The following is a 110,819-nucleotide window of genomic DNA, read 5'->3' as shown; positions in this document are numbered from 1 at the left end:
TATCCGGCCGACGGCTGCGTGGGAGGCGCGACGGGCGGCTCGGACGGGGTGATCGCCGGCTCGCCGACCGTCGGCTGCGGGGCGTACGCCGCAGCCGCCGTCGGCGACGTCGCCGGCGCCGCGGGGTGCACGTACCCGGTCGGGTAGCCGGTGTAGTACGCGTTCCAGTCGGGTGAGCCGTCCTGCAGCACCGGCAGCGGCGTCACGCCGTCGGCGTAGGTCGGCCACGCCGGGGCGGACTGCGGCGCGGCCTCTCGCGGGCGCCGCGGCGCGAACAGCAGGTTCACGAGCGGGACGAGCGCCGTGCCGACCGCGGCGAGGATCGTCACGGCGACGACCAGACGCCAGTAGAGCTCGTAGAAGCGGACCCACTCGTTCAGCATCAGCGGCAGGATCAGCATGAACGCGAGCCCCACCACGAGGGCGATCGTGATGTATCCGGTGATCCGGTTGAACGTCGACGGCACGCGGGCGACGGCCTTCGTGTATAGACGCACGTGCAGGATCGCGAGCTGGATGATCAGCACGATGAGCAGGAACGACAGGAAGCGCGAGATGCCGGTGAGCGGGCTCGGCGAGTACAGGTCGCCGAAGCCGCTGACGACGGAGCGCTCCGGCATCCAGATGAGGAATGCGCCGACGAGCAGCGCCACCACCCACCCGGCCATGCTCACCAGCGCGAACCAGGCGGGACGGCGCGGGGCGAGGTGTGCATCGAGGATGGCGACGCCGGCGAACGCCGCAAGCAGCAGGATCGTCAGGAAGGCGCGACCGACGATCCCGTTCTGCGTGCCGACCAGCACCCAGACGACGCTGACGATCGCCGCGGCGATGAGTGCGCCGATGGCGACCCAGATCGCGGCGCGCACGAGACGGGCGCTGCGCAGGGTCTCCGGTTCGGCGGCGGGGGTGGTGTCGGGCACGGTCATGTCGATGCTCCCTCCGCGGGCGGATGCCCGCCCTGTCATCCTGGCACGCCCGCCGTGTCGGCCGGGAGGGTTGCGCACGGACGGCCCCCGGTCAGCCCGCGCGGCGAAGACCGGCCAGAAGCACGCCGAGGGTTCCAAGCACCGCGGCGAGCACCATGGCGCACGCCGACACCGCCATGGCTGTCGTCGGCGTCGACGCCCCGCCGGCCGCGGCTCCCAGCCACGGCCCCGCGGCGATGCCGACGTTGAAGAAGACGACGATCCCCGCGCTCGCGAGCGGACGGGTGCGCTCGCTCGCGATGCGCATGAGGATCGTCTGCAGCAGCGGGAACACCGCGCCGAACGCGACGCCCCACACGACGAGCGACGCAACGACGGCGACGATGCTGGCCGAGACGAGGGAGAGCGCCGCGAACGACGCCGCGAACACGACGAGCACGGCGATCAACGATCCGCGCGGGAAGCGATCGGCGAGCACCCCCGCGACGACGACGCCGAGCAGGCCCGCGGCGCCGTAGACGAGCAGCAGGACGGCGCTCCACTCCGGCGCCACGGATGCGGACTCCGACAGATAGGGGCGGATGTAGGTGAACGACCCGAACTGGGCCGTCGCGATCAGGACCGCGACCAGACCGAACGTCGCCACGGCCGGCAACGACCGGTCGCCCCAGAACCCGCGGGACGATCGCCCCCGGGCGACGGTCGGGGCGAGCGAGCGGGGCATGGCGCGCAGCACGACGACCGCGAGCACGAGCGCGGTCGCTCCGAGCACGACGAAGACGGCCCGCCATCCGAGGCCCTGTGCGAGCAGCGTCGCGGCCGGCAGGCCGATCGCGGTGGCGGCCGTGCCGCCCGCGGTGACGATCGCGAGACCTCGTCCGAGGTGTCCGGGCGACAGCAACGACGTCGCGTACACGATCACGATCGACCAGAAGACGCCGTGGGCGACCGCGGCGAGCACGCGCGCGGCGAGCACGACGCCGTAGTCGGGCGCGATCGCGGTCACCAGGTTGGCGAGCGCGAACATCACGAGGGAGATCACGACGCTCAGGCGTCGATCCACCGACAGGAGCGCTCGCGAGAGCGGCACGCTCGTGACGATCACGGTCAGCGCCCACACCGAGATGAGGGTGCCGATCCGTTCCGGCGACACCCGCAGATCGGCGGCCATCTCCGGCAGGAGACCGGCCGGGAGGGACTCCGCGGTGACGGTGACGAGCACCGCGGTCGAGAGCAGCAGCAAGGCGCGCAGGGGAAAGCGCGCGGTCGCGGCATCGGCCGATGGAGAGGTCGTTGAGAGAGTCATGACGCGAGCGTAAACTTTGACATCAGTGTCAATGTCAAGCGCGGGGAGAGAGCGGATGAAGATCGGCGAGCTGTCGGCGCGCACCGGCATCCCCACGCGGATGCTGCGCTATTACGAGCAGCAGGATCTGCTGTCGTCGGAGCGCTCGGCGAACGGCTACCGCAGCTACACCGACGTCGATGTCGATCGCGCGACGCGCGTGAAAGGCCTGATCCAGTCGGGCCTGTCGACCCGCATGGCGAAGATCGTGCTCGACCTCGAGGAGCAGTGCGACCGCGCGCTGCCGGTGGAGTGCTCGAGGTCGCTGGCCGAGGAGCTCGCCGACGAGCTCGCCGCGCTCGAGTCGCGGATCGGCTGCCTCACCCGCAGTCGTGACACCGTCGCCCGCTACCTCGAGGGGACCTCGCACGGCGACCTGGTGCGAGCAGTCGCCTCCTCCTGACCGCACCGCTCAGCACCACTCGAGCACGTAGTCCTCGTCGGCGGGCGTGACCAGGTCGCGATCGCGCAGCACAACGGAACGTGGCGTGGCATCGTCGGCGCAGACGGCCTCGAACGGACGCCGTTCGTTGTCGGTGTACTCGATCGCGACGACCTGCTCGCCGTACACCTGCGTGTAGGCCGGGCACTCCTCGTAGGCCGCGCATTCCTCGGCGATCGCGACGTCGAAGCCCGCATCACGGTGAAGCCGCGCCGCGTCCTCGGCGGCGTTCTTCTGCGCGGCGGCAAGGCCCTCCGTGTGCGCCACCTGCACGAGGAGGCGGGCGAGCTCGAGGTTGTCCTCCAACGAGAGCGCACCCTCGGACCGCGTGTACGAGTCGAGGTTGTCGAACTCGACACCATCGAAGCCCGCCTGCGCGCAGCCCTGGATCCAGCCGCCCACGCGCTGCGCTATCGCGGCGCGCGCCGCATCCGTCCCCGTGTCGAGAAGCGCCTCGTCCGGCCATTCCGGATCGACGACGTCGGCTCCGTCGCGGCGGAGCACCAGGTCGTCGGGCCAGTCGTCACGCTCGCCTGGCTGCGTCTGGAACCCGTTCACGTAGCAGATCGAGTACACGTCGGGGACGGGCCGCTCGGTGCGATCGCGCACCACGATGCCCGCGCGCGGGTCCGGGTCGTAGGCGCCGCCGAGCTGGTAGTCGGGCAATGCGCCGGACGGCGGCAGGACCACGCGCGGAGCATCGGCCGGTGCCTGCGTGTCGACGGAGGCGACACAGCCCGCGACCACGACGACGAGCACGCACGCGATCGGCACGGCGAGGGACCGGATGGTGGACACCTGCGCAGCCTAGTGTCGCTCTCGGCGTCGACACGGTCGCGATCGTCATCGGCGGGGTCGAACGCGAATTGGTCGAGGTCATGATCGCGGTCACCCGTATCGAAGGGCCGCCACGGCATATGCTGCCGCACACTGATTTCCCCGACGCGGTCTCGGCGGATGCACACCACGCGGCGCGAGCCGGGGACCGGAGCATTCCCGGAGCACTATCGCGCACCGGTGAGTTTCGCAATAGGACCCCCGAATCACGCAATCGTGACGTTTGATGGGGGAATTCGTATTAGTGTCTATTGAATGGCACGCAAACAATTCACACAGCTCATCGACGACCTCGACAGCACTCCCATCGACGAAGGTGGAGAGACCATCCTTTTCTCCCTCGACGGCCGCGCCTACGAGATCGATCTCTCCGACGACAACGCGCAGAAGCTCCGCGACGCGTTTGCGCCGTTCGTCTCGGCGGGTCGTTCGGTGAGTCGGCCGAAGATCACCGGACGACCCGCTCGCGAGCGCTCCGGCCAGGCGAAGCTCGATCTCGCCGACGTGCGGGCCTGGGCACGCGAGAACGGGCATTCGGTCAGCGACCGCGGCCGAATCCCCGCGGTCGTGCTCGAAGCCTACGAAGCCGCGCACTAGTCGAGACCCCGCGTTTCGACGCATGGCGGAGATGACACCGCACGCCGGCATCCCGGAGCACGGGCATCCGTTCCGGAAAAGAAAGCAGCGCCGTCGCAATGACGAAGACGACGCGGCTCTCGATGGTGTCGCCGGCGCGTGAGAGATCACCCCGATAGGCGCACAACTCTCGTCGACATTGCGGACTCCGCCGACATTGCGGGACTCGTCGACATTGCGGACTCCGCCGACATTGCGGGACCGACATTGCGAGGCCTGTCGACATTGGCGGGCGACAGGAGTGCACAACTCCTCGACATCGGCGGTGCCGGTCCGATGGATGGCGCAATCGCGGGCGTCGACCGACCTGTCCATCGTCCTTTCGAGGATCTCTGCGCGACGACGACTGACGACCGGTGGAGCCGTTCGCCCGACGATCGCTCCATCGACGCCGCGGATCGCGGATACGGCGATGCAGGACAGCCGTGCCGCGCGGCTGTCCTGCATGTGCCGTCGGTCCTGGGCCGGACGGCCTGCGGCGGCGCGGTGCCGGGTGAGGGAATCCCTCAGCCGATCTGCCTAAGCTGAGCGGCGTCCTCGCTGGGCGCCGGCCCGCGACGATCCCGGAGGGTCACGCCCGATGAACGCCCGCACCGCCGCATCGACCCGCCGCCGTCGGCGCACGCAGCGAGGCCGGCGCCGGTCCGTGCGCCGTCGCCGGCAGCGCCTGCGGGTGTTCGGCGTCACCGCCGGAATCGTCGTCGTGTGCCTCGCCCTCTCGGCGGTGATCGCCGCCGGCGTCGTCGCCGTCCGGGCGTTCTCGGAACCCCTCGGCGACATCCGACTCGGCGTCGAGCCCGCCGCATCCCCGCCTCCGCCGGGTCTCGGATACGGCCCCGAACAGCTCGCGAACGCGTGCACCATCCTCACCGCGGGCCGCGACCTCGGATTCGGCGCACGCGACCAGACGATCGCCGTGATGACCGCGATGGGCGAGTCGTCGCTGCGCAACCTCGACTACGGCGACTGGGAGACGAACGGCGTCACCAACCCCGACGGCAGTCGCACCACCTCACTCGGTCTCTTCCAGCAGCAGGAGAACTGGGGAACGCTCGAGGAGCGCATGGACCCCTACACCTCGGCCGTCCTCTTCTACCGGGCGATGGAACGACGCGTACCCGACCGCGACACGATCGATCCCACGCTCGTCGCGCACCGCGTGCAGATCAACGCCGATCCCCAGCACTACGCCCGCTACTGGGACCGCGCCACCCGCGTCGTCGACGCCCTCACCGGCACGCCGGGCGCGACCGCGCTGCCCGACGGGGCGGTCGCCTGCGTCGCGCCCTGAGAAGCCGATCCCTCCGGAGTGCCCTGGACAGGCCGTGAGCCTCTGACCCGAAAGTCTCCGCGCCCCGGTTCTGTTGAGCAGGCGCATTGCCTGGACTTTCCCCACCCCACGGAGCGCCCCGCAGGGGCGCTGAGCAGCTGACCCGAAAGTCTCCGCTCTCGGTCCCTGAGCGAGGAGCGAAGCTCCCGGACGAAGGGCAGCGATCGGATTCCTCGGTCCCACAGAGCGCCTCGCTCGACGCCGAACAACCGATCTGCTTCCGGACGCCCCGGCGACCCGCCGTCCCCGACGCCGCAGCATCACGCCCGTGCTTCGAGGGGAGCTATCCCCTCGGGCGCATGCACCGCGAGGAACCCGCCCTCGCCGACTCGACGAAGCTCGGACGGCGCCTGTTCGCGCAGGTCGTACCGCTCGAGGGCGCCGACTACCTCATCACCGACGAGCCCCCGACCCCGAGCTCGCCGCCGCGCTGGCGACCGCCGGGGTCACCGTGCTCGTTCCGTGACCGGGTCTGCACCTGACCGTTCGGCGGTCTCGGCGTCTCTGTCTCGACGTAAATACGACACGTGTCGGATTGTCGCTGGCGCCCGGCGAGATCCATGTGATTGGATGAGCCGATCGTCCGCTCCCCGCGAAGGCTCGGGCGATCGAAACCCGAAAACTGGGGGCCTAGGCTCTGCAGTTCCGATGCCCTCTCTCATAAGGCCATGAGAGAGGGCATCGCGTCTTCAGCGGGTGAGCAGCGCCGCCGCGACCAGCGCGACGACCCCCAGAGCCAGCATCGACACACCGACGTACGCCGTCCAGTGCGTGCGCTGCGACAGCTGCCGGCGAACGCGCGCCTGCTGCGCCTTCCTGCGCCTCGACGCGGTACGCGCATGCGCCTCGTCGGCGGCCTGCTTCGCCCGGATCTCTGTGCGCGACTGCTCGTTCTCCACACGCCCTCCGAAGGGATAGGAATCGGTCATCGAGGTACGACCGCGGTAGCGTACCGCGCCCATGTTTCCGCGAGCTGAACAGAACCGGCCCTGTGCCGCGCTCTGCAGCATCCGGTCCCGCGTATGCGGGCGTCACACGTCGACGAGGCCCTCCGCCCCCACCCGCAGACCGGGGATCGCCGGCAGATCGAAGTGGTCGCGCAGCGTCGTCCCCTCGTACTCCGTGCGGAAGTGTCCGCGGCGCTGCAGGATCGGGATCACGTGCTCGACGAACAGCTCGAGCGACCGCGGCGAGAACGGCGGGATGACGTTGAACCCGTCGGCCCCGCGCTCCTCAAAGCGCGTGATGAGGGCGTCCGCCACCTGCTCGGGAGCCCCGACCACGTGCCAGTGCCCGTTGCCGGAGAGCTCGCGCGAGATGAGCCGGCGCAGGGACCACCTCCGTTCCACGGCCAGCTCGCGATAGATCGCGTATCGGCTGCGACGCCCCTCGATGAGGTCCGGATGCGGCAGCAGCTCCTCGGGGATCGGTGCGTCGAGGTCGAGCCCGGTGAGATCGGCGCCGCCCAGCTGAACGCCCAGCACCCGGCGGCCGTGGTCGACGTCGATCAGGGAGTCCAGCTCCTCCTGGATCTCCCAGGCGGCCGTCTCCGAGTCCCCCACGACCGGGACGAGCCCGGGCAGGATGAGCAGGTGATCGGGATCGCGGCCGTACGCGGCGGCCTGCGCCTTGATCGCGGCGTAGAAGTCCCGCGCCGGCCGCGACTCGGACTGCGCGGTGAAGATCGCGTCGGCGACCTTCGCGCCGACGGCCTGGCCGTCGCTCGACGAGCCCGCCTGCACCAGCACCGGACGGCCCTGCGGCGAACGCGGCACGTTCAGCGGACCCCTCACCCGGAAGAACTCGCCGCGGTGGTCGAGCTCGTGCACCCTGGCCGGGTCGGCGAAGCGACCGGTCGCACGGTCGGCGGCGACCGCATCCGGATCCCAGCCGCTCCACAGTCCGGTGACGACCTCGGCGAACTCGGCCGCGCGGCGATAGCGGGTGAGGTGATCGGGAAGCGGCTCGTCGCCGTAGTTGTCCGCCCCGGCGCTCGAGGTGACGATGTTCCAGCCCGCGCGCCCTCGGCTCACATGGTCGAGGGTCGACAGCTGACGGGCGAGCGTGTAGGGCTGGCTGAACGTGGTGGACGCCGTGCCGATGAGGCCGATCCGGTCGGTGACCTGCGAGATGGCGCTCAGCACGACGAGGGGCTCGAGAGTGCCGAAGGGCGGCGCGTACGCGAGGGTGCCGGTGTCGAGCGCGACCCCGTCGGCGAGGAAGAAGGTGTCGAACCTGCCCGACTCGGCGATCTGCGCGAGCCGCTGCAGCGACTCGACCCCCGGGAAGCCCTCGATGTCGCTGTCGGGGCGACGCCATGCGGCGCGGTGCAGACCGGATCCTCCGGCGGAGACGCCGAAGTGAAGCTGACGGGGACGGGACACGAGGACTCCTCGGATGATCGGAAGAAGGAAGGGGGCGGGGGCGGGCCGTCCGGGCCCGCCCCCGCCCGGGATCAGGACTGCGCGCTGGTCCAGGTGTCGTACAGACGCAGACGCGAGGACGCGTCCAGGCGCAGACCGTGCAGCGTGTCGGCGACGCCGTAGATCTGCAGGTTGGTCTGGTACGGCACGCTGTAGCCCTCTTCGAGCAGGGCGCGCTGGGCCTCGGCGACGATCTCGAGTCGCTCATCGACGTCGGCCGCCGCCTTCTGCGCCAGGAGGAGGTCGTCGATCGGGTTCGGCGCGATGTGCGCGGCGCTGTTCGGCTGCCCGCCCGACCAGTAGTCGCGGCGGAGCGTGTCCGGGTCGGCCCGTGTGAGACCCGAGAAGGAGTAGTCCCAGTCCCCCTCGGACCGCAGCTGGAACGACTGCGACAGCTCCGGCACGATGATCTCGCTGTCGATGCCGACGCGCTTGAGCTGGGTCTGGGTCAGCTCCGCAGCCGCCTGCGACCACGACCCGGCGAACAGGGTGAGCGACAGGCGCTCCCCGTCGCGCTCGCGGATCCCGTCGTCGCCCAGGACCCAGCCGGCCTCCTCGAGGAGGTCGGCCGCGCCGTCCGGGTCATAGACGAGCTCGTCGCTCAGGTCGACGTGTCCCGGCGTCGTCTCCGAGAGCACGCTGGTCGGGATCGCGTAGCGCTCGTTGCCGAGCGCTATCTGGAACTCCTCGCGATCGATCGACTTCTGCACCGCCTGACGCACGGCCTTCTCGGCGACGAGCGGACGATACGTGTTGGCGAACAGCGCCGAGACGTTGCCCGGGTTCGGGCGCTCGACGACGCCGAGACCGGCCGCGGCCAAGACGTCCTGGTCCTGGATCGCGACCTGGAAGATGCCGTCGAACTCACCCGACTGCAGACCGCCGGAGCGCACGCTCGACTCCGCGACGATCGGCAGCACGACCTCGTCGAGGTACGCCTCGCCGTCGTGCCCGGCGGCCGCCGACGGCCAGTCGTATCCCTCGCGCTTGGTGAGCACGACGCGCGAGGTCAGCTCGTACTCGCTCAGCACGAACGGACCGGAGCCGACGAGCTCGCCGCGGCAGCGCTCCTCCGCGCTCAGCGCGTTCGTGGCGGGCGAGAGGATGCCGAGCGTCGCGGTCGCCGCGGCCTGCAGGAACGGCACGTTGCCCTCGGAGAAGACGACGGTCACCGTGGAGTCGTCGACGACGCGGGTCTCCACATACCCCGCGAGGTAGGTCGAGCCGAGGAACGACGCGGCGCCGAGGTCGATGACGGCGTCGAAGTTCGTCTTCACCGCGGCGGCGTCCAACGGCGTGCCGTCGCTGAAGGTCACCCCGTCGCGCAGGTGGAACGTGAACTCGGTCGCGTCGTCGTCGACCTCCCACGACTCTGCGAGGGCGGGCACGATCTCACCGGTCTCGAAGTCCTGGTCGACGAGCGTGTCGGTGAACTGCGCACCGAGCGAGAGCGTGTTGGTCAGCGACGTCTGCGCCGGGTCGATGCACGACGGGTCGCCGTCGAGGGCGAGGGTCACCGAGCCGCCCGCGACGGGGTCGCCTGCCGGGTCGGTCTCGGCGTCGGTCGCGGCGGCGCCGCATCCGGTGAGGGCGAGCGCGGCGACGAGCGCTCCACCCGCCCACCGACGCGACCTCGCGCCTGCCGGGGAGATGATCGGGGATGCCATGGATGCTCCGTTCCTGTTTCTGTGATGCGTCGTGCGGCGCTCGGGATGCGCCTGCACAGGGGTTCGGGCTCACGCGGACGCGCGCGCCCCGGGCTGCGGGATCGACGCGAGCAGGCGCCGGGTGTACTCGTGCTGCGGCGAATCGAACACACGATCGGTGACGCCCTGCTCGACGACGCGCCCCTCGGTCATGACCGCGACACGGTCGCTGATCTGGCGCACGACCGCGAGATCGTGGGAGATGAACAGATAGGTGAGGCCGAACTCGGCGCGCAGATCGACGAGCAGCTGCAGGATCTGCGCCTGCACGGACGCGTCGAGGGCCGACACCGGTTCGTCCAGGATCAGCAGCTCCGGCTGGAGCGCCAGGGCGCGCGCGATCGCGACGCGTTGCCGCTGCCCGCCCGACAGCGCGCCGGGCCGGCGCTCGGCGATCTCGCGGGGCAGCGCGACGCGATCGAGCAGGTCGAGCACGCGCGCGGCGCGCTGCGCCCGGTCACCGATCCCGTGCGCGCGCAGCGGCTCCGAGACGATCCGCGCCACCGTGCTGCGCGGGTCGAGCGACGCGTACGGGCTCTGGTGGACGAACGACGCCCGCCGGCGCCAGCGGCTCACCCATGCGCGGTCGGCGGACGCCGAGTCCGTGCCCTCCAGCAGCAGCGTTCCGGCATCCGGGGTGGTCAGCCGCGCGATGATGCGCGCCGTGGTCGACTTGCCCGAGCCGGATTCGCCCACCAGCGCGAGCGTCTCGCCCCGCTCCAGGCTCAGGCCCACATCGTCGACGGCGACCACCCGCGAGCCGTCGGGCAGCCGGAACGACTTCGTGAGCCCGGCGGCCTCGACGACCGTGCCCGGGGCCGCGGCACCGTCGGCGCGCACGACGCCCGGCGAGGCCGCCAGCGCGTGCCGGCGCACGCTCGGCGACGCGTCGAGGAGCGCACGGGTGTAGGTGCCCCCGGGACGGGTCACGAGCTCGGCGGGCGTGCCCTCGTCCACGACGCGGCCGTCGCGCATCACGACGATCCGGTCGCTGCGCTCCAGGGCCACGGCGAGATCGTGCGTGATGAACAGCACCGCCGTGCCCTGCTCTCCGCGCAAGGCGTCGAAGCGGTCGAGCACGATCTTCTGCACCGTGACATCGAGCGCGCTCGTCGGCTCGTCGGCGATCACGAGAGACGGATGGCACGCCCACGCGTTCGCGATGAGCGCGCGCTGCCGCATCCCGCCCGACAGCTCGTGCGGGTACTGCCGGGCGCGCGTCTCCGGCGTCGACAGCCCGGCGTCCCGCAGCGCGTCGACCGCGTCGGCGAACGCCCCGCGACGATCGACCCGCCGGTGCAGCCGGATCGTCTCGGCGACCTGGTCGCCGATCCGCTTGACCGGGTTGAGCGAGGTCATCGGATCCTGCGGGATGAGTCCCACCCGTGATCCGCGGATGCGCTCGAACCGCTTGTCGGGCCAGCCGGTGACGTCGAGCTCGCCGATCGCGATGCGCCCGCCCGTGACGCGGCCCTCGCCGGGCAGGAGGCCGAGCACCGCGTGCGCGGTGGTCGACTTGCCCGACCCGGACTCGCCGACGAGGGAGACGAACTCCCCCGGCGCGACGGTGAGGCTCACGCCGTGCACCACCTCGCCGGCGTTCGCGCCACGGCCGTATGCGACCCGGAGGTCCTCGATGCGCAGGGCGTCGGTCATCGTGCAGCTCCGGCGTCGCGCTCGAGCGCGCGACCGATGCGGTTGGTCGCGAGGACGACGGCGACCACCACGAGTCCCGGAAGCGTCGTCAGCCACCACGACGTGGCCAGGAAGTTGCGACCCTCGGCCACCAGCGCCCCCCATTCGGGTGCCGGCGGCTCGGCGCCGAAGCCGAGGAAGCTCAGCGCCGAGACCGCGAGGATCGCCATGCCGAACTCGAGGGTGGCCAGCACGAGCACCGGGCCCGACGCGTTGGGCAGCACGTGTTCGGCCACGACCCCCGGCCAGCGTCGTCCCATCGCGATCGACGCCTCGACGTAGTCGCTGCGCCGGATGCGGAGCACCTCGGCGCGCATGAGCCGCGCGAACGAGGCGATCGACCCGATACCCACCGCGATGGCGACGTTGACGGTGCCGAACCCGAGAGCGACGACGACGGTGAGCGACAGGAGCAGACCGGGCACCGCGAGCAGCACGTCGACGACGCGCATGAGCACCGCATCCGTGTGGCCGCCCACGAAACCGGCGGCGGTTCCGAGCACCGAGCCGACGACGAGTCCCAGTGCGACGGCGATCACGCTCGCCTGCAGCGTGAGCGCCGATCCGTGGACGACCCGCGTGTAGACGTCGCGTCCGAGCTGGTCCGTGCCGAACCAGTGCGCGGCCGAGGGCGGCTGCAGCGTGTCGCGCGGCACCCCGTCGATCGGGCTCTGCGACGTGAACAGCTGCGGGAAGAGCGCGAACCCGACGGCGAGGAGAAGGACCGCGCCCGCGACCACGACCCCGGCCGAGATCCGGGGGCGCGCACGACGGCGCCGACCCGGGCGGCGCGGGGCCTCGGCGTTCTCGGGCGCGTCGGCGAGCGCGGGGACCTCGGCGACGGCGAGCAGATCAGACAAGGGCGGCCCTCCTTCGGCGTGCGGCGCGGGGCGCAGCCCCGGCGCGGGCGATGCGCGGGTCGATCAGCGGGTACAGCAGATCGACGATCAGGTTCACCACGACGAAGATGACGGCGGCGAGCACGACGAGCGCCTGCACCATCGGGATGTCCTGGGTCGCCACGGCGTTCTGGGTGAGGCGGCCGATCCCCTGGCGGGCGAAGACCGTCTCGACCACCACGGCGCCGCCGAGCAGGTTGCCGACCGTGATGCCGACGATCGTCACGGCGGGGATGATCGCGTTGCGCAGCGCATGACCGAGCTGCACCCGGGCCCTGCCCGCCCCGCGCGCACGGGCCGTCTCGATGTAGGGCTGCGCGAGGGTGCTGCGCAGGCTCCGCGAGAGCACCTGGGCGATGAACGCGGAGTTCGGCAGGGCGAGCGCGACGGCGGGGAGCACGAGCGACACGAACCCGCTGGTGCCGGTCGCGGGGAACCACGCGAGCTGGAAGGAGAAGACCTGCAGGAGCACGAGCGCGCTCCAGAACGTCGGCACCGAGACGCCGAGGGGCGGGAGCGCCAGCAGCAGGTTCTGCGCGGGCCGCCAGCGCAGATAGCTCGCCAGGAGCGCGATCCCGCCGCCGGCGATCAACGACAGCGCGAGCGCGAAGCCCGCGAGCGCGATCGTGTGCGGCAGCGCCTGGACGATCGACTCCGTCACGGGCGCGCCGGTCGCGATCGACGTGCCGAGATCACCGGTCACGAGGCGGCCGAGCTGGGCGAAGTACTGCACCCACAGCGGCTGGTCGAGCCCGTACTGGGCGCGCAGCTCGGCAAGCTTCTCGGGCGACGCGATCCCGCCCTCGCCCTGGCTGAGCTTGATCTCCACCGGGTCACTGGGCAGCACGTAGAGGATGACGAACGTCACCGTGTAGGCGGCCCAGACCACGAAGATCGCCTGGGCGGCACGGCCGCCGAGGTACCTCAGCACGCGATCACCGCCCCGTCCCGAGCGCCTCGGGCTGCCACCGCGGCGAGAAGGCCGACTCGTCGGGCGCCGGTGCCGAGAGTCCAAGGCGCTCCCGAACCGTGCCCGGGGCGTAGTCCGATGACGCGAGTCCGCGGTCGCGGAGGATCGGCACGACGGCGTCGACGAACACCTCGAGGTCGTCGGGGAGGACGTTCACGTGCACGCTGATCCCGTCCAAGGCGCCCGCCTCGTGCCAGCGCGAGATGTCGTCGGCGATCTCGACGGCGGTGCCGGCGAGCACGCGATGACCGGAGCTCTCCGCGGCGGGCCCGCCCGGCGCGTAGCCGAACCGCGCACGGGCGGCATCGTCCGAGGCGCGCAGGTCCCGTACGCGCTGCCATGCGGCATCCCGCGACGACGCCACCACCGGAACGACGCCGGGCAGGATGCGGACCGCATCCGCCGCGCGGCCGTGCTCGACCGCTGCCGCCCGCGCCCGCCTGCGGTAGTCGATCGACGCGTCGAGGTCGAGCTGACGCGTGTAGACGATGTCCGCATGGCGGCCGGCGAGGTCGATCCCCGCGGGCGATCCTCCCGCCTGGGCGATGAGCGGAACGGTCTGCGGCGTGCGGGTCGTCAGAAGCGGACCGCGCACCCGATGGAACGGGCCCACGTGATCGACCGTGCGAACGGCGTCGCGGCGCACGAGCTCTCCGGACTCGCGGTCGGCCACGAGCGCGTCGGGCTCCCAGCCGTGGAGCAGCTCGACGACCGCCGACACGTAGTCCTGCGCGATGTCGTACCGCAGGTCGTGCTCGGGCAGCCGGTCGCGGCCGTAGTTGAGCGCGGCGTTGTCGTCGAGGCTCGTCACGACGTTCCACCCGGCGCGGCCGCCGGTGAGGTGATCGATCGACGCGAGCTGGCGCGCCGTGGTGAACGGGTCGTTGAAGGTCGTCGAGTGCGTGGCGACGAGGCCTATCGACCGCGTGGATGCGGCGAGCGCGGCGATGAGGATGAAGGGGTCGAGCGGCCACTGCAGGGGTGTCGCGGGGTCGTCCGGCACCGCGAGCGTGTCGGCGAGGAAGAGCGTGTCGAAGCGCGCGCCCTCGAGGATGCCGGCGAGCTCCGTCCAGTACTCGAGGGTCGTGTTGTCCTCGATGCGGGCCCGCGACACGCGCCACGCGGCCGTGTGGCCGCCGAGCTGCCCACGCAGCACCGCGTTGAGGATGAAGGGGGAGGTCACGGGCTCACTCCAGGGTCGGGGACGAGGTCCCCCATCTTGAGCAGGCCCGTCCGAGCTCACCCCGCCCGGCGTAACACGCGGTTATCGCGTGCGAACCACCACGGGGTCTCGACGCGCGACGTCGCGAGGCTCGACGGACCGACCACCCGGTGCTCCCCGTTCTGCACCTGATACGTGAAGCGGGCGTGCCCGAGCGAGCCGTCCGGCGTCTCGTGCGGATACGACAACGACGCCTGCCCGGGGGAGCCGAAGAAGTAGGGTCCATTGACCCCCCGGTAGACGTCGTCGTGCACGGCGTCGACGACGGACGTCGCCGAGTCCGGACGCCACGCGTCGCGCCATGCCCGCGCCATGATCTGCACGACGTCGTAGCCGACGCCCGCCGGCGTCGAGGGCTGTGCCCCGTAGACCTCCCGGTACGCCCGCTCGAACCGCACGGCGATGCCGTCGCGGTAGCGCCCGATGTTCGACGCCCAGATCACGCCGTCCTCGAGAGGCCGCTCGAACGCCTCGGTGCCGGGCACCCACACCGCCTGCACGAGGGAGGGGAACGGATCGGCGAAGAAGGCGTCCAGGAAGCGGTCCAGGGAGACGGGATCCCAGGTCGCGACGAGGATCCCCCACGGCGGCGAGGAGCGGATGCGGGCGACCTCGTCCGCCCAGTCCTCGGGCGAGCGCACGACGACCAGGTCGACCCCGGTCGCCCCGGGTGCGACGCTGCCGACCCGGGTGGGGTCCTCGCCGATGACCACGATGCGCCGGTCGCCGCCACCGACGATGCCACGGCGATGCGCGTCCTGCACGACGCCGGCGAACCCGCGCGCGTACACGTTCAGGCCGGGACACGTCTGGAAGACGTTGTTCAGGCGGTCGGTGCCGCGGACGGCCTCGACGGCTTCCGCACTCCCCAGAGAATGGAGGAACGGGCGCCCGATCCGGCCCGCCTGCCGGACGAGGGCGACCGGGTCGAGCACGTCGTCGCGGATCGCCCAGCTCACGGCGTCGGCGCCGGCGTCGACGGCGGCCGAGAGCGCCGCATCCCCGTCGACGCCGGGATCGTCGCCGCGGATCACGACGTGCTCGATCCCGCGGCCGTGCACGCCGCCGCGGGCGTTGACCGCCCGCACCGCGAGGTCGCTCCCGCGTCGACGGGCCTCGCCGTCGGGCGTCGAGGGCAGCACGCTCACCAGCCGGAAGGGGCGGCGCGCGGCGGGCGCGCCGTGCCGCCAGGCCCTCCGCAGCGGCACGGCCGGCTCGTCGCCCAGCCGCGCCCGCTCGAGCGCCACGACCCCGAGATCGGAGGACCCCGAGACGGGCGCGGGCAGGGGGAGCCGAAGGATGCCGGAGTCGACCGCGAGTGCCGCGGCCGCGGTGCGGCTGGTCACCGACAGGCGGGCGAGGATGCGCTCGACACGCGTGCGCACCGTGGTCGCCCCGATCCCGAGCGCCCGGGCGATCTCGGTGTTGCCCAGACCGCAGGCCACGAGCGTCAGCACGTCGAGCTCGCGCGCCGTGAGCCCGTTCGGGGCGGCGCGCCGTTCGCCGACGAGCTCGATCACGCCGGTCGTGCTCTCGCGCACCGTCACGCGGTACCAGGTCGAGCCGGCCAGATGGGTGAAGGCGATCGCGCCGCGTTCGAGCCCCCGCGCGGCGACCGCGTACGCACGAAGCTCCGGCCACTCGGCGAAGAAGTCCGCGGGCGCGCAGTCGTGTCGATCATGTGCATCGATCGCCCACACCCGATCGACCGGAACGGAAGCGGTCATCGCGATCTCCCCTCATCGACAGCAGCACGCTACGTGCGTCCCGCGGAGGGTCGAACGACCCCTCGTCATCTGCCGTCATCCGTCGTCCGACGCGCCGGCGGCCGATCCGCCGTGCGCGGGGCGCACCGACTGCTACGCCGGATGACGCCCGGAAGGACGCGGCGCGCACGGCGCGGTTGACTCGAAGCCCCCGAGGAGGGCCTCCCGAGTCGCTCCGGAGGGCTGGACCCGTGGACCGCCGACCCGGGCGATCACGACAGGAGAACGCATGACTACGCAGACCTTCCTCGCCGAGCGAGTGAGCGGACTGGTCGCCCCGAGCAGCTTCGGGGCTGTGCTCGGCCGCGTCGCCGACGACGCGATCCACCTCACCGGCGGCTCCCCCGCGATCGAGCCGCTTCCCCGAGCGGAGCTCGCCCGCCTCACCGAGGCCGTGCTCGCCGACCCCGAGACCGCGGCGCGCGCGCTGGACTACACCGGGCACCAGGGCGACGCCGGGCTGAGGGCGTGGGCCGGCGCGCGCGAGGGCGCGGACGCCGCGCGCGTGGTGATCACCAACGGGGCGTTGCACGGTCTGTCGCTCACGCTCCTGGCCGTCGTCGACCCCGGCGATCTCGTCCTGGTCGAGAACCCGGTCTACCCGCTCGCGGTCAAGACGCTCCAGCTCACCGGCGCACGGGTGGACGCCGTGCCGGTCGACGCCGAGGGCCTCGACGTCGATGCGCTCGCGGACCTCCTCCGTGCCGGTGCGCGCCCGCGCGCGCTGTACGTCGTGCCGGACTTCCAGAACCCCACCGGCAGCGTGCTGGCCGCCGATCGCCGCACGCGCCTCGTCGAGCTCGCCGAGCTGTACGGCTTCGTCGTCGTCTCCGACAACCCGTACTCCGCGCTGCGAGGCGACGGCGCCCCCGTCGCCGACCTCGATCTCGACAGCGACCGCGTCGTGCGGGTGAACACGTTCTCGAAGACGCTCGGCCCGGGCCTGCGTCTCGGCTGGACGGTGGCGCCGGAGTGGCTCGTCCCCGGCCTGCTCGACCTGCGGTCGCGGCAGGACCAGCACGCGTCGAGCCTGCTCCAGGAGGTCGTGGGGCGCCTGGTCACGAGCGACGGCCTCTTCGACCGCACGGTCGCCGCCGCATCCGTCCTCTACCGGGAGCGCGCGCTCGCCCTCGTCGGGGGCCTGCGGGCAGAGCTCGGCGACGCCGTCGACGTCGACGTGCCCGAGGGCGGCGTGTTCGCCTGGCCGCGCTTCACCGATCCCGCCGTCGACGTCGACGCGCTGGCGGCAGCCGCCGCCGAGGAGGGGGTCGTGTTCCTGCCCGGCAGCCAGTTCTCCGTCGTCGGGGACGCCGCCGCGAGCCGCCGGCACGCGCGCGTGTCGTTCGGTCAGGCGACCGTCGGGCAGCTGGGCGAGGCGGCGACACGGATCGGGCGGGCCTACGCCCGGGTGACCGCGTGACGCGGCCGAGCGTCCGCCGCGAGGCGTGGACGGATGCCGCACCGACCGCGCTGCGAGCGCGCATGGACACCGAGCTGCGACCGCGGTACGCCGACGTGCTCGACCCGGCCGACGCCGTGGCCGTCGACCCGGCCGAGATCATCGCGGTCGTCGTCGCGTACGTCGACGGCGCGGCCGTCGCCACCGCGGCGCTCAAGCGCACCCACGGGCACGCGGAGATCAAGCGGGTGTTCGTCGCGCCCGGCCACCGCCGCCGCGGGCTCGCGGCGCTCGTGCTCGCCGAGGTCGAAGCGATCGCTCGCGAAGAGGGATACCGCGACATCGTGCTCGAGACCGGCGAACGGCAGCCGGAGGCCATCGCCCTCTATGCGCGCGAAGGCTGGCTGCCGATCCCGCCCTTCGGCCACTACACGAACGCGCGCGGCCTCGGGCGATACTTCGCGAAGCCGCTCGAGCCGCTGCTGGTCGGCGTGGAGCTGCCCGCCGCCGCCGCACGGGGCGCCGCCCTCGCGACGCAGGCGGCGGTCGCCGCCCGCGCGTTCGATCGTGCCGGCGCGGACCTGCTCGTCGTCCGGGACGTGCCCGTCCCCGCCGAGGGCGAGGTGGCGATCGACGCAGTGACGCTCGCCGCCGTGATCGCCCCGGCGACCACCCGGATCGCGCTCGTCCCCGCCGTCGCCGTCACCCACACCGAGCCGTTCCACCTGTCCAAGGCCGTTCAGACCCTCGACCTCACCTCTCTCGGGCGAGCCGGATGGCAGCCCACGGTCTCCATATCCGAGTCGGATGCCGCCCTGTTCGGACGCCGCGCCGCCCCCGGCCCCGACGACGCCTGGGCCGAGGCCCTGGAGGCGATCGAGGTGTCGCGCCGGCTCTGGGACAGCTGGGAGGATGACGCGATCATCCGCGACGTGGCCACGGGCCGATACATCGACCGTGCGCGCGTGCACCGCATCGACTTCGTCGGCGAGCACTTCCGCGTCGTCGGGCCGTCCATCGTGCCGCGGTCGGTCCAGGGACTGCCGCCGGTCGTCGTGCAGGTGGGACGGGGCGATGCCGCGGCCCTCGCGGCGGGATCGGCGACGGCCGAGGTCCTCCGCGTGCACCCGGAGGACCTCGCCCGGGCGCGCGACGCCGCCGCCGACGCCGGACGGGCGCCGACCGTCCTCGTCGACGTCGACGCCTGCACCACCACCCCCGGTTGCGTGCGGGAGACGCTCGCGACGCTCCGGCACGACGCCGGCGCGGACGGCGCCGTGCTCGTGTTCGACCGCATCCCGGCCGCGCCCGACGAGTGGGCCGCGGCGCTCGCCCCCTTCGCGACCGCCGCGCCGGCCGCATCCTTCCGCGAACGACTGGGACTGCCGCGTCCGGCGAGCCGATACGCGCGCGAGGCCGAGAGCCGGGTGGACGCATGACCCGCCGGGTGCACCTCGCCGCCCACTTCCCCGGCGTCAACAGCACCACGATCTGGTCGGATCCCCGTTCGGGCAGCCAGACGGACTTCTCGTCGTTCGAGCACTTCGCGCGCACCGCCGAGCGCGGCGCCTTCGACTTCCTGTTCCTCGCCGAGGGGTTGCGCCTGCGCGAGCACGCCGGCCTCATCCACGACCTCGACGTCGTCGGACGCCCCGACTCGCTCACCGTCCTCGCATCGGTCGCGGCGGTGACCTCGCGCCTCGGGCTGGTCGCGACGCTCAACTCCACCTACAACGAGCCGTTCGAGCTGGCGCGGCAGCTGCTGTCGCTGGATGCCGTGTCGGGAGGCAGGGCGGGCTGGAACGTCGTGACGAGCTCCGACGCGTTCACCGGCGCGAACTTCCGTCGCGGCGGATACCTCGCGCACGCCGACCGCTACGAGCGGGCGTCCGACTTCATCGCGCTCGCGAACCGGGTGTGGACGGCGGCGGAGACGGGCGACACGGTGCGACACGCGTCGAGGTTCTTCGACGTCGTCGCGCCGGCGCGCATCCCGGCGAGTCCCCAGGGGCGGCCCGTCGTCGTGCAGGCCGGGGTGTCCGACGAGGGTCGCGACATGGCCGCGCGTCACGCCGACGCGATCTTCTCCCCCTTCTCCGAGCAGGACGCCGCCGCGGAGTTCGCCGCCGACATGACCGACCGCCTCGTCCGTGCCGGCAGGTCGCGCGACGACCTCCGGATCCTGCCGGCGGCGACCTTCGTCATCGGCGACGACGAGGCGGACGCCGCCCGTCTCGCCCGCGCCGAGGTGCGCGCGCAGGTGAGCGCGGCGACGGCCGTGCGCGCCGTCGAAGCGGTCTGGGGTCGTACGTTCCCCGAGCTCGACCCCGACGGCCCGCTCCCCGACCCCGCGGAGGCGGAGCCGGATGCCGCCCTCAGCAAAGGCCGCGCGCTGCTCCTCGGCGACCGCGAGGCGACCGCACGCGAGTGGGCCCGCCGGGCGGCGGACGAGGGCCTCAGCGTGCACGAGCTGGCGATCGCGCAGGCGGCACCGCCCCGGTTCGTCGGCACCGGCGAGAGCATCGCCGCGCAGATCGACGCGGTCGTGCAGAGCGGCGCCACCGACGGGTTCGTCGTCATCCCGTCGCTCACCCCGACCGGGCTCGACCGCTTCGTCGACGAGGTCGTCCCCGCCCTCCGTGCCCGGGGCTCGTACCCCGCGGACTACGAAGGCGTCACCCTCCGCTCCCACCTCGGCGTGACGGACCAGCGATCCAGTGCCTTCGCGGAGCAGGGAACGTCGAGTCGCTGAGCGAGCTGCACAACCGAGGCGCCCAGGGATCGGCTCAGCATCCGTGTCTCAGTTGTGCAGACGGACGAGCCGCGAGACCTGCACAAGTGAGACACGCAGGGTTGACGGAGCGGCCAGCATCCGTGCTGGCGACTCCACAGGTGGATCGGGAAGACTGGGCTCGTCCTCGTCGATCCGCCCCGCACACGGCGATCGGCGTCACGCTCCGACCGGAAGGCCCGCCATGACCGATTCGCGCCCCGACGCCGCCGAGAACGACGGCCGCGCGGCATCCCCGTTCGACGAGCTCATGCAGGGATCGCCGACCGAGGGCGGGGTGTTCACGGTCGGATTCCGCGGCTACGACCGGGGCGAGGTCGACTCCACGATCGCCGAGCTGACCTCGCGTCTGCAGCGTTCGAGCGACGACCTGGCCGCGGCCGAGACGCGCCGGCGCGAGACGATCGACCAGCTGCGCGCCGATCAGCAGGCCGAGATCGAGCAGGTCATCGCCGCGAACACCGCGGCTCTCGACGACGCCCGTGACGCCCATCGCGCCGTCACCGACCGACTCGAGGCCGATCTCGCCGCCGCGACCGCGCGGGTCGCCGAGTCCGAGCAGCGCATCGCCGCCCTCAGCGCCGAGCTCGTCGACGGACCGAAGGGCGAGTCCTCGGATGGCGAGACCTCGGTCGCCGACGACCCGTCGACGCGCGAGCAGTTCGAGGCCGTGCTGCGGGTCGCCGAGGAGCAGGCGAACCTCATCATCCAGAACGCCGCCGCCCAGGCCGAGCGCCTGCTCGAGAGCGCGCGCGAGGAGATCAACACCCAGCGCGCCGACGCCCAGGCCGACATCCACCGCATCACGACCCAGGCCCAGCACGACGCCGACCAGGTGCGGCTGCGGATCGAGACCGAGTACACCGCCCACGAGGCGCGCATCGAGCGCGAGGCGACGCACGCGGCCGAGAAGGTGGCGCAGGCCGAGCGCGAGGCCGACGCCATCCGCACCGAGGCCGAGAAGGGCGCCGCCGCCCTTCGCGCCCTGGTCACCCGCGAGACCACCCAGCTGCGCGCCGACACCGAACGCGACGTGCGCGAGATGAACGCCCGCGTGCTGGAGTTCGAGGAGACCCTGACCCGGCGCCAGGACGACGCGCAGCAGGAGTTCCTCGTGCTGCACAACCAGGCCGTGGCCCACGCCGAGCGCATCACGGCGGACGCCAACGAGCAGGTGGCGTCGTCGCTAGAGCACGCGCAGCGCATCTCGGCGAAGGCCGACGGCTACGAGAAGCTCATGCGCGCCCAGGCGGCGCAGATCGAGGCCGACGCGCAGGTGCGCGCCCAGGAGAACCTCGACCGCGCCCGGATCAAGGCGCAGAAGATCGTCACCACCGTGATGGAGCACTCCACCGGCGTGCTGCGCGACGCCGAGGACCGCACGCGCCAGTTGCGCTGGCAGCAGCAGCAGCTCACCAGCTTCATGGCCGAGGTGCGCGAGCTGATCCGGCCGGAGGGCGTGCTGCGCGGCACGACGGACTCCGCGGGAGCGGACGGCGCGGGTGCGGCGGGCGCCGACAGGCCGGACGCGGGAGATGCCGCGGCGGATGCAGGAGCCCCGTCCGAGGCGGAGGCCGAGGGCTGAGAAGCCCCATCCCTCGCGGTGGCGCCGGTTTCCTGAAACGGCGCCAGAAGGTTCTGCCGCCATTCGAGGATCGAGGCGCCGTCGTGGAGCACCCGCAGCTGCCCGCCCTCGGTGTCGGCATGCCGGCGCGGCTGTCGGCGCCGGCGTGTCAGGTGAGGCGCGACGGCGCCTTCGAGCCGGCATCGGGATCCGTCCGGCCCGGCGCGTCGATGGCGAAGGCGGTACGCAGGTCGTTGCGGGTCTGCTGCAGGTGCTTGCGCATCGCGGTCGCCGCGCCCCGTCCGTCATGCGCGGCGATCCGACGATAGATCTCCTCGTGCTGGTCGACCAGCGACTGCAGCGAGTGGTTCTTGCGCTGGTATCCGCGGATGCTGTTGAGCCGGCTGTGGTGCAACGGCTCGTCCATCCCCTCGATCAGGAAGCCGAGCATGCGATTGCCGCTCGCGGCACCGACCGCGGCATGGAACCGCACGTCGGCGTCGTTGAACGCCTGCTCGTCCTCGACCGAGCGGCGCATGAGGTCGAGCACCATCGCCAGCATGTTGAGATCCGAGCTCGTCGCGTGCGTCGCCGCGAGCTGCGTGGCGTGCACCTCGACGGCCAGCCGCACCTCGAGCAGCTCGAGCAGCCCGCGCGCGTCGCGCCGGACGGATGCCGAGAAGAAGTCCCCGAGCGGCAACGCGTTCGGGTGCGCGACGACGGGCCGGCGACCGTGACTGATCTCGACGAGCCCTCTGGCCTGCAGGGAGCGGAACGCCTCACGCACCGTGAGACGGCTGACGCCGAGGGTCGCGGCCAGCTCGGACTCCGACGGCAGCGTGTCGCCGGGCTCGAGGTCGCCGCCGAAGACGAGATGCTCGACGTGCTCGACGACGGTCGTCGTCGCGGTGGCCGTGGTCGCGGCGCTCTCGTTGGTCGGCATGTCCCCAACTCTGGCAGAGCGCCCTCTCCATCACAAGCCATCTCTTCCTCAACTCATCTGAGGAGTATGCGAGGCTTCTTCGCAAATGGAGTCGCAATCGCCTGTCCTATCGCAGGATAATCGCAGCTTTTTAAGGATCTGGCGCCGCTGGCTCGCGATGTTTCGGTTCAACCTGTTGCTCAATAGAGATCTGATCTGTTAGCTTGTGCGGGTCGCGATGCTGCTTCAGGCATCTCGGCCCGAGAGGACACCACGAGGGCCTGCCGCCGACCACCGCGGACCGCCCTCCAGAGCCGGTCCCCGGCGAGGACGCCGGGTCGGAGGAAACGGAAGATCATGCGTACTCGATGCACCAGGACAGCAACGCTGGCCGTCTCAGGGCTCGTGCTCGGAGCCCTCGCCCTGGCGGGCTGTTCGAGCGGCTCGACCGGCGACGGCGGGTCGGACGAGCCCATCACGATGTGGGCGCGGGCCTCCACCGCCTCCCAGAGCCAAGCGCTCGTCGACGCGTACAACGCGAGTCACGACCGGCGGATCGAGCTCACGGTCGTGCCGACGGACAACTACCTGCAGAAGGTCGGCGTCGCCGCCGGCGGCGGCCAGCTGCCCTGCCTCATGGCGTCCGACGCGGTGTACATGCCGAACTTCGTGGCGAAGAACCTCTACCAGGACATCACCGACCGGGTCGAGGCGCTCGACTTCGCCGACGACCTCGCGCACGGACACCTCAAGCTCGCGACCCAGGACGGCGTCCTCTACGGCGTTCCCCACAACGTGTCGGTCTCGGCGATCTTCCAGAACGACGTGCTCCTGGAGCAGGCCGGCATCGACCCCGCGAAGCCGCTCGACAGCCTCGAGGAGCTCGCCGACAACGCGGCGAAGGTCGCGGCGCTCGGTCCCGACATCAGCGGGCTGTACTTCACCGGCAACAACGCCGGCAGCATCTCGTTCACCCACTTCCCGGCCATCTGGGCCTCGGGCGGCGAGGCGCTGAACGAGGACGGCACCGAGTCGCTCCTCGACTCGCCGGAGGCGATCGAGGTCTTCCAGATCTTCAACGACATGTTCACGGCCGGCTCGGTGCCCGAGTCCGTGCCGAACGAGAGCGGAGCGACCCGCAACGAGGTGTTCTCCGGCGGGAACGTCGGGTACCTGCTCGCGAGCAACTCGGTGCTCGAGACCGTCGCCGAGAACGACGGGCTGAAGATCGGTGTGCAGGCGATCCCCGGCGCCGGCGGCGGCCAGAGCGCCTACGTCGGTGGCGACGTGATCGGCATCACCTCCTCGTGCAGCGACGTCGACGGCGCCTGGGACTTCCTGGAGTGGAGCCTCGGCGAGGAGGGTCAGATCGACGTCTTCGCGCAGATGAACCAGCTCACCGTGCGCAGCGACCTGGCCGACAACGAGTTCGCGCAGTCGGACCCGCGGATCGTGCAGCTGGGCGAGCTCGTCGGCATCGGCGACACCCCGAAGGCCCTGAACTACGGCCAGACCTTCAACGACCCGAACGGTCCCGCCCTGTCGGTGCTGCGCGACGCGCTCTTCGGCGCCGACCCGACGTCCGCGCTGACGACCGGCAACCCGTCGATCACGGACTCCCTCTCGGCCCGGTAGACGTCCGCCGCCGTACCCTCCGGGCACCCGCCATCCCGATCGGGCGTCCGTCCCCATCCCGACAAGAGAGAGCCGCCATGGCCGTCCCCACGATCGCTCCCGCCGTGCAGGCCGCGCGGGCAGGAGCGCCGGCGCCGCGACGTCGGCGCCGCGAGGCCCTCGCGGGCCTGCTCTACGTGCTGCCCGCGGCGCTCGTGATCGTCGTCCTGTTCCTCGTGCCGCTCGCGCTGGCGTTCTGGATGTCGCTGAACGACTGGCCTCTGATCGGCACGCCGAGCGTCAACGCCCCCGACAACTACACGGCCATCGCGCAGAACGAGCTGTTCGTCAACTCGATCTGGTTCACGATCACGTACACCGCCGTGGTGACGGTCATCTTCGTCGTGCTGGGCCTCGCGCTCGCGCTCCTCGTGCAGAACGCCCGGCCGGGCGTCGGGTTCTTCCGGACGGCCTTCCTGCTGCCGGCCGCCGTCGGTCTCGCCTCGTCGTCGCTGCTGTTCTACGCGCTCTACAACAACGACTTCGGGCCCCTCGACGACATCCTGCGATGGCTCGGCCTGGTGCAGGGGCAGGCCGACTTCCTCGGCACGCCCGAGGCGGCGTTCCTGTCCACGGTCGTCATGGTCACCTGGCGGTTCGCCGGCTTCAACATGATCATCCTGCTCACCGGGCTGCAGGCGATCCCCCTCGAGGTCTACGAGGCCGCGCGCACCGACGGCGCCGGATGGTGGCAGACCCTCCGGCACGTGACGCTGCCGCTGCTCAAGCCCACGCTGATGCTCGTCCTCGTGCTCGGCATCACCGGGTCGCTGCTCGCGTTCGAGCCCTTCTACGTACTCACCGCGGGCGGTCCGAGCAACAGCACCGTGACCATGGTGATCGCGATGTTCCGCGAGGCGTTCACCCTGTTCGACCTCGGCAGCGCCGCCGCCATCGCGATGGTGCTCCTCGTCGCCCTCGTGGCCATCAACGCCGCGCAGATGTACTTCTTCAGAGAGAAGGACTCGAAGTGACCGCCCTCGGCATCACCGCGACCGCCCGCCGGCGCATCGGCGACACCGCGTTCTACAGCACCTCCACCGTGCTGGCCGTGCTGTTCATCAGCCCGCTCGCCTGGTCCTTCTTCACCTCCGTGTACGGGTCGCGCGCGACCGGCGGCGAACCGGGGTTCGGCGGCGACAACTACGCGCGCCTCGTCGACTACGGCGCCGGGCTCTGGCAGTACTCGTGGAACAGCATCGTCGTGTCGTTCGTCGCCGTCGCCGGCACGCTGCTCGTGAGCGTGCTCGGCGGGTACGCCTTCGCCCGGTTCCGGTTCCCGGGCAAGAACCTGATCTTCCTCGGGGCGCTCGCGATCCTCATGATCCCGCATCCCACGATCCTCGTCCCGCTCTACACGATGCTCGGGTGGGTGGGGATGCAGAACTCCCTGATCAGCGTCGGGCTCGTGCTCGTCATGTTCCAGCTGCCGTTCGGGCTCTTCATGATGCGGAACGCCTTCGAGGCGCTGCCGAAGGAGATCGAGGAGGCCGCGCTGCTCGACGGCTGCTCGAGCTTCGGCGCGCTCCGGCGCATCCTGCTGCGCGCGGTCGTGCCCGCCATGGTGACGGTCGGGATGTTCGCCTTCCTCGCCGCCTGGAACGAGTTCCTCACCCCGCTCATCTTCCTCACCCAGGGCGAGAGCTTCACACTGCCGGTCGCGCTGGTGAGCCTGCGCAGCGGCGAGATGGGGGCGATCGACCTCGGCGCCCTGCAGGCCGGCATCGTCGTCACCGCCATCCCGTGTCTGCTGATCTTCATCCTGCTGCAGCGTCACTACGTGCGCGGCTTCGCCGCAGGAGCGGTGCGCGGATGAGCGCACCGGCCGCACCATCCGCCCCGACATCCCCGAACGACGAAAGCACCGATCCCATGTCCACTCCCCTCGCTCCCGCCCTTCCGGTCGCATCCGGCGCCCTCCGGCCCGTCTCGCTCACGGACGTCCGCATCGCCGCCGAGGGCTTCTGGGGCAGGATCCAACGCCTGAACCGCGACGCGATCCTGCCGCACTGCGACCACGCTCTCGAACGGGTCGGCTGGATCGGCAACTTCCGCGCCGCCGCGAACGGCACGCTCGCCACCGAGCGCGTGGGGCGGCTGTTCACCGACTCCGAGATCTACAAGACCATGGAGGCGATGGCATGGGAGAGCGCCCGCGAGCCCTCCCCGGCACTGCTCGACCGGCTCGACGAACTCACCGGCCTGCTCGCTGCGGCCCAGCTGCCGGACGGCTACCTCAACACGTACTACGGGTACGAGGGCGGCCCCGAGCGTTACACCGACTTCGAATGGGGACACGAGCTGTACTGCGACGGGCACCTGCTGCAGGCGGCCGTCGCCGTGGTCCGCGCCGGCGGACCCGCGCCGTTCCTCGGCATCGCCCGCAGGCTCGCCGACCACGTGTGCGAGGAGTTCGGCGAGCACGGCAGGCAGACGCTGTGCGGCCATCCCGAGATCGAGACCGCGCTCGTCGAGCTGTACCGGGCGACCGGCGAGGCCAGCTATCTCGAGCAGGCCCGGCTCTTCGTCGAACGACGCGGCCACCGCATCCTCGACGACACGATGTACAAGGGCCGCGACTACTATCAGGACAACGTGCCGGTGCGCGAGGCCGAGGTGCTGGTCGGCCATTCGGTCCGCGCGCTCTACCTCGCGGCGGGTGCCATCGACGTGGCGGTCGAGACGGGCGACGAGGAGCTGCTCGGCGCCGTGCAGGCCCAGTACGACCGCACCCTGCAGCGGCGCACCTATCTCACCGGCGGGATGGGGTCGAACCACCACGGCGAGACGTACGGCGACGACTTCGAGCTGCCCAGCGAGCGCGCCTATGCCGAGACGTGCGCCGCGGTCGCCTCGGTGCACGTCGCGTGGCGGCTGCTCCTCGCGACGGGCGAGGAGCGATACGCCGACGTCATCGAGCGCACCCTGTACAACTCCGTGATCTCCTCGCCGTCGGTCGACGGCCGCTCGTTCTTCTACGTCAACGCGCTGCAGCGCCGGTCGCCGGGCATCGATCCGGAGCCCGGGGTGCCGAGCCTGCGCCGCACCGACGGACGCCGTGCCGACTGGTTCACGACGTCGTGCTGCCCCACGAACCTGGCCCGCACGTTCGCGAGCCTCTCCGCCTACCTGGTGACGACCGACGATTCGGGCGTGCAGCTGCACCAGTACGCGGCCGGCACGGTGGACGTCGCGTTCGGGGCGGGGCGCCGCGCGCGTCTGGAGGTCGAGACGGAGTACCCGACGGACGGGGTCGTCGCGATCCGCGTGATCGACACCGACGACGACGAGTGGGCGCTCACCGTGCGCGTGCCGGCCTGGGCCCGCGACGCGCGGGTCGTGGTGGACGACGCGGAGCGCACGGCGACGCCCGGTGCGATCCCGATCACCCGCCGATGGCGCGCCGGCGACGTCGTCACGCTGCACCTCGACGTCGCTCCCCGCTGGGTCCACCCGGACCCGCGCATCGACGGAGTCCGCGGCTCCGTCGCCGTGGAGCGCGGACCGCTCGTCTACGCGCTCGAGTCGCTGGATCCCACGCTCCTCGACCTCGACCGGATCGTCGTCGACACCTCGATCGCGCCCCGCGATGCCGCGACGCCCATCCCGGGGATGCCGGGCGTCACCGCGGTGACCGTGCGCGGCGCGGTGATCGACCTCGCCGCCGAGGCCAGTCCGTACGACGACGCACCGGTCGCCGCGACCGCGGTCGCGGCAGAGCTCGCGCTGCTCCCGTACTACCTGTGGGCGAACCGCGGCCCCTCGACCATGCGTGTCTGGCTGCCGCGCGCCGACGTCGCCGCGACCGTCGGCGCCGTCGCCCGGGGAGCGGGCTCATGACGCTGCAGGCGCCGCTCGGAGGCGTGCGCGACGACGAGGGCGACTGGCCGATCGCCGCCGCCATGATCAACTTCCCCGGCGTCCGCCGCGACGGCTCGGCGGTGCAGGACGACCCGCCGGAGCGCTGGGCGGACACGATCGCCGAGGTCGCCCGCGCCGGGTTCGACCACCTCGACCCCACCGACTCATGGCTGCGGATCGCCGACCTCGACCCCTCGCGCCTCGACGAGTTCGTCGGCGTCGTCGCCGACGCCGGGCTGCGCATGGTGTCGCTCTCGACCTCGCGCCGGAGCATCCTGGACCCCGCAGCGGGAGACGAGCACCTGGCCTACAGCCACCGGGTCGTCGACACCGCCGCCGCGCTCGGACTGGAGGTCGTGAACTTCGGCCTGATGCAGCCGCTCACCGCGGCCCAGCAGGAGGCGCTGTGGTTCTGGACCGAGCCCGGACCGCGGGATCCCGACGACCCGGCCGTGCGGGCCCGGGCGGTCGGCGGATTCCGCGAGCTCGGCCGGCACGCCGAGTCGGTGGGCGTCCTCGTCTCCCTCGAGATGTACGAGGACACCTATCTCGGCACGGCCGACGGCGCGGTGCGCCTGATCGAGGAGATCGACGTGCCCGCGGTGGGGCTGAACCCCGATCTCGGCAACATCGTGCGATTGCATCGACCCATCGAGCACTGGCGCTCGATGCTCGACACGGTCCTTCCGCACACGAACTACTGGCACGTGAAGAACTATCTGCGGATGGAGGACCCGGCGACGGGCGCCGTGCTCACCGCGCCCGCGCCCCTGGAGCTGGGAGTGATCGACTACCGCACCGCCGTCCGCGAGGCGATCGACGCCGGATTCCGCGGGGCCTTCTGCGCCGAGCACTACGGTGGCGACGGACTGAGCGTCAGCGCCGCCAACCGGGACTACCTGCGTCGGGTCCTCCCCGTCCGCAACCGGGTGCAGCGCGAGCGGACGGGCGCCGCCGGACCGGGAGAGCCGCGATGACCCGGATCGTGGGAGCTCCCGACTCCTTCGCCGACGAGGCTCTGGCCGGATTCTGCGACCTGTACCCGGACATCGTGCGGCAGGTGCCGGGAGGCGCCGTGCGTGCACGACCGGGGCGGGACGGAAAGACCGCGCTCGTGGTGGGCGGCGGGTCGGGGCACTTCCCCGCGTTCGCGGGGTTCGTCGGCACCGGGTTCGCGGACGGCGCCGTCTGCGGCGACGTGTTCGCGTCGCCCTCGGCCAAACGGGTGCACAGCGTCGTCCGCCACGCCGAGCGCGGCGGCGGAGTCGTGCTCGGGTTCGGCAACTACGCCGGAGACGTGCTGAACTTCACCGCGGCCGCCGACGAGCTGCGGGCCGAGGGGGTCGACGTCCGCGTCCTCGCGGTCACCGACGATCTCGCGAGCGCACCGGCGCACCGCTCGGCCGAGCGCCGAGGCGTCGCAGGCGACCTCGTCGTCTTCAAGATCGCCGGTGCCGCCGCCGAGGCCGGGCTGGATCTCGACGAGGTCGAACGCCTCGGACGGCTGGCGAACGAGCGCACCCGGTCGCTCGGCGTCGCGTTCCGGGGGTGCACGCTCCCCGGCTCGACGACACCGCTCTTCGAGATCGGGCCCGGACGGATGGGGGTGGGCATCGGGATCCACGGCGAGCCCGGCACCGGCGCCCACGATCTGCTGCCGGCCCCACGCCTCGCCGAGCACCTCGTCGAGGCGGTCCTCGCCGAGGCTCCGGCCGTCTCGTCGCCCCGGGTCGCCGTGGTGCTGAACGGCCTCGGCAGCACGAAGCACGAGGAGCTGTTCGTGCTGTGGAGCGCCGTCGCGCCGCTGCTGCGGGCGAACGGGCTGGAGCTGGTCGCGCCGGAGGCGAGCGAGTTCGTCACGAGCTTCGACATGGCCGGCTGCTCGCTGACCGTGACCTGGCTCGGTGACGAGCTCGAGCAGCACTGGACCGCCCCGAGCGAGGCGGTCGGCTTCCACCGTCGGCGTGCGCCGTACGCGGCTCCGACGACGAGCGCGCGCGCCGTGGCCGACGAGGCTCGATTCACGGCGGGAAGCCCGTCGTCCCGAGCCGACGGCCGACGGATCGCCCGGCTGATGGCGGAGGTCGCCACGATGCTCGCCGAGCAGGAGGCGCACCTCGGCCGGCTCGACGCGCAGTCCGGCGACGGAGACCACGGCCAGGGCATGGCACGCGGGTCCGCGGCGGCGGCCCGGGCCGCCGCGGACGCGACCGCCGCCGGCGCAGGGGCGGGAAGCGTCCTGACAGCGGCCGGCGATGCCTGGGCCGATCGCGCCGGCGGCACCTCCGGCGCGCTCTGGGGCGCCGGCCTCGCCGCAGCCGGTCATCGGCTCGGCGACACGGCCGCGCTCGCGCCCGCGACGGTCTCCGCCGGTGTCACGGCAGCCCTCGACACGATCGTCGCCCGGGGCGGAGCCGCCCTGGGCGACAAGACGCTCGTCGACGCGCTCGTGCCGTTCGCACACGCCCTCGCGGACGGGATCGGACGCGGCGAGCCGCTTCCCGGGGCCTGGCGCGCCGCCGCCGCCGAGGCGAGCGCCGCCGCAGACCGGACCGCGGAGCTCGTGCCTCGACGCGGTCGTGCGCGCACGGCCGGATCGCGCAACGTCGGCCACGTGGACGCCGGCGCCGTGTCGCTCGCGCTCGTGATGACGACCATCGGCCGGTTCCTCGACGAAAGGCAAGACGGATGACCCTCCTTCGCATCGTGATCGGCAGCGACGACGCCGGCGTCGACTACAAACGCGTGCTGCGCGCGGATCTCGAGGCCGATCCGCGCGTCGCCTCCGTCGTCGACGTCGGCGTCGGCGACGACGAGCACACGGCCTACCCGCACGTGGCCGTCGAGGCCGCGCGCCGTGTCGCCGCGGGCGATGCGGATCGAGCCCTGCTCATCTGCGGCACGGGGCTCGGCGTGGCGATCAGCGCGAACAAGGTCCCCGGCATCCGCGCCGTGACCGCCCACGACTCGTTCTCGGTGGAGCGGTCGGTGCTCAGCAACGACGCGCAGGTGCTCTGTATGGGACAGCGCGTGATCGGCCTCGAGCTCGCCCGCCGGCTCGCGCGGGAGTGGCTCGGCTACCGCTTCGACCAGGCGTCCGCGTCGGCGGAGAAGGTGCGCTCGATCTGCGGGTACGAGACGAGCGCCTGATGACGCGGCTCGTCGCCGTCAGCCTCAAGGCATACCTGTCGCCCGGGCGAACCCTCGACTGGGCCCGCGAGCTCGCGGAGGGGCTCCGGAGCCGTCCGGCCGTCGTCGACCTCGTCGTGTTCCCCGACGCGCTGACGGCCCGCGAGGTCGCCGCGATGCTCACGCCGTACGGTGTGCGGGTCGGCCTGCAGGACGTCAGCGAGTTCGGGCCGGGCGCGTACACCGGCGAGATCGCGGCGGCGCACGCCGCCGCGGCGGGTCTGCGGTACGCCGAGCTCGGGCACGCCGAGCGCCGGCGCCACCTCGGAGAGACTCCCCGGGGGACCGCCCGCAAGGTCGCGGCAGCGGCCGCGGCCGGCCTCATCCCGCTCGTGTGCGTCGGCGAGCAGGAGCGGGTCGGTGCGGCGGCCGCGGCCGAGGAGTGCCTCCGTCAGCTGGCCCCGCTGGCGGAGGCCGCCGCCGGGGTGCCGTTCGTCGTGGCCTATGAGCCGGTGTGGGCGATCGGCCGACGCGAGCCCGCGCCCGTCGAGCACATCCGCACGGTCGGTACGACGCTGACCGACGCCCTCGCCCCCCATCCGGGCGCACGGGTGGTCTATGGGGGCAGCGCCGGGCCGGGTCTCTTCGGCCGGCTGGGCGGTGCCGTCCACGGCCTGTTCCTCGGGCGGTTCGCCCATCACGTCCGCAACCTCACATCCACCATCGCCGAGGTCGCCTCGGCATCGACACCCAGGGAATGAGCGCATCCATGCTCCAGATCATCCGAACCGCGGCGGTCGTCGGCGCCGGCTACATGGGCGGCGGCATCGCGCAGTCGCTGGCGGACGCGGGCTTCCAGGTCGTCATCGCCGATGTCTCGGCGGATGCCGCCGTGGCCGCCCGCGAGCGCCTGATCGCGGAGAGCGAGCAGTTCGAGCGGCAGGGGCTGCTCACGCCGGGCGCCGCCGGCCGTGTGCGCGACAACCTGAGCGTCGGAGCCTCGATCGAACAGGCTGTCGCCGACGTCGACTTCGTCGAGGAAGCCGTGCCGGAGGAGCCCGCGATCAAGCACGACGTGCTGGCGCGGATCTCGGCCGCGTGTCGTCCCGACACGATCATCGGCAGCAACACCTCCACGCTCCCCGTCGCGACGCTCGCGCCGGCGGTGGTCGGCCCGGAGCGGTTCCTCACCGTGCACTGGAGCAACCCGGCGCCCTTCGTGCCCGGCATCGAGATCGTCGCGGGCGCGGCGACAGATCCCGCGATCGTGCCGGTCGTGAAGGACATGCTCGAGCGTGCCGGCCGCTCCGGCGCGCAAGTGGCCGACACACCCGGCTTCGTCCTGAACCGACTGCAATACGTACTGCTGAAAGAGGCCATGAACATCGTCGAGGAGGGCATCGCCGCCCCGGAGGACGTCGACACGATCGTCAGCACCACGTTCGGGTTCCGCCTGGCCTTCTTCGGGCCGTTCCAGATCGCGGACATGGCGGGTCTCGACGTCTACGCGAACTGCTTCGCGACGTTCGAGAAGGCGTTCGGAGAGAGGTTCGCCCTCCCGGGCATCCTCGCCCGCGCCGTCGGAGAGGGCAGGCACGGCGTGAAGAACGGCAAGGGGCTCACCGCGGATTACACCGAGGAGCAGGTACTCGATCTGGTGGCCTACCGCAGCGAGGCCTACAGCCGGCTCGTGCAGCTGGTGCGCGAACTCGGCCCTTCCCCGATCCACCGCGAGCCCGTCCCCTTGGTCGGGCCGACGTCGTGACCGGGGCGGAGCACCGCTCCAGTACCAGTGGCACACCGGTGAGCGGGTGTCGTCATCGGACGATCCGGGCGTCGTGCCGTAGCGCGAGCAGCCCCGTCACGATGATGGCCAGGTGCAGGGCGATGAACAGCAGCATCGCGGCCACCGGATACCCGGCCGCGATCATGTAGATGTCGTCGAGGACGCCTCGGATCACCGAGAGGGTGATCGTGAGCCAGGCGAGGATGCGGCTCTTCCCCGGTCGGAACGACGCGATGATCAGGAAGGCTCCGAGGATCAGCAGGTCGAGGCCGAACAGCATCGTGAAGTCCAGGAACCCCCGGTAGGCGGTGCCGCCGATGGGGGCGTCGAAGCCCGGGATCGACAGTTCGAGCCGGGGGGCGTTGAGAAACGGCAGCCACATCGCGCCGAGCACGATGTTGACGCCGCCGACGATGCGGAACCACCACACGAGAAACGGCGATCGGGCGCATGTGGCCGCGGTGGCGGTGAGGGTCTCGTTCATCGGGCGCTCCTTCGTTGACGGGGAGGGGTCACCGGCGTCCGTGCCGGAGTCGATCGGACTCTCGCGGCGGCGGCGTGGGCCGGGCCCCGTGGTCGCCGCGAGACGCGCCCGCGGGGAGGGCCGGCTGCTCGCGCGTCCTGCTCCATCCCCATGCCCCGTATTTTGATGTTGTTTTACACTAACCAATAGATGATCAATCAAACAAATAAAATCGAGATGGCCGCCCTCCGGATCCGCGGACGCGCACGAGACCGGCTCCCGGAGGCACATAGCGGAATCCAAGGCGACGGATCGCCTCCTCATCGACACGACTGCTGACATCGACCTCGAGAGAAACGAGGAGCGCATGCGCGGTGACACGAAGGATCGGGAGCAGGACGAGCACACGGCGGCACGCCCGTGGTACCGGCGGCGAGTTCCCCTGGCATGCGCGGCCGCATCCGTCGTCGTCGCCGGCACGCTCGCCTTCGCCGTGCCTCTCGCGGCCGCGGCGGCGCCCACGACGGATGCCGCGACCGTCGCGATCGCGACGCCCACCGCGCCCGGAACGACACCGGGCTCGGCGAACGGACGAGGCGCCCCCGGCGGCCAGGGCGACGGACAGTCCACCTCGACGGTCGCCGAGGCGACCGAGGCGGACGCCGACGAGTCCGCGGGCGTGGTCATCATCGAGACCGTGCTCGGCTACCAGCAGTCGGCCGCAGCAGGCACCGGGGTCGTGCTCACCGAGGACGGCCTCGTGCTCACGAACAATCACGTCATCGAGGGTGCGACCGAGATCTCGGTGACCGTCGCCGACACCGGCGAGACGTACACCGCGACCCTCCTCGGCACCGACGACGAGGACGACGTGGCCCTGCTGCAGCTCCAGGACGCGTCGGGCCTGGCGACCACCACGATCGACGACGACGGCGTGGCGACCGGCGACACCGTCACAGCGGTGGGCAACGCCGACGGCGGCGGCGTGCTCATGGCCGCCGACGGCGTGGTCACCGGGCTGGAGACCACCGTCACCACGTCGGCGTCGGGCACGGTCGCGAGCGAGACCCTCGACGGGATGATCCAGATCGTCGCCGATGTCGTCTCCGGCGACTCGGGCGGAGCCCTGCTCGACGACGAGGGCGAGGTCGTCGGCATCACGACCGCGGCGTCGAGCGGCACCGCCACCACCGTCGCCTACGCCATCCCGATCGAGGACGCCCTCGCGATCGCCCAGCTGATCCTCGACGGCGACGAGTCGGACGGCGTGGCCCTCGGCTACCCGGCCTTCCTCGGCATCCAGCTGTCACAGAACGCGACGGGGCAGAGCACGGGCTTCCGCTCCCCCGGCGCGACGGCCGGCACCGGCACCGCATCGACCACGACGGGCGCGACGATCTCGAGCGTGATCGACGGCGCCCCGGCCGCGGATGCGGGCCTCGGCGCCGGCGACACGATCACCGCCGTCGACGGGGCAGCGGTGACCGACGCCGAGGCGCTGTCGGAGATGCTCGGCGGATACGACCCCGGCGACACCGTGACGATCGCCTGGACCGACGCCGCGGGCACGACGCACTCGGCATCCGTCACGCTCATCGCGGGCCCGGTGAGCTGATGCGCGCGTCTCCCGCTTCCGGTCCGTGAGCGAGGAGCGCAGGCTCCGAGACGAAGCGGCGCGGAACCCCCGACCGGCCCGCCTGTCGTCACCCGTCGGCCTCGGCGACCGGACGCGACAGGGGAGCCGCACGTTCCCGCCCCACGCGGCGCCTCGCCGGGGCCGGAGGAGCCGAACCGGCGGCGGGCCGCGGTGGACGTGACGTTCTGTGTCGTCGCACGGCCGGCGGCGCCTCGCCCGCGCGTACTGTATGCAGCGAAATACAGAGATCGGCGGGGGCGCGCCCCGCGCCCCGGAGAGAGGCAAGGCAGATGACGGTGTCGACCTGGCAGGATGCATCCGTGCGCGACGGGTTCGCGGCGATCGCGAAGCACTCCCCGTTCGTCTATGGACTGACGAACTACATCGCGGCGAACCTCAGTGCGAACGTGCTGCTCGCCGCCGGCGCGGGACCCGCGATCGGCGCCGCATCCGACTGGACCACCACCTTCCCCGCCGGCGCGGGCGCGGTGTGGATCAACACCGCGTCGCTGATGAGCAGCGACGAGCAGTCGCTGCGCCAGGTCGCCCGCACGGCGCACGAGGCCGGCACGCCGTGGGTGCTCGACCCCGTCGCCGTCGGGGCGGGCGCGGCGCAGTACGACGAGTTCGTGCGCTCCCTGCTGGAGTTCCGGCCCGCCGTGATCCGCGGCAACGCGAGCGAGCTCATCGCCCTCGCCGGCGGCGACGCGACCGGCAAGGGCGTCGAGACGACCGCATCGTCCGCGGATGCCGTCGCCCACGCGGCGGGCCTGGCGACCCGCACGCGCGCCGTCGTCGCCGTCAGCGGGCCCGTCGACTACATCACCGACGGCACGCGGACCGTCGAGGTGCCCGGCGGAGACGCGCGCCTGACCCGGGTCACCGGCGCGGGCTGCGCGCTCGGCGCCCTCACCGCCGCCGCCGTGTTCGCCACCGGCGACGCCCTGCAGGGCGCGGTCGTCTCGCACACCGCCTACGCCGCCGCGGCGGAGCGCGCGGGCGCGCGCACCGCGGGCACCGGATCCTTCGCCGTCGCCTTCGTCGACGAGCTCTCGCTGCTGGGCCGCCGCGAGGCGAACGCATGAGCGGCGGCCGCCGCATCCACCTCGCCGCGTTCCTCAACGCCGGAGTGCAGGGCACCGCCGGATGGCGCCACCCCGACGCATCCGATGCGTTCCTCACCGCCGGCCACTATGCGCACATCGCGCGCGTGCTGGAGCGCGGGCTGTTCGACCTCGCCTTCGTGCCCGACGCGCTGAGCGTGCCCCGCAGCCTCGGCGGCACGTTCGACCCGGCCGTGCGGTGGGGATCGGGCACGCCCCGGCTCGACCCGGTGCCGGTCATCACGATCATGGCGGCGGCGACCACGCGGCTCGGCGTCGCCGCGACCGTGTCGACCGGATACCACGAGCCCTACAACCTCGCCCGCGAGTTCGCGACGATCGACCACCTGAGCGGCGGACGGGCCGGATGGAACGTGGTGACCAGCTTCCAGGATGCGGAGGCGCAGAACTTCGGGCAGCGGTCGCTCCCCCCGCGCACCGAGCGGTACGCCCGCGCCGAGGAGTTCCTGGAGGTCGTGACGCGCCTCTGGGACAGCTGGGGAGACGACACGATCCTCGCCGACAGGACGAGCGGCGTGTTCGGCACGCCCGAGTCCGTCGAGTCGCTCGACCACCGCGGCGAGCACTTCGCCGTGCAGGGCCCGCTCAGCGTGCCGCGACCGCCGCAGGGATACCCCGTGGTGATCCAGGCCGGGGCGAGCGAGTCGGGCCGCGACTTCGCCGCGCGATGGGCGGACGTGATCTTCTGCAGCCATGAGTCCCTCGACTCGGCCGTCGCCTTCGCGTCCGACATCCGGGACCGCGCCGACGCGCACGACCGCGATCCGTCGCAGCTGAAGATCCTCCCCGCCGCCACCCCGGTCGTCGGGCGCGACGCGAAGGACGCCCTCGCGAAGCACGATGCGTTCGCGGATCTCGTGTCGGTCGAGGCCGGGCTGTCGCGCCTCGCCTACCACGTCAACGTCGACCTCACCGCCTACGACGTCGACGGCCCTCTCCCGCCGCTCGAGGAGGTCGGGGTCGAGGGCCACTACCGCGAGGTCGTGGAGTTCGCCGAGCGCGAGGGACTCACGATCGGCGAGATCGGGCGCTGGTACGGTGCACGCACGGAGGGCAGCATGATCGGCTCGGCCTCCGACATCGTCGACACCATGGAGCAGTGGGTCGATGCCGGCGCCGCCGACGGATTCATGGTGCAGGCCACCCACGTGCCCGGGGCGTTCGAGGACGTCGTCGACCAGGTGGTGCCCGAGCTGCAGCGCCGCGGGCTCTTCCGCACCGAGTACGAGGGCGACACACTGCGGGAGAACCTCGGCCTGCGTCGCCCCGAGCGCGGCGAATGGCGGCACCGCCGCGCGAAGGACCGCGCGTGACCGGCGGCCCGGCGCCCCTGGTCGACGCCGGCCGGCTGCACGCCGACGCCGATGCCGTCGTCATCCTCGACGCCTCGATCCAGCGGACGCAGGACGAGCACGGGCGCGGCGTCTTCGGCCCCGGCCTCGACGCCTTCGCCGCGGAGCGCATCCCCGGTGCACGGTTCGCCGACGTCCTCGCGGCCTTCTCCGACCCCGGCGGGGCGTTCCCGTTCACCCTGCCCACGCCTGCGCGGCTGCAGGAGGCCGCCCGCGCGGTCGGCGTCGACGACCGGTCCACGGTCGTCGTGTACGACCGGAACGGCGGCGCCTGGGCGGCGCGCGTGCGCTGGCTGCTGCGCACGCACGGGCATCGCGACGTGCGCGTGCTCGACGGCGGGCTCGGCGCGTGGATCGCGGCGGGGCTGCCCACCGCATCCGGCGACGCCGCGCCCGTGCCGCGCGGGGACTTCACCGCGCGCGACCCGGGCCCCGTCACCGCCGAGCGCGACGAGGTCGCGAGCATCTCCCTCGGCGACACCGGGGGGCTCCTCGTCTGCGGCCTGCGGCGGACGGAGTTCGAGGGCACGGACGAGGGGCCCCGCAGCGGTCACATCCCGGGGAGCGTCAGCCTGCCCTACCCCGAGCTGCTCCGCGACGACGGCACGCTCGATCGAGACCGGGTGCGCGAGCGGGCGCGCGCGCTCGGGATCGACGGCGGTGAGAACGTCGTGCTCTACTGCGGCGGCGGGATCAACGCCGCCGGCCTCTCGCTCGCCCTGGAGGCGGTCGGCATCGAGGGCGCGCGGATCTACGACGGATCGCTCAGCGAGTGGCGCGCCGATCCTGCGGCGCCGCTCCAGACGGGACCGGGTGCCGGATGACCGCGAACGCGCGCGACACCGTGTACGACACCCTCCGGGACCGACTGACCCACGGCCGCTACCCCGCCGACGCGTCGCTCATCCCCCAGGCGCTGAGCGAGGAGTTCCAGGTGTCGCGCACGCCCGTGCGGGAGGCCCTGGCGCTGCTCGAGCGCGACGGCCTGCTGGCGTCGACGCGGCGCGGCTACGAGGTGCGCCGGCGCACCGACGAGGAGATCCTCGAGCTCTTCGAGGTCAGGGCCGTGCTCGAGTCGGCGGCCGCCTACGCCGCCGCCGTGCGCGCCACCTCCATCGACATCGCCCGCCTCGCCGACCTGCACGAGCGATCACAGGAGACGGACGACCCCGCCCGGGTCCGCCGCCTGTTCAACCACTTCCACGACGCGGTGCGCGGCGCGGCGCACAACGCGACGATCACGACCCTCCTGCGCAACCTCGAGGCACAGGTCAAGGTCAGCGCCCCCTGGACCACGGCTGTCGACGACCACGTCTTCGACGACAGCTACGCCGAGCACCGCGCCGTCCTCGACGCCATCCGCGCGGGAGACTCCGTCGGCGCGCGCACCGCGATCCTCGAGCACAGCGCCCGGGACCGGGACACCCGCATCAGCCAGCTCATCGTGCGCATGTCGGCCGAGCTCACCGAGCCCGACTCCGCATCGGCCGGACGCGGCTGAGCCGCCGGCCGTTCGTCCCTTAAGGTCGTAGCTACGGCCCCATCCCGGCGGCGCGACACACGACGAAGAAGGGAATCGACCGCGATGAGCGCACCACTGAACCTCCCCCTGTACAAGGCGTCCTTCGGCGCCGCCGTGTCACGGTACTTCCGCAACTACGCCGTGTTCTCGGGGCGCGCCAGCCGCAGCGAGTACTGGTGGGTGGCGCTGTTCAACGCGATCGTGTTCATCGTGCTCATCGTCGGCGGCGTCCTTCTGGGCGGGATCGGCGCGACACCCCGTGCGAGCGGCGGAAGCGAGCCGGGGCCGCTCTTCGCGATCGCCGGGGTCCTGATGGTGCTCTTCGTGCTGGGCACCATCATCCCGGCCCTCTCGCTCGGCGTCCGCCGCCTGCACGACGCCAACCTCGCCGGATGGTTCCTGCTGCTCGGTCTCATCCCGAGCCTCGGGAGCATCCTGCTCCTGATCTTCGCGGTGCTGCCGAGCAGCCCCGCCGGATCGCGCTTCGACCGGGTGTAGCCAGCGCCGTCCCGCCGGCGTCGTCGCGGATGAGTCACCAGTCGTCGGATCCGTGGTGCGGATGACGCCTGCTGAGGCACGACGAGGCACCGGACCGGCGCTCCATCCGACGACTGAGGGCCCGTCCCTCCATCCGACGAGGGAGCACGACGACGTCGCGGCCTTCGCGTCGAAGGCTCACGACGCCGTTCACCTCATCGAGCGTCGAAGGTCGCGTCGAGCGCGGCGAGCAGGTCGGCGCGGAGGTCCTCGACATCCTCCAGGCCCACCGAGAACCGCAGGTGGCCGTACCGGCGGAACGGCTCGGGGTACGCCCGCACGCGCGGCCCCTCGGCCCCGACGTGCACGATCAGCGACTCGTCGTGTCCGAGCGAGACCGCCGAGGTGATCAGTCGCAGGTTCGCCACGAACCTGTTCTGCGCGTCCGCGTCGCCATCGACGGCGAACGCCATCATCGCCCCGAACCCGCGCCCGCCGAACTGGCGCTCGGCGACCTCGTGCTGCGGATGCGACGCGAGCCCCGGGAACGCGACGAACGCGACCCGCGGGTCGGCCTCGAGCGTCTCGGCCAGCACGGGCGCGGTCGCCAGGTGCTGACGCAGCCGCAGCGGCAGGGTGACCGAGCCGCGCGTGATCTGCCACGCGTTGAACGGCGAGATCACCCCGCCGACGTCCACCATCGCCTCGTCCTTGATGGGCTGCACGAGCTCGCGCCGGCCGACGACGGCCCCGCCCATCGCATCGCCGTGACCGTTGACGTATTTCGTGAGCGAATGCACCACGAGGTCCGCCCCGTCGCGCAGCGGGCGGTAGAAGGGCGGCGGCGTGAACGTCGAGTCCACCACCAGCAGCGCACCCGCAGCGTGCGCGATCTCGGCCAGCGCCGCCACGTCCGAGACCTTCGTGGTCGGGTTCGCGATCGCCTCGGTCACCACCAGACGCGTGGCGGGCCGCACGGCCGCGCGCACCGCATCCGCATCCGCGATGTCGACGAACGTCGCCTCGACGCCGTACTTGCGCGGCAGCAGATCGGTGAACAGCTTGTAGGTCGCCTCGTAGGTCGCGTCGGCCACGACCACGTGATCGCCCGAGCGCAGATGCGTGAAGAAGACCGCGTGCAGCGCCGCGACACCCGAGGCGAGCGCGACGGCGTCCTCGCCCTCGTCCAGTGCGGCGAGCTTGCGCTGCAGCGCCACCTGGTTCGCCCCTGTGTTGCGCGTGTACAGCCCGCCCTCGGTCGACGACCAGCTGATCGCCGAGGGGTCGTCGGGCAGCGCGTAGGAGTTGGCCATCACGAGGGGCGTCCGCAGCGCCCGGGTGCCGGGGTCGATGTCGTTGCCCGCGTGCACGGCGAGCGAGAGGTCGGAGAGCGTGCGGGTCTCGTGCTTGTCGGGCCGCGTCATACCCTCAGGCTATTCATCCCGCAGCCCGCCGCAGGCCCATATGACGCCCGGATGTCGCGTCGACCGAGCCGGCGGCCGACGCAGGAGCACGGCACGTACGGCGCATCCGGGCTCGCCCGTGAGCGGCGGGAGGGATAACGTGTGGGCAGCGACCAGACGAGTGGTTCTTTCCCGATGCGAGGAAGCATGACGGAGAAGCGAGCGTTCGAGAGCGGGGTCGGCATCCCCGATGCGATCCGCCGCCACTACGACGCGTTCAGCGCACGCGACTTCGATGCCGCCGTCGAGCCCCTCACCGCCTCGGCGGTGCTCTCGTTCGCCGAGGAGACGGGAGCGACGACGATCATCGCCACCGGACGCGAGGAGATCGCCGGCTATATGCGCTACTCCTTCCTCAGCGCGATCTACACGGCGGCACCGCTCATGGCGTCCTCGGACGAGGCCACGCCCGTCATCGACGTGGCCTGGACCAGTGTCAGCCCGCTCGACGGGCGCCTGCAGCGCGGACGCTCGCGCATCGCCTTCACCCTCGTGGACGGCCTCATCGACCGCATCCACATCGAGAGCAACATCACGCGCAGATAGCGCGCGGAAGGTCCTTTGCCTGCGTGGCGCTCCGCGGGAAGGGGGGCGGCTCAGGCGCTGGGCAGGCGCACCGTTCCGGTGCCGGGGTGCTCGGTCGGCATCCGATCGCGGTCGTAGGTGATGCTGGAGAATCCATGCGGGGTCGGATGGCCGTCCTCGCCGAGGCTGACGAAGACGAGTCGCTCTATCGTCAGGATGCGCTTGCGCGTGATCATGTTGCGCACGACCGCGCGCATCGTCAGCGACGTCCGGCCGAAGTGGGTCGCCGTGAGACCCATCTCGATCAGATCCCCCTGCAGCGCCGACGCCTCGAAGTTGATCTCCGAGATCAGCTTCGTCACGACGCGGTAGTTGCCGAGCTGGAGGATGGCGTAGATCGCGGCCTCCTCGTCGATCCACTTCAGCAGGCTGCCGCCGAAGAGCGTGCCATTGGCATTGAGATCCTCCGGACGCACCCACTTCCGGGTGTGGAAGTTGATGCCCTCTTCGGACCAGTGCCACGCGGTTCCGCTGTCGTTCGCCATCGCGTCCGAGACTACTCCCGGACACCGCGGGACGCTCGGGCGGCCGACGAATGCGTCATGCTCGGCGGCGTATCTCGGCTCCGCCGACGGGCGCTCGGTGGCGGACGAAACGTGTCAATCCCCCGCGGATCCCGGCAGGATCGTGTGGACTGTGGAGATGGACGACAAGCGGAACGCACCCACGACACCCGGGCCGGAGCCCGACACGAGCTCCGCCGCGACGCCCGATGAGCCCGGTGTAGATGCCGAGCCCGAGGAGAGCCATCCTGTGATCGAAGAGGACGGGAGCATCGTCGAGGATCCCGCCGAGCACTGAGCACCACGGGGTGCGTCGCACGCCGGCGACACCGCCGCAGGCCCGTCAGCGACACGCAGGTCGCGCGGACGGCGCACTGTGCATGGGGGCCGCAGATGGTCATCTGTGGGCATCGTCGGCGGATCCTCGGACTCGACCCATCCCCCACAGGCTCGAGCGAGGTCGTCTTATCCACGGATCCTGCTCGGGATCCGGCCCGGGGTCGGGATGTCGGAGGCCTGGCCCAGAATGGGAACATGTCTTCGAAGGTCCCGGCCGGTCACAGCGACGCCGACTACGCAGAGCGTGCGTCCATCGTCGCAGCGGTCGTGTCCGCCGAGCGTGCCGTCGCCGTCGCCCAGGCCGCTGCCGTGCACGCGTACGCGAAGGCCGCCGCCCACGCCGAGAGACTGACCGCATCGAGGCCTGCCCGCGACCGCGACATGGCGACCCGCGCCCTCGCCGCGGAGATCGGCTGCGCCGGGCGGCTCTCGGACCGCACCGTGCAGCACCGCATGAACGACGCCCACGCGACCGTCACGACCTACCCCGAGACGATGGCCGCCCTGGCGGAGGGCCACATCTCACAGAACCATGTGCGAGCGATCACCGACGCAGGGCTTCCTCTGGATGCAGACGATCGGGTGTTGTTCGATCAGGCCGCCGTCCACATCTGCGCGACCGAGACCTCCGGCCGCGCGAAACGACTGCTCGATCTGCTCGCCGAGGAGCTCAATCCGCGCACCCTGACCGAACGCCACCGCGACGCCCGCGAGACCCGCGCCGTGCGCGTTCTGCCGCTGCCCGACGGCATGGCGGAGCTCACCGTCATCCTTCCCGTCGTCCTCGCACACGCCATCCTCGACCGTCTCACCCAGCAAGGACGAGCCGTGAAGAACATCCGCGAACGCGCACGCGCGGACGTCGCGGAGCGAACGCCTGACGCGAAGAAGGACGGCACCGCGTACGAGGGCGACGCGAGCGAGGATGCCGGTGCGGGTGCTGCGGGTGCGAGTGCGGGTGCCTGCGACGAGGGAGTCACGGTGGCCGGCGCCACGGGCGAGATCGATGCGCCGAACGAATGCGCCGCCGAGCTCTCCCAGGCGGAGATCATCGCGTCCGACGAGCGGACCCTCGATCAGATCCGGGCCGACATCCTCGCCGACCTGCTCCTCACCGGAGCTCCCGACACCGATCCCAGCGTGACGGGCGACGGACCGGGCGAGCTCGGCGCGATCCGCGCCGTCGTGCAGATCACCGTCCCGGTCCTCGCTCTCGCCGGGGAGAGCGAAGACCCCGCCGACCTCGCCGGCCGATCGCCGATCGACGCCGACACGGCCCGACGGCTCGCCGGCGGATGCACCGGATGGGACCGAATCCTCACGCACCCCATCACGGGGGCCGTCCTCAGCGTCGATCGATACCGACCGACCGACGCCATGAGACGCATGCTCCGCGCGCGAGATCAGCACTGCCGGTTCCCGGGTTGCCGCATGCCCGCCGTTCGATGCGACGCAGACCACACCATCGACCACGCCGACGGCGGAGAGACCTGCGTCAGCAATCTCTGTCACCTATGCCGACGGCATCATGTGCTGAAACACGGCACGCCTTGGACGGTCAGACAGCGGTCCGGCGGGGTCCTCGAATGGACCTCGCCCCTCGGACACGTCTACATCGACACGCCGCCACAAGTCGGCCCGACCCGTGTGCGCTTCGTCCCCGACGGCGGTCCGCCGCCGAGCGATCCGCCGCCGTTCTGACCGACGGCAGGCCGCGAATCGACGGCGGTGACGCGAACCGACGGTGACCGAGAGGCCCGGAGGCAGGAGACGCACGCATCGGTGCGGGAACGGCCCGCGTCAGTGCCGGAGCGACCCGCGTTCCTCGATGCCGGCGGCGCGCTCGCTCTGCACGTGGATCGCCAGCAGACGCTCGCGCGCCTCCTCGAACGCGCGCTGCGCCTCGCGGAACGTCTGCTGCGCGCCGCGCAACAGCTCGTGGTCCACCCCGTGGCCCCTCGGGGCCGTGCTCGTCGTAGACATGTGCCCTCCTCCGTGCGATGTCCGTGTGCGTCTCGCGGAACATTCCTTCGCGGACGATGACACCGAGGCTAGGGCCCGGCCGCGCCGGCCGCCTCCGTGCACGTCATCTCCCGCAACCCGTCGATACGGATCGCGACGACGAGCGCCGACGCCGTCGCGCCCCGGGAACGCGATCGGGGCCGACCGTGACGGGAGATTGCCTCGATCGGCGCGCTCCACTGGGTCACAGGCATAGTGTCGCGGCGAACCCTCTCCGAAAGGACCGACGCGTGACCGCTCTTCCCCCGGCTTTCCCCGATCCGTCCGCTGCCGGCGTGTACGACAGCGTGCTGCAGCTGATCGGCAACACGCCTCTCGTGCGCCTGAACGTCCTGACCGCCGACCTCCCCGCGACCGTGTACGTGAAGCTCGACCATCTGAACATCGGCGGCTCCTCGAAGGACCGGATCGGTCTGCACATCGTGCGGCGGGCGATCGAGTCCGGCGCGCTCGAGGGGCACGACCGCATCATCGAGACAGGGCAGGGGAACACGTCCGTATCGCTCGCGCTCGCCGGGCTCCTCGCCGGCTACGCGTCGACGGTCATCGCCAAGCCCGATCTGTCGCCGCAGAAGCTCGCGCTGCTTCGCGCCCTCGGCGCCGACATCGTCCCGGGCCGCCTCGACGTCCCGAAGGACGACCCCGAGCACGCCTGGGTCATCGCCGAGGAGCACGAACGTGACGACCCGCGCACGTGGTGGTCACGGCAGCAGTCCATCGAGAGCAATCCCGAGGCCCATTACCTCTCGACCGGGCCGGAGATCTGGGCGCAGACCGGCGGCCGGATCACCCACTTCGTCACGGCGATCGCCACCGGCGGCACCGTCAGCGGCACCGGGCGGTTCCTGCGCGAGCAGAACCCGGACATCGAGGTCGTCGGAACGAGCTTCGACCTGCCCGAGAAGCCGTGGGCCGAGAACCACCTGAACCAGACGTTCCATCGCCGCCCCGGCTACGAACAGCTCGAGCGGGACTGGGCCGACAACATCGACCTCGAGACCCTCACCCGGCTCGAGGCCCGCGAAAAGGGCGAGATCATCGACTTCGCCTTCCGGCTCGCCCGCGCAGAGGGTCTGCTGCTCGGTCCGAGCTCGGTGCTGAGCGTGAAGATCGCGCTCGAGCTCGCCGTCGCAGCCCGCCCGGGCGATGTGATCGTCGCGTTCTCGGCCGACCACGCCCGGGACTACACATCCGCCGAGTACGACGGGCCGTGGCTGCGCGAGCACGGCTTCGCCGAGATCGCCGACCGGTGGCTCGACCCCGCCAGCGCGGATGCGGGCAACGATGCGGGTGCGGATACGGATGCGGCTACCCTGATCTGACCGAGCCGTCATCGGCCCCGACACCCCCGACACCGCTCAGGAGCCGGCGGCCACCTGCGCGAGCGCATCGTCCGTCTCGACCCTGACCGAGCTGACGAGCACATCCGGCACGTAGATGTCGGTGAGCGTCGGCGACGCCTGCGCCAGCCGGGTGCGCAACTCCGAGCCAACGAGCTCGACGCCGTCCACGGGTCCGACGACCACGATCCGCGTCAGGGCGACGGCGCCGACCTCCGCTCCCGCGGGCGCCGCATCGCGGCAGGCCGTCAGCAGTGCGATGTGGGCCTGCTCGACATAGTCCTCGCCGAACGACTCGCGCACCAGGGCGAGCTCGTCGATCGACACGATCTGCCAGGTGACGGCCGACCCCGCGGCGAGGATCCCGCCCGCATGCTCGACGAGACGCTCGCGCACGGTCTGGCGTTGCGCCTCGAGTTCGGGACGCGCGTCCTGCGAGATGCGCAGCACCCCGAACGAGATCAGCATCACCGCGATCACGCCGACCATCGTGGTGGGCCCCATCGAGAAGTACGTCGCATAGGGGCCGGTCTCCATGCCCCCGATCGCCGCCGACACGAGTCGTCCCCCGCAGTAGAGGGCATAGGCGATCGTGGTGACGGCGATCACGACGGCGCCGCTCCGCGCGCGCGTCGGCCGGCGGAGCGCCTCGGCGGCCGCGGCGATGCAGAAGACGATGAGCACCGCGACCTTGACCGACGTGGACAGGTCCTCCGGGAGCGACATCGTCACGACGAACATCGCCGCACCGGCAGCGAGCACCGACCACCGCGGCCATCTGTCGCGTCCGTTCAACGAGGCGACCGCGACCCACAGGAAGCCGGGGCCCCAGATCATGGCGACGTCCCCGATCGCGAGCCCCCAGACGTTCGGATGGAACGACCAGAGCAGGTAGATGAAGCTCGAGAAGACCGCCGCCGTCGCGGCCACGGTCCCCCAGCTCAGGAAGGGCCCCTGGCGGGGCGTGAGACTCCGCGCCCAGACGAGTGCCGACAGCACCGCGAGCATCGCGAGCACGCTGACGCTGACGAGCGCGATCGCCGTCACCGTCGAACCCACCGCGCGCCCCCCCTACTCAGATCTACGTACGACATCCACTATCGCCGCCGCGCGAGGAGTGCGCCAATCCGAGCGGGCTCACCCCTCGCTCGGCGCGTCCTCGTCCTCTTCGGGGTTGAAGTTCGACGCGTCGTCGCTGTGGCCCACCGACACCCCCTTCCGGGTCTGCGGGATGGTGCCGTCGTCCCCGAGAGGCTCGCCGGTCTCGGGGTTCGATCCGGGGGTGCCGGCGTCGGAACTGCTCTGGGGATCACTCATGGACGTCTCCTCTGTCTCTGCTTCTCTACTTCTTCTTCACGATCAACGCGACCAGCACGACGATCCCGACCACGGCCGCAGCCGCCACCGCCAGGACACGCGCGGGGTTCGCGCGATAGGCGTCCTGCGCGCCGCCGATCGCGGCGCTCGCGGCATCGTGCACGGCGTCGGCCGCCTGCTTGCCCGCCGCTACGCCCTGCGCGATCAGGTCCTTCGCGGAGTCCGCGAGGTCGTCGGCCGTGCCGTGCGCCGCATCCGCAGCGCCGTCGTCGAGGTGCTCGCCCACGGCATCGATCGTGGTGTGCGCCGCGTCCTTCGCGCGCTCCACTCCGTCCGAGGCCGCCGCCTCGCCCGCCTGGACCGCGGAGTCTGCGGCGTCCTTCGCGTCTTCCACTCCTTCGGAGGCCGCGTCCGCGGCGGTCTCGACCGCCTCGTCGACGCTCTCCTTCGCCTGCGCGGCACCGTTCTGGTTCTCACTCATGGTGTCTCCCTTCGATCGGATGCGGGCCATGCGGCCGGAGCCGGATGCGCCGCCGTCCCCGCTCATCTCCCAGCACACCACCCGCACACGCCGATCGCGTCCCCCTTGCGGGCGCGCGGACCGTTGTGCATCATCGGCGGGACGCGGAAACGGACGGGACGGACCGACGGGACGGACAGACGCTCCGCGACGACCGGCCCTGCCGCCCGCGGACGCACCTGCGATGCGGCCCTGCGAACGCCGCCGGCGTGCCACGCTGGGACGATGCGTATCGCACTGACAGGATCCTCGGGAAAGCTCGGCGCGGTCGTCGCCCGTGAGCTCCGAGCCGCCGGACACGACGTCATCGGGCTCGACGTCGTCGGCACCCGCGGCCCCGGCTTCGTCCAGGTCGATCTGACCGACTACGGGCAGGTGATCGACGTCCTCGGCGGCGTCGGCGACCGGCACGACGGCGTCGACGCGCTCGTGCACCTGGGGGCGATCCCGGCGCCCGGCATCCGCGGCGACGTGGCCACGTTCCACCACAACATCGACGCGACGTTCAACGTGTTCTGGGCGGCCACCCGTCTCGGCATCCGCCGCATCGTGTACGCCTCCAGCGAGACCGTGCTGGGGCTCCCCTTCGACGTGCCGCCGCCGTACATCCCGGTCGACGAGGAGTATCCCGCCCGCCCCGAGTCGACCTACTCGCTCGTCAAGCACCTCGAGGAGCAGCTCGCGATCGAGCTCGTGCGCTGGCATCCCGACCTCTCCATCACGGCACTCCGGTTCTCCAACGTCTTCACCCCGGAGGACTACGCGGAGGTCCCCTCGTTCGATGCCGACCCCCGTGCACGCAAATGGAACCTGTGGGGCTACATCGACGCCCGCGACGGGGCGCAGGCCGTGGCCCGCGCCCTCGAGGTCGCCCCGGCCGGGTTCGACCGCTTCATCATCGCCGCCGCCGACACCGTCATGAGCCGCCCGAACGCCGAGCTCGTCGCCGAGGTCTTCCCGGGCGTCGAGGTGCGATCCGACCTCGGCGTGAACGACACCCTGCTCTCGATCTCCAAGGCCCGGCGCCTGCTCGGCTATGAGCCCCGGCACTCCTGGCGCGACGCGGTCTGACGGCACCCGCCCCGACGTTCTCCCCTGTTCCCCCGACATGCCGAGGGAACAGGGGCGGGAATCCTACGCGCGGAGCGCTCCGTATGGTTCAATCACAAGTGCGTCCGCTCCCCGCGAAGGCCGGACGCCAGACATATCCGAGCAGGCGCAGCGATGTCGCTCCGCCGCTCCGACCGTCCCCTCTCCCCTAGGCCAGGAGAGGGGACGGCCTCTGCCCGGCACGGCCGGCCGCCGCGCAGCGAGACGAGGAGTGAGGGCGTCGACTCAGTCGATCAGGTACCGCAGATATCGGCCGGGCGCCGCGAGATACGACCGCCAGTGCTGCACGAGCTCGAGATCCTCCCATGCCGCCCGACGCATGCCCCACTCGCCGACCTCGAGGATGTCCGCGCCGGGCAGCGCCGCGAGCACCGGCGAGTGCGTTGCGCACAGCACCTGTCCGCCGCTTGCGGCGATGCGGTTCAGGGTGGAGATGAGCGTCAGGGTCGATAGGAACGACAGCGCCGCCTCGGGCTCGTCGAGGCAGTAGAAGCCGGGAGCGTCGAACCGGGTCTCGAGGATCGCGAGGAACGACTCGCCGTGACTCATCTCGTGGAACACCGGCTCTGGGCCCCACGACGGGTTCTGCTCGAGGTACGTGTAGAACGAGTGCATCGTCTCGGCCCGCAGGAAGAACCCCCACCGGCTGCTGCCGAGGCCGCGTCGCACCTGCAGCCAGTCCGACAGCGGCGACTCGCTGGCCCGCGTGCGATGACGCGCGTTCACGGACCCGCCCTCCGGCGAGAATCCGTATGCCAGGGCCACCCCCTCGAGGATGGTCGACTTGCCGCTGCCGTTCTCCCCCACCAGGAATGTGACGCCGGGGCGCAGTTCCAGGCCCTCGTCGAGCAGCTGCGCGACCGCCGGGATGCCGACCGGCCACCCCTTGCGCGGCACGTCCGCGTCCGACCGCCGCTGCACGGCGACGACCGGAGGCTGCGCGACATCCATACCCGGCAGTCTCGCAGGCGTACCGGCAGTCTCGCAGGAGCTCGCAGGTCCGCGCCGGGTCGGATCCCGTAGAGTGCGGGGAGATCGTCATCCCCACGAGCAAGGCCTCGCATGACCGGACCCGCCCCGAGGCTGCGCGCACTCGCGCCGGCCCTCGTCGTCCTCTCCCTCCTGTTCGCCGGATGCTCCGCCGGCGCACCCGCCGATCAGGGATCGACGTCCGCGTCCGCCGTGCCGGCCGCGGACGCGACCTGCGCGCCCGGTGCGGAACCCGTGGGACCGAGCTCCCGCGACCTGCAGCGAGCGCTGGACGCGGCGACCCCCGGCGACGTGCTGCAGCTGGCCGACACGACGTACGTCGGCGCGTTCACCATCACCCGCTCCGGCACGGCCGACGACCCGATCGTGCTGTGCGGCACCGGCGCTTCCGTCCTCGACGGGGGCGGGATCGACCGCGCCTCCGCAGCGCTGCGTCTCGCCGGGGCCGAGCACTGGGTGCTCACGGGCTTCTCCGTCGCGGACGCTCCGACCGGCATCGTGCTCGACGAGGCCTCGCACAACGAACTGCGCGAGCTCGAGGTCTCCGACACCGGAGGCCAGGGCATCCGGCTGCGCTCCGCGAGCTCGCAGAACCTGATCGTCGACTCGGTCGTCCGCGACACCGGAGTGGTCGACCGGGATCTGGGCGAGGGCATCGCGATCGGCTCGACCGAGTCCACCTGGTGCCGCTACTCGCGGTGCGAGCCGGACGCCAGCGACGGCAACGTCATCGTCGGCACCACCGTCGACCACACCGCCGGCGAGGCGATCAGCGCCGAGGAGGGCACCTCGTCGGGCGTCGTGCGCGACAACCGGCTGGCGCGGGGCGACGGCACGAGCACCGACGCCGTCGTCGACCTCAAGGGGAACGGATGGACGTTCGCGCACAACGAGGTCGGAGACGCCGCGGGCCCGGGCGTGCAGGTGCACAGCGTCCTGCCCGAGTGGGGTCTCGGCAACAGCGTCGTCGGCAACACGTTCGGCGGATCCGCCGAGGAGCTCGTGATCGACGTCGTCGGCACGACGGCACGGGCGGCGACCGAGGTCGGCTGCGACAACGCGATGACCTGGGGACCGCCGGCGCGCGCGAACACCACCTGTTCCTGAGCAGGCGAACCGCGGAGACGATCGGTCAGGCCGAGCGATCGCGCCGGCGCTTGCTGTGCGCCGCATCCGGCATCGGCGCATCGGTCTGGTCGGTCGCGCCGCCGCGGCGGCGGCGGAAGACCTGTGAGGGCCGGAAGCTCGGGATCGGGATCGGTTTGCTCGAGGGCTGGGTCGGGTCGGGGTCGTTCACAGCGGCGGACTCCCGAACCGGCGGATGAAGTCGGCGGCCGCCGCGTCCTCGAAGTCATCGGCCTCGTCGCGGAGGTCGTCTGTGATCAGGTCATCCATGGGGCGTCCTTTGCTCGCGTACCGGCGTTCGGCGCCGCGGGTCCCGTCGTCGGCGCCTGCGCCTCGACGATGCAGCGGAACGTCCGCCGCGGATGCGGCGAATCGGAGTTCGTCACGACACCGTACGGAAGCCCTCAGGCTACGTGGCCCGTCCCCGTCCGCCGAGGGACTTGCGCGGCGGACGGAAAGCACCTATGCGGCGTCTCCTAGCCGGGAGGGCGGTCGGCGGCGGCCCGGCGGCGTCCGAAGAGCGCGGCGAGCAGCATCCCGACGCACGTCCCCGTGGTGTTCGCGAGCACATCGTAGATGCTCGCGGTGCGCTGGGCGAGCAGCTCGCCCTGCGCGGCCTCGATCAACACGGTCGCCACGATCCCGATCGGCAGGACGAGAGAACGCGAGCGGTCGAGCAGGATGCTGAGCAGCCATCCGAGCGGGATGAAGAAGACCACGTTGGCGGCGAACTCGATCCGGCCGTACGTCGCCCACGGCAGCACTCGCTCGATCCGGTCGAGCAGGCCCGTCGCGCCCCGGTCGACGGGCTCGGGCCAGAAGGCGATCAGCACCGCGGCGACCGCGTAGACGACCAGCAGTATCGTCGCGACGCGTCGCGCTCGCGCATCGGATCGGGTCCCCGGCATCCTGCCACCGTAGCCGGGAGTCTTTTCGATCCCGTGACGGTCGCGAGACACGGCGACGTCGGGCGGGGCCGACGGCCCGCCCGGCCCCGCGGGTTGCACAGTCCGCCGCCGAGCGCAAGCGTCCGGCGGCGGCGCTCCCCGGTGGAAGACTTCCGGCACACCCCCGCACGGACCCCGAGGAGGAGTCATGACCGACGACACCCACCAGACACTGACGACGCTGATCGAGCGGTTCCGATTTGCGTTCCTGACGACGGTCCAGACCGACGGGACCCTCGTCGCCCACCCGCTGACCGTGCAGGAGGCCGAGTTCGACGGCGACCTGTGGTTCATCATCGCCAAGGACGCTCCCGCCGCGCTCAACCTCGAGCGTGACGCCCACGCCGGCATCTCGTTGAGCTCGAACGACGCCTGGGTGTCACTGTCGGGCACCGCGCGGCTCGTGGAGGACCGCGCCAAGCTCGACGAGCTGTGGAGCCCGTCGGTCGAGGCATGGTTCCCGAACGGCAAGGAGGACCCGAACGTGGGACTCCTGCACTTCGCCGCGGACGGTGCCGAGTACTGGCACTCCCCCGGCGGCACCATCGTGCGGGCCTTCGCGTCGCTCACCCACCGCAGGGTCGAGGGCGAGAACGCCAAGGTCGATCTGTAGCGCGTCAGCGAAGCGCCCGCCGAGCCGGCGGGCGCTTCGTCGTTCGAATGTGACGAAGGCGTCGGCGGATTGTATGCAGAACAGAGATAATGCATACGAACCACCGATCAACGAGGGAACATGACGAACCGCATCATCCTGGGCTCGCTCCACCAGACCACCGTCGGCCACACCTCGCAGGGATTCTGGCGGCATCCCGCCGCCCAGGCGCACCGCTACGCCGAGCTGGGCTACTGGAGCGACGTGGCCGGCAAGCTCGATCGCGCCGGCGTCGACTTCCTCTTCTTCGCCGACGTCGTCGGCGCCCTCGAGGACTACCGCGGCACACCCGACGCGGCTCTCGAGCGCGCGGTCGAGCTCCCCATGATCGACCCGCTCCTCATCATCAGCGCGCTGGCCCAGAGCACCGAACGGCTCGGGTTCGCCGTGACGGGGTCGACGACCTACGAGAACCCGTTCCTCCTCGCCCGCAAGTTCGCCACCCTCGATCTCGTCACCCGTGGGCGCATCGGTTTCAACGTGGTCACGAGCGCGCTGGCCTCGGCGGCGCGCGGCTACGGCCTCGAACGCCCCTTCCCCCACGACGAGCGCTACGACATGGCCGACGAGTTCCTCGAGATCGCCTACGACTACTGGGAGGGCAGCTGGGCCGACGACGCGGTCGTCCGCGATCGCGAGGCCGGCGTCTACACCGACCCGACGAAGGTGCGACGCATCCGCAACGAGGGACGCTACTTCCGCACCGACAGCATCGCGCTGACCGAGCCCACCCCGCAGCGCACGCCGGTCGTCTTCCAGGCCGGCGCCTCGACCCGGGGCCGGGCGTTCGCCGCCGCCCACGCCGAGGCGATCTTCCTCGTGCACGACGACCCGGTGGCCACCGCGCGCGCCGTCGCCGACATCCGGCGCATAGCAGCCGAGAACAGCCGCGACCCGCGCGACGTGAAGATCCTCTCGATGGCGACGGTCGTCACCGCGCCGACGGATGCGGCCGCCGCCGCCCTCGCCGACGAGTTCCGCTCGTACTTCGACCACGAGGCGGAGCTCGCGCAGCTGAGCGCGCTGTTCGGAATCGACCTCTCGCAGGTCGACCCCGACCTGCCGCTCGAGCACGCCGAGACCGACGCCATCCGCGGCATGCTCGAGATCTACACGAAGCGGGACGCCGACAAGCGGTGGACCACCCGCGAGATCGCGGAGCTCAACAACCTCGCCGGCGCCGGACCGCTGTTCGTCGGCAGCCCCACGACCGTCGTCGACGGACTCGAGGCGTGGATCGAGGCGACGGGCGTCGACGGGTTCAACCTCGCCGACCCGGTACCGCCGCTCACGCTCGACATGCTCGTCGACGATGTGGTGCCGGAGCTGCGCCGCCGCGGTCTCGTCGACCCGGTCGACCGGTCCGCCGCGCCGCTGACGCTCCGTGAACGGCTGCAGGGGCCGGGCAACGCCCGCACCCGGCCCGGCAACCACCCCTCGGCGGCGCGGCGCTACTCCTGAGGCGACGGCGCGCCGGTGGCCAGCGGCTTGCCGAGCGCGCCCCACTCGTCGAGCGAGCCGTCGTACAGCCTGATGTCGTCTCGGCCGGCGAGGGCGAGGCCGAAGACGAGTCCGGTGGCCGAGACGCCCGCGCCGCAGTAGGCGACGACGTCGCCGTCGGGCTGGAGGGTCGCGTCGGCTGCGGCGCGGATCTCGGCGACCGGCGCGTACCGGGCCGTGTCGAGCGCCGCCGTCACCGGCCACGGGATGTTGACGCTGCGCGGGATGCGGCCGGACACCGTGCCGTGCGTCGGCACCTCGCCGGTGAAGAGCTTCTCGGGCAGGGCGTTGACCAGCTGACCGTCGGCGGCGCCCGTGCTGATCCGCTCGACGTCGGCGAGATCGGCGACGAGCTCCGGACGGGGCCGCGCCGTGAAGACGACCGGATGCGGCGCCGTCTCGCCGCGCTCGACCGGACGCTGCTCGGCGACCCAGCTCTGATACCCGCCGTCGAGCACGCTCACGTCGTCGAAGCCGAAATAGCGAAAGAGCCACCACAGGCGCGTCGCCCAGATCTGCCATCCCTCGGTGTACACGACGAGGTGCCTTCCGGCGCCCGCCCCGAGCGCGCCGGCGGCCGCGGCGAACAGCTCCGCGTCCGGCAGAACGAACTGCCGGCCGTCGGGGGCGGTCGTCGAGAACGCGCCGGCGAGGTCCGCGAACACCGCACCCGGAATGTGCCCGGCGAGGTAGCGGTCATGGTCGGGCGCGACGTCCTGGCCGATGTAGCGGGTGCGGACGTCGGCGATCACGACCGAGTCGTCGCCGAGCGCGCCGGCGAGGTCGTCTGCGGTGATCAGAAGGGGGAAGCGTGCCACGGGGGCCTCTCTTTCGTACGGGGCGCCGGAGCGCCGGGATCGTGCGGGGGTTCGGACGCCGTGTCAGCAGGGCGCCGGGCCGGTTCCGGTCGTCGATGCTGCGGGTAGCAGGGCGCCCAGCAGCCGGGACTCGATGGCGGCGATGTCGGGGCGGTGCAGGAACTCCTCGGTGCGGTGACCCTCGCGCGGCACCCGGATGTCCTCCAGGACCCGCGCCGGCTTCTGCGAGAGCACCAGCACGCGGTCGGACAGGAGGATCGCCTCGCGGATGTCGTGCGTGATGAGCACGACCGTCCAGCGGTGCCGCTCCCACATCCCCACGATCCAGCGCTGCAGCTCCGCCCGGGTGATCGCGTCGAGCGCACCGAACGGCTCGTCGAGCAGCAGCAGCCCGCGGTGCTGGGCCACGGTGCGCAGGAGCGCCACGCGCTGCCGCATCCCGCCCGACAGCTGTGCCGGATAGAGCCGCTCGGTTCCCGCGATGCCGAACTCGGCGAACATGGGCGCGACGGTCTCGCGCGCACGGGCCCGCCGGACGCCCCGCGCCTCGAGACCGAGGGTCGCGTTGTCGATGACCCGGCGCCACGGCAGCAGCACGTCGGTCTGGGGCATGTAGGCGAACGCGGCGGGGTCGAGGCGGTGGACCGGCTCGCCGCGCACGGCGAGCGCGCCCGCCTGCGCGGCGACACCGCCGGTCAGCACGCCCAGCAGCGTGCTCTTGCCGCTGCCGCTGGGCCCGAGCACGCTCACGAACTCGCCGTCGGCCACGTCGAACGACACGTCGTCGAGGACGACCTGCGGGCCGTAGGCCACCCGCAGGCCCGCTATGCTCAACGCGGGCGCGGTCATCGGCCGGCTCCTCTCGACACGCGCAGCCACGGGGTGCTCAGGTGCTCGATGACCAGCACCAGCCCGTAGAGCAGCAGAGTGAGCACCGAGCACACGAGCACGGCGCTCAACACGAGATCGGTGCGGAACGCGCTCTTCGAGCTCTGCATGAAGACGCCGAGACCGCTCGTCGCGCCCGCGTACTCGGCGAAGATGGCGCCGACCACGGCATAGGTGATCGAGATGCGCAGACCGGCGAAGAACGAGGGGACGGCCGAGGGCAGCCGCAGCGTGACGAACTCCCGCATCCGGCCGGCGCCGAGCGAGCGCAGCAGCCTCGTGGCGTCGGCGTCCGTCGAGGCGAAGCCCTGCAGGAACGCGATCGTCATCGGGAAGAACGTCACGAGCGCGACCAGCAGCACCTTCGGGAGCAGCCCGAAGCCGAACCAGAGGACGACCAGCGGGGCGAGCGCGACGATCGGGAGCGTCTGGCTGACCACGAGCAGCGGCAGCACCGACAGGCGCAGGATGCCGGAGAAGTCGAGGGCGGTCGCGAGCAGGAAGGCGACGACGACGGCGCTGGAGAATCCCACGACCGTCGCCGTGAGGGTGGGGAAGGTGTGGCTCCACAGCACGTCGCCATGCAGGAACGCCTGCTCGAGGATGCGCGAGGGCGCAGGGAGCAGGTTCGGGGCGACCGCGCCCGTGCGGGCGGCGAGCTCCCACGCGAGGGCGAGGACGGCGAGCAGGGAGAACGGCAGCAGCACCCTCAGCAGCGCCGCCCGCCCCGCGGTGCGGGGTCGGGCGGCGCGTGTGCGGCCGGCGGGGGTTCCGACGAGCGAGGTCATCGGGCCCGTCAGCCGAGCAGGTCGTTGCTGAAGTAGGCGTCCCAGTCGGGGGCGTCCGCCTCGGTCACCGTCTCGCCGTCGGCGTCGGTCAGCAGGCCGTTCTCGACGAGGAACCCGCCGAAGCCGGTCCAGATCTCAGCCGAGTTGGTGCCGGCCGGGACCCCCTCGGCGACGAGGTAGCCGCCGTCCGCGAGCAGCTGGGCGCTCGAGAACACGAGGTCCTCGGAGCCGGCGAGCACGTCGCCGTTCGCGTCGATCAGCTCCTGCGCGGCGGCCTGCGGGTTCTCCGCGGCGAACGTGTGGCCGCGCTGCAGGGCCTTCACGAAGGCGGCGGCCGTCCCGGGCTCGGCGTCGAGGTAGGCGTCGCTCGAGACGACCTGGATCGTCTGCTCGGCGGGCAGGCCGTAGTCCGTGTACGAGAACGTCTTGTACGGCTCACCGGCGAGCTCCTGCGCGACGTTCTCCCACGTGACGATCGACGCGGTGACGTCGATCGCGCCGCTCGTGAGCGCTTCGTAGGCGCCGGTGGCGAGGGTGACGTCCTGGATGTCGCCGGTGCCGCCGTCCGCGATGATCGCCTGACGGGCCAGCGCCGAGTAGAGGGGGATGCCGAATCCGCCGTAGACCTTGCCGTCGAGGTCGCGCGGCGAGGCGATGTCGGTGCGGCTGTCGAGGGTGACGAGCGCGCCGGTCTCCTTCTGCGTCACCGCGTACACGGCCGTGACGTCGGTGCCGGCGGTGCGGGCCTGCTGAACGCTCGCCTGGGTCGAGACGCCGAAGTCGGCGGCGCCGCTGGCGACCAGGTCGATCGTCGGCGCGGAGGCGTAGGGCAGGATCTCGACGTCGAGGCCGGCGTCGGCGAAGTATCCCTCCGCCTCGGCGGCGTAGAGGCCGAGGTGGTTCGTGTTGGGGGTCCAGTCGAGCGCGATCGTCACCTTCTGGAGATCCGATCCGGCACCCCCGGTGGGGTCGTCGGAGGGGGCGGGGGCGCACGCGGTGAGCGCCAGGGCGCCGACGGTCAGCAGGACGGCGCCGGCGAGCGCCGGGCGAGGGGAACGGGACATGATGGTGCCTTCTGGATGGTGTCCGCCGGTCGGGAGCCGGCCGGAACGCTAGTCTCGTGCTATGTCGATGTGACGCGTTCAGAGTATGCAGTAGAAGTTTTCTGTATACATAACTGTGTCACAGTTCGTCATCGCCCGCGCCCGCGCCCGCGAGGAGGAGGTCCCATGCCCGCGACACCGCCGTCCACGATCGACGGCGCCCACCGCCCGTACGACGTCATCCGAGCCAGGATCCTCGAGTCCGCCTACCCGCCGGGCACGCTGCTGCGCGAGGTGACGCTCTCGAACGAGCTCGGGCACTCGCGCACCCCGATCCGCGAGGCACTCGCCCGGCTCGAGCACGAGGAGCTGCTCGAGCGCACCCCACGGGGCCTGCGCGTGCGGCAGTTCGGCATCGACGACATCGTCGCCGTCTACGAGTCGTGCCTGATCGTCGAACCCGCGGCCACCCGACTGGCGGCCCTCCGGCGCACTCAGCGCGACGTGCTGGTCCTGCAGCGACTGCTCGAGGACGCCGCCGCCGTGATCGGCGCGGGCGACCCGGTACGACTCATGGACGACTGGCACATCGCCCTCTGGGACGCCTGCCGCAACCCCAGCCTCGTCGCGGTGCTGAACCGGCTCTCCGCCCAGCTGTTCGGGCTGCCGGCGCCGCCTGCATCCGGCGACGCATGGGGGGCGTCGCTCGCGGCGCACCGCGAGATCACGGACGCCGTGGTCGCCCAGGACGCCGAGCGCGCCGAGACGCTCATGCGCGCGCATCTGGAGGCCGGACGCGACGCCGCCCTGCAGGCGCTGCAGTCCGCCGCCGGGGCCTGAGAGGCGGCCGGCCGCGACCCGGACCGCGTCCGCCGGGCGTCCGCCCCACCCGTCAGCCGAGCGAGCGCACGGCGTCGGCCATGCCGCGCACGGCCTCGACCAGCAGCGGACGGGGCAGCGCCAGCACGACGCGGACGAACCCCTCGTAGCCCGCGCCGCACAGCGAGCCGTCGGTGAGGGCGATGCCGCCGCGCTCGCGGAAGAACGCCGCGGGCGAGCCCTCGATGCCGAGCCTCGACGTGTCGATCCACCCGAGGTAGGTCGCCTCGGGCGGCGTGTAGCGCGCCTCGGGCAGCCCGGCCGCGAGCAGCTCGGCCAGCAGATGCCGGTTCCCGTCGAGGTAGTCGTTCGTCTCAGCGAGCCACGCGCGCCCCTCGTCGTAGGCCGCGATGGTCGCCACGACGCCGAGGGTCGCCGCACCGTGCACGACCGCGAAGCCGAAACGGCGGTAGCGCTCCTCGTCGATGGGGTTCGAGGTGATCAGCTGCGCGGCTTTCAGCCCCGGGATGTTCCATGCCTTCGAGGCGCTCGTGCCGGTGATCGTGTGCGAGGCCGCGACCTCCGACACCGACGCGTACGGCACGTGCACGCGACCGTCGTACCGCATCGGCGCATGGATCTCGTCGGCGAACACCCGGCCGCCGTGACGCTCGACGATCGCGGCGACGGCCTCGAGCTCGGTCCGTTCCAGCACCGTGCCGGTGGGGTTGTGCGGATTGCAGAGCACGAGCGTGCGCGCACCGGCCACGAAGGCGGCCTCGATCGCCTCCAGGTCGTGGCGCCACCGGCCCTCGACCACGACGCCGGGCACCTCGACCACCGGGTGGCCGATGCTCGGCAGGTAGGTGAGGAACGGCATGTAGGCGGGCGTCGGCACGATCACGGCGGAACCGGCCGGCGTGTACTCGGTGACGGCCACGCCGAGCGCGGCCATGACGTCGGCGACCGGATGCACCCGATCCGGGTCGATGACCCAGCCCTGGTCGTGCGCCAGCCACGACGCGGTGGCGTCCGCCATCCGAGCGGCGAGCGCGGGCGACAGGTAGCCGAGGCTCTCCTCGTCGACGGCGCGGTGGAGCGCGGCGGAGACCTCCGGAGCGGTGCCGAAGTCCATCTCCGCCACCCACGCGCCGATCGTCCCGGGGTGCAGGCTCCACTTGCGGCTCTCGGGACGGTCGAGCACCTCGCGCGTGCGCGCGTCGTAGGGGTGGGACATGGCACCTGCACTTCGTTCGGGTCGGACGGTGCGGACCGGCTCGCGGCGCCGCATCCGCGCTTCGACGCTATCGCGCGGCGACCGTGAGCGCCGCCCGGCCGTCACCGTGCTTCATGTGCGCCGGCCGCGGAGCCGGCACCGACCCCCTCGCCGCGCGTCTACCGCGCGAGCGCGTCCCAGGCGATCTCCATCGCCCCCGACGGGGCGATACGGGCCGGGAGGACCGTGCCGGCCGCGGGCCAGTGCCGCCGATCGAGCACGACCTCGACGGGAACGGTGGCGGGCTCGAGTCCCGGCCCCTCGACGGCGACCTCGAGCGAGGCCTGTTGAAAGCGTCCGCGCCCAGCGGGCTCGGTGATCGACACGATGCGCACCGCGCCCGGCACCGCCCCCGCCATCGGCGAGCCGGTCAGCCTCTCGATCGACGCGGCGGCGTCATCCACCCATTCCTCCACGCGAGGAGCCTATCGGCCGTGTGGCATCCGGAGCCTCCGACCGCAGGAGTGGTCCGGATGCCGTACCCTGGACGACAGCAAGGGGAGTACTCCCGTCTGCGGTCGGCTCGTCAATACGGATGCACTGATGCATCCCGGGTCGCCGGTCCCGTTCCGGGGCGGAGGAGACCTTGGCGTCATCGTCCACGCCGACCCCCTCTGGAGCACCTCCGTGCAGATCACCCCCCTCATCTGGCTCATCACGATCGCGGTCACGATCGCGTTCTTCGTCTACGAGTTCTTCGCGCACGTGCGCAAGCCCCACGCCCCGACGGTCGGCGAGTCCGCGCGCTGGTCGGCGTTCTACATCGGGCTGGCCCTGCTGTTCGGCGTCGGGATCGGCCTGGTCTCGGGCTGGAGGTACGGCGGCGAGTACTTCGCCGGATACCTCACCGAGAAGGCCCTCTCGATCGACAACCTCTTCGTGTTCCTGATCGTGATGACCGGGTTCGCGGTGCCGAAGGCGTATCAGCAGAAGGTGCTGATGATCGGGATCGTGATCGCATTGATCCTGCGCGGCGGATTCATCGCGGTCGGCGCGACGCTCATCGAGAACCTCTCCTGGATCTTCTACATCTTCGGCGCGCTGCTGCTGTTCCTCGCCTACCGTCAGGCGTTCTCGAACCACGAGTCCGACCCCGCCAACGGCAGGTTCATGGGGTTCGTGCGCCGCATCCTCCCCGTCTCCGACGAGTACAACGAGGACAAGCTGACCGTCAAGAAGGGCGGCAAACGCTTCGTCACCCCGATGCTGCTCACGATCGTCGCGATCGGGTTCATCGACCTGGTCTTCGCCGTCGACTCGATCCCGGCGATCTACGGCCTCACCAATGAGGCGTATATCGTGTTCACCGCGAACGCGTTCGCGCTGATGGGTCTGCGCCAGCTGTTCTTCCTCATCGGCGGACTCCTCGAGCGTCTCGTGTACCTGTCGCAGGGCCTCGCCGTCATCCTGGCGTTCATCGGGGTGAAGCTCGTCTTCCACGCCCTGCACGTGAACGAGCTGCCCTTCGTCAACGGCGGGCAGCACGTGGAATGGGTGCCCGAGATCCCGATCTGGTTCTCGCTGCTGTTCATCGGCGTGACCATCACGATCGCCACCGTCGCGAGCCTGCTGAAGACCCGCGGCGACCGGCAGAAGGGCGATCGCGACACGGTGCAGGGAGAGCCCATCGCGTCCGCCACCGACGAGAGTCCGGAGCGCTGAACACCCGGCTCTGAGCATGCGTCCCCGATGCCCGGGGGTCGTGCAGGTCAGCGCCCGAGCGCCCGGAGCGCCGCGGCGATGACATCGGCGACGGCGTCTCCGGCGTCGACGGCCACGCCCGGCTCGTCCGGGGCGAGCGGCTCGTACGTCGCGTACTGAGAGGTCACGAGCGACGCGGGCATGAAGTGGCCGGGCCGGTGCGTCGCCCGGTCCACGACGCGGGAGGCGTCGGTCTCGAGGGCGACGAAGACCGCCTCCGGAGCCGCCGAGAGGATGGCGACGCGATACCGGCGGGCGAGCGCCGAGCACGCGAGCACCGCCCCCTCGGGCGCGGCGGCGAGCACGGCACCGCACCGCGCGAGCCACGGCATCCGGTCGTCGTCCGTGAGGGGTTCGCCCGAGCGCATCCTCGCCACCGCCTCGGGCGTGTGCAGGTCGTCGGCGTCGAGGAAGGGGATGCCCAGCCGCGCGGCGAGCGCCGCGCCGACCGTCGACTTGCCGACGCCCGAGACGCCCATCACCACGATGCGCGGGGCGGCCGGATCACTCACCCGTCCCACGCTACGCGAGCGGATGCCGGTTCGCGGGGCCCGCTCGGACGCCTCACGGGGTCGCGGCGATCAACGCCTCCACGCGGGCGCCGAGCTCGCGCGGTGAGAACGGCTTGGTCATGTAGTCGTCCACCCCCGCGGAGTAGGCGCGCTCGATGTCGGACTCCCGCGCCCGCGCGGTCAGCATGATGATCTTCATGGCGTCGAACGCACCGTCGGCGCGCAGCCGCTCGCACACCTGGATCCCGCTCAGCCGCGGCATCATCCAGTCGAGGATCACGACGTCCGGGCGCACGGCGTAGGCCGCGCTGACTCCGGCGAGGCCGTCGACCGCGACCGAGACGTCGTGCCCGGATGCGGACAGACGCAGCTGGATGAGACCGGCCACGTCCGCGTCGTCCTCGACGACCAGGATCGTGGCCATGACGGCTCCTTCCCCCGCTGATCCCTCACGCCCGCCGGAACGGGGCGATGCTCGCACACGGTACGTTCACAGTATGGAGCCCGCGACCGCGCTGACAAGCCTCGGCCGGCAGGACTCGCGCCCCTGGGTGCCCGCCTGGTGGGTGTGGGTGCTGGCCGCCGCCGGCATCGGCGGGCTCGCCCTCGGCGGGATCCTGTTCACTCCGTCCGGCGGCAGCGTCGCGGCCTGGTGGCCGGCCGCCGGCCTGTCCGTGTGGTTCGTGCTGGCGAACCCGCCCCGGCGTCGCCCGGCCGCCCTCGCCCTCGTCTTCGTGACCACAGCCCTGGCGAACCTGGCCTTCGGCCGCGAGCTCGCGGTCGTCGTCGGATACGGCCTCGCGAACACGGTCGAACCGGCCCTCATCGCGATGCTGCTGTCGTTCGGCGCACGCCGCTTCGTGCTCGACACGCTGCGCGACGGGCTGCGCTTCCTGCTGTCGGTCGGTGCCGGCGCAGCCGCGATGGCGCTGGTCGTCGGTGCCACCATCGCACTGACCTCGCAGGACGACGTCCTGTCGACCATCGGCTTCGTCGCGGCCTCGCACGCGGCCGCGATCCTGCTGATCGCGCCGTTCGCGGTGCTGCCGCCGCGCATCCCCGAGCGGTTCTCGCGGATGGAGGTGCTCGTGCACACCCTGTTCGTCACGGTGTGCGTCGCCCTCGTGTTCCGCCCCGGCGCGCACCTGCCGCTCACGTTCGTGCCGCTGACGCTCGTGACCTGGACCGCGTTCCGCTTCCCGATGAGGATCACGCTCGTCCAGTCGCTCGCGATGGGCGTCGCCGTGCTCGCACTCACCCTCGCCGGCGGGGGGCCGTTCGCCGCATCCGCCCTCACGCCCGTCGAGATCTCCGGACTGGTCGACGTGTTCCTCATGGCGCTCGCGACCATCACCATCCTGCTCATCACGACCCGCAACGACCTGCGCCGGACGACGCACGCGGCCGCGGCCACCACGCAGCTCGTGACCGGGGGCTTCGTCGACGCGGCGGTCGGCCTCGTCATCGCCGAGGACCACGGCGGCGTATCGACCGTCGCATGGACGAACGGCACCGCTCGCAGCCTGCTGGCGAGGGAGGTGGACGCCGCGGGGCGCTGGTCGGGCGAGATCGAGCGCGGCGCACGCACCGCACTGACCGACGGCGTGGAGACCGTCTACGAGCGGGACGGCACCACCATCCGCCTCGTCGCGAACCGCATCGCGGAGGACGACGAGAGGTTCGCCGTACAGCTGATCGACGTGACGAGCACCGTGCGGATGATGCAGGCCCGCCTCGACGCCGAGACGGAGCGCGACGCCGCGCGCACGGCCCGACTCGACCTCGAGCGGCAGCGTGAGGACTTCGTCGCGACCACCAGCCACGAGCTGCGCACGCCCATCACCAGCATCCTCGGGTACGCCGAGCTGCTCAGCGAGTCCGAGACACTCCCCGCGGCGGAGCGCGGGTGGGTCTCGGTGATCGTGCGCAACGGATCCCGTCTGTCGCAGCTGGTCGAGGACCTGCTGGCACTCGGCCGCGCGCGCGCCGCGCCGATCGGGGAGGACACGGTCCGGACGATCGACGCGCACGAGCTGATCCGCGACGTCGTGCTCACCCAGCGGCCCGCCGCCGATGCGAAGGCGCTCAGGCTGCTCGTCGCGACGCCGGACCGCAGCACGGTGTGCGCGGTGCCGGCCGACATCGTCCGCTCCCTCGGCAACCTCGTGTCGAACGCCATCAAGTTCACCCCCACCGGCGGCACGATCCGCATCCGCGCGGAGAGCGACGACGACCACACGATCATCTCCGTCGCCGACACCGGCCCGGGAATGACCCGCGACGCCCTGACCCACGCGTTCGACCGGTTCTACCGCGCGCCGGAGGCGGAGCGCGCGAGCACACCCGGCGCGGGTCTCGGCCTGTCGATCTCGGTGGAGCTGGCCGAGCGCAACGGCGGAACGATCACGCTCCGCTCGCGCGCCGCGGGGGGACTCACCGCACAGCTGCGACTGCCCCGCGGAGATGTGGCGGCTCAGGCCGATGACGGGGACGCCGCGCCTGCGACCGACGGCGGGCCCGAGGGCGGCGGCGAGACGGACGACGGCACGGCGACCGACGCGTCGAGCACGACGTCGCCGCCGCGCTGATAGACGCGGGCGTCGCCGCCGAGGTTCGCGATGCCGCGCCCGTGGGTGTGCAGACCGCTCGCGAGCACACCGGGCGAGACGACCTCGATGCGCAGCACCGATCTTCCCGCTCTGGCCCCGGGGCCGATCAGGAGCTCCGCCCGACGCGCCCCGGAATGCTTGACCGCGTTCAGGAACCCCTCGCTCGCGATGTCCGAGACGCGCCGCGAGACGTCGTCGTCGGCGAGGGCGCTCTCCGTCCGCGGATCGATGACGCTGGTGATCTCGAGCACGTGCGCCCAGACCGCCAGAGTGTCGCCGAGCTCGTTCGAGGCCTCCACGACGTGCGGCGGCGGGGCGAGCACCGTGTCCAGGGCGCGCTCGATCGTGATCCCGAACTCCCGCGCCTCCTCGGCCGTCGCATCGCGCTCGTCGAGCGCCGCGGCGAAGACGACGCACCGCCCCTGCACATGACCGTGGAGCTGGTCCGCCGCGTCCCGCAACAGCTCCCGCGTCCGCGCCGTGCGCGTCGAGAGGGCGCCGGCCTCGTCGGCCAGCGCGCGGGTGAGCTTTCGCGCCTGCACGATGGACCGGCGGATCGCATCCGCGCTGAGGGCGGTGACGACCGCCGCGCCGGGGAAGGCGATCAGCGGGATGAGCGCGATCATTCCCGAGCTCGGCAGCAGGAGGTGTGCCGCGATCGAGAAGAGGATCCCCACGACGATCCAGGCGATGACCAGCACCGCTCCGCGCACGGCGGGGCGACGCCGGGCGACGCGGCGACTGACGATGTCGGCGGCGGATCCCAGGACGAGCGCGAGCGCCGTGGAGACGAGGACGAGCGGCAACGGGGCGGCCTGCAGCGTGTAGGGCAGGCTCGCCAGGATGTACATGAGCGCGACCGAGAGGACCGGCGGCGGACGCAGTCTCGTGAGGAACGGGCGGGGCGCCGGCTCGGGCGACGCGACGACCGCCGGGGCGTCCGCGACGACGTCGCCGAGTCGGTCGTGCGCGACATCGTCCAGGTCGTGGCTGGCCGCGCGCACCGCCTCCGAGAAGATGCGCACATCGTCGAAGCCGAGGGGCGAGGAGGTCAGCCCCCGCAGCCGCAGCCGCAGCTCGTCGACGGCCGTCTGCAGAGCGACCCGCGCATCTCGGTCGAACGCCTCGGCACGATGCTCGGCGGCGGCGAGGGAGATCAGCGCGGCGCGCAGTCGCACGTTCACGGCCTGCGTCGACCCGTAGCCGACCGTGGCGATCGCCACGAGCGAGAGCAGCAGCGTCCAGACGAGGAGGTTCGTGACGATCCGCTGCGGCCATCCTCCGCCGGTGATGCCGGGGACGAGCAGCTGGCCGATGCTGTCGTTCAGCAGGGGCCGGACCACCGACACCGCGACGAGCGCGGCGACGACGAGCACTCCGCGCGCCGTGGCACTGCGCAGGCGCCGCTCGCCCCACGCGACCGGGAGCATCGCGATCAGCAGCAGCACCCACGAGATCGCCGAGACGCCGATGGCGGGGAAGTACTCGCTGACCCGGTCGATGCGGACATAGGCGCCGAGGATCGTGACGGAGACGACGAAGGAGACCCCAGCCGACCACCACGTGAAGAAGCGCCCGCTCGTGGCGGCGGCCCACCACACGCCGACGATCATGCGCAGCACCTGACGAGGCCGGACGCCCCGCAGGTCCGCGTATGCGCGGAACGGACTCATGCGGTTCCCGACGCGGCGTTCTCCCCGCGCACGACGACCATCTTCGGCTCCCCCGGCTCGCGTTCGGGCACGACCCTCAGGGTGGGAGTCTAGCCATGAACCGCCGGATCGACCCCGATTGACGTCGTTACCGACGACGATCCCGACTCACGCGTCCACGCCGACGGACGAGCGGCGTGCTACAGAGACGCGAGCGCCGCGTCGAGATCGGCGATCAGGTCGTCGGCGTCCTCGATGCCGACCGAGAGCCGGACCACCTCGACCGGGACCGCGAGCTCGGTGCCGCGCACCGAGGCGTGCGTCATCTCGTCGGGGTAGTTCAGGAGCGACTCCACACCGCCGAGGGACTCGGCGAGCGTGAACAGGCTCGTCGACTCGGCGAGGCGCCGGGCGGTGGGGCCGTCCGCGAGCGCGAGCGACACGATGCCCCCGAAGCCGCGCATCTGCCGTGCGGCGATCTCGTGACCGGGGTGGGACTCGAGCCCCGGATAGTAGACCTCGGCGACCCGGTCGTGACCGGCGAGGAAGCGGGCGACCGCATCCGCGTTCTCGCTGTGCCGCTGCATGCGGATGGCGAGGGTCTTGATGCCGCGGGTCGTGAGCCAGGCGTCGAGCGGGCCCGACACGGCGCCGGCGGCGAACTGCAGGAAGCGCACCTTCTCCGCGAGCGCGTCGTCGCTCGTGACGATCGCGCCGCCGACGACGTCGGAGTGCCCGCCGAGGTACTTCGTGGTCGAGTGCACGACGACGTCGGCGCCGAGCGCGAGCGGCTGCTGCAGCGCGGGCGAGGCGAACGTGTTGTCGACGACGACGAGCGCGCCCGCATCGTGACCGAGGCAGGCGAGAGCCGCGATGTCGCTGATCTTCAAGAGCGGGTTCGAGGGCGTCTCGACCCAGAGGATCGTGGCCGGACGCTTCGCGAGAGCGGCGGCGACCGCATCCAGATCGCTCATGTCGACCACGCGCACGCCGACGCCCCAGGGGCCCAGCACCCGCGCGATGAGCCGGTGGGTGCCGCCGTAGACGTCGTTGCCGAGCAGCACCTCGTCGCCCGGCTTCAGCGTCGCGCGCAGCAGGGCGTCCTCGGCGGCGAGGCCGGAGGCGAACGAGAGCCCGTGGGTCGCCCCCTCGATCGCGGCGATCTGCGTCTCCAGCGCCGTGCGGGTCGGGTTGCCGCTGCGGCCGTACTCGTAGCCGTTCCGCAGTCCCCCGATGCCGTCCTGGGCATAGGTCGACGAGAGGTGGATCGGCGGGATGACCGCGCCGGTGGTCGGGTCGAACTGCTGTCCGGCGTGCACGGCGAGGCTGGCGAAGCCGCGGGCGGCGGCGGATGCGGCGGTCGGGTCGGTCATCGTTCTGCTCCTGCGGTGTCGGGGTTCGCCTCGGCGACGATCGGCTCGGTGGGCGCGACGTCGAAGCCGCGTTCCTGCATCCAGGCGTCGTCGAAGACCTTGCTGAGGTAGCCGCGACCGTGGTCGGGCAGCACGACGACGACGACGGCGCTGGAGGGGAGGTCCCGAGCGACGCGGAGCGACGCGACGACGGCCATGCCGCTCGAGCCTCCCACCAGCAGTCCCTCCTCGCGGGCGAGGCGGCGGGTCATCGCGAACGAGTCGGCATCCGACACCCGCTGGTACTCGTCGACGACGGAGGCGTCGAACGTGTCGGGCATGAAGTCCTCGCCCACGCCCTCGACGTGGTAGCCGTGCAACGGGCCGCCGGCGTAGATCGAACCGATCGGGTCGGCGCCGATCACGCGCACGGCGCCCGCGGAGACCTCCTTGAGGTAGCGGCCCGAGCCGCTGATGGTGCCCCCGGTGCCGATGCCGGCGACGAAATGCGTCACCCGGCCGTCGGTGTCGCGCCAGATCTCGGGGCCGGTCGTCTCATAGTGGCCGCGCGGGCCGTTGAGGTTGGCGAACTGGTTGGGCTTGTAGGCACCGGGGATCTCCCGCGCGAGGCGATCGGAGACGCTGTAGTACGAGTTCGGGTCCTCGGGCGGCACGGAGGTCGGCGTGACGACCACCTCGGCCCCGTAGGCCCGCAGCACGGCGACCTTCTCTCCGGCGAACTTGTCGGGCACCACGAACACCATCCGGTACCCGCGCTGCAGGGCGACGAGGGCGAGGCCGACCCCCGTGTTGCCGCTGGTCGGCTCGACGATCGTGCCCCCGGGACGCAGTAGTCCGTCGCGCTCGGCCGCGTCGATGATGCGGGTGGCGATGCGGTCCTTCGCGGACCCGCCGGGGTTGAGGTACTCGACCTTCGCCAGCACCGTGGCGGCGACACCGTCGGTCACGTGGTTCAGGCGGACGAGGGGGGTGTTGCCGACGAGGTCGACGACGCTGTGGGCGTAACGCATGGATGTGGTCCTGATTCGGTGGCCGGGGGCTCAGCCGCCGCGGCATCTGTCGGTGGTCGGAGAGAGAGCGCGCAGAGCACGCACGGGATCACTCAGCGACAACAGCGACAGGTCAGCACGCGACGACCCTACCATCTCCTCGCCGGATGGCGGCATCGGAGACCCACACAGGCGGTGTGCCACCCGCCCCGGGCGCCGTCCCCATCCCTCTGGCATCGGGTGATCCCCTCTGGCGTCGGATGTCCACGACTCGCCGACGGGGCGGGCACGGATCCCGCGTGTCGTGGACGCTCAACGGCACAGAAGGACGCACGACCGGACGGATGCGGGAGAATCCGTACCGAACACGACGCGCGCCGCCCCGCGCCGGCAAGGAGCCCGATGACCGAACCGAAGAAGCTCATCCTCAACCTCTTCGAGATGAACACGGTGAGCCACATCACGCACGGCCTGTGGACCCTGCCCGGCAACAACCGGCACCGCTACGGCGAGCTGTCGTACTGGACGGAGCTCGCCGGCATCCTGGAGGACGGCGGGTTCGACGGCGTGTTCCTCGCCGACGTCGTGGGCGCCTACGACACGTTCCGCGACGGGCCGGAGACGGCCGTCGCCGAGGGCCTGCAGATCCCCTCGAACGACCCGATGCTGGTCGTTCCGGCGATGGCGGCCGTGACGAGGCGCATCGGCTTCGGGATGACCTTCTCGACCAGCTACGAGCCGCCGTTCTCGTTCGCACGGCGCATGTCGACGCTCGATCAGCTCACCGGCGGGCGCGTGGGCTGGAACATCGTGACGTCATACCTGCCGAACGCCGCCCGCAACTTCGGCCTCGCCGACGAGATCCCCCACGACCGTCGCTACGAGATCGCCGACGAGTTCCTCGACGTGGTCTACAAGCTGTGGGAGGGATCCTGGGACGACGACGCGGTGCGCGTGGACCGGGCGGGCGGGGTATACGCCGACCCGGCGAAGGTGCGCTACATCCACCACGTGGGCGAGAGCTTCCGCGTCGCCGGCCCGCACCTGTGCGCGCCCACGCCCCAGCGCACCCCGGTGCTCTTCCAGGCGACCGGCTCCCCCGCCGGCACCGCCTTCGCCGGACGTCACGCCGAGGTCGTCTTCACCGGCGGACGCACCGCCGACGACTTCCGCCGGAACGCGGCGACCATGCGCAACGCCGCGGTCGCGAACGGACGGGACGCCGACGACATCCGCTTCCTCGTGCAGGCGGGCGTGGTCGTCGGGCGCACCGAGGCCGAGGCCGCCGCCAAGTGGCGGCTGTACCAGGAGCGCACGAGTCTCGCCGGCATCCTCGCGCACGCGAGCGTGCCGCTGGACCTGCTCGCCCACCCGGGCGGGATCACCGTGCGGGAGGCGGCGCGGCGCGACGGTCTCGACCCGGATCTGCTCGCGCTCCCCCTCGACCGCACGGTCGCCGAGACCCTCGCCGATTTCCGCCGCGGACGGGAGGAGCGCTACTTCGTGGCGGGCACGCCCGAGGTCGTCGCCGACGAGATCTGCCGGTGGCTCGACGAGGACGGCATCGACGGCATCAACCTGCGCCAGTACCACTCGTTCGACACGGCGCGCGACTTCGCCGAGCTGGTGGTCCCCGAGCTCCGGCGGCGCGGCCGCATCCGCGACGGCGAGCCGGCGACCCTGCGGGAGCGCCTGTTCGGCCGCGGGCCGGCCCTGCCCGAGACACACGTCGCCCGCCGGTACCACGGAGGGGCCAACCTCGACGTGCCGCGCACGCCGCTGCGCTTCTCGCAGCCCGCCTGAGTGCGGAGGGCCCGGATGCCGGGAGCGAGCTTCGAGTCGGCTGCTCCGTCGGCCTGCAGGGTGCTGCGTGCTCCTTCGGGGCGGTGCGTGAGGTGGAACGTGCGGTTCGCCTGTCGCGTCCGGTCGCCGAGGCCGACGGGTCGCGACAGGTGAGCCGGTGGGGCCTTCGCGTCGGGTGAGGCGTGGCGAAGTCCTCCGGGTCCGGGTCGGGTGTCGCCGGGCGAAGCCGGTCGCCGAGCGAGCGCAGCGAGACGAAGCATGAGGACTTCCGGATCAGCGGCCTGAGTCGCTGACGACCAGCGAAGGATGCGAGATCTCCCCTCTCCGGGGAGGCTTTCGCTTCAGTGGGCGAAGACGTCGCCCCAGGGGGTCGGGCCGACCGCGACGGGGCGCCCCCGGGTGCGCGACCAGCGGCTCCACGAGCCGGGGAACACGCGCGCGTCGATGCCGGCGTGCTCGAGGGCGAGCGCGGTGTGGGTCGCGGCGATCCCCGAGCTGCAGTACACGACGATCGGCGCGGAGGGGTCGCCGCCTGCATCCGCCAGCGTGCGACGCACCTGGTCCGGGTCGCGCAGCGTGCCGTCGGGGGCGACGTGCGCGAGGGTCGGGATGTTGACCGCGCCCGGGATGTGCCCCGCGGTCGGATCGGGGGTCGGCACCGCCCCGCGGTAGTGCAGCGGTGAGCGCACGTCGATGAGCACGCCGCTGCGCGGGGCCTGCGCCGTGTCGTCGATCGTGGCCGTGCCGGGGTCGACGTCGTGCAGCACGACGTCCCCGGGCGCGGGGAGCACGTCGCCGCCGTCGAGCAGCTGTCCCGCCTCGATCCAGGCGCGCAGGCCCCCGTCGAGCACACGGATGTCGACGCCTCGACGACGCAGCAGCCACCACGCGCGCGAGGCCGCGACGCCGTCGTTGTCGTCGTAGGCGACGACCAGGTCTCCCCGGTCCACGCCCCACCGGCGTGCCGCCTGCTCGAGCGCGGCGAGTGTCGGGAGGGGGTGGCGCCCCTCCTCCGGATGGCCCGGACGACTCAGCTCCTGCTCGAGGTCGACATAGACGGCGCCCGGCAGGTGGCCGGAGAGATACGCCGGGCGCCCCTCGGGCAGGTCGAGCCGCCACCGCACGTCAAGCAGCCGAACGGTCCGGCCGCGATCGCGCTCGGCCACGATGTCGGCGATGCCGATCACGGGGCTCGGGGCGGGCGCGGAGGTCACCCTTCGAGCCTGCCTCCGCCGCTCGCACGCTGCCAGGACGCCACGACACACCGCGTCACCCGCCGTCATCCTGGGTCACACGCTTCCGTCCCCGCGCTCCCGGCGCTGCCCCCCTGCCCGCTCCCGGCGCTGCCCCTGCCCGCTCCCGGCTCGCCTCGGCTCGAGCCCCCTGGGCCGCGAGACTGCAGCGGGGCGCCGAGACCGTGGGGTTACCCCGCTGTCTCGGCGCCCCCGTGCAGTCTCGCGGTTCGAGAGAGGGAGAGACGGAGAGACGGATAAGTTGTGCGCTATTTGGTTGTGTGCAATGCTTTGGGGATGAGTACCGCACTCGACGAGATGGTGTGCTTCTCGCTCTACACGGCGAGCCGGGCGACGACGCAGGCGTACCGACGCCTGCTCGATCCGTGGGGCCTCACCTACCCGCAGTATCTGGTGCTCGTACAGCTGTGGACCCGCGGCCCCCTCCCCGTGCGAGCCCTCGGCGACGACCTCGCCCTCGACTCGGGCACGCTCTCACCGCTGCTGAAGCGCCTCGAGAACGCCGGCATCGTCACCCGCACGCGCGGCGAGGCCGACGGCCGGGTCGTGACGGTCGCGCTCACCTCGCGCGGCCAGGCCCTCCGTGAAGAGATGGCCGACGTGCCCGCGCAGCTGTTCGCCTGCATGAGCCTGTCGATGGAGTCGGCCCAGGCCCTCCTCGACTCCCTGCACACGCTCACCGCGAGCGTGCAGACCGCCAACGCGTCCTGACCGACGCACCGCGACGAACCCCGAACACCCCCGACAACACCCCTGAAGAAAGGTGACCCCCATGGACGTCCTCTACACCGCCGAGGCCCTCGCGACCGGAGGCGGCCGCAACGGCCACGTCGTCACGCCCGACGGAATCCTCGACATCGACGTGCGCGTGCCGAAGGAGATGGGCGGCGCCGGCGGCGCCCCGAACCCCGAGCTGCTGTTCGCGGCGGGCTACGCGGCCTGCTTCCACAGCGCCCTCCAGTCCGTCGCCCGCGCGCAGAAGGTCGCGATCCACGACACGAGCGTCGGCGCCCGCGTGCAGATCGGCCCGAACGGCGAGGGCGGGTTCCAGCTGGCCGTCGAGCTCGAGGTCGTGATCCCCGAGCTGCCGCAGGACGAGGCGCAGGCACTCGCGGATGCCGCGCACCAGGTGTGCCCGTACTCCAACGCGACCCGCGGCAACATCGAGGTCACGGTGCGCGTCACCGAGGACTGATCCCCGGTTCGCCTGTCGCGTCCGGTCGGTCTCGGCGACCGGACGCGACAGGTGAACTGCGCCTTCCCGCCCCACGGCGCGCCCGAGGGGTGGAGGGGCGCAGGTGCCTCCCCGCGCCTCGGCAGGCATCACCCACCCCACGGTCCGACGACTGGTGACCCGTCCGCGCCGACCCGGTCGCGCACGCGCCGCATCGAACCCGGCCGCAGGCCATGACGCTCGCGAACGTCGGCGCCGGCCGCCCCGACCGCACCGTTGCGGTCGCCCGCCATCCTCAAATACCTTCTATCGAAGGAAAGTTCTTGACGGGTCACCCCGTCGGGCTGTTCAGTGAGGATCGCGCGGGAGAGAATCCGCCACCATGCCTGCACCGGGCGTGTGCTGCCACTCAAAGAGGAGAAGAACATGGCACAACATCGTCGTCGAGGATGGGTCGCGAACGGCCTGGCCGCGTTCGCGATCTCGAGCATCGTTCTCACGGGGTGCTCGGGAGGCGGCGGAACCGACGCCGGCGCAACGACCGCCTCGACGCAGGCCGAGGGCGCACTTCGGATCGGCTTCTCCCCGCTGAACCTGTCGGCACCGGCACTGACGGGACTCGCCGCTGGACTCGAAGCCCTCGCCGGCGAACGAGGACACGAGGTGCTCGTCGCCGATCCGGACAACGATGCCGCGACCCAGGCTCAGCAGGTCACCTCATGGATCGAGAACGGGCAGGTCGACGCCGTCTGGGCGATGGCGCTGAACCCGGCCGCTCTGGTCCCCGTCTTCGAGAAGGCGCAGGAGAGAGGGGTCGTCGTCCTGGCACTCGGCACACCCGAGGACTACGGCTTCGCAGGAGTCCAGCCGGGCATCACCTTCAGCACCATCGACTACGAGACGTACGGCGCCGATCTGGCCACGGCGACCGCCGCCTGCATCGACGAACGTCTGGACGGTGAGGGCCGGGTCATCTTCCTGCAGGATCCTCCGGGGCAATCGGGGTCGCAGCAGATCAACGACGCCTTCTCGGCGACGCTCGCCGAGAAGGCGTCCGACGCGGAGATCGTCTCGACCCTCGACAACGGCCTGGAACGGCTCGCGTCTCAGACGACGACGCTGAGCGCGATCCAGGGCAACCCGGGCGCGAACGTCTTCGTGGGGCAGAACGACGAGGCCTCGCTCGGCGCGCTCGGCGCGGTGCAGCAGGCAGGCCTGGACCCGCAATCCGTGTGCATCACGGGTGCCGGTGGCAACGACGAGGTGCTCGGCGAGGTCGAGAGCGGCAACCTGTTCGGCGTCGTGGCGCTGCAGTTCAGCCAGGACATCGTCAACAGCGTCGATCAGATCGAGAAGATGGCGGCCGACCCGACCGCGGACGGCATCCAGAAGTACGTGCCCGTCGCCACGATCACAGTCAACGACTGAGCCGGAGCGCTGGATATGAACACCACGCCGACACCCCCCCCCCCCGCGACGGGGACTATGGACACCTTGATGCGGGCGGACAAGCCGGCCAGGACGACCACGGTGGGCGTCCTCGCCTTCCTGCGCAGCCGCGGCATCATCGTGCTCTGGATCGTGATGCTGATCGTCTTCGCAGCGACCTCTCCTGTCTTCGCCACGCCGACCAACTTCGCCTTGATCCTCGGGGCGGCGGCGGTCACCTCCATCTTCGCCGCGAGCGTCGCCTTCGGCGTCATGTCCGGCGCTCTCGATCTGTCCATCCCCGGGACCGCTGCCTTCGCGGGCGTCACCGTCGGCCTTCTCCTGAATGCTGGCGTTCCGCCGGTGATCGCGATCGCCATCGGCTTGGCGGTCGGTGTCGGGATCGGTGCGGTCAACGGGCTCATCGTGCTCCGTGGGCTGAATCCGCTCGTCGTGACGATCGGCATGCTGGCCGTCCTCGGCGGGCTCGCGAGCGTCCTGTCGAAAGGGATTCCGGTCACGGGGTTGACCAGCCTCCGGTTCATCGGAACCGACCGCTATCTGGGCGTTCCCGCACCCGTGTACGTCGTGGTGATCCTCTACGTGATCGGCACCCTCTTCCTGACCCGCATGCGCTCAGGAGTACGGATGCTGGCGGTCGGAGGCAACGCGGAGGCTGTGCGCCGATCGGGCGTGAGGAGCGACCGCTACCGAGTTCTGGGGTTCGTGCTCGGCGGGGTGTGCGCCGCGCTCGGCGGCATCGTCACGGCAGCCATCGTCACCCAGGCGTCGCCCGCCGCCTCGCCGGGAATCCTTTTCGAAGCCCTCACCGCCGTCGCCCTGTCGGGGCTGGCCTTGACAGGCGGACGAGGCAGCCTTCCGCTCGTGCTGGTGGGTGCTCTGGTGATAGCGACCATCAACAGCTACCTCGTGATCCAGAACGTCCAGCCGTACTGGACCGACGTGATCACGGGTGCGCTGCTGATCGGCGCTCTCGCCCTCGACAAGTACACGGGTGGGCTCGTGTCCTCCCGGCTGATCGCCGACGCCTCGTCCCTTGCGGGCCGCGGTCGCGCACAAGGCAAGTGAGACGACGATGACCGAAAAGACGACCCCTGCTCTCGATCTCAGCGACATCAGTCTCCACTACGGATTCGTGCGCGCGCTCGACGGTGTGGACCTCCACGCGCATCCTGGCGAGATCGTCGCTCTGCTCGGCGACAACGGCGCCGGGAAGTCGACGCTGCTGAAAGTCATGTCTGGCGCACACCGTGCGACCATGGGAACGATCCGCGTGCACGGCGAGGCGGTGAGCTTCCACACCCCGTCGGACGCGGCGGCGCACGGCATCCAGATGGTCTACCAGGATCTGGCGCTCGTCGACGCCTTCGACATCGCCACCAACATCACGCTGGGCGAGGAGCCGGTCGTACGCGGACCGTTCGGATGGCTCGGCTGGCTCGATCGCAAGCGGATGCGTCGCGACGCCGAGCAGGAGCTGGCGACGCTCGGCGTGACGACCGCGCCGATGACGCGCCCCGTCGAGATGCTCTCCGGCGGCCAGCGACAGGTGGTGGCATTGGCCCGTTCGGCTGTGCGCGTCACCGGGGAGGAGGAACGCGGCGGCATCCTGCTGCTCGACGAGCCGACCGCCGCCCTGGGGTATCAGCAGACGCGCCAGGTCGAGGATCTCATCGCCCGCCTGGCCGCCAGGGGCATCGCCGTCATCATCGTCACCCACGATCTGCCGCTGTGCTTCGCGGTCGCCGATCGCATCGTGATCCTCAACCGAGGCCGCAAGGTCGCCGACGTGCGCACGAGGGACACCGACAACGACTCCGTCGTCGGATGGATCACGGGATCCAAGCCGTCCCAGTTCGCGCCGACGGAGCCAGTGTGACCACGCAGGGTCGACCGCCTCTCACACACCCCGATCGCGTCGGGATGACGCGGCCGGCCGACGAGCAGTTCTTCGAGGACCTGCTCGGCCGACTCGATCTGTCCGCCAAGGTGACGCTGTTGACGGGCTCGTCCTTCCTCTCGCTCACGGGCGACGAGCGGATCGGACTGCCGCCGATCGGCATGTCGGACGGACCCGTCGGGGTGAAGGGCCTGTCGATGAGCGGCGGCGAGCCCACGGCGTCCCTTCCCAACGCCTCGCTGCTCGCGGCCACGTGGAACGAGGACGTGCTCCGCCGCGTCGGCGCGCTCCTTGCCGACGAGGCACTGCGGCAGAACACCCATCTGCTGCTGGGGCCGACGATCAACCTCCACCGGAGCCCCCGGGCGGGCCGCCTCTTCGAGGCCTACTCCGAAGACCCGCTCCTGACCGGACGCCTCGCTGCCGCATACGTCCGTGGTCTCCAGGAGCGCGGCGTCGCCGCGTGCGTGAAGCACTTCGTCGCCAACGACTCCGAGACCGACCGCCACCACGTCGACGTCCGTGTCGACGAGACGACGCTCCGCGAGGTCTATCTGCTGCCCTTCGAGATCGCCGTCGAGGAGGGCGGGGCATGGGCTCTGATGACCGCGTACAACCGCGTCAACGGCATCCCGGCGTCCCAGCATTCCGACCTCGTGAACGGCGTCGTGAAAGGCGAGTGGGGGTTCGACGGCCTCGTCGTGTCCGACTTCTTCTCCGTGCATACGACGGTGGAATCGGTGCGCGGCGGGCTGGACGTCGTCCTCCCCGGTCCGGACGGCCCGTGGGGTGAGAGCCTCGTCGAGGCGGTGCGCACCGGCCTCGTCCCGGAAGACGTGATCGATGACCATGTGCGCCGACTGTTGCGGCTGGCGCATCGCACCGGCCGGCTCGACCCCGGTTCCGTCGCCTCGTCGTCGGCGGCGACGCATCCGACCGCGGTTTCTCGCGGCGAGCTGCTCGAGCTCGCCGCCTCGGCGATGACGGTGCTGAAGAACGACGGCACACTGCCACTGCGGCGCGACGCCTCAGTGACCATCGTCGGCACGCCCGCGTGGGAGACCCTGCTGATGGGCGGAGGCTCCCCGGAGGTGACCGCACCGCACTGCACCAACGTGATCGACGGCATCACCGAGTTCGCCGCGACGCCGCCTGCGGCCGTCCGAGGTGTGGAGCTGAGCGGCCTGCCGCCGTGCGCGCGACCAGGCTTCATCGTCGACCCCCTCGACGGCGAGCCCGGCATGCGCTTCCAGCTCATCGCGGCCGACGGCGCGATCGTGCGCGACCAGCACGTGGGCGACGGCAAGCGATACATCGGCCTGGCCGGCGAGACGGACGAGCCCGGCGTGCGCGTCCGTCTTCTCGCGCGGGTCACGGAGCAGACACCGCTGGAGTTGGGGGTGATGGGCCTCGGCAGCTGGGTGCTGAGCGCTGGACCGCACCGCGAGTCGATCCGCGTGGCGCCGCTCACCGGCATCCCCGGCGAAGGACTGCTCGCTCCGCCGCGTGCTCGGACCGAGGCGACGATCACCGGCCCCGTCACGATCGAAGCGGAGCTCGATCCCGCAGGGTTCCCACGAACTCAGGTGGCCTTGATCGCGCGACCCGCTCCGTCGGGCGACGACGCAGCCATCGCGGACGCGGTCGCGGCGGCACGCGGAGCCGAGGTCGCCGTCGTCGTCGTCGGCGTGACCGCCCACGAGGAGACGGAGTCGCAGGACAGGTCGACGCTGCGTCTGCCCGGCGCACAGGATCGGCTCGTCTCCGCCGTCGCCGCCGTCGCCGAACGGGTCGTCGTCGTGATCAATGCGGCCAGCCCGGTGCTGATGCCCTGGGCCGACGAGGTCGACGCGATCCTTCTGGCGGGTCTTCCCGGCCAGGAGGGCGGTCGCGCCATCGCCGCCGCGCTCTTCGGCCACGTCGAGCCCACGGGACGGCTCACGACCACGTGGCCCCGGTCGGACGGCGCCGCTGCGGCGTGGGACGTGGATCCCGCACCGGACGGCATGCTCACCTACACGGAGGGCCCGTTCGTGGGCTACCGCGCACACGCCGCGGGCAGGGCGCCGGAGCCCGCGTACTGGTTCGGGCACGGTCTCGGCTACGGCTCCTGGCAGTACGAGCGCGTGCAGCCGGCGACCGACGGCGACCTCCCGTCCGTGCAGGTGACCGTCCGCAACACCTCCGACCGGCTCTCACGCGAAGTGGTCCAGCTCTACTTCGCCCCGGACGACCCCGAACTGCCGGTGCGGCTGATCGGCTGGTCGGCCGTCGAGGTCGGCGGAGGCGAGTCCGCGGAGATCAGCGTCAGCGCAGACCCGCACGCATGGCGGCGCTGGGACTGCGGGACAGGACACTGGACCGACCTCGAACGCAGCGGGACGCTGCTCGTGGCGCGCGGACTCGGCGACATCCGAGGACGCGTTCGATGGGATGACTGAACGCTCCCGAGATCGGGACGACGAGACTCACTCGGCGGCGGCGGCGGCGGGCGTGCGCAGATCGATGCGCCTGCCGTCCACACGCACGTCGGCGGCCAGCAGCTCGAGGATCCGTGCGTTCATCGAGACGAAGTCGAGCGTGCGACCGGAGAGGATCCACTGCAGTTGCAGCCCGTCGGTGACCGCGATGCACTGACGAGCCAGTGCGCGGTAGTCGACGTCCTCGCGCAGGTGCCCCGCCGTCACCGCCTCCTGGAACTGCGCGACCAGATCGGCGATGATGACCTCCTGACGCGAGACGAAGAGATCGTGCGTCTGGCTGCGAGCATCGGCCGACTCCGCCATCACGAGGACGAACAGCTGGGTCAGGTCCGGATCGGCCGCGATCATCTCGGTGATCGTCAGCATGATCCGGAACGGACCGGTGCCGTCCTGGTCGGGCGGCCGCAGATTGGCCCGATCGAGGGTCCGGTCGAACCGCCGCTCGATGATCGCCATGAGCAGATGCTGCTTGGTCGGGAAGTGATGCCGGAGGCCCGGCGCGGTCAGTCCCCCCTCGCGGGCGATCTCCGTCAGGGAGACCTGCGAATAGCCGATCGTCGCGAACATCCTCGTCGCGACGTCGAGGATGCGCTCACGGCGGGCTCGTCCGACGGCGTAGCTTCCGCCCTTCGTCTGTCGAGGCACGGGCCCACTTTAGCCAAGCACCGACCCGCCATCCGTCGATCCGCGAGACTGCAGCGTGGCGCCGAGACCGTGGGGTTGCCCCGCTGTCTCGGCGCCACCGTGCAGTCTCGCGGGTCGGGGGTAGGTCGCGCCCGCGTCGCGCCGCCGGTCCGGGCGGGGCGGCTACCGCCGCGACTCCACCACCTCGCGCCACGGGCCCCACTCCGGATCGTGCGCGGGCCACACCTCCACCCCGGGCCGGGCGTCGAGCTCGGCGAGACGCCGGATGGCGGATGCGGCGCGCTCGGCGCCGTGCTCGCCGACGGTCGACCCGCACCGCACGCACTCCACGACGTTGCGGTGGAGGTCGGCGGCGTCGCCGGCGAGTACGACCGTGCGATCGGGCAGCTCTACGACGAACGACTGATGTCCGGGCGTGTGGCCCGACGTGTCGATCGCGCGGAGCCCGGGCGCGAGGTCGGTGTCGCCGTCGAGCAGCACGATCGACAGCCCCGGACGCACGAGATCGTCGATGAACAGGAACGCCATGCGCGCGTCGTCCACCTCGTTCACGTGGCGCCACTCGCGCGCCTGCATCAGCAGGGGCTGGCTCGGCCCGAGCAGCCGCGCGGCGCCGGTGTGGTCGAAGTGCGCGTGCGTGATCGCCGCCGCCGCGAGGTCGGCCCAGTCGAGCCCCGCCTCGGCGACCTGGTCGACGAGCGGGTCGCCCGCGGGCACGATCGGGGCGTAGTTCTCGTAGTCGAAGCTCGCCACCCGCTGATCCCGGTCGCGCACGCGCGCCGGATCGAACCCGCCGTCGATCAGCGCCCACCCCTCGTCGAACACGACGGCGACCGCGGTCACGGGCTCCATGAGGTACCGGAACGAGCTGCCGCCGTGCACCGACACGGACTCGGCGACCGCCTCGTAGCCGACCACGAGCGGCACCAGGCGCCGCGGCCGCCCGGCGAGCCGCAACGGCTCCGCATCCGCCCACGTCCGCGGCACGCTCACCGCGCCGTCCCGCTCACCCGCGCGATGTCGTGCGGGTGAGCCTCGACGACCCGGAGGCAGGCGAGGGCGATATCGTGCGGCGCGTCCGGCGGAACCTCGCCCCGCTGACGCAGCTCGATCGCGAGCTCGACGAGCTGCAGGCACGCGGCGCCGCGGAAGTCCGCGCCGCCCGGACCGCCGATGCGCCGGGCGAGGTCGACGTAGGCGGCGCGCAGACGACCGCGGGCCTCGTGCAGCGACGCGAACTCCGGGTCGGCGAGCTCGGGCGTGAGGTAGAGCACGGCGAGGTTGTGCGGTGCCGTCAGCAGCGTCTGCACGTCGCGGGTCGCAAGCGCGTACAGTGCCGCCGGCGCATCGGGCCGGGCGAGCAGATCGTCGAGGCCCTCGAGCGTCGGGCGCACCGAGGCGTCGAGCAGCTCGAGCAGCAGCTGCGGCTTCGCCGACACGTGGTAGTAGAGGCTCGCCTGGCGGATGCCGGCCCGCTCCGCGATCTCGCGCGTCGAGGTCGCGGCGTAGCCGCGCGTCGTGAAGAGCTCCGCCGCCGCGTCGAGGATCTGCGCCTTCGCCGAGCGGCCGTCGTCGGTGCGGGGCGTCGCCCGCGGTCTCCCCACACGTGCTCGCGGAGCCCCCGCCCGGCCCGCCGTGCCGCGCTCGCCCATGACCTCCATCATGCCAGCGAGGCGCGGAACCCCCGCCATCCGCCGAACTCGGTGATGTCGCGGGCACCGTCGAGCGCCACGGACTCGCAGAGGAAGCCGGCGACCGTCGACCCGTCGGCGAGCCGGGCCGAGCCGATGCCCATGGGCTCGGGCAGCGCCGCCACGAAGCCGCCGAAGCCGGCGGCGGGCAGGCGCCACACCTCTCCCTCGATCGCGCTGCCACCGTCTGCCACGCGCACGAGCCCGGGCTTGGGAGGGGTCGTCGCGAGCGCGAACAGGCGGTACTCGGATGCGGTCCGCACCTCGGCCACGAACGTGCCGCCCGCCGCGACCAGCTGGTGGTTGAGCGGCTGGCCCCGAAGGTGCGCGCCGACCACGAGCAGATCGACGGGGGGCGCGACGACGCGCTCGGCGAGCTGCGCGAGCGTGCGGTCCGCGAAGGGCGCGCCCGTCAGCATCACGCCGAACGGCTTGCCGTCGACGACGCCCGCCGGCACGGCGAGCGCGCTCCGGTCGAGCAGGTTCGCGAAGTTCGTGAACCGCCCCATGCGCGCGTTCGCGCCCACCGGATCGGCCGCGACCTGCTCGAGGGTCGGATGCCACGTGGTCGTCGGGGTCAGGAGAGCCACCGTGCCCTCGAGCCGCCGCAACCCCTCGAGCCCGAGCCGCTCGAGCCGCTCGCGGTCGCGGAAGTAGTCGACGGCCTTGGCCTCGGCGCCCGCGAGCACGATCCCCGCGACGGTCGGGTCGAGGTCGGTTCCGATGAGGCCGCGGTGCGTCTGGATGAACTCCCCCACCGCCGCCGTGCGCTCGGCGACGAACGCGCCGCCGTAGAGCAGGGTCGCCGCCTCGAGCAGCGGCGCGATGTCGACCTCGACGACGTCCACTCCGGATGCGGCGAGCCGGGCCACCACGCCGCGGAACGCGTCCGACCACCCCTCGGCGAGTCCTTCGAGGTGCTCGGGCGTCGGGATCGCGACGACGGGCCTCGCGGCCGGCGGCGGCGCCGGCACATCGGCCCGGGCGATCGGGTCGACGCCGTCGGGACCGCTCATGAGCTCGGCGGCCTCGCGCGCGAGCGCGAGGCCGCGCGCGAACACGGTGACGCAGTCGATCGTGCGGCACGCCGGCACCACGCCCGTCGTCGGCACGAGACCGACGGTGGGCTTCACCCCGACGATGCCGTTCAGCGCCGCAGGCACGCGCCCGGAGCCCGCCGTGTCGGTGCCGAGGGCGATGTCCACGACGCCGAGCGCCGTGAGCACCGCGGAGCCCGAGCTCGACCCGCCGGAGATCCGCGTCGGATCCCAGGCGCCGCGCACCGCGCCGTAGGGGCTACGGGTGCCGACGAGCCCGGTCGCGAACTGGTCGAGGTTGGTCTTGCCCAGCACGACGGTGCCCGCCGCCCGCAACCGCGCGACGGCGGGGGCGTCGGCCTCGGGCACGAAGGCGAAGGCCGGGCTCCCCGCGGTCGTGGCGAAGCCGGCGACGTCGATGTTGTCCTTGACGGCGGCGACCGTGCCGGCCAGCGGCAGCCGCTCGCCGGCCGCGACCCGGCGGTCGATCTCGGCCGCCTCGGCGAGCGCGTCGGCCTCCGGCCGCAGCGAGATCCAGGCCTCGGGCCGGTCGGCCTCGGCGTTTCGCGCGTATGCGGCGGCGACGCGCTCGACGGCGCTCGGCGGCGACGCGCTCATCGCTCGACCTCGATCGCGGCGAGCAGCTGTCCCGCCCCGACCCGCTCACCCGGCGTCGCGTACAGCTCCCGCACGATCCCCGCCTCCGACGCGCTCACGGTCGTCTCCATCTTCATCGCCTCCAGCACCATGACCCTTTCTCCCACATCGATCGACGCTCCGGGCGCCGCCTCCGTCTTCCACACCGTCGCCGCGAACGGCGCCCGCACCGCGACGCAGCCGGGCGGCAGCACGTGCTCCGCGGATGCGGGCGGCGCCGAGTCCGACTCGACCGGGCGGTCGAACTCCCCCGATGCGCGCCACCGCGCCCGTTCCTCGTCGAAGGCGGTGCGCTGCCGCGTCCGAAACTCCTCGATGCCCTGCGCGTTGTCGGCGAGGAACCTCTCGTGGTCGGCGAGCGCGAACGTCCCCTCGACGGTCTCGACGCGGCCGCGGCCCGCGTCGGTCTCGGCGCGCAGCTCGAGCAGCTCCTCGGCGGAGACCGGGTACCAGCGGATGCGGTCGAAGAAGCGCAGCGCCCAGGGGTTCTCCCGGAAGAGCCCGCCGCGGCGGAAGCGGTTCCACACCTGCACCGTGCGTCCGACGAACTGGTATCCGCCGGGACCCTCCATGCCGTAGATGCAGAGGTAGGCGCCGCCGATGCCGACCGAGTTCTCAGCCGTCCACGTGCGGGCGGGGTTGTACTTGGTGGTGACGAGCCGGTGGCGCGGGTCGAGCGGCGTCGCGACCGGCGCGCCCAGGTACACGTCGCCGAGCCCCATCACGAGGTACTGCGCGTCGAACACGGTGCGGTAGACGTCCTCGACGGAGTCGAGACCGTTGATGCGGCGGATGAACTCGATGTTCCACGGCGTCCACGGGGCGTCGTCGCGCACCCCCGCCATGTACCGCTCGATCGCGAGGCGGGTCGCCGGGTCGTCCCACGACAGCGGCAGCCGCACCTCGCGCGAGGGGACGACGAGCTCGCCGGTCGGGGGCAGCGCGTCGTCGAGCTCCTGCACGAGGCCGACGAGCTGCGACGCGCGCAGCACGGACGCGTCGGTGTGCACCTGCAGGGACCGGATGCCCGGGGTGACGTCGAGGATGCCGGCGGGCGCGTGCTCGGCGAGACTCGCCTGCAGCGCGTGCACCCGCATCCGCAGGCCCAGATCGAGCACCTGCTCGCCGAACTCGATCAGCAGGTTGTCGTCGCCGTCGCGGCGATAGGTGACGCTCGGGCGTCCCGCGCTCCCGTCGCCGGCGTCCGCCTCGCGACGCGCGATGACACCGTCGTCGCCGTCGCCCGCGCCGCCGATGAGAAGAGGCGCGCGGAGCGACCGGGAGGGGTCGAGCCGCGCGGCGTCCGCCTCGCGCACCGGAACGAAGCGGATGGTGTCGCCCGGGCGCAGCTGACCGAGCTTCCAGAGGTCGCCGCTCGCGACGACCGCGGGGCACACGAAGCCGCCGAGGCTGGGGCCGTCCGGGCCGAGGATGATCGGGGTGTCGCCGGTGAAGTCGAGCGCCCCCACCGCGTAGGGGGTGTCGTGGATGTTCGAGGGATGGAGCCCCGCCTCGCCGCCGTCGGTGCGCGCCCAGGCCGGCTGCGGTCCGCTCAGGCGTATGCCGGTGCGGGCGGAGTTGACCTGCACCGTGTACTCGGCCGTGTACAGCCGGTCGATGTCCTCGCGCGTGAAGAACTCGGGGGCCGCGTGCGGGCCCTCCGTCACGCCGATCAGCCACTGCGACGTCAGGTGCGGCCGCCGGTCGGCGGGGACGGGCCGCGGCGTGCCCGCGAGCGGGTCCGCCGGCGCGGCGCCCGGCCGCAGCACGTCGCCCGCGACGAGCGCGCGCCCGCCGTGGCCGCCGAACCCGCCGAGCGTGAAGGTCGAGGCGCTGCCGAGGTAGCGCGGCACGTCGACGCCGCCGCGCACCGCGACGTAGGAGCGGATGCCGGGACCCGCGGCCGCGCCGATGCGCAGCACGCCGCCCGCGGGCACCTCGAACGGCTCCCACCCCGCGACGGGCGTGCCGTCGAGGGTCGCCTCCACGGGGGCGCCTGTGATGCACGCCGTCGTGGGCGCGGTGAACCGGAGCGTCGGCCCGGTGAGCGTCACCTCGAGCCCCGGCGCCTCGGCCGGGTTGCCGACCGCGAGGTTCGCCTCGCGGAACGAGACCGCGTCCATCGGGCCCGAGGGCGGCACGCCCACCTGCCAGTACCCGAGGCGGCCGGGCAGATCCTGCACGGTCGTGAGCATGCCGGGCTCGTCCACCTCGATGCGCGGGTCGGGGTCGCGCGCCCCGTCGAGCGTGCCGGTGTCGTGCCGTGCCGCTCGCACGCGGGGGTCGAGCGTGAGCTCGCGCAGCATCCCGACGCCGGTCACGATGCCGTCGATGCGGGTCCCCGCGAGCGCGTCGTGCAGCGCGTCGAGAGCCTCGTCGCGGGTCGGGGCGTGTGTGACGACCTTGGCAAGCAGCGGGTCGTAGAACGACGTGACCTCGAGGCCGGGCTCGATCCAGGAGTCGACGCGGACGCCCTCGCCCGAGGGCAGGCGCACCGCGGTGACGAGCCCCGTCGACGGGGCGTTCTGCCGGTCGGGGTCCTCCGCGTAGATGCGCGCCTCGACCGCGTGGCCCTCCGGCGCCGGCGCCGCGGCGAACAGCGCGTCGGGGAGCGCCGCGGGACCGCCGGAGGCGAGGTCGAGCATGAGCCCGACGAGGTCGATGCCGAACACGGCCTCGGTCACCGGGTGCTCGACCTGCAGACGGGCGTTCACCTCGAGGAAGTAGGCGCGCTCCTCGGCCGGATCGTAGACGAACTCCGCGGTGCCCGCGGAGCGGTAGCGGATGCTGCTCGCGAGGGCCGCGGCGCTCTCGTGCAGGTGCGTCCGCACGGCGTCGGGGAGCCGGGGAGCCGGTGCCTCCTCGACGACCTTCTGGTTGCGGCGCTGCAGCGAGCAGTCGCGGTCGCCGAGCACCGCGACACGTCCCTCGCCGTCGCCGAACAGCTGCACCTCGACGTGGCGCGCCGGGCGCACGTACTTCTCGAGGAACACCCCCGCCGAGCCGAAGCTCGCCGCGGCCTGTCGTGTCACGGCGTCGAAGGCCTCCGCGACGGAGTCCCCATCCGCGCAGACGCGCATGCCGATCCCGCCTCCGCCGCCCGTCGCCTTGAGCATGACCGGGAACCCGATGGCGGATGCGGCGGCGACCGCCTCGTCCCGCGACGCGAGCACGTCGGTTCCCGGCAGCAGCGGCACGCCGGCGGCCGCGGCGAGGGCGCGGGCGGTGTGCTTGAGGCCGAACGCGTCGAGCTGCCCGGGGGTCGGCCCGACCCAGGCGAGCCCCGCGGCCTCGACCGCGCGCGCGGCGGCGGAGCTCTCGGCGAGGAAGCCGTAGCCCGGGTGGACCGCCTCCGCTCCGCTCTCCTCGGCGGCGGCCAGCACCGCGTCGAGGCGGAGGTACGACTCCGCCGCGGGCGCGGGCCCGAGACGTACCGCGGCGTCCGCCTCGCGCACGTGCGGTGCCGCGCGGTCCGCGTCGGAGTACACCGCGACGGTGCGGATGCCCCGGTCACGGGCGGTCCGCAGGATCCGGCGGGCGATCTCGCCGCGGTTCGCGACGAGCAGGGTCCCGATGCCGGTCACGCGCGCGTGACGATCATCCGCAGCGGCGTGCAGCTGAAGTCGTTGCACGGGTTGTTCATCTGCGGACAGTTGGAGACGATCACGAGCACGTCACGCTCGGCCCGCAGGGCCACGCGCTTGCCCGGGGCCGACATGCCGTCGACGATGCCGAGCGAGCCGTCGGGCTCGACCGGCACGTTCATGAACCAGTTGAGGTTCGACACGAGGTCGCGCGCGCCGAGGCCGTGCCGGCCCGCCTCGGCCAGGAAGTTCTCGCGGCAGCCGTGCTGGTAGAGCGTGTGGTGGCCGTAGCGGAGCGTGTTGGACTCCTTGCCGCAGGCGCCGCCGATCGTGTCCTGCCGGTCGATCTCGTTGGCGGTGACCGTCATGAGCGGCCGGCCGAGGTTGCTGCGCAGCACCGTGCCCGTGCCGACGTAGGCGTTGCGCTGCCAGGCGATCGTGTCGGCCGCACTGTACCGCTCGGCGGTGTCCGCGGCGGCGTAGACGAGGAAGTCGGCCGACTGGTTGCCGCCGACGTCGACGATCGTGAGCACGTCGCCGGCGGCGACGATCGCCGACCAGGCCGCGCGGGGCGGCACGTGCTCGTCGAGCACGATCGCACCGTCCGCGAGAGGCGTCGACCAGTCGAGGGCGACGCCGTCGGCGTGCACGGGACGCTCGGGGACCGTGGTGATCATGATGGCGTTCCTCTCAGAGCCCGGCGAGCTCGGCGTAGGCGATCGTGTTGCGGTAGGCGCGCTCGCGCTCGGGAGAGAGGGCGAAGACGTCGTCGCGCTCGTCGGTGGGGCGTTCCGCCCACGCCGTCACCCGCAGCGGGCCGACCACGTAGTCGTCCCTCGGGTCGAGGGGGTGCGGCACGTTCGCGACCAGCACGATGAGCGGCAGCTCGGCGCGGAGGTCGACCGAGGCCCCCGGCCCCGCCGACCCCCGCCAGGCGAGGGAGCCGTCTGCGTCCACCCGCACCCCCTGGAACAGCGTGACCGCCGGTGGCAGGTCGCGCACGGTGAGCCCGTGCTTGGCGCCGGCCAGCCGCAGCAGAGCGTGGCCCGACGGCGAGGCGCCCTCCGGGTGGGCGTCGCCGTACCTCTGCTCGTTCCACGCGTCGCTCGACGTGCCGCAGAAGGCATCGTGGTGTCCCGAGGTGTCGGCGACGATCGTCGCGAGCACCCGCCCGTCGCCGGAGAGCAGCGGGTGCCCCGCGCCGAGGTAGGCCTGCCACGGGATCTTCTGCGTGTCGGCGACGTTCAGCCGCTCCCCCGGCTCCACGGCGTTGAAGACGAGCACGTGCGCGCAGGCGTCGCCGGTGACGTCCTCGAGACGGATGCGGGTGCCCCGTGCGACGCGCAGGTGGGCGTAGCCGCCGGGCGCCACCGTCTCGGCCCAGCGGAGGACGCCGGGATCCACGTCCGCCGGGGCGAACGGGGCGGTGTGCGGCGGGAGGTACGGCATCCACTCGGATCGGGTCGATCGAGAGCGCGCGTCCGCCCTGGCGCGCTCGACGCTGTCCAGCTCATCGATCCGACCACTCATCGCGGACTCCTTTCCTGTCGTTCGATAGGTATGAGATCAGACGGGCGTTTCGGCGATGTTTCGTCCGGGTCGGCGCGGGAGACCCGTCGCCGACCCGGAGCGGTCAGGAGGGCACCGGCTCGAAAGCGCCCTCCTGCTCGCGTTCGAGCGCCTTCTTCGCCGCATCCTCGTTCGCCCGCTCCTCGATCGTCCGCGGCGAGAGCGCACCGACGAGCGCGTAGGTGCCGAACCCGACGAGCCCCGCGACGATCGTCGCCCAGCCGTCGAACTCGACGCCGATGAGGTCGTTCGGCAGGTAGAGGATGTCGTTGGGCACCCCGTAGAGCGTGGGCGTGAGCACGAGGAAGACCATGCGCACGGCGAAGCCGACCAGCGCGGCGGCGAGCGCCGCCACGACACCGGGACGCTTCCAGAAGATCCCGATCAGGAAGGGCGCGGCGAGGCAGGCGAGCATCAGGTCGAACGCGAGCGTCAGGAGGATGCCGGTCTGGCTCACCCGGATGGCGAGGAACGAGCCGGTGACGACGATCGGGATCATCGCGATCCTCGTCCATCGCAGCAGCGGATCGATCCCGTCGCCTCGCCGGCGCACCGAGAAGATGTTGCGGACGGCGATCGCGGAGGTCGCGAGGATCGCACCGGAGGCCGTCGAGAACGAGGCCGCGACCACGCCGGAGAGCACGAGGATGGCGATGAGGGGCGGCGCGTAGTCGTCGAGCAGTGTGAAGAGCACCGGGCCGTCCGCGGCGGAGATGCCGAGCACCGCCGTCGCGGTCAGCGCGACGAGGGCGAAGACCGTGCCGATCACCGCGACGCCGGCGGCTCCCACGAAGCACGCGCGGCGGGCGACCTCCGGCGACTTCGCGCCGAAGATGCGCTGCATGAAGTCGATCGCGACGAGATCCCCGATGCCGAGCGCGATGAGCGTGGCCCAGTTCACCGGCGCGCCCATCTCGGGATCGGTGAGCTGCTCGAGATCGAACGGCCCCATCCCCTCGGGGATGACGATGCCGTAGCTCAGGGCGACCCAGATGAGCAGCGCGATCGCGGCGACGACCGTGATCGCGGTCTGGACCGCCGCCGTGTAGGCGTCGGAGTACAGGCCTCCCGCGATCGTGTAGGCGAGCACGAGCATGACCGACAGGATCACGCCCCAGGCGTAGGGGATGTTCGCGAATCGCTCGAGCAGGAAGCCGCACGCCACGAGATTTCCGGCGAGCAGGATCGTGAAGGCCAGGATCATGAGGACCGATGCGACGACCTCGGTCCCGCGCCCGTACCGGACCCGGAAGAAGTCGGCGAGGGTGAACAGCCTCATGCCGTTCATCGGCTTCGCGAGGAACAGACCGGTGATGAGCAGGCAGAGGGCGAGTCCGAGCGCCAGAGAGGCGCCGGCCCAGAAGCCGAACTGCGAGGTGAGGTCGGTGTTGCCGACCGTGGCGTTCGAGTCGACCGCGGCGGCGGTGAGCGAGACGGCGACGAGCGGGACGCCGAGTCGGCGGCCCGCCACGAGGTAGTTGGCGCTGTCGCCGTCGATCTTGCGGGCGACGGCGATGCCAACGACGAGGACCACGAGAACCGTGATCCCCACTCCGAAGATGATCATGAGCACTCCTGGGGCTGGGTGGTGCGCCGAGTGTTTCTATCGATTGACAGGAACAGGGTGCCCCGCCCGGCCGGGCCGTGGTTTTCTGCCGTGAAACGATCGTGTTAACTCGCGCGCACGTCCTCGCCGGATCGGCCGCCTGCCCGCGGATCATCCGTCGGCAATCTTCCTTGCGGATCCATTCTGTAGAGTTTAGGATCCAATCATGGTCCCCTTGAGTCGTCCCGTCGATGCGAGCGATCCCATCGACCTGAGCATCCCCGTCCATCCGGAGATGCTGCACTGGGGCCGTCGCCCGACGTACGAGATGGTCGAGGAGATCGACGAGACCAGCCCGAGCGAGGTGTCACGGTGGCTCATCGGCGCCCACACCGGCACCCACGTCGACGCCCCGAGCCACTTCGTCAAGGGAGGCACGACGGTCGACCGCATCCCGCTCGAGCACACCGTCGGCCCCGCTCGCGTCCTCGACCTCCGCGACGTCGAGAAGGAGATCACCGCGGAGGACCTGATCGGCGCGGGCGCAGAAGGTGCCACCCGTGTGCTGTTCAAGACGCGCAACTCGACGGACGCCCTCACCCGCGCCGAGCGGAGCGCGACCTGGGTGGGCCTCGGCCCGGCCGGTGCGCAATGGCTCGTCGACCACGGAGTCGTCTTCGCCGCGAACGACTACATGACGATGGAGGCGCCGGATCACACCGAGCACTGGCCGACGCACGTGATCCTCTGCAACGCGGGCGTCGCCATCCTCGAGAACGCGAACCTCGCGGCCGCCGAGGCCGGCGACTACTACCTGGTGTGCCAGCCCGTCCCGTTCGAGGGCCGGGAAGCCGCACCTGCGCCGGCCGTCCTGCTGCAGTTGCCCGCATGACCGGCGCGGGCGGCCTGTCCCGCAGCAACCGCTTCGGGCTGTGGCTCAGCCTCGAAGCCTCATCGAAGGGATAGACGATGCACGTCGTCCTCGTCCACGGCGCCGGCGGCTCCTCGGCGAGCTGGTCGCTCGTCGCGCCGTTGCTGGAGTCCCGCGGCATCGCGTTCTCGGTCGCCGACAACCCTTCGCAGTCGCTGCACGACGACGTCGCGACGGTGCGCGCCATGATCGACGCGGCGAACGACGACGTCCTCCTCGTCGGGCACTCCTACGGGGGCGCCGTGATCACGAACGCGGGGCGCCACGAGCGTGTGCGGGGCCTCGTCTACGTCGCAGCCTTCGCGCCCGCGGGCGGCGAGTCGGTGCAGGGGATCGTCAACAGCTACCCCGCGGCACTGGTGAACTCGTTCATGACGCGCGGCCCCGGCGGCGAGTGGATCCCCGACGGCCGCCCCGAGGCGCGCCGCGAGCTCGCCTGGGACGTCCCGGACGAGATCTGGGAGAGACGGGAGGAGGACGCCCGCGTCTCCGCCGACGCGATCTTCACCGAGACCACCGGCGAGCCCGCATGGGCGGCCCGGCCGGCCTGGTATCTCCTCGCCACGAACGACAGGCACATCCGCGTCGAGGCGCAGCGCGACATGGCGACCCGCGCGGGCGCGCGGATCAGCGAGGTCGGCACGAGCCATGCCGTGCCCCACGCCGCTCCGGAGCGCGTCGCCGATCTCATCGGATCCGCCCTGGCGGAGCTCTCCTCCCCGACCGCCTGAGCGATCACCGCGCGTCGCGCAGGGCGTCGAGATCCTTCACGATCACGCCGCCCTGCGCGACGAGGCGGACGGATGCCGGGTCTCCGAGCGCATCGACGTCGCCGAGCGGGTCGGCCGAGGTCAGCACGAGATCGGCGAGCTTCCCGGTCTCGATCGAGCCGAGATCCGACGCGAGACGCAGCAGCCGCGCCCCGGCGAGCGTGCCCGCGTGGATCGCCTCCATCGGCGTGAGGCCGGCACGCGTCAGATGCCCGAGCTCGGTGAGGTTCCGGCCCTGGAGATGGATGCCCGCGTCGGTGCCGAGCGCGACGCCCACTCCCGCGGCGATCGCGGAGCGGATCGACTCCGATGCACGTGCCCGCCTCGCCGCCCCGTCGGCGCCGCCGGCGGCGGGCGAGCGGAGCAGGGTGCTCAGCGTCGGCACGAGCACGGTGCCGCGCTCGATCATCGCCTCGATCGTGTCGGCCGACAGGTCGTAGCCGTGCTCGATGCTCGCGACCCCGCCGAGCACCGCCGCCCGCGCGCCGTCGTCGTTCTGCGCGTGCGCGGTGACCGGCTGCCCCTGGCGCGCCTGCATCTCGCGCACGATCACGGCGACGTGCTCCCGCGGAAGGCCGCGGTCCGACGGCTCGTCGTGGGGCGTGCTCATGCCGCCGGAGGTGCACACCTTGATGACGTCGGCACCCGTGCGCACAAGCGCCCGGACCGTCTTCACGACCTCCTCCTCGGTGTCGACGACCGCCCATCCCGGCGTCGTCGCGCGCTCCGCCCAGAGCGGGCGCGAGCCGTTGGCCAGGACCGGGTCGGCGTGCCCTCCGGTCGGGGAGAGCATGGCGATCGCCAGGTGGAGCCGCGGGCCGACGATCTGTCCCCGTGCGACCGCGGCACGGTAGCCGGGCGTCAGCCCGCTGAGGTCCCGCGCCGTCGTCACACCGGCGTCGACCGTGGCGCGCAGGTTGCCGAGCGTCGCGACGACCCCCTCCTCGGGGAACCACGCGCGCTGCGCCTCGACCGAGGCGTCCGTGCTCATGACGAGGTGCACGTGCGCGTCGACGAACCCCGGCAGGAGGAAGCCGCCGCGTGCGTCGATGACGCGCGCACCGGCGATGTCGCGATCTCGTCGAGAGCCGACGTAGACGATGCGCGCATCGGCGATCTCGACCTCGGCATCCGCCACCGGATCGGCCAGCGTGCCGTCCACGAGCGTCGCGCCGACGATCCGTCGATGCTCGCTCGCGAACGGTGTCGCGGGCAGTCTCGCCATCACAGGTCGAGCGAGAAGCCGGGCGCGCCCGGATCGGCGTCGAGCAGTCTGCGGGTGTACCAGTGCTGCGGGTCCGCGTAGATCTGCGCGACGCTGCCGGCCTCGACGACCTCACCGCGGTACATCACGACGACCTCGTCGCTCACGTTCTGCACGACGGCCAGGTTGTGGGAGATGAACATCATCGTCACGCCGAGCGCCTCCTTGATCTCGGCGAGCATGTCGAGGATCTGCGCCTGCACGGACACGTCGAGCGCAGAGGTGATCTCGTCCGCGATCACGAACGAGGGCTCCAGGATGAGGCTGCGGGCGATGGCCACGCGCTGACGCTGGCCGCCCGAGAACTCGTGCGGGAAGCGGCGCATCATGTCGGCCGAGAGTCCGACGCGCTCCAGCCAGAACGCGATCTGGTCGGAGAACCGCCGGACGTTCGCGTGCACCGGGTCGAGCGCCTCGGCGAGCGTCTGCCCGATCGTGCGGCGGGGTGAGAGCGACGAGAACGGGTCCTGCGGGATCATCTGCACGCGGCGGCGATAGGCGAACGCACCGCGCTGGCTGTGGCTCAGCCCGTTCACATCGATCGCGTCGACCGTGACCTGCCCGTTCTCGGGGCGGACCGTGCCCACCAGCACCTTCGCGAGCGTCGACTTGCCCGAACCGGACTCCCCGACCACGCCGACCGTCCGCCCCGTCTCGATGCTGAGCGACACCCCGTGGAGCACCCGGGTCGAGCCGAACGACACATCGAGGTCGCGGACGCTCACCATCGCGGTGACCGTCTCGTCGCTCGCATCGAGCACTGCGCTCATCGCCCGTCCCCCTCGGTCAGCACCGGCTCCGACAGGCGCACCACGGGGGTCGCCGCGAGCAGCTGCTTCGTGTACGGGTGCGACACCGACTCGGGCGTGAGGTGTGCCACGTCCTCGATCCGCTCCACGATCTCGCCGTCCTTCATCACCAGCACGCGGTCGCAGAGCGCCCGCACGACGCCGAGGTCGTGGGAGATGAACAGCACCGAGGCGCCCATCTCCGAGTTCATCCGTTTGATGAGCGAGAGCACCTCGCGCTGCACCGTGACATCGAGCGCGGTCGTCGGCTCGTCGGCCACGAGCAGCTGCGCGTTCGTGCTCATGGCGGACGCGATCATGGCGCGCTGCTTCATGCCGCCGGAGAGCTGATGGGGATACTGCCGCAGACGGCCCTCGGGATCGGAGAGCAGCACGTCGGCGAAGCGGCCCACCAGGTTCTCGCGCGCCTGTCGACGCCGCTGCCCGAGCACTCCGACCAGCACGTCCGACAGCTGCGATCCGAGCGTGAGCGCCGGGTTGAGGGCCGTGCCGGGGTCTTGATAGACGAGTGCGACGCGACGGGCGAGCTCCTTGCCCGACGCGCTGCCGAACAGGTCGGCGCCGGCGAGCGACAGCGTGCCCGCCGACGCGGTGAGTCCCTCCGACAGGAGCTTCGCGACGACGGATGCGGTCACGGACTTGCCCGAGCCCGACTCGCCGACGATGCCGACGACCTCACCGCGATCGATCGTGAACGACACGTTCGAGACGAGCTCCCGACCGCTCTCGTTGTGGTGCACCGTGAGTCCCTCGACGACGAGCAGCGCGTCGGAGGACGCCCCGTCGACCGTCGAGGGGGCGTCCTCCCGCAGCATCCGTGCGCGGCTCACGTTCGAGCGCGGGTTGGCTGCCGCGGCCAGTCCGTCGCCGATGAACAGCGCCGACAGGGACGCGAAGACGAGCGCGACCGCCGGCGCGAGGACGAGGATCGGGTTGGTGTAGATCTTCTTCACGCCCTCGTTCAGCAGCGACCCCCAGTCGAAGGCCGGGCTCTGCGCGCCGAGGCCGATGAACGACAGGCCGGAGAGCTCGACGAGCGTCCCGGCGAACGCCTGTGCGATCAGGATCAGGAGCGGCTCCGACATGTTCGGGATGACGTGCCGGGTGGCGATGCGTCCGGTCGGGACGCCCATGAGCCGCGCGGTGACGACGTAGTCGCGCGACGCGATGCCGGCCGCGAGGTTCGCGGTGAGGCGTGCGAAGCCGGCGGTGTTCGCGACCGCGATCGCGAGCACCGCGGTCACGATCCCGCGTCCGAGGATCGCGGCGACGACGATCGCGACGAGCATCGCCGGGTACGAGACCCAGAAGTCGATCACGCGGAGCGACGCCTCGCGCACGCGACGGGGCGAGAGCCAGACCGCGACGCCGATGCCGATGCCCGCCACCGCCGCCAGCAGGGTCGCCGCGGCGGCCGCCACCATCGTCACGCGGGTGGCGACCAGCGTGCGAGCGAGCATGTCGCGGCCGAGACTGTCGGTTCCCATCGGGAACTGCGCCGTCGGGCCGGAGTTGGGGACCCCGGTGAGGGTGGCGGCGCTGTCGCCGTAGAGGATCGGCGCGAGGATCGCGACCAGGATCAGCACGCCGAGCATGCCGTAGCCGATGTAGAGCATCGGCGAGGAGCCGAGGCGCCGTCGACGGACGGCCGCGAACGGCGGGGTCGCGAGACTAGCCACGGTCGTCTCCCAGGGTTCGCGGGTCGATGAGACCGAGGACCACGTCGATCGCCAGGTTGAACATGAGCGAGATCGCCCCGATCACGAACACGGATGCCCGGATGACCGGGTAGTCCTTGTACTCCGAGATCGCCTGCACGACGACGCTGCCGAGCCCGGGCCACGCGAAGACCGCCTCCACGATCAGCGTCGAGCCGAGCAGCGCCGTGAGGATGATCCCGGAGAGCGTGAGCGCCGTGGTGAGCAGGTTGGGGAGCAGGTGCTTCGCGTACAGCGTCGCGGGCCGGAGCCGCCATCCGCGCGCGGTGCGCATGTAGTCCTGCTCGAGGATGACGGCGGCCTCCCGTCGCACGATGCGGGCGACGCTCGCGATGCAGCCGATGCTCAGCGCCGCGATCGGCAGGATCGCGGACTGCACCACGTTGTACGCCGGCGAGTAGGCGGGCGGCAGGATGGCCAGCCACACCGCGAACACGGTGACCAGGATGGTCGCCTGCACGTACGCGGGGATGGAGGAGACGATTCCCGCACCGATGTTGAACGAGTGGTCGAGCCATCGGTGACGGTCGCCGCGCGTGATGATGCCCACCGCCATGCCGAGGGCGAGCCCCACCACGAGGAAGATGATCAGCGAGGTGAAGGCGATCGCGAACGTGTAGGGCGCGGCGGCTCCCACGATCTGCATCGCCGGCACCTTGTACTGGAACGAGGTGCCGAAGTCGCCTTGGGCGACCTGCACGAGGTAGGTGCCGAGCTGCACCGGCCAGGGCTGGTCGAGTCCGAGCTCGACCCGGATCTGGTCGACCTCGGTCTGGCTCGCATCCTCTCCCGCGATCGCGGCGGCCGGGTCGCCCGGGATCAGCTGCACGATGAAGAACGTGACGAGCACGAGCAGCACGATGTTGACGACCAGCGCGATGCCGCGGCGCATGGCGAACCGCCGCCACGCCCCCGCGAGGCTGCTCGCCTTCACCGCCTGCGAGCCGTCCGGGCGGGGCCGGCTCGCAGGCGGTGGACCGGAGGACGAGTCGTCCCGCCGATCGACGATGGTGTCGCTCACCTCGTGGTCTCCTCGTTCGTCCGGTTCATCCGAGCGGTCTCGCTCGGCATCGCGTGTCGCCTCAGCCGGTGATCCGCATCGACGAGATGTCCCAGTAGCCCGAGAACACGCTCGACGCGAAGCCCTCGCGGGCGATCACGAAGTGGGTGTCCGTGATGAGCGGGGTCATCGACACGTCCTCGAGGATCGTGGTCTGCGCCGCCTCGAAGTTGGCCGCCTGCTCCTCGGGGTCGCCGGCGGCGAGACCCGCCTGCAGGAACGCGTAGCCCTCCGCATTGTCGGCGCCGCCGATGTTGCGGCCGCCGTCTGCCGCCGACGGCCCGACGTAGGTGGCGATCGCCTGGCTGAGCGGGTTGCTCACGTTCGTCGCGTTCAGGGCGATGTCCCACTTCTCGGGCTGGGTGCGCATCTGCGACTGCCAGTCGGCCGGGTCCAGCACAGAGAGCTCGACGGTCGCACCGGCCGCGCGCAGCGACTCGGCGAGGAAGTCGATCGCCGAGTCCCAGTTCGACATCGCCAGCAGGCGGATCGTCGTTCCGGTGAGCGCGTCGGATGCCGCGGCCGCATCGAGCTCCGGCAGCAGGTCGGAGCCGTCGATCGTGTTCGGCACCGTCGAGGCGGTGACGGTGGTGAGCGCGGTGCCGAGTCCGTCGAGGCCGGCGGCGTTGAAGCCTTCCTTGTCGATCGCCTCGGAGACCGCGACCCGCAGGTCGGGACGATCGATGAAGACCGAGCCGCTGCCCGCGTTCTGATTGAAGATCAGCGTGTAGGCCGAGCTCGGCAGCGTCACGTACGAGTAGGCGTCGTCGTCGACGAAACGCTCCGCGTTCGCGTCGTAGAAGCGTGTGATGTCGACACCGCCGGAGGCGACGAGGTTGGCGCTCGTGTTCGAGTCGGAGGAGACCGTGATGTTGATCGTGCCCGCCGGGGTCCCGTCGACGCCCGACCAGTCCGGCCACGCGTCGTAGTCGTCGCGAAGGGTGTAGGTCGCGCTGACGCCCGCAGAGAAGCTCTCGAGCGTGTACGGGCCCGACCAGGCGCCGTCGACGGTCCCGGCCGCGAGCCCCTCGGGATCCTCGAGACCTGCGGGGCAGATGATGCCGGTGACCTCCGAGGTGAGACCGTTGAAGACCTCCGAGTACGCCTCGGACAGATCGATCGCCACGGTGCCCGCGTCGTCGTCCGCGGTGATCGTGACCTCTCCGGGGCCGAAGACCGATGCCTTCGAGGCCTGCGCCGCCGAGTCCTCCGAGGCCGCGAAGTACTCGAGGGAGGCGGCGACGATCGACGGGGTGATCACGGTGCCGTCGGCGCAGGTCGCATCGTCACGGATCGTGAACGTGTACTCCGCACCCGACGCGGCCTCCCAGTCGGTGGCGAGGCCGCCGATGAAGCCCTCGGTCTCGCCCTTGCGCAGCAGGGTGTCGAACCCGAGCCGGGCCACCGAGACGTCGGAGGAGCCGGAGGCGAGCGCGGGGTCGAAGTTCGTGGGGGCGTACCAGAGCTCGGTGTTGATGACACCGTCGGCGGTGGACGTCGTCTGCGTGGACGACCCTTCACCGGCGCAGGCGGTCAGCACGAGCCCCGCTGCGCTGACGAGCGCTACGACGACGATGGCCTTCTTGTTGATCACGTGATCTCCTCTACGGGCGTTGGGGGATGGTGCACGATCGATGGAACGGGTGGGTCCACGGAGCGGGTGACCGGGCGACCGGGCATGGATCCAATCGTTCCAAGTATGCATCCATATAGATTTCGATTGGATTACACGTCGGGTGGGCCGTATCCGCCCCCGCCCGCGGCGGTCAGCCGCACCACGTCGCCGCGGCAGACGCTCAGCGTCGTGACCTCGACGGGAACGGGCTCCCAGCCGGTCCCGCCCCGGCGGCGCACCGCGACGCCGGCCGGAGCACCGTCACCGCCCCCCGCGACACCGCGCGCGCCGTGCCCCTCGCGACGCTGCTCCGCCGCGACGCGGCCGGTGGCCTCGTCGGCGAGCAGCTCGTAGTCGCGGCGCACGGCGCGCCCCCCGCGCCAGCGGCCCTTCCCCGCGCTGTCGTCGACGAGCTCGCACGCCTGAACGCGCCAGGGGTACTCGAGCTCGATGACCTCGGCCGGGATCAGAGCACAGTTGGAGGTGTACGAGTCGATGCCGTCGTCGCCGGGTACCCCCGGCCGGGCGCCGCCTCCGCCGCCGACCGTGTCCATCAGCGTCTTCTGCGCTCCGGTGCGCGGATCCACGGCGCGCATCAGGAGCGTCGGGAACGACACGTGGCTCGCCGCCACCGCACGGTCCGGCAGCAGCTCGCCGAGGGCGCGGAACACGGCGTCCGTCAGCACCTGCACGGCCATGTGCCGCGAGACCACGGCCGCCGGTCGGCGCGGGCGGAAGAGCGACCCCTCGGGGGCCCGCGCCTCGATGCGGGACATGTAGCCGTGGTTCTGGCGGACGTCCGTGCCGAGGAAGCAGCGCAACGCGTAGGCGAGCCCCGAGCAGGTGCTCGACCAGGGCACGTTGAAGGTTCCGGTCGTCTGATCGGCGGAGCCCGCCAGATCGACGATCATGCGGCCGTCGCGCACGGTGACGGCCACCTCGACCCGCAGCGGCTCCTCGTAGCGCAGCCCGTCGCCGTCGAGGAGCCCCGTCGCCCGCACGGTGCGCGACGGCCACGCGCGCATGATCGCCGCGGCGCGCGCCGTCGTGTCGTCGATGAGGTCGGCCGCCGCGTCCACGACCCGATGGGGACCGTACCTCGTCGCGAGCGCCCGGATGCGGTCGATGCCGCGCGCACAGGCCGACAGCTGGGCGGTGACGTCGCCGGCGACCGACTCCGGATCACGGACGTTGCGCAGCAGCACGTCCCAGAGGGCGTCGTTGCGCACCCCCCGGTCGACCAGCTTCACCGGCGGGAGCTGCAGGCCCTCCTCGAACAGGTCGCGCGACGCGGCCGACCCCGGCGACGCACCGCGGTTGCGCGCGGCGATCCCGCCGATGTCGACGTGGTGCGCCACGGCGGCGACGTATCCGAGCAGCCGCCCCTCCGCGTACACAGGGGCGAACACCTCGAGGTCGGGCAGATGGGTCGCACCCTGGTAGGGGTCGTTCGTCACCACGACGTCCCCGTCGGCCAGGGGACCCGTGCGGGCGAGCGCCCCGGCCAGCGCGAACTCGAGCGTGCCCGCCTGGGCGGGGATGAGGTGGGAGTCCGCGACGAGCCTGCCGTCGGCGTCCAGGAAGCCGCACGAGAAGTCGAGCATCTCCCGGATCATCGGCGAGAACGAGCTGCGCTGGAGCAGCAGCGACATCTCCCCGACCACCGCCTCGAACCCGTTCCACAGCAGCTCCCGCACCACCGGGTCGGCGACTCTCATGATCGTCCTCCGTCATCGCGCCGCAGCACCATCCCGATCCCGTCGACGCGGTCGACGCGCCAGCCCCGGGGGATCAGCGTGGTCGTGTCGGTCTGAGAGACGAGCGCGGGCCCCGCGAGCCCCGTGCGCACGTCGCGCCGGTCGAGGACGGCGTAGTCGACCGGCACGCCCTCCGCGTCGAAGCCGGTGCGCCGGCGCGGTGCCGCCGCACCGGCGCCGGAGGGCGCGCCGAGCCAGTCGGCGGCGAGCCTCGGCACCCGGACACGCACCCGCAGCGTCACGAGCTCGACCGGCGCGTGCTCCCAGGCGTGGCCGTACGCCGACTCGTGGGCGAGACGGAAGCGCCGTTCGAGGGCGGCCACGTCGGCGATGCCGCCACCGGCGTCGTCGGAGACGGCGACCGTGAGCTCATACGCCTGGCCCGCGTACCGCAGATCCGCGTCGAGGCCGATCGTCGGCTCGCCCGCGACGCCCGCCGCCCGCAGCATCCGGGCAGCCTCGTCCACGAGCTCGGCGACGATCTCGGCCACACGCGCCGCGTCGAGCGACCGGAGCACTCCGACGTGCGTACGGGCCAGGTCGTAGCGGCCGTCGCCCATGAGGAGTCCCAGAGCGGACGTCAGGCCCGGGTATCGCGGCACGAGGACGCGGTCGATGCCGAGATCCTCCGCGATGGCGCACGCGTGCAGCGGGCCTGCGCCGCCGAACGCCATGAGCGCGAGCCTGCGGACGTCCACGCCCCTGGCGACCGTGAGCGCCCGGATCGCGTCGGCCATGCGGCCGTCGGCGATGCGGATGACGCTGCCCGCCGCGGCCTCGAGAGGGAGCCCGAGCGGCTTCCCGACGTGATCGCGGATCGCCGCCGCCGCACGACCGGGATGAAGCGGCAGCGCGCCGCCGAGGAAGCCGCCGGGATCGAGGGAGCCGCGCACGAGGTGCGCGTCGGTCACCGTGGGACGCTCGCCGGTGCCGTATGCGGCGGGCCCGGGGTCGGCTCCCGCGCTCTCGGGGCCGACCGCGAGCAAGCCGTGGACGTCGACGCGGGCGAGGGATCCGCCGCCCGCGCCGATGGGCAGCACGTCTATCTGCGGGAGCGCCACGGGCATCCCGCCGACCTCGCCGCGGTAGCGGCGCTGCGGCTCGCCGTCGGTGATGACGGCGACGTCCGCACTCGTGCCGCCGACGTCGAGCATCACGATGTCGGGCTCGCCGAGCCGGCGGCCGAGCGCGGCCGCTGCGACCGCACCGGCCGCGGGGCCAGAGACGAGAAGGGTCACGGGGGCGCGGGCAGCGAGCGTCGCCGGCACCACTCCGCCGGTCGAGGTCATGAGCTGGAAGGCGCCCGCGAACCCGCGGGCGCGCAGCCGGGCGTCGAGGCGCTCGATGTAGCCGCCGCTGCGGGGCAGCAGCGCCGCGTTCAGCGCCGTCGTGGCGGTGCGCGGGTACTCGCGGAACTCCGGCGCGACGACCGACGACACCGTGACCGGAACCCCGGGAAGGGTCTCTTCGAGGATGCGCGCCGCGCGCCGCTCGTGCGCGGCGTCGGCGAAGGAGAAGAGGAAGGCGACGGCCACCGCGTCGACCTCGTCCCGCCAGGCGCGCGCCGCTCGGCGCACGTCGTCCTCGTCGAGCGGAGTGACGACGGAGCCGTCGGAGCCCGTGCGCTCGCGCACGCCCCGCACGAGCGCACGGGGCACGAGCGGCGCCGGTCGAGGCCGCCACGGGTCGTAGAGGTCGACGCGCTGCTGGGTGCCGATGTCGAGGATGTCCTCGAACCCCGCGGTGACCAGCAGCCCGACCCGGGCGTAGTCGGACATGATGACCGCGTTGGTCGCGACGGTCGTGCCGTGGACGACGGCGGCGATGTCGCCGATCGAGAGCCCCGACGCCTCGAGGAGCCCGTCGATCGCGTCGAGGAGCGCGATGCCCGGATCGGACGGCGTCGATCTCACCTTGTGCACGTGGAGCTCGCCGTCCGCGGTGACGAGCGCCGCATCCGTGTGCGTCCCGCCGATGTCGACCGCGATCACGTGCGGACCCGTCATGTCGCCTCCACCAGATCCGCCGCGACGCGCGCGGTCCCCCAGGAGAGAGCGATCCCCGCGCCTCCGTGTCCGTAGCAGTGCACGACGCGCCGCCCCGCGATCCGTTCGCGCTCCACGCGCACGGTGTCGCGGGCGGGACGGAGGCCGACGGCGCGTGCCGACACCCGCGCTCCGGCGAGCGTGGGCTCGACCGCGATCGCGCGAGCCAGCAGGTCCGCGCCGGACGACGGGTCGGGGGCCGTCGTCGTCGCGGCCACGCGCTCGGCGCCGCCGCCGATCACCACGTCGTCGAACCTCGGCACGACGAACAGGGGGGCCAGCGGCCCGTCGCGCACGATCGTGGCGTGCGTGAGGTCGACGCCGGTGAGCGTCAGGGTCTCGGTGCGCACCGGGTACAGCGCCGCATCCCGCGCGAGAGCCCCCGAGCCCCAGCCGGCGGCGAGCACGACGACGTCGGCGTCGCCCGCCTCGTCGAGCGCGCCGAGGGTGCGCTGCTCGACCTGCACGCCGGATTCCGCCAGCCGGGCACGTAGCCACGGCAGGTAGCGCGTCGTGTCGATCAGCGGCACGACCGCGAGCGTCGCCGCCGCGTATCCGTCGGGCAGCGCCGCGCCCGGTTCGTCGCGGAGCGCCGGCGCGAACCCGCGCATCCACGGATCGGGCGACCACGGGCCCGTGCCGATCGTGCGCGAGAGCTGCTCGCGCACACCGGCGTCGGGGGCGGCGTCGCGACGGATCCGCGCGAGCGTCTCGTAGGCCCAGCCGCGTACCCGCTCACTGTGCTCGACGAACGACGGCGCCCACAGCGAGGCGGCGACGCGGGAGACCTCGCCGGTCGGGTCGGCCGCGACCACGCGCACACGATTCCCGCGCTCGACGAGCTCCGTGGCACAGCTGAGGCCCACGACACCGGCTCCGACCACGACGACCGACTGCGGCACGGCTCCTCCTGTCCTCGATCGAGAGGTATGGATCCTAAAGTAGGATACATGGATCCATTTGTTCGCCCCCGCCTCGTCCTCGGACACATCCTGACCATGGATGCGGCCGGCTCCGTCGCGGGCGGGCTCGCGGCCGCCGCCGTGCGCCGCACGGTCGTGGGCGGCCGCGTGATGCACGACGCGGCGGCGTGAGCGGCGCTCAGGCGACGGACGGTCGGTCGAGCAGGCGCCGGGGCTCCGTCACCAGCATCCCGTCGATCCGTTCGGCTGCGACGCCGCGGGACACGAGCTCGGGCACGATCCGCGCCATCAGGTAGGAGTAGCCGTGGCCGCCGTAGGCACGCAGCTGCGCCTTCGTCCACACGGACTCGCCCAGCACGTGCCGTGCGCCGGGACGGGCAGCGGCGAACTCGGGGAAGAAGGCGAGCCGCTCGCGATCGGAGGGGTTGTCCATCCGTCCGACGTGCACGGCCTCGGTGCCGAAGCACATCTCCAGCACCGCCCCCGCATCGGCGAGCTCGGCCCAGTATCCGTGATCCATGTACTCGTCGGCGTTGGTGAACACCACCCGGTCGTTCGCGAGGCCCTCACCGGCGGTGATCTCGAGCACCTCGAGCCCGCGGCGGGCGTCGGGCTCGAGCCGCACCGACACGCTCGCTCCCGCCCGCGACGCGGCACGGGCGGCGGCGCGCAGCTGCTCGCGCTCCCGCCGTTCGAGGTCGCCGGTCGTGCCCATGATCCCGAGCATCCCCGCACGGAAGGTCGCGCCCGGGATGCCGACCGTCAGCGCCTCGAAGAGGTGGTCCTCGAGCTGTGCCTCGGTGAGGTTCGCGATCCAGCCGGGAACCGTCCGCGGGATGTACGCGCCGTAGGAGCTGACGATCGTCATCCCGGAGGCGGCGGCGACGGCCGGGAACGAGGCGTGGTCGGGACCGAGACCCCATGAGGAGCACTCGACGAGCGCACGCTGGCCCCGGCCGACCGCCAGCGCGAGCTCTGCGGCCGCGAGGTCGGCATCGTCGAGCCGCAGGTTGTCGGCGAGCGCGAGCGCGTTCCAGCGCAGGTATCCGAGCACCTCCACGCCCACCCGCTCCCCGGCCGGAGCGGGGTCGGTCCCCGGCCGGCACAGGCGGGACGAGTCGCTCAGCACGTGGTCGTGCATGCTGGTCGGCCCGAGCTCCGCCGCATCCCGCTGGCCCAAGACGGTCTCGATCACCCCGCACGCCCTCTCACTCGCTCACTTGCGGATCCATTAATCACAATTTAGGATCCAATTATGACTCATGTGATCCGTCCTCTCGACGTGGACGCCGCCGACCTCGAGGCCAAGCCCCTCGCACCGCCCAGCGCCGAGCCCCTGTCGGGCGAGATCATCGTGCGGGGCAAGGTCGAGTTCGCGAACGAGGACCGCACCATCGTCTCCGGCGTCTGGGAGAGCGACCCCGGCGTGTCGCGCTGGGAGTTCCTCACCCGCGGCGAGATCGTGCACATCGTCGAGGGCCGGATGAGCGTGAAGCGGGACGGCGAGGAGGCGGTCCTGCTCACCGCGGGGAGCGCCGCGTTCTTCCCGATCGGCTGGACCGGCGAGTGGACGGTCATCGAGCCGGTGCGCAAGTTCTACGTGGTCTTCAAGTAGCCGGCCATGGCAGCGAGCCGCCTGCAGCTGGGCACCTTCGGCACCAACCTCGCCCCGGGCATCACCTTCACGACGATCCCGGGGGCGCTCACGACCGACTGGTCGCGGGTCACGGACCTCGCCCTGCGCGCCGAGGACATGGGCTTCGAGGCGATCGTGCCCATCTCGCGGTGGAAGGGCTACGGCGGAGCCCACAACCCGCACTCCGACTCCTACGACACCCTCACCTGGGCGGCCGCCGTCGGCGCCGTGACCCGGAGCGCCCGCGTCTTCGCGACCGTCTCGATGCCGGTGGTGCATCCCGTGATGGCCGCGAAGCAGATGGCGACGATCGATCACGTCACGGGCGGCCGGGCGGGCATCAACGTGCTCGCGGGCTGGTACCGCCCCGAGATGGAGATGTTCGGCGCGGACCTCCTGGCCCACGACCGCCGCTACGACCTCGCCGACGAGTGGATCGAGATCGTGGAGCGGCTGTGGTCGGAGACGGAGGAGTTCGACCTCGACGGCGACTTCTTCCACCTCACCGGCGCCTCCTCCGCGCCCAAGCCTGTCGGCGAGCGTCCGCAGATCATGAACGCGGCCATGTCGGGGCGCGGGCTCGAGTTCGCCCTGCAGCACGCCGACAAGCTGTACGTGAAGCTCAGCGACGAGCGCGAGCAGGCGACCGCTCAGGTGGAGAACGCCAAGCGCCAGGCCCGCGAGCGCTACGGGCGCGAGATCGAGGTGTGGACGTTCGGCTACGTCGTCGACGGCCCCACCGAGCAGGCCGCACGCGACTTCCTGCACTACTACGCGCAGGAGAACGGCATGCACGACGCCGCGATCAACGCCCTCCGCATCATGGGCGTCGAGGCCGAGGTCGCCGGCGACAACTCGACCGCCGCCCGCAGGTTCAGCTGGGTCGCCGGCGACGGCGGCGTGCCGCTCATCGGCACCGCCGCCCAGGTCGCCGACGGCCTGGAATGGCTCGCCGACGTCGGCATCGACGGGTGCCTCCTCGGCTGGCCGCTCTGGGAGGACGGCATGTCCCGGTTCGCCGACGATGTGCTCCCGCTCCTGACCGAACGCGGACTGCGCGCCGCGATCTGAAGATCCACCTGCCCCGGAGATCCCCGATCCTCCGGGGCAGGTGCACCACCGGGCTGCGCCGTGACGGACCGCTCGCGCGATCCGAGAGCACGCCCGGGCGTGAACGCCTCGCTCCCGTTCAGCCGAGCTTGAGCAGGCGCGCGGCGTTCTCGCCGAGCAGGAGGTCGCATTCCGCATCCGAGAAGCCGGGGAGGCGCTCGACGATCGCGGCCGTCACGGCGGGCGTGTACCACGGGAAGTCCGAGCCGGTCACGACCCGCTCGACGCCGATGCCGCGGATGAGACCGGCCACCTCCTCGGCCGTGGGACCCGCGGTCGCACCGATCCAGATCACGATCTCGGAGAGGTCGAACATGAGCTGCGGGCGCGCCTCGGCGAGCGCGAGCGTGTCACGCCACGAGCCGCCGCCGAGATGCGCGAGCACCAGCCTCAGGTCGGGGCGCCGGGCGGCGAGGTCGGCGAACACGCGCGGCTCGGAGAAGCCGCGGCCACGCGTGTCGGGGCCGCTGTGGAACACGATCGGCACGTCCGCCTCGATGCAGGCGTCGTAGACGCCCTCGAAACCCGGGTCGTCCGGGAACGCCCGGATGCCGATCGGATGCAGCTTCAGACCGCGTGCGCCCCAGTCCGAGAATGCCTCGCCGAGATGCTCGCGGGCGTCGTCGGAGGTCATGACGGCCGGGTTCGCGCTGACGAACGGGATGAGCCGCTCATGCGGCGCGGTCATCCGGCACACCCACCGGTTGTAGGCGACGAGGTCGTCGCGGTACCGGCCGTGCACCGGCTCGGTCGGCCAGTGGTCGCGACCCGGCGGGAGGTCGGGATACCCGGGCACCTCGTAGCTGCCGAGCACGGTGGCGTAGTCGAAGCCGGCGGCATCGAGCGCCGCGAGGGCCTCGTCGACCGATCCGCCCACGCCCGCGAGCGGGATGTGCGCCTTCTCGCCGTACTCGACGATCGGGAAGTTCTCGATCTCGAAGAGCCCCCGAGCCGGGTCGGCGTAGATGTGCAGGTGGGTGTCGATCCTCATGCGTCCTCCTCGGGCGCGGGGCTGCGGGTCTCCACGACCGTCACCATCTCGAACACGTTGTTCCCGGAGAGGCTCGTGACGCCGATGCCCGCGGATGTCGACCGGCCGATCCGGTCGCCGAAGACCTCGATGAAGAGGTCCGCGGCGCCGTTGGTGACGAGGTTGACGTCCGTGAAGCCGGGTGAGACGCAGACGAAGGTCAGGGTGCGGATGAAGCCGGTCACCTCGTCGAGCGAGCCGACGGCGTACCGGATGAGGCCGAGCACGTTGACGGCCGCGTAGCGCGCCGCAGCGTACCCCTGCTCGAGGGTGACCGTCTCCCCCACCCGGCCGGGGAAGACCCTGTTCCCCTGGCGGTCCTCGGGGGTCATGCCGCTGATCGTGAGCTGCCGGCCCAGGTGATGAAAGGCCTTCATCGTCGCGTACCGCTCGCCATACGGCGGATCCGCGTAGTCCGGGATGACCAGCCCCAGCTCCCTCACCCGCTCTTCTGCGCTCCATGCCATGGGCGGTCCTCCTCGAGGGACACTAGAATGGATCCATTATATGCTCTTTCGGATACAGATTGGCGAGGTCGGGACGATGGCGAGTGCTGAGGAACGAGTGCGGGAGCTCGGTCTCGAGATCCCCGACTACGCCAACCCGCCCTACGGCAGACGATACGGGCGGATGAAGCCGTTCCACCGCATCGGCGACCTGCTCGAGCTCAGCGGCCTCACCCCCGAGAACCGCGCGGGAGACCGCCTCCATCCCGGAGTCGTCGGCGTCGACGTCACCGTCGAGCAGGGGCAGGCTGCGGCGCGGCTCACCGCGGTGCACACGCTCGGCATGATCCGGTACGCCCTCGGCTCGCTCGACAACGTGAAGAGCCTGTCGCGTGCGCTCTGCTTCGTCGTCTGCCCACCCGGGTTCGACCTCCTCCACGAGGTCTCGAACGGCGCCACCGACCTCTTCCTCGACGTCTTCGGCGAGGAGGCCGGCAGCATGGGGCGCGCCTCGATCGGGGCGACCACGCTCTCGCGCAACAACTGCTTCGAGCTCTGGCTCAGCCTCGAGTGCCGGCCGGAGCCGGCCCCGTGACCGGTGCGGCCGCCGCCGCACCCCGCGACATCGTCCGCACCCTCCCCTTCTGGCTGATCTTCGCCGCCTCCACGCTCGGCGGCATCACCAACTCGGCGAGCACCCCCATCATCCCGGGGTACGTCGAGCAGGTGCTGGGGGGAGACAGCGCCCTCGCCGGCATCGTCGTGGCCATCGCGGCGGTCGCCTCCATGGTCGCGATGCCCGTGGCGGGCGCCCTGGCGGACCGGCGCGGATACCGCATGATCGCGATCGCGGGCGGCTGCATCGCGGTCGTCGGGATGCTGATCCTCGCCGCCCTCCCGACGCTCTGGGGCGCGAGCCTCAGCCGCGTGCTGTTCGGGCTCGGCAACGCCACCGCAATGACCATCGTCATGGCGTGGCTCGTCGCGATCGCCCCCGCCGAGCAGCGCGGGCGCGCCCTCAGCTACTTCGGCCTGAGCGTATGGATCGGGCTCGCGATCGGACCGCAGCTCGGCACGGCGGTCGAGCTGATCGGCGGGGCGGCCACCGTGTTCCTCGTCTGCGCGGCGCTGGAGCTCGCCACGGTGTTCACGATCCTCGCGCTCCCCCGGCCGCGCACGGTGCTTCCGGTCTCGACGGCGACCGGGCCCATCGCGTTGCCGCGCGGAGCCGCGCGCGAGCTCTGGCAGGCCTTCCGCTCGGTGTGGACACCGGGCGTCGTGGCCGCCGCCGCCTGGTGCGGCGAGGGCATCATGATCGCGTTCCTCATCGTCCATCTCGTGGGCGCGGGGGTCCCCTCGGGCGGCTTCGGCGGCGCCGCATCCGTCTACGCCGTCTTCGCCGTCAGCGTGATCGGCGCCCGTCTGGTGCTCGCCTCGCTCCCCGATCGCATCGGCCCGCTCCGCGCGACGGCGATCTCGCTCTCGTGCCTCACGGTCGGGCTCACCGTTCTCGCGCTCTCACGGGACTTCTGGCTCGCGAGCCTCGGCGCGGCCTTCATCGGCGTCGGGTTCGCGCCGCTCTACCCCTCGCTCACGATGCTCGCCACGCGCGGCCTGACCTCGCGCAACCGCGCGCTCGGACTCGGGCTGTTCTCGAGCTTCACGAGCATCGGCTACGGCGGCGGCGCACTGCTCGGCGGCTTCGTGATCTCGGTGGCGTCCTCGACCCTCGCCTTCCTGATCGTCGCGGGGCTCCAGCTCGTCGCACTCGCGGTGCTGACCGCGTTCACCCGCGACGAGACGCCGCGCAGCCGCGCCGTCGCGGACGAGCCGCGGGATCCGGCGGCGTAGCGGTCACCACACGCGGCGGCGCTTGGCCGGCAGCAGCCCGGCGAACGTCGTCGGCACGCCCTCGGACCCCGCCGTCACCCAGACGCGGGCGTCGGGCCAGTAGTCCGAGAGCATCTCGGCGCACACCCCGCACGGCTCGATGAGGTGCCACGTGCCGCCGGGACGGCGCAGCACGCTCACCGCCGCGACGACGGGCGCCGAGGCGCCCTGCGCGATCGCGTTGCCCGCGGCCACGCCCTCCGCGCACACGGCGCTGCGCCGCGCGGATCCGTCGACGTGGACGCCGGTGACGATCGCCCCGTCCGACAGGCGGAACGCCGCGACGACCTCGTGACGCCCTTCGCGGTAGACGGCGTCGAGCAGGTCGCGCGCGCGGGTGAGGAGCTCCGCGTCGGCATCGTCCATCCCGGCCGGCCGCGCGAGCGACGGGCGGTCGCTCACGACGCCGGCAGACGCAGGATGCGGGCGTAGTTCGCGCCTTCGACGAGTGCGCGGTCGGCTTCGTCCGGGATAGCCTTGGCGATCTTCATCCGCTCGAGGTCGAAGTCGGATCCCGGCCATTCGGATCCCATCAGGATCTTCTCGGCGCCCACGCGCGCGTAGGCGCGCTTGACGTCGGCCATGAGGGTCGCCGATGTCTCGAGATAGACGTTGTCGCGGCGTTCGGCGACGATGATCGCCTCCGGCACGTTCCAGACCGCCCCCATGTGGGCGATGATCGTCGGCACGTCGGGGTGGTCCTTCACGATCTCCTCGATCGAGAACGGCGCGCAGAACGCGTCGTCGAGCGCGTTGATGATGACGGCCATGCCGTGACGGGCGCACTCCCGGAAGACCGGATCGAGCAGGCCGTGGTCGGCCACGTGGTAGCCGTGCATGCTGGGGTGGAGCTTGAGGCCCCGGATGCCGGCCTCCGCGAGGCGCCGGATCTCATCGATCGCGTCGTCGTCCTGGGGACGCACCTGCCCGAAGCCGATCAGCCGATCGGGGTAGGCGTCCTGCAGCCCGATGATGAAGTCGTTCTCGATGCGCTGCGCGAGCGAGCACACCATCGCCATGTCGACGCCCGCCGCATCCATCCGCGTGAGGATGCGGGCAGGATCGAACGGCGTGTAGGCGGGGGGCTCCTCCCCCGGCCGCGCGCCGGTCAGGTAGTCGGACCTGCCGCGCACGTCCTGCGTCGTGTTGTAGGCGTCGATGATCATGCGGCGGCTCCTTCGAAGGACGCGGGGGTTAGGGATCCATTCTAGACTGTTTCGGATACAAAACGTCACCGAGGGGAACGCGAATGATCGAGACCGTCCGAGGCCGGATCCCCGTCGAGGCGGCGGGCACCGTCTCCACCAACGAGCATGTCCTGACCGACTCCCGCCACCTGCTGCGCCCGACGCGGGAGGGCGGCGCCCTCGAGGGGGAGCTGCGGCCCGAGATCATGGGCGACCTGCGGTGGAGCTGGCTGTCGCTGCCCGACAACCTCACCCTCGACGACCCCGACACCGCCGTGGACGAGCTCGCGCTCGGCCGCGCCGCGGGTCTCGACACGATCGTCGAGGCGACCTCCTGGGGGATGGGCCCGCGCCACGCCGACCTCCTCGAGATCTCGCGGCGCAGCGGTGTGCACATCGTCGCCGCCTACGGCAGCTACATCGACAAGACCCTTCCCCCGTGGTGGCGCGACCGCAGCGAGAGCGAGATGGAGCGGGACTTCACCGCCGCGCTCACCGAGGCGATCCCCGGCACGGACTTCCGCGCGGGCCTGCTGGGGCTCCTCGGCACGAGCGCGGAGATCACCCCGGCCGAGCGGCGCGCCCTGCGGGCCGCCGCGAGGGCGGCGCACGCGGCGGGCGCCGCCGTCAGCATCCGGCTCGATGCGGCGGCGCGGCGCGGCCCCGAGGTCGCGGCGATCCTCACCGGCGAGGGGCTGGCCGCCGAGCGCATCCTGTTCTGCAACATCGACAAGGTGCTCGACGAGGAGTACGTCGGCGAGGTCGTCGACACCGGCGCGGTGGTGGAGTTCGCCTTCGGCAGCGAGCACTACTTCGCCGACGGCGCGCGCGACGCGAGCGACGGCGACCGTCTCGCCTTCCTCGTGCGGATGCTGGCGGAGCGGCCGGACGCGCGGGTCACGCTGTCGTGCTCGATCTGGACGAAGGGGCAGCTCGCCCGGCACGGCGGCATGGGCTACGCGCACGTCGTGCGCCGGATCGCACCCGCGCTCCGGCGGATGGGCGTCGCCCCCCACCGGCTCGACGACATGCTGGTGACCCGTCCCGCCGCCCTCC

105 protein-coding genes are annotated in these 110,819 nt (G+C 71.9%); 49 read left to right on the top strand and 56 right to left on the bottom strand.

Annotation, left to right across the window (positions count from 1 at the left end; translation table 11 throughout):
- Together GVL03_RS04595 and GVL03_RS04590 are read right to left on the bottom strand one after the other, a co-directional pair.
- Positions 1 to 929 (bottom strand): hypothetical protein (locus GVL03_RS04595; protein ID WP_200847058.1); only part of this gene is annotated, 929 nt, incomplete at its 3' end.
- Positions 930 to 1,020: 91 nt separating this feature from the next.
- A complete protein-coding gene (locus tag GVL03_RS04590; protein WP_159499808.1) occupies positions 1,021 to 2,235 on the bottom strand; it encodes an MFS transporter in 1,215 nt (404 codons plus the stop codon).
- A 55-nt stretch (positions 2,236 to 2,290) separates the two neighbouring features.
- Between GVL03_RS04590 and GVL03_RS04585 the strand changes: the two genes are divergently transcribed.
- On the top strand, positions 2,291 to 2,677 hold the full coding sequence (locus tag GVL03_RS04585) for a MerR family transcriptional regulator (protein ID WP_159499807.1): 387 nt from the start codon (positions 2,291 to 2,293) through the stop codon (positions 2,675 to 2,677).
- Between the two features lie 9 nt (positions 2,678 to 2,686).
- On the opposite strand, the gene GVL03_RS04580 is transcribed toward GVL03_RS04585, so the two are convergent.
- A complete protein-coding gene (locus tag GVL03_RS04580) occupies positions 2,687 to 3,514 on the bottom strand; it encodes an endo alpha-1,4 polygalactosaminidase (RefSeq protein ID WP_235038022.1) in 828 nt (275 codons plus the stop codon).
- Between the two features lie 294 nt (positions 3,515 to 3,808).
- Between GVL03_RS04580 and GVL03_RS04575 the strand changes: the two genes are divergently transcribed.
- The 3 genes from GVL03_RS04575 to GVL03_RS04565 all read left to right on the top strand — a co-directional run bounded on the left by GVL03_RS04575 (position 3,809) and on the right by GVL03_RS04565 (position 6,001).
- A complete protein-coding gene (locus tag GVL03_RS04575) occupies positions 3,809 to 4,150 on the top strand; it encodes an Lsr2 family protein (RefSeq protein ID WP_159499806.1) in 342 nt (113 codons plus the stop codon).
- A gap of 619 nt (positions 4,151 to 4,769) precedes the next feature.
- Positions 4,770 to 5,480, top strand: coding sequence for a peptidase M23 (locus GVL03_RS04570; RefSeq protein WP_235038021.1), 711 nt, complete (start codon positions 4,770 to 4,772; stop codon positions 5,478 to 5,480).
- A 338-nt stretch (positions 5,481 to 5,818) separates the two neighbouring features.
- Entirely contained in the window at positions 5,819 to 6,001 is a 183-nt protein-coding gene (locus GVL03_RS04565) for a hypothetical protein (protein ID WP_235038020.1), read from the top strand.
- 207 nt (positions 6,002 to 6,208) lie between these two features.
- Here the strand turns inward: GVL03_RS04565 and GVL03_RS04560 are convergent, their stop codons facing one another.
- From GVL03_RS04560 to GVL03_RS04525, 8 genes are all read right to left on the bottom strand, one after another.
- Positions 6,209 to 6,448, bottom strand: a complete 240-nt coding sequence (locus tag GVL03_RS04560; RefSeq protein ID WP_159499805.1) for a hypothetical protein — start codon at positions 6,446 to 6,448, stop codon at positions 6,209 to 6,211.
- 102 nt (positions 6,449 to 6,550) lie between these two features.
- Positions 6,551 to 7,903: an LLM class flavin-dependent oxidoreductase gene (locus GVL03_RS04555; RefSeq protein ID WP_159499804.1), complete on the bottom strand. Its 1,353-nt coding sequence runs from the start codon at positions 7,901 to 7,903 to the stop codon at positions 6,551 to 6,553.
- 71 nt (positions 7,904 to 7,974) lie between these two features.
- Complete coding sequence (locus tag GVL03_RS04550; protein ID WP_159499803.1) at positions 7,975 to 9,609, bottom strand: ABC transporter substrate-binding protein; 1,635 nt, start codon at positions 9,607 to 9,609, stop codon at positions 7,975 to 7,977.
- A gap of 69 nt (positions 9,610 to 9,678) precedes the next feature.
- Positions 9,679 to 11,304, bottom strand: a complete 1,626-nt coding sequence (locus tag GVL03_RS04545) for an ABC transporter ATP-binding protein (RefSeq protein WP_159499802.1) — start codon at positions 11,302 to 11,304, stop codon at positions 9,679 to 9,681.
- Positions 11,301 to 12,203, bottom strand: coding sequence for an ABC transporter permease (locus GVL03_RS04540; protein WP_200847057.1), 903 nt, complete (start codon positions 12,201 to 12,203; stop codon positions 11,301 to 11,303). Before GVL03_RS04540 ends, GVL03_RS04545 begins: the two co-directional genes overlap by 4 nt.
- A complete protein-coding gene (locus tag GVL03_RS04535; RefSeq protein WP_159499801.1) occupies positions 12,196 to 13,173 on the bottom strand; it encodes an ABC transporter permease in 978 nt (325 codons plus the stop codon). Before GVL03_RS04535 ends, GVL03_RS04540 begins: the two co-directional genes overlap by 8 nt.
- Before the next feature lie 4 nt (positions 13,174 to 13,177).
- Positions 13,178 to 14,395: an NtaA/DmoA family FMN-dependent monooxygenase gene (locus tag GVL03_RS04530; protein WP_159499800.1), complete on the bottom strand. Its 1,218-nt coding sequence runs from the start codon at positions 14,393 to 14,395 to the stop codon at positions 13,178 to 13,180.
- A 56-nt stretch (positions 14,396 to 14,451) separates the two neighbouring features.
- Positions 14,452 to 16,161: an ABC transporter substrate-binding protein gene (locus tag GVL03_RS04525; protein WP_159499799.1), complete on the bottom strand. Its 1,710-nt coding sequence runs from the start codon at positions 16,159 to 16,161 to the stop codon at positions 14,452 to 14,454.
- A gap of 268 nt (positions 16,162 to 16,429) precedes the next feature.
- On the opposite strand from GVL03_RS04525, the gene GVL03_RS04520 reads away from it, so the two are divergent.
- From GVL03_RS04520 to GVL03_RS04505, 4 genes are all read left to right on the top strand, one after another.
- Positions 16,430 to 17,620, top strand: a complete 1,191-nt coding sequence (locus tag GVL03_RS04520; protein WP_159499798.1) for a PLP-dependent aminotransferase family protein — start codon at positions 16,430 to 16,432, stop codon at positions 17,618 to 17,620.
- On the top strand, positions 17,617 to 19,038 hold the full coding sequence (locus GVL03_RS04515; protein ID WP_159499797.1) for an LLM class flavin-dependent oxidoreductase: 1,422 nt from the start codon (positions 17,617 to 17,619) through the stop codon (positions 19,036 to 19,038). Before GVL03_RS04520 ends, GVL03_RS04515 begins: the two co-directional genes overlap by 4 nt.
- A complete protein-coding gene (locus tag GVL03_RS04510) occupies positions 19,035 to 20,351 on the top strand; it encodes an NtaA/DmoA family FMN-dependent monooxygenase (protein WP_159499796.1) in 1,317 nt (438 codons plus the stop codon). Before GVL03_RS04515 ends, GVL03_RS04510 begins: the two co-directional genes overlap by 4 nt.
- Positions 20,352 to 20,574: 223 nt before the next feature.
- Complete coding sequence (locus GVL03_RS04505; RefSeq protein WP_159499795.1) at positions 20,575 to 21,975, top strand: cell division initiation protein; 1,401 nt, start codon at positions 20,575 to 20,577, stop codon at positions 21,973 to 21,975.
- A 148-nt stretch (positions 21,976 to 22,123) separates the two neighbouring features.
- Here the strand turns inward: GVL03_RS04505 and GVL03_RS04500 are convergent, their stop codons facing one another.
- Positions 22,124 to 22,897, bottom strand: coding sequence for a FadR/GntR family transcriptional regulator (locus GVL03_RS04500; protein WP_159499794.1), 774 nt, complete (start codon positions 22,895 to 22,897; stop codon positions 22,124 to 22,126).
- 336 nt (positions 22,898 to 23,233) lie between these two features.
- Here GVL03_RS04500 and GVL03_RS04495 point away from each other — a divergent pair, with 336 nt between their 5' ends.
- The 9 genes from GVL03_RS04495 to GVL03_RS04455 all read left to right on the top strand — a co-directional run bounded on the left by GVL03_RS04495 (position 23,234) and on the right by GVL03_RS04455 (position 33,305).
- A complete protein-coding gene (locus GVL03_RS04495) occupies positions 23,234 to 24,511 on the top strand; it encodes a sugar ABC transporter substrate-binding protein (protein ID WP_159499793.1) in 1,278 nt (425 codons plus the stop codon).
- A gap of 77 nt (positions 24,512 to 24,588) precedes the next feature.
- Positions 24,589 to 25,524, top strand: coding sequence for a carbohydrate ABC transporter permease (locus GVL03_RS04490; RefSeq protein WP_159499792.1), 936 nt, complete (start codon positions 24,589 to 24,591; stop codon positions 25,522 to 25,524).
- Positions 25,521 to 26,366 carry a carbohydrate ABC transporter permease gene (locus GVL03_RS04485; RefSeq protein WP_235038019.1) on the top strand — a complete coding sequence of 282 codons (846 nt, stop codon included), beginning with the start codon at positions 25,521 to 25,523 and terminating at the stop codon, positions 26,364 to 26,366. The genes GVL03_RS04490 and GVL03_RS04485 overlap by 4 nt, the downstream gene beginning before the upstream one ends.
- Before the next feature lie 56 nt (positions 26,367 to 26,422).
- Positions 26,423 to 28,390 carry a glycoside hydrolase family 127 protein gene (locus GVL03_RS04480; RefSeq protein WP_159499791.1) on the top strand — a complete coding sequence of 656 codons (1,968 nt, stop codon included), beginning with the start codon at positions 26,423 to 26,425 and terminating at the stop codon, positions 28,388 to 28,390.
- Positions 28,387 to 29,388: a sugar phosphate isomerase/epimerase gene (locus GVL03_RS04475; RefSeq protein WP_159499790.1), complete on the top strand. Its 1,002-nt coding sequence runs from the start codon at positions 28,387 to 28,389 to the stop codon at positions 29,386 to 29,388. Before GVL03_RS04480 ends, GVL03_RS04475 begins: the two co-directional genes overlap by 4 nt.
- Entirely contained in the window at positions 29,385 to 31,103 is a 1,719-nt protein-coding gene (locus GVL03_RS04470) for a dihydroxyacetone kinase family protein (RefSeq protein WP_159499789.1), read from the top strand. Before GVL03_RS04475 ends, GVL03_RS04470 begins: the two co-directional genes overlap by 4 nt.
- Positions 31,100 to 31,561: a ribose-5-phosphate isomerase gene (locus tag GVL03_RS04465; RefSeq protein ID WP_159499788.1), complete on the top strand. Its 462-nt coding sequence runs from the start codon at positions 31,100 to 31,102 to the stop codon at positions 31,559 to 31,561. The genes GVL03_RS04470 and GVL03_RS04465 overlap by 4 nt, the downstream gene beginning before the upstream one ends.
- Positions 31,561 to 32,301 (top strand): triose-phosphate isomerase family protein, encoded by a 741-nt coding sequence (locus GVL03_RS04460; protein ID WP_159499787.1) that lies wholly within the window; start codon positions 31,561 to 31,563, stop codon positions 32,299 to 32,301. Before GVL03_RS04465 ends, GVL03_RS04460 begins: the two co-directional genes overlap by 1 nt.
- A gap of 8 nt (positions 32,302 to 32,309) precedes the next feature.
- Positions 32,310 to 33,305 (top strand): 3-hydroxyacyl-CoA dehydrogenase family protein, encoded by a 996-nt coding sequence (locus GVL03_RS04455; protein ID WP_159499786.1) that lies wholly within the window; start codon positions 32,310 to 32,312, stop codon positions 33,303 to 33,305.
- A 52-nt stretch (positions 33,306 to 33,357) separates the two neighbouring features.
- Here GVL03_RS04455 and GVL03_RS04450 read toward each other — a convergent pair whose 3' ends face one another.
- Positions 33,358 to 33,810 (bottom strand): BphX family protein, encoded by a 453-nt coding sequence (locus GVL03_RS04450; protein WP_159499785.1) that lies wholly within the window; start codon positions 33,808 to 33,810, stop codon positions 33,358 to 33,360.
- Between the two features lie 346 nt (positions 33,811 to 34,156).
- Here GVL03_RS04450 and GVL03_RS04445 point away from each other — a divergent pair, with 346 nt between their 5' ends.
- From GVL03_RS04445 to GVL03_RS04420, 6 genes are all read left to right on the top strand, one after another.
- Positions 34,157 to 35,404 (top strand): S1C family serine protease, encoded by a 1,248-nt coding sequence (locus GVL03_RS04445; RefSeq protein WP_159499784.1) that lies wholly within the window; start codon positions 34,157 to 34,159, stop codon positions 35,402 to 35,404.
- Between the two features lie 311 nt (positions 35,405 to 35,715).
- Positions 35,716 to 36,510 (top strand): hydroxyethylthiazole kinase, encoded by a 795-nt coding sequence (gene thiM / locus GVL03_RS04440; RefSeq protein WP_159499783.1) that lies wholly within the window; start codon positions 35,716 to 35,718, stop codon positions 36,508 to 36,510.
- Positions 36,507 to 37,862, top strand: a complete 1,356-nt coding sequence (locus GVL03_RS04435) for an LLM class flavin-dependent oxidoreductase (RefSeq protein ID WP_159499782.1) — start codon at positions 36,507 to 36,509, stop codon at positions 37,860 to 37,862. The genes thiM and GVL03_RS04435 overlap by 4 nt, the downstream gene beginning before the upstream one ends.
- Positions 37,859 to 38,725 carry a sulfurtransferase gene (locus GVL03_RS04430; protein ID WP_159499781.1) on the top strand — a complete coding sequence of 289 codons (867 nt, stop codon included), beginning with the start codon at positions 37,859 to 37,861 and terminating at the stop codon, positions 38,723 to 38,725. Before GVL03_RS04435 ends, GVL03_RS04430 begins: the two co-directional genes overlap by 4 nt.
- A complete protein-coding gene (locus GVL03_RS04425) occupies positions 38,722 to 39,402 on the top strand; it encodes a GntR family transcriptional regulator (RefSeq protein WP_159499780.1) in 681 nt (226 codons plus the stop codon). Before GVL03_RS04430 ends, GVL03_RS04425 begins: the two co-directional genes overlap by 4 nt.
- A gap of 84 nt (positions 39,403 to 39,486) precedes the next feature.
- Positions 39,487 to 39,921, top strand: a complete 435-nt coding sequence (locus GVL03_RS04420; protein ID WP_159499779.1) for a DUF805 domain-containing protein — start codon at positions 39,487 to 39,489, stop codon at positions 39,919 to 39,921.
- A gap of 194 nt (positions 39,922 to 40,115) precedes the next feature.
- On the opposite strand, the gene GVL03_RS04415 is transcribed toward GVL03_RS04420, so the two are convergent.
- Positions 40,116 to 41,324 carry a PLP-dependent aspartate aminotransferase family protein gene (locus GVL03_RS04415; RefSeq protein ID WP_159499778.1) on the bottom strand — a complete coding sequence of 403 codons (1,209 nt, stop codon included), beginning with the start codon at positions 41,322 to 41,324 and terminating at the stop codon, positions 40,116 to 40,118.
- Positions 41,325 to 41,510: 186 nt separating this feature from the next.
- Between GVL03_RS04415 and GVL03_RS04410 the strand changes: the two genes are divergently transcribed.
- On the top strand, positions 41,511 to 41,909 hold the full coding sequence (locus GVL03_RS04410) for a nuclear transport factor 2 family protein (protein WP_159499777.1): 399 nt from the start codon (positions 41,511 to 41,513) through the stop codon (positions 41,907 to 41,909).
- Positions 41,910 to 41,959: 50 nt separating this feature from the next.
- On the opposite strand, the gene GVL03_RS04405 is transcribed toward GVL03_RS04410, so the two are convergent.
- Positions 41,960 to 42,433 carry a hotdog domain-containing protein gene (locus GVL03_RS04405; protein WP_159499776.1) on the bottom strand — a complete coding sequence of 158 codons (474 nt, stop codon included), beginning with the start codon at positions 42,431 to 42,433 and terminating at the stop codon, positions 41,960 to 41,962.
- Positions 42,434 to 42,590: 157 nt separating this feature from the next.
- On the opposite strand from GVL03_RS04405, the gene GVL03_RS04400 reads away from it, so the two are divergent.
- Entirely contained in the window at positions 42,591 to 42,749 is a 159-nt protein-coding gene (locus GVL03_RS04400) for a hypothetical protein (protein WP_159499775.1), read from the top strand.
- A 236-nt stretch (positions 42,750 to 42,985) separates the two neighbouring features.
- On the top strand, positions 42,986 to 44,491 hold the full coding sequence (locus GVL03_RS04395; RefSeq protein ID WP_159499774.1) for an HNH endonuclease signature motif containing protein: 1,506 nt from the start codon (positions 42,986 to 42,988) through the stop codon (positions 44,489 to 44,491).
- 99 nt (positions 44,492 to 44,590) lie between these two features.
- On the opposite strand, the gene GVL03_RS04390 is transcribed toward GVL03_RS04395, so the two are convergent.
- On the bottom strand, positions 44,591 to 44,773 hold the full coding sequence (locus GVL03_RS04390; protein WP_159499773.1) for a hypothetical protein: 183 nt from the start codon (positions 44,771 to 44,773) through the stop codon (positions 44,591 to 44,593).
- A 269-nt stretch (positions 44,774 to 45,042) separates the two neighbouring features.
- Between GVL03_RS04390 and GVL03_RS04385 the strand changes: the two genes are divergently transcribed.
- Positions 45,043 to 46,134 (top strand): PLP-dependent cysteine synthase family protein, encoded by a 1,092-nt coding sequence (locus tag GVL03_RS04385; protein WP_159499772.1) that lies wholly within the window; start codon positions 45,043 to 45,045, stop codon positions 46,132 to 46,134.
- 36 nt (positions 46,135 to 46,170) lie between these two features.
- Here GVL03_RS04385 and GVL03_RS04380 read toward each other — a convergent pair whose 3' ends face one another.
- The 3 genes from GVL03_RS04380 to GVL03_RS04370 form a co-directional block, all read right to left on the bottom strand.
- Positions 46,171 to 47,211, bottom strand: coding sequence for a hypothetical protein (locus GVL03_RS04380; RefSeq protein WP_159499771.1), 1,041 nt, complete (start codon positions 47,209 to 47,211; stop codon positions 46,171 to 46,173).
- Between the two features lie 78 nt (positions 47,212 to 47,289).
- A complete protein-coding gene (locus GVL03_RS04375) occupies positions 47,290 to 47,469 on the bottom strand; it encodes a hypothetical protein (protein ID WP_159499770.1) in 180 nt (59 codons plus the stop codon).
- A gap of 25 nt (positions 47,470 to 47,494) precedes the next feature.
- On the bottom strand, positions 47,495 to 47,950 hold the full coding sequence (locus GVL03_RS04370) for a hypothetical protein (RefSeq protein WP_159499769.1): 456 nt from the start codon (positions 47,948 to 47,950) through the stop codon (positions 47,495 to 47,497).
- Positions 47,951 to 48,214: 264 nt separating this feature from the next.
- Here GVL03_RS04370 and GVL03_RS04365 point away from each other — a divergent pair, with 264 nt between their 5' ends.
- Positions 48,215 to 49,060, top strand: a complete 846-nt coding sequence (locus GVL03_RS04365; protein ID WP_159499768.1) for an NAD(P)-dependent oxidoreductase — start codon at positions 48,215 to 48,217, stop codon at positions 49,058 to 49,060.
- A gap of 264 nt (positions 49,061 to 49,324) precedes the next feature.
- Here the strand turns inward: GVL03_RS04365 and GVL03_RS04360 are convergent, their stop codons facing one another.
- Positions 49,325 to 50,050, bottom strand: coding sequence for an AAA family ATPase (locus tag GVL03_RS04360; RefSeq protein ID WP_159499767.1), 726 nt, complete (start codon positions 50,048 to 50,050; stop codon positions 49,325 to 49,327).
- 111 nt (positions 50,051 to 50,161) lie between these two features.
- Here GVL03_RS04360 and GVL03_RS04355 point away from each other — a divergent pair, with 111 nt between their 5' ends.
- Positions 50,162 to 51,196 carry a right-handed parallel beta-helix repeat-containing protein gene (locus GVL03_RS04355; RefSeq protein ID WP_159499766.1) on the top strand — a complete coding sequence of 345 codons (1,035 nt, stop codon included), beginning with the start codon at positions 50,162 to 50,164 and terminating at the stop codon, positions 51,194 to 51,196.
- 25 nt (positions 51,197 to 51,221) lie between these two features.
- Here the strand turns inward: GVL03_RS04355 and GVL03_RS04350 are convergent, their stop codons facing one another.
- Both GVL03_RS04350 and GVL03_RS04345 read right to left on the bottom strand, forming a co-directional pair.
- The gene (locus GVL03_RS04350) at positions 51,222 to 51,386 is read right to left on the bottom strand and encodes a hypothetical protein (protein WP_159499765.1); all 165 of its coding nucleotides are present in this window, start codon (positions 51,384 to 51,386) and stop codon (positions 51,222 to 51,224) included.
- Between the two features lie 304 nt (positions 51,387 to 51,690).
- A complete protein-coding gene (locus GVL03_RS04345; RefSeq protein WP_159499764.1) occupies positions 51,691 to 52,122 on the bottom strand; it encodes a VanZ family protein in 432 nt (143 codons plus the stop codon).
- Between the two features lie 187 nt (positions 52,123 to 52,309).
- Here GVL03_RS04345 and GVL03_RS04340 point away from each other — a divergent pair, with 187 nt between their 5' ends.
- The gene (locus GVL03_RS04340) at positions 52,310 to 52,774 is read left to right on the top strand and encodes a pyridoxamine 5'-phosphate oxidase family protein (RefSeq protein ID WP_159499763.1); all 465 of its coding nucleotides are present in this window, start codon (positions 52,310 to 52,312) and stop codon (positions 52,772 to 52,774) included.
- A 120-nt stretch (positions 52,775 to 52,894) separates the two neighbouring features.
- Entirely contained in the window at positions 52,895 to 54,274 is a 1,380-nt protein-coding gene (locus GVL03_RS04335; protein WP_159499762.1) for an NtaA/DmoA family FMN-dependent monooxygenase, read from the top strand.
- On the opposite strand, the gene GVL03_RS04330 is transcribed toward GVL03_RS04335, so the two are convergent.
- The 4 genes from GVL03_RS04330 to GVL03_RS04315 all read right to left on the bottom strand — a co-directional run bounded on the left by GVL03_RS04330 (position 54,265) and on the right by GVL03_RS04315 (position 57,871).
- A complete protein-coding gene (locus GVL03_RS04330) occupies positions 54,265 to 55,131 on the bottom strand; it encodes a sulfurtransferase (RefSeq protein ID WP_159499761.1) in 867 nt (288 codons plus the stop codon). The two genes, GVL03_RS04335 and GVL03_RS04330, sit on opposite strands and share 10 nt — an antisense overlap.
- A gap of 63 nt (positions 55,132 to 55,194) precedes the next feature.
- Positions 55,195 to 55,980 carry an ABC transporter ATP-binding protein gene (locus tag GVL03_RS04325; protein WP_159499760.1) on the bottom strand — a complete coding sequence of 262 codons (786 nt, stop codon included), beginning with the start codon at positions 55,978 to 55,980 and terminating at the stop codon, positions 55,195 to 55,197.
- Complete coding sequence (locus GVL03_RS04320) at positions 55,977 to 56,807, bottom strand: ABC transporter permease (protein WP_159499759.1); 831 nt, start codon at positions 56,805 to 56,807, stop codon at positions 55,977 to 55,979. The genes GVL03_RS04325 and GVL03_RS04320 overlap by 4 nt, the downstream gene beginning before the upstream one ends.
- An 8-nt stretch (positions 56,808 to 56,815) precedes the next feature.
- The gene (locus tag GVL03_RS04315) at positions 56,816 to 57,871 is read right to left on the bottom strand and encodes an ABC transporter substrate-binding protein (RefSeq protein ID WP_159499758.1); all 1,056 of its coding nucleotides are present in this window, start codon (positions 57,869 to 57,871) and stop codon (positions 56,816 to 56,818) included.
- Between the two features lie 165 nt (positions 57,872 to 58,036).
- On the opposite strand from GVL03_RS04315, the gene GVL03_RS04310 reads away from it, so the two are divergent.
- A complete protein-coding gene (locus GVL03_RS04310; RefSeq protein WP_159499757.1) occupies positions 58,037 to 58,690 on the top strand; it encodes a GntR family transcriptional regulator in 654 nt (217 codons plus the stop codon).
- Between the two features lie 52 nt (positions 58,691 to 58,742).
- Here the strand turns inward: GVL03_RS04310 and GVL03_RS04305 are convergent, their stop codons facing one another.
- On the bottom strand, positions 58,743 to 59,906 hold the full coding sequence (locus GVL03_RS04305; RefSeq protein ID WP_159499756.1) for a MalY/PatB family protein: 1,164 nt from the start codon (positions 59,904 to 59,906) through the stop codon (positions 58,743 to 58,745).
- A 158-nt stretch (positions 59,907 to 60,064) separates the two neighbouring features.
- Positions 60,065 to 60,361 carry a hypothetical protein gene (locus tag GVL03_RS04300; RefSeq protein ID WP_159499755.1) on the bottom strand — a complete coding sequence of 99 codons (297 nt, stop codon included), beginning with the start codon at positions 60,359 to 60,361 and terminating at the stop codon, positions 60,065 to 60,067.
- A 211-nt stretch (positions 60,362 to 60,572) separates the two neighbouring features.
- Between GVL03_RS04300 and GVL03_RS04295 the strand changes: the two genes are divergently transcribed.
- The gene (locus GVL03_RS04295; protein WP_200847060.1) at positions 60,573 to 61,607 is read left to right on the top strand and encodes a TerC family protein; all 1,035 of its coding nucleotides are present in this window, start codon (positions 60,573 to 60,575) and stop codon (positions 61,605 to 61,607) included.
- A gap of 47 nt (positions 61,608 to 61,654) precedes the next feature.
- Here GVL03_RS04295 and GVL03_RS04290 read toward each other — a convergent pair whose 3' ends face one another.
- Both GVL03_RS04290 and GVL03_RS04285 read right to left on the bottom strand, forming a co-directional pair.
- Positions 61,655 to 62,158, bottom strand: coding sequence for a gluconokinase (locus tag GVL03_RS04290; RefSeq protein ID WP_235038018.1), 504 nt, complete (start codon positions 62,156 to 62,158; stop codon positions 61,655 to 61,657).
- A 52-nt stretch (positions 62,159 to 62,210) separates the two neighbouring features.
- The gene (locus GVL03_RS04285; RefSeq protein WP_159499753.1) at positions 62,211 to 62,582 is read right to left on the bottom strand and encodes a response regulator transcription factor; all 372 of its coding nucleotides are present in this window, start codon (positions 62,580 to 62,582) and stop codon (positions 62,211 to 62,213) included.
- Between the two features lie 73 nt (positions 62,583 to 62,655).
- Between GVL03_RS04285 and GVL03_RS04280 the strand changes: the two genes are divergently transcribed.
- Complete coding sequence (locus GVL03_RS04280) at positions 62,656 to 64,746, top strand: ATP-binding protein (RefSeq protein ID WP_159499752.1); 2,091 nt, start codon at positions 62,656 to 62,658, stop codon at positions 64,744 to 64,746.
- Here the strand turns inward: GVL03_RS04280 and GVL03_RS04275 are convergent.
- The 3 genes from GVL03_RS04275 to GVL03_RS04265 form a co-directional block, all read right to left on the bottom strand.
- Positions 64,632 to 66,440, bottom strand: a complete 1,809-nt coding sequence (locus GVL03_RS04275; RefSeq protein WP_159499751.1) for a hypothetical protein — start codon at positions 66,438 to 66,440, stop codon at positions 64,632 to 64,634. The two genes, GVL03_RS04280 and GVL03_RS04275, sit on opposite strands and share 115 nt — an antisense overlap.
- 179 nt (positions 66,441 to 66,619) lie before the next feature.
- Complete coding sequence (locus GVL03_RS04270) at positions 66,620 to 67,792, bottom strand: cystathionine gamma-synthase (RefSeq protein ID WP_159499750.1); 1,173 nt, start codon at positions 67,790 to 67,792, stop codon at positions 66,620 to 66,622.
- Positions 67,789 to 68,802 (bottom strand): pyridoxal-phosphate dependent enzyme, encoded by a 1,014-nt coding sequence (locus tag GVL03_RS04265; RefSeq protein WP_159499749.1) that lies wholly within the window; start codon positions 68,800 to 68,802, stop codon positions 67,789 to 67,791. Before GVL03_RS04265 ends, GVL03_RS04270 begins: the two co-directional genes overlap by 4 nt.
- 381 nt (positions 68,803 to 69,183) lie before the next feature.
- Here GVL03_RS04265 and GVL03_RS04260 point away from each other — a divergent pair, with 381 nt between their 5' ends.
- On the top strand, positions 69,184 to 70,584 hold the full coding sequence (locus tag GVL03_RS04260; protein WP_159499748.1) for an NtaA/DmoA family FMN-dependent monooxygenase: 1,401 nt from the start codon (positions 69,184 to 69,186) through the stop codon (positions 70,582 to 70,584).
- Positions 70,585 to 70,925: 341 nt separating this feature from the next.
- On the opposite strand, the gene GVL03_RS04255 is transcribed toward GVL03_RS04260, so the two are convergent.
- Positions 70,926 to 71,798, bottom strand: a complete 873-nt coding sequence (locus GVL03_RS04255) for a sulfurtransferase (RefSeq protein WP_235038017.1) — start codon at positions 71,796 to 71,798, stop codon at positions 70,926 to 70,928.
- Between the two features lie 315 nt (positions 71,799 to 72,113).
- Between GVL03_RS04255 and GVL03_RS04250 the strand changes: the two genes are divergently transcribed.
- Both GVL03_RS04250 and GVL03_RS04245 read left to right on the top strand, forming a co-directional pair.
- Positions 72,114 to 72,548, top strand: a complete 435-nt coding sequence (locus GVL03_RS04250; RefSeq protein ID WP_235038016.1) for a MarR family winged helix-turn-helix transcriptional regulator — start codon at positions 72,114 to 72,116, stop codon at positions 72,546 to 72,548.
- Between the two features lie 61 nt (positions 72,549 to 72,609).
- Positions 72,610 to 73,032 carry an organic hydroperoxide resistance protein gene (locus GVL03_RS04245; RefSeq protein ID WP_159499746.1) on the top strand — a complete coding sequence of 141 codons (423 nt, stop codon included), beginning with the start codon at positions 72,610 to 72,612 and terminating at the stop codon, positions 73,030 to 73,032.
- 128 nt (positions 73,033 to 73,160) lie between these two features.
- Here GVL03_RS04245 and GVL03_RS04240 read toward each other — a convergent pair whose 3' ends face one another.
- Positions 73,161 to 73,439, bottom strand: a complete 279-nt coding sequence (locus tag GVL03_RS04240) for a hypothetical protein (protein ID WP_159499745.1) — start codon at positions 73,437 to 73,439, stop codon at positions 73,161 to 73,163.
- On the opposite strand from GVL03_RS04240, the gene GVL03_RS04235 reads away from it, so the two are divergent.
- The 4 genes from GVL03_RS04235 (at position 73,438) to GVL03_RS04220 (ending at position 78,801) form a co-directional block, all read left to right on the top strand.
- On the top strand, positions 73,438 to 74,439 hold the full coding sequence (locus GVL03_RS04235) for a sugar ABC transporter substrate-binding protein (RefSeq protein ID WP_159499744.1): 1,002 nt from the start codon (positions 73,438 to 73,440) through the stop codon (positions 74,437 to 74,439). The two genes, GVL03_RS04240 and GVL03_RS04235, sit on opposite strands and share 2 nt — an antisense overlap.
- A 69-nt stretch (positions 74,440 to 74,508) precedes the next feature.
- Positions 74,509 to 75,528, top strand: coding sequence for an ABC transporter permease (locus GVL03_RS04230; protein WP_159499743.1), 1,020 nt, complete (start codon positions 74,509 to 74,511; stop codon positions 75,526 to 75,528).
- 7 nt (positions 75,529 to 75,535) lie between these two features.
- The gene (locus GVL03_RS04225; protein WP_159499742.1) at positions 75,536 to 76,339 is read left to right on the top strand and encodes an ATP-binding cassette domain-containing protein; all 804 of its coding nucleotides are present in this window, start codon (positions 75,536 to 75,538) and stop codon (positions 76,337 to 76,339) included.
- 44 nt (positions 76,340 to 76,383) lie between these two features.
- Positions 76,384 to 78,801: a glycoside hydrolase family 3 C-terminal domain-containing protein gene (locus GVL03_RS04220; protein ID WP_159499741.1), complete on the top strand. Its 2,418-nt coding sequence runs from the start codon at positions 76,384 to 76,386 to the stop codon at positions 78,799 to 78,801.
- 27 nt (positions 78,802 to 78,828) lie between these two features.
- On the opposite strand, the gene GVL03_RS04215 is transcribed toward GVL03_RS04220, so the two are convergent.
- From GVL03_RS04215 to GVL03_RS04180, 8 genes are all read right to left on the bottom strand, one after another.
- On the bottom strand, positions 78,829 to 79,488 hold the full coding sequence (locus GVL03_RS04215; RefSeq protein ID WP_159499740.1) for a TetR/AcrR family transcriptional regulator: 660 nt from the start codon (positions 79,486 to 79,488) through the stop codon (positions 78,829 to 78,831).
- Between the two features lie 162 nt (positions 79,489 to 79,650).
- A complete protein-coding gene (locus GVL03_RS04210) occupies positions 79,651 to 80,481 on the bottom strand; it encodes an MBL fold metallo-hydrolase (RefSeq protein WP_159499739.1) in 831 nt (276 codons plus the stop codon).
- On the bottom strand, positions 80,478 to 81,152 hold the full coding sequence (locus GVL03_RS04205; RefSeq protein ID WP_235038015.1) for a TetR/AcrR family transcriptional regulator: 675 nt from the start codon (positions 81,150 to 81,152) through the stop codon (positions 80,478 to 80,480). Before GVL03_RS04205 ends, GVL03_RS04210 begins: the two co-directional genes overlap by 4 nt.
- A complete protein-coding gene (locus tag GVL03_RS04200; RefSeq protein WP_159499738.1) occupies positions 81,149 to 82,834 on the bottom strand; it encodes an allophanate hydrolase in 1,686 nt (561 codons plus the stop codon). The genes GVL03_RS04205 and GVL03_RS04200 overlap by 4 nt, the downstream gene beginning before the upstream one ends.
- A complete protein-coding gene (gene uca, locus GVL03_RS04195) occupies positions 82,831 to 86,457 on the bottom strand; it encodes an urea carboxylase (protein WP_159499737.1) in 3,627 nt (1,208 codons plus the stop codon). Before uca ends, GVL03_RS04200 begins: the two co-directional genes overlap by 4 nt.
- Complete coding sequence (locus GVL03_RS04190) at positions 86,454 to 87,134, bottom strand: urea amidolyase associated protein UAAP2 (protein ID WP_159499736.1); 681 nt, start codon at positions 87,132 to 87,134, stop codon at positions 86,454 to 86,456. The genes uca and GVL03_RS04190 overlap by 4 nt, the downstream gene beginning before the upstream one ends.
- 13 nt (positions 87,135 to 87,147) lie before the next feature.
- Positions 87,148 to 87,987 carry an urea amidolyase associated protein UAAP1 gene (locus GVL03_RS04185; protein WP_159499735.1) on the bottom strand — a complete coding sequence of 280 codons (840 nt, stop codon included), beginning with the start codon at positions 87,985 to 87,987 and terminating at the stop codon, positions 87,148 to 87,150.
- 103 nt (positions 87,988 to 88,090) lie between these two features.
- Complete coding sequence (locus GVL03_RS04180; RefSeq protein ID WP_159499734.1) at positions 88,091 to 89,593, bottom strand: sodium:solute symporter family protein; 1,503 nt, start codon at positions 89,591 to 89,593, stop codon at positions 88,091 to 88,093.
- 205 nt (positions 89,594 to 89,798) lie between these two features.
- Between GVL03_RS04180 and GVL03_RS04175 the strand changes: the two genes are divergently transcribed.
- Both GVL03_RS04175 and GVL03_RS04170 read left to right on the top strand, forming a co-directional pair.
- Complete coding sequence (locus GVL03_RS04175; protein ID WP_159499733.1) at positions 89,799 to 90,464, top strand: cyclase family protein; 666 nt, start codon at positions 89,799 to 89,801, stop codon at positions 90,462 to 90,464.
- A gap of 77 nt (positions 90,465 to 90,541) precedes the next feature.
- Positions 90,542 to 91,234 carry an alpha/beta fold hydrolase gene (locus GVL03_RS04170; protein ID WP_159499732.1) on the top strand — a complete coding sequence of 231 codons (693 nt, stop codon included), beginning with the start codon at positions 90,542 to 90,544 and terminating at the stop codon, positions 91,232 to 91,234.
- A gap of 4 nt (positions 91,235 to 91,238) precedes the next feature.
- On the opposite strand, the gene GVL03_RS04165 is transcribed toward GVL03_RS04170, so the two are convergent.
- From GVL03_RS04165 to GVL03_RS04130, 8 genes are all read right to left on the bottom strand, one after another.
- A complete protein-coding gene (locus tag GVL03_RS04165) occupies positions 91,239 to 92,498 on the bottom strand; it encodes an amidohydrolase family protein (RefSeq protein WP_159499731.1) in 1,260 nt (419 codons plus the stop codon).
- The gene (locus GVL03_RS04160) at positions 92,498 to 93,307 is read right to left on the bottom strand and encodes an ABC transporter ATP-binding protein (protein WP_159499730.1); all 810 of its coding nucleotides are present in this window, start codon (positions 93,305 to 93,307) and stop codon (positions 92,498 to 92,500) included. Before GVL03_RS04160 ends, GVL03_RS04165 begins: the two co-directional genes overlap by 1 nt.
- Positions 93,304 to 95,025 carry a dipeptide/oligopeptide/nickel ABC transporter permease/ATP-binding protein gene (locus tag GVL03_RS04155; RefSeq protein ID WP_235038014.1) on the bottom strand — a complete coding sequence of 574 codons (1,722 nt, stop codon included), beginning with the start codon at positions 95,023 to 95,025 and terminating at the stop codon, positions 93,304 to 93,306. Before GVL03_RS04155 ends, GVL03_RS04160 begins: the two co-directional genes overlap by 4 nt.
- Positions 95,018 to 96,085, bottom strand: a complete 1,068-nt coding sequence (locus GVL03_RS04150) for an ABC transporter permease (protein ID WP_235038013.1) — start codon at positions 96,083 to 96,085, stop codon at positions 95,018 to 95,020. The genes GVL03_RS04155 and GVL03_RS04150 overlap by 8 nt, the downstream gene beginning before the upstream one ends.
- 61 nt (positions 96,086 to 96,146) lie before the next feature.
- A complete protein-coding gene (locus GVL03_RS04145) occupies positions 96,147 to 97,718 on the bottom strand; it encodes an ABC transporter substrate-binding protein (protein WP_159499729.1) in 1,572 nt (523 codons plus the stop codon).
- A gap of 131 nt (positions 97,719 to 97,849) precedes the next feature.
- Positions 97,850 to 99,457 (bottom strand): hydantoinase B/oxoprolinase family protein, encoded by a 1,608-nt coding sequence (locus GVL03_RS04140; RefSeq protein ID WP_159499728.1) that lies wholly within the window; start codon positions 99,455 to 99,457, stop codon positions 97,850 to 97,852.
- The gene (locus GVL03_RS04135; RefSeq protein WP_159499727.1) at positions 99,454 to 101,502 is read right to left on the bottom strand and encodes a hydantoinase/oxoprolinase family protein; all 2,049 of its coding nucleotides are present in this window, start codon (positions 101,500 to 101,502) and stop codon (positions 99,454 to 99,456) included. Before GVL03_RS04135 ends, GVL03_RS04140 begins: the two co-directional genes overlap by 4 nt.
- On the bottom strand, positions 101,499 to 102,443 hold the full coding sequence (locus GVL03_RS04130; RefSeq protein ID WP_159499726.1) for an FAD-dependent oxidoreductase: 945 nt from the start codon (positions 102,441 to 102,443) through the stop codon (positions 101,499 to 101,501). Before GVL03_RS04130 ends, GVL03_RS04135 begins: the two co-directional genes overlap by 4 nt.
- A 48-nt stretch (positions 102,444 to 102,491) precedes the next feature.
- On the opposite strand from GVL03_RS04130, the gene GVL03_RS04125 reads away from it, so the two are divergent.
- Entirely contained in the window at positions 102,492 to 102,635 is a 144-nt protein-coding gene (locus GVL03_RS04125; protein ID WP_159499725.1) for a hypothetical protein, read from the top strand.
- Between the two features lie 7 nt (positions 102,636 to 102,642).
- On the opposite strand, the gene GVL03_RS04120 is transcribed toward GVL03_RS04125, so the two are convergent.
- Entirely contained in the window at positions 102,643 to 103,659 is a 1,017-nt protein-coding gene (locus tag GVL03_RS04120; protein WP_159499724.1) for a phosphotriesterase, read from the bottom strand.
- Between the two features lie 60 nt (positions 103,660 to 103,719).
- On the opposite strand from GVL03_RS04120, the gene GVL03_RS04115 reads away from it, so the two are divergent.
- Together GVL03_RS04115 and GVL03_RS04110 are read left to right on the top strand one after the other, a co-directional pair.
- A complete protein-coding gene (locus GVL03_RS04115) occupies positions 103,720 to 104,079 on the top strand; it encodes a cupin domain-containing protein (protein WP_159499723.1) in 360 nt (119 codons plus the stop codon).
- Positions 104,080 to 104,085: 6 nt separating this feature from the next.
- The gene (locus GVL03_RS04110; RefSeq protein WP_159499722.1) at positions 104,086 to 105,171 is read left to right on the top strand and encodes an LLM class flavin-dependent oxidoreductase; all 1,086 of its coding nucleotides are present in this window, start codon (positions 104,086 to 104,088) and stop codon (positions 105,169 to 105,171) included.
- 118 nt (positions 105,172 to 105,289) lie between these two features.
- On the opposite strand, the gene GVL03_RS04105 is transcribed toward GVL03_RS04110, so the two are convergent.
- The gene (locus tag GVL03_RS04105) at positions 105,290 to 106,201 is read right to left on the bottom strand and encodes an amidohydrolase family protein (protein ID WP_159499721.1); all 912 of its coding nucleotides are present in this window, start codon (positions 106,199 to 106,201) and stop codon (positions 105,290 to 105,292) included.
- Complete coding sequence (locus GVL03_RS04100) at positions 106,198 to 106,707, bottom strand: RidA family protein (RefSeq protein WP_159499720.1); 510 nt, start codon at positions 106,705 to 106,707, stop codon at positions 106,198 to 106,200. Before GVL03_RS04100 ends, GVL03_RS04105 begins: the two co-directional genes overlap by 4 nt.
- A 76-nt stretch (positions 106,708 to 106,783) precedes the next feature.
- Between GVL03_RS04100 and GVL03_RS04095 the strand changes: the two genes are divergently transcribed.
- On the top strand, positions 106,784 to 107,281 hold the full coding sequence (locus tag GVL03_RS04095) for a RidA family protein (RefSeq protein ID WP_159499719.1): 498 nt from the start codon (positions 106,784 to 106,786) through the stop codon (positions 107,279 to 107,281).
- Positions 107,278 to 108,537: an MFS transporter gene (locus tag GVL03_RS04090; protein ID WP_159499718.1), complete on the top strand. Its 1,260-nt coding sequence runs from the start codon at positions 107,278 to 107,280 to the stop codon at positions 108,535 to 108,537. The genes GVL03_RS04095 and GVL03_RS04090 overlap by 4 nt, the downstream gene beginning before the upstream one ends.
- 3 nt (positions 108,538 to 108,540) lie before the next feature.
- Here the strand turns inward: GVL03_RS04090 and GVL03_RS04085 are convergent, their stop codons facing one another.
- Together GVL03_RS04085 and GVL03_RS04080 are read right to left on the bottom strand one after the other, a co-directional pair.
- Positions 108,541 to 108,978: a cytidine deaminase gene (locus tag GVL03_RS04085; RefSeq protein ID WP_159499717.1), complete on the bottom strand. Its 438-nt coding sequence runs from the start codon at positions 108,976 to 108,978 to the stop codon at positions 108,541 to 108,543.
- The gene (locus GVL03_RS04080) at positions 108,975 to 109,742 is read right to left on the bottom strand and encodes an amidohydrolase family protein (RefSeq protein WP_159499716.1); all 768 of its coding nucleotides are present in this window, start codon (positions 109,740 to 109,742) and stop codon (positions 108,975 to 108,977) included. Before GVL03_RS04080 ends, GVL03_RS04085 begins: the two co-directional genes overlap by 4 nt.
- An 83-nt stretch (positions 109,743 to 109,825) precedes the next feature.
- Here GVL03_RS04080 and GVL03_RS04075 point away from each other — a divergent pair.
- The coding region (locus GVL03_RS04075; protein ID WP_159499715.1) for a phosphotriesterase at positions 109,826 to 110,819 on the top strand (994 nt) is incomplete at its 3' end.

Source organism: Microbacterium sp. 18062, assembly GCF_902706225.1.
In the GTDB taxonomy this organism is placed as follows: domain Bacteria; phylum Actinomycetota; class Actinomycetes; order Actinomycetales; family Microbacteriaceae; genus Microbacterium.
This window is presented reverse-complemented; position numbering and strand designations above follow the sequence as displayed.

Excerpts from the sequence above, each read along its gene's own strand:
- GVL03_RS04590 (WP_159499808.1), bottom strand. The coding sequence starts at position 2,235 with ATGACTCTCTCAACGACCTCTCCATCGGCCGATGCCGCGACCGCGCGC.
- GVL03_RS04585 (WP_159499807.1), top strand. The coding sequence starts at position 2,291 with ATGAAGATCGGCGAGCTGTCGGCGCGCACCGGCATCCCCACGCGGATG.
- GVL03_RS04575 (WP_159499806.1), top strand. The coding sequence starts at position 3,809 with ATGGCACGCAAACAATTCACACAGCTCATCGACGACCTCGACAGCACT.
- GVL03_RS04570 (WP_235038021.1), top strand. The coding sequence starts at position 4,770 with ATGAACGCCCGCACCGCCGCATCGACCCGCCGCCGTCGGCGCACGCAG.
- GVL03_RS04565 (WP_235038020.1), top strand. The coding sequence starts at position 5,819 with ATGCACCGCGAGGAACCCGCCCTCGCCGACTCGACGAAGCTCGGACGG.
- GVL03_RS04560 (WP_159499805.1), bottom strand. The coding sequence starts at position 6,448 with ATGACCGATTCCTATCCCTTCGGAGGGCGTGTGGAGAACGAGCAGTCG.
- GVL03_RS04550 (WP_159499803.1), bottom strand. The coding sequence starts at position 9,609 with ATGGCATCCCCGATCATCTCCCCGGCAGGCGCGAGGTCGCGTCGGTGG.
- GVL03_RS04545 (WP_159499802.1), bottom strand. The coding sequence starts at position 11,304 with ATGACCGACGCCCTGCGCATCGAGGACCTCCGGGTCGCATACGGCCGT.
- GVL03_RS04525 (WP_159499799.1), bottom strand. The coding sequence starts at position 16,161 with ATGACCGCTTCCGTTCCGGTCGATCGGGTGTGGGCGATCGATGCACAT.
- GVL03_RS04520 (WP_159499798.1), top strand. The coding sequence starts at position 16,430 with ATGACTACGCAGACCTTCCTCGCCGAGCGAGTGAGCGGACTGGTCGCC.
- GVL03_RS04510 (WP_159499796.1), top strand. The coding sequence starts at position 19,035 with ATGACCCGCCGGGTGCACCTCGCCGCCCACTTCCCCGGCGTCAACAGC.
- GVL03_RS04505 (WP_159499795.1), top strand. The coding sequence starts at position 20,575 with ATGACCGATTCGCGCCCCGACGCCGCCGAGAACGACGGCCGCGCGGCA.
- GVL03_RS04500 (WP_159499794.1), bottom strand. The coding sequence starts at position 22,897 with ATGCCGACCAACGAGAGCGCCGCGACCACGGCCACCGCGACGACGACC.
- GVL03_RS04495 (WP_159499793.1), top strand. The coding sequence starts at position 23,234 with ATGCGTACTCGATGCACCAGGACAGCAACGCTGGCCGTCTCAGGGCTC.
- GVL03_RS04490 (WP_159499792.1), top strand. The coding sequence starts at position 24,589 with ATGGCCGTCCCCACGATCGCTCCCGCCGTGCAGGCCGCGCGGGCAGGA.
- GVL03_RS04480 (WP_159499791.1), top strand. The coding sequence starts at position 26,423 with ATGTCCACTCCCCTCGCTCCCGCCCTTCCGGTCGCATCCGGCGCCCTC.
- GVL03_RS04475 (WP_159499790.1), top strand. The coding sequence starts at position 28,387 with ATGACGCTGCAGGCGCCGCTCGGAGGCGTGCGCGACGACGAGGGCGAC.
- GVL03_RS04470 (WP_159499789.1), top strand. The coding sequence starts at position 29,385 with ATGACCCGGATCGTGGGAGCTCCCGACTCCTTCGCCGACGAGGCTCTG.
- GVL03_RS04465 (WP_159499788.1), top strand. The coding sequence starts at position 31,100 with ATGACCCTCCTTCGCATCGTGATCGGCAGCGACGACGCCGGCGTCGAC.
- GVL03_RS04460 (WP_159499787.1), top strand. The coding sequence starts at position 31,561 with ATGACGCGGCTCGTCGCCGTCAGCCTCAAGGCATACCTGTCGCCCGGG.
- GVL03_RS04455 (WP_159499786.1), top strand. The coding sequence starts at position 32,310 with ATGCTCCAGATCATCCGAACCGCGGCGGTCGTCGGCGCCGGCTACATG.
- GVL03_RS04450 (WP_159499785.1), bottom strand. The coding sequence starts at position 33,810 with ATGAACGAGACCCTCACCGCCACCGCGGCCACATGCGCCCGATCGCCG.
- GVL03_RS04445 (WP_159499784.1), top strand. The coding sequence starts at position 34,157 with ATGCGCGGTGACACGAAGGATCGGGAGCAGGACGAGCACACGGCGGCA.
- thiM (WP_159499783.1), top strand. The coding sequence starts at position 35,716 with ATGACGGTGTCGACCTGGCAGGATGCATCCGTGCGCGACGGGTTCGCG.
- GVL03_RS04435 (WP_159499782.1), top strand. The coding sequence starts at position 36,507 with ATGAGCGGCGGCCGCCGCATCCACCTCGCCGCGTTCCTCAACGCCGGA.
- GVL03_RS04425 (WP_159499780.1), top strand. The coding sequence starts at position 38,722 with ATGACCGCGAACGCGCGCGACACCGTGTACGACACCCTCCGGGACCGA.
- GVL03_RS04420 (WP_159499779.1), top strand. The coding sequence starts at position 39,487 with ATGAGCGCACCACTGAACCTCCCCCTGTACAAGGCGTCCTTCGGCGCC.
- GVL03_RS04415 (WP_159499778.1), bottom strand. The coding sequence starts at position 41,324 with ATGACGCGGCCCGACAAGCACGAGACCCGCACGCTCTCCGACCTCTCG.
- GVL03_RS04410 (WP_159499777.1), top strand. The coding sequence starts at position 41,511 with ATGACGGAGAAGCGAGCGTTCGAGAGCGGGGTCGGCATCCCCGATGCG.
- GVL03_RS04405 (WP_159499776.1), bottom strand. The coding sequence starts at position 42,433 with ATGGCGAACGACAGCGGAACCGCGTGGCACTGGTCCGAAGAGGGCATC.
- GVL03_RS04400 (WP_159499775.1), top strand. The coding sequence starts at position 42,591 with ATGGACGACAAGCGGAACGCACCCACGACACCCGGGCCGGAGCCCGAC.
- GVL03_RS04395 (WP_159499774.1), top strand. The coding sequence starts at position 42,986 with ATGTCTTCGAAGGTCCCGGCCGGTCACAGCGACGCCGACTACGCAGAG.
- GVL03_RS04390 (WP_159499773.1), bottom strand. The coding sequence starts at position 44,773 with ATGTCTACGACGAGCACGGCCCCGAGGGGCCACGGGGTGGACCACGAG.
- GVL03_RS04375 (WP_159499770.1), bottom strand. The coding sequence starts at position 47,469 with ATGAGTGATCCCCAGAGCAGTTCCGACGCCGGCACCCCCGGATCGAAC.
- GVL03_RS04370 (WP_159499769.1), bottom strand. The coding sequence starts at position 47,950 with ATGAGTGAGAACCAGAACGGTGCCGCGCAGGCGAAGGAGAGCGTCGAC.
- GVL03_RS04365 (WP_159499768.1), top strand. The coding sequence starts at position 48,215 with ATGCGTATCGCACTGACAGGATCCTCGGGAAAGCTCGGCGCGGTCGTC.
- GVL03_RS04360 (WP_159499767.1), bottom strand. The coding sequence starts at position 50,050 with ATGGATGTCGCGCAGCCTCCGGTCGTCGCCGTGCAGCGGCGGTCGGAC.
- GVL03_RS04355 (WP_159499766.1), top strand. The coding sequence starts at position 50,162 with ATGACCGGACCCGCCCCGAGGCTGCGCGCACTCGCGCCGGCCCTCGTC.
- GVL03_RS04345 (WP_159499764.1), bottom strand. The coding sequence starts at position 52,122 with ATGCCGGGGACCCGATCCGATGCGCGAGCGCGACGCGTCGCGACGATA.
- GVL03_RS04340 (WP_159499763.1), top strand. The coding sequence starts at position 52,310 with ATGACCGACGACACCCACCAGACACTGACGACGCTGATCGAGCGGTTC.
- GVL03_RS04335 (WP_159499762.1), top strand. The coding sequence starts at position 52,895 with ATGACGAACCGCATCATCCTGGGCTCGCTCCACCAGACCACCGTCGGC.
- GVL03_RS04325 (WP_159499760.1), bottom strand. The coding sequence starts at position 55,980 with ATGACCGCGCCCGCGTTGAGCATAGCGGGCCTGCGGGTGGCCTACGGC.
- GVL03_RS04320 (WP_159499759.1), bottom strand. The coding sequence starts at position 56,807 with ATGACCTCGCTCGTCGGAACCCCCGCCGGCCGCACACGCGCCGCCCGA.
- GVL03_RS04315 (WP_159499758.1), bottom strand. The coding sequence starts at position 57,871 with ATGTCCCGTTCCCCTCGCCCGGCGCTCGCCGGCGCCGTCCTGCTGACC.
- GVL03_RS04310 (WP_159499757.1), top strand. The coding sequence starts at position 58,037 with ATGCCCGCGACACCGCCGTCCACGATCGACGGCGCCCACCGCCCGTAC.
- GVL03_RS04305 (WP_159499756.1), bottom strand. The coding sequence starts at position 59,906 with ATGTCCCACCCCTACGACGCGCGCACGCGCGAGGTGCTCGACCGTCCC.
- GVL03_RS04285 (WP_159499753.1), bottom strand. The coding sequence starts at position 62,582 with ATGGCCACGATCCTGGTCGTCGAGGACGACGCGGACGTGGCCGGTCTC.
- GVL03_RS04280 (WP_159499752.1), top strand. The coding sequence starts at position 62,656 with ATGGAGCCCGCGACCGCGCTGACAAGCCTCGGCCGGCAGGACTCGCGC.
- GVL03_RS04275 (WP_159499751.1), bottom strand. The coding sequence starts at position 66,440 with ATGAGTCCGTTCCGCGCATACGCGGACCTGCGGGGCGTCCGGCCTCGT.
- GVL03_RS04270 (WP_159499750.1), bottom strand. The coding sequence starts at position 67,792 with ATGACCGACCCGACCGCCGCATCCGCCGCCGCCCGCGGCTTCGCCAGC.
- GVL03_RS04265 (WP_159499749.1), bottom strand. The coding sequence starts at position 68,802 with ATGCGTTACGCCCACAGCGTCGTCGACCTCGTCGGCAACACCCCCCTC.
- GVL03_RS04260 (WP_159499748.1), top strand. The coding sequence starts at position 69,184 with ATGACCGAACCGAAGAAGCTCATCCTCAACCTCTTCGAGATGAACACG.
- GVL03_RS04250 (WP_235038016.1), top strand. The coding sequence starts at position 72,114 with ATGAGTACCGCACTCGACGAGATGGTGTGCTTCTCGCTCTACACGGCG.
- GVL03_RS04245 (WP_159499746.1), top strand. The coding sequence starts at position 72,610 with ATGGACGTCCTCTACACCGCCGAGGCCCTCGCGACCGGAGGCGGCCGC.
- GVL03_RS04235 (WP_159499744.1), top strand. The coding sequence starts at position 73,438 with ATGGCACAACATCGTCGTCGAGGATGGGTCGCGAACGGCCTGGCCGCG.
- GVL03_RS04240 (WP_159499745.1), bottom strand. The coding sequence starts at position 73,439 with ATGTTCTTCTCCTCTTTGAGTGGCAGCACACGCCCGGTGCAGGCATGG.
- GVL03_RS04230 (WP_159499743.1), top strand. The coding sequence starts at position 74,509 with ATGCGGGCGGACAAGCCGGCCAGGACGACCACGGTGGGCGTCCTCGCC.
- GVL03_RS04225 (WP_159499742.1), top strand. The coding sequence starts at position 75,536 with ATGACCGAAAAGACGACCCCTGCTCTCGATCTCAGCGACATCAGTCTC.
- GVL03_RS04220 (WP_159499741.1), top strand. The coding sequence starts at position 76,384 with ATGACGCGGCCGGCCGACGAGCAGTTCTTCGAGGACCTGCTCGGCCGA.
- GVL03_RS04205 (WP_235038015.1), bottom strand. The coding sequence starts at position 81,152 with ATGATGGAGGTCATGGGCGAGCGCGGCACGGCGGGCCGGGCGGGGGCT.
- GVL03_RS04200 (WP_159499738.1), bottom strand. The coding sequence starts at position 82,834 with ATGAGCGCGTCGCCGCCGAGCGCCGTCGAGCGCGTCGCCGCCGCATAC.
- GVL03_RS04190 (WP_159499736.1), bottom strand. The coding sequence starts at position 87,134 with ATGATCACCACGGTCCCCGAGCGTCCCGTGCACGCCGACGGCGTCGCC.
- GVL03_RS04185 (WP_159499735.1), bottom strand. The coding sequence starts at position 87,987 with ATGAGTGGTCGGATCGATGAGCTGGACAGCGTCGAGCGCGCCAGGGCG.
- GVL03_RS04180 (WP_159499734.1), bottom strand. The coding sequence starts at position 89,593 with ATGATCATCTTCGGAGTGGGGATCACGGTTCTCGTGGTCCTCGTCGTT.
- GVL03_RS04175 (WP_159499733.1), top strand. The coding sequence starts at position 89,799 with ATGGTCCCCTTGAGTCGTCCCGTCGATGCGAGCGATCCCATCGACCTG.
- GVL03_RS04170 (WP_159499732.1), top strand. The coding sequence starts at position 90,542 with ATGCACGTCGTCCTCGTCCACGGCGCCGGCGGCTCCTCGGCGAGCTGG.
- GVL03_RS04165 (WP_159499731.1), bottom strand. The coding sequence starts at position 92,498 with ATGGCGAGACTGCCCGCGACACCGTTCGCGAGCGAGCATCGACGGATC.
- GVL03_RS04160 (WP_159499730.1), bottom strand. The coding sequence starts at position 93,307 with ATGAGCGCAGTGCTCGATGCGAGCGACGAGACGGTCACCGCGATGGTG.
- GVL03_RS04140 (WP_159499728.1), bottom strand. The coding sequence starts at position 99,457 with ATGAGAGTCGCCGACCCGGTGGTGCGGGAGCTGCTGTGGAACGGGTTC.
- GVL03_RS04135 (WP_159499727.1), bottom strand. The coding sequence starts at position 101,502 with ATGACGGGTCCGCACGTGATCGCGGTCGACATCGGCGGGACGCACACG.
- GVL03_RS04125 (WP_159499725.1), top strand. The coding sequence starts at position 102,492 with ATGGATCCATTTGTTCGCCCCCGCCTCGTCCTCGGACACATCCTGACC.
- GVL03_RS04115 (WP_159499723.1), top strand. The coding sequence starts at position 103,720 with ATGACTCATGTGATCCGTCCTCTCGACGTGGACGCCGCCGACCTCGAG.
- GVL03_RS04110 (WP_159499722.1), top strand. The coding sequence starts at position 104,086 with ATGGCAGCGAGCCGCCTGCAGCTGGGCACCTTCGGCACCAACCTCGCC.
- GVL03_RS04105 (WP_159499721.1), bottom strand. The coding sequence starts at position 106,201 with ATGAGGATCGACACCCACCTGCACATCTACGCCGACCCGGCTCGGGGG.
- GVL03_RS04100 (WP_159499720.1), bottom strand. The coding sequence starts at position 106,707 with ATGGCATGGAGCGCAGAAGAGCGGGTGAGGGAGCTGGGGCTGGTCATC.
- GVL03_RS04095 (WP_159499719.1), top strand. The coding sequence starts at position 106,784 with ATGGCGAGTGCTGAGGAACGAGTGCGGGAGCTCGGTCTCGAGATCCCC.
- GVL03_RS04080 (WP_159499716.1), bottom strand. The coding sequence starts at position 109,742 with ATGATCATCGACGCCTACAACACGACGCAGGACGTGCGCGGCAGGTCC.